This is a genomic window from Rhizobium binae, assembly GCF_017357225.1.
Lineage (GTDB): Bacteria > Pseudomonadota > Alphaproteobacteria > Rhizobiales > Rhizobiaceae > Rhizobium > Rhizobium binae.
Map to the genome: position 1 here is coordinate 794,569 of NZ_CP071604.1, position 115,343 is coordinate 909,911.

Below are 115,343 nucleotides of genomic sequence, written 5' to 3' on the forward strand. Positions count from 1 at the left end.
AGCTTGTGAGCACCTCGATCTGGCTTACCGTCTCTTCGAGCCCTTCGGTCGCCTCGTCCTCTTCCAAGGCGGCGGGCTCTTCGGCCTCTTCCCGCAGCGCCTCGGCCGCGTTCTCGAAGATCGCTTCCTGCGGCGCCGGCTCATCGGCCGAAGCAAAGTCGTCCGTATCGGCGAGCGGCGTTTCGTCCTTGAAAGTGTCCGGTTCCAAGCTCTCTTCGAATGCCGCCGTTTCCGTGGCGCCGGCGTCCCCGGGCGGCGGAGCTGCGGGCACTTCCTCGCGGGCGCCGAAGGCTTCCAGGCGCTTGGCGATTTCGCGGAAATTCGCCTGTTCGGCGGCCGTCAGTGCGGCGCCCGTGCTGTGAAGCTGTACGACCTTGTCGGTGAAACGGCGATTGGGTGTTTCGACGATGCGTAGCGCCGGCGGTTCGTCTGCAGCATTGTCCCGGGCGGGCGCCTCGAAGGTCGTCTCTTCGCGGGTCACCGCTTCCGGCGCCGTCTCTTCGGCCTGCGGTGCCACTGCTGTCGGCGCCTCATTCCCGTTCTCGTCCGCCGCGGGCGGTTCCGCCACGGCCTTCTCGGACGTGGCTTCCATATCATGCGCCGGGTCGGCGGCAGGCTCGGCGATCGGGCCGGGGCTTGCCGCTTCATGGCCGACGCCATCCTGGCCGAGCGTCAGGCCAAGCGCCAGCGGATCCTCCTGTGCGTCGGAGAGCCTGACGACGCCGAAGCCGCGGAAGCCGTCGAAGTCGCGATTGCGGGTATAAGTCGGCAACGCGGCGAGATCGACCGGAACGACGAGGCTGGTGCCTTCGACCGGCCAGAGGATCGTCTTGCCCGACCACGTGTCGCGGCGCGCGAGCGCCTCGGAGAGCTTGCCCTCCGGATCAAGGTTGAAGAGAGCGGCGATGTCGCTGAAGGCGGAGCCGATGATGGCGGAGGCACGCGGACCGACGGCCTCGGCAAATTCGTGGCTGACCTCGTTGAATCGGCCTTCCGCATCGATCTTCCAGACGAAGCGCGTGGCGCGGCTGTTCGGTCGGAAGACGAAGCCGGGTTGCGCTGCAGGTGCCGGGGCAGGGGGTGCGTCGGAAATCAACGGCGTCGCGGCGGCCGGCGCTTCACTAGCCATTGCCGGCGCCTCTTCGACGGGCGTCCGGCTGGCTTCGGCCGGTTCTGCCGTCTCGTTCGTTTCCGCGGTCTCATCAGCGGAACGGGCCGCGTCGCCGTCGAAAAGCTTTGCCGGCTCGTCCGCACCGCTGTCGCTCGTAGCGTCATCGTTTTCCGGCGCCGCGTGTTCGGCCGGATGCATCTCCGCAATCACTTCGTCGGCGGATGTGGCGGCTGCCTCTGCCGGCTTTCCGCTTTCGCCGGCGATCTCCTCGAGGGTCTCTTCGACCTCTTCAATGCCGGACACCGCGTCGATGATCTCGGTGAAGCCGGTTGCGGCGACCGGCTCTTCCCGAGGAAGTTCGGATGGCGGCGCGCTTGCTTCCCCCGCGGGCGCGTCAGCCGCCTGCGGCGATCTATCGGCTGGATCGCGCACGGGTGCGTCGACCGGGTCGAGATGACCGATCGCGGTTTCAACGGCAAAAAGCAGATTGAGGGCCGGCTCCTCGCTGAGCTTGCCGACGGCGGCAGGGAGATAACCCTTGCCGGTGGCGACCGGGCGTTTCACCAGCCGGTCGGGATGCGCACCGGCAAGGTTGATCAGCGCCTTGGCGGTTTCGCCTGAGATGGCTAGCGACGCAAAGCCCGGCGAGGCCGCGATGACCTCGCCATTGGCGCCGATGACGGCCATATGCGTGTCGGGATCGTCGAGCCCCTGCAGCATCTGGGCGGCCGAGGCGTCGGCGGCGAGCGGCTTTGCCGAGACCGGCACCGAAAACAAGATGGCTTTCTCGCCCTGCGAAAGCCGGATCAATTCGGCCGCCGCCTGCACCTGCACGCGCTGAAAGCCCTTGGCGACGCGGATCATCAGGCTTCTGTAGTCACCGATATCGGCGAGTTGCCGCGCCGCCGTTTCCAGCTGGCGAAAGGTGATATCGGTGCGATCAACGCCTTGATCGAGCAGATCATAGACCGCCGAATGGCCGAAAAGCTCGGCACCCGCGCCGTTCGCCCAGAGCAGCCGGGCAAGATCGGCCGAAAACAGCACCATCGCCTCGCCGCGTGAAAAGCGTTCCCGCACCCGCGCATGCACGGCGATATCGATGAACGGATATTGGACTGCGGGCATGATCGAACCTTGTCGCTGTCGGCCTTCTAAATTAACGGCTTATTAATAACTGCAGGTCGCATGCCGGTCCAGAACAGCGGGGCAGTTTCGGCCCACAGGGTTAACGACGTGTGCACTGCACAATAATTGTTGCAATGCACAATGAAATGCCCTATATAGACGTCATTCGATGATCTCAGGCAGCGACTGCCTCAACCCAAAGGAATGCGACATGGCTACCATAAAGACCGATGATGTTTTTTCAATCGCTTCTTTCGACCCGTCCAAGCTCGCGGAATCCTTCCGTGAATTCGCTGAAAAGGGCGCACAGCAGTCGAAAGACGCCTATGCGAAGCTGAAGACCGCTGGCGAAGAAGCCGGCAAGACGCTCGAAGCCACCGTCCAGACGGCCCAGGCCGGCACCGTCGAGATCGGCCTCAAGGCAATCGACGTCCTGCGCGTCAATGCCGAGAGCTCGCTCTCGCACATGGAAGCGCTGCTCGGCGTCAAGTCGATCGCCGAATTCGTCGAGCTGCAGACCTCGTTCCTGCGCAAGCAGGCCGAAATCGCCGTCGACCAGGCGAAGTCGATGCAGGAAACCACCAAGCAGGTGGCCGAAAAGCTCGCAAAGCCCTCCAAGGAAGCCGCCGAAAAGGCCATGGCTTCCTTCAAGGTTGCCTGATCGGGCTTTGTCTACCAGACACAAAAAGGCTGGACCTCGCGTCCAGCCTTTTTGTATATAGACGAGGAATGGGGCTTGAATTCATCGCCAAGTCCTCGTATGTGACGCCCATCGCGCCAAGCGTGATTTGTGCGGTTGTAGCTCAGTTGGTTAGAGCGCAGGTTTGTGGCACCTGAGGTCGGAGGTTCGAGACCCCCCAACCGTACCATCTTCCCACGTCAACTCCCTATCAGACAAATCGTTCTGGCTACGTCATTTCGACTGAAAAACCGCGCTTCAGACGTTTAAGAATTTTCGGTTCCTATGGCGAATTTGCTGCTTATTTGCAACACAAGCTCGAACATTTACGAAGCACCATACCGCCGGCTGAGCTAAAAATGCACCACGCGGCAGAAGCGAGTCCGCAATGGCGACAGTCCGCCACCTCGATTCGGAACGATCTGCCCGCGCAAGCAAAATTGCGAAAGATGCGAACCGCGATGCCGACCCGCGGCAAGAGAGGCGGAGACAGTATTCGGGCTCCGAAACAATCCGGACCTCATTTCCCGACGCCTGGAGACTTACTAAATTTTAGCAGATGACTGTAACTTCGATTTAAGTGCCGTCATGCAGCAATTGCGCAGGCTCGGACGGGCAGAGCGCAGGATCTTGGGATACGTCTTGTAGCCGTTGTTAGAGGTTGCGGAGGAAGCGCTTCATAAGCGTCAGTCGCCAAGATCAAGAAACCTCTCGAACAAAAATAAAGCTCTTAGTTGAATTTCCTCTTCAAATGGAGCAGAGGGAAATCGGCATTAGGCGCGGCCGAAATGGAATAGGCAAACGGGGATTTTATGACGGACCTTATTACTTCGACGAAGAGCGTCATTTCGACTGGGGATCAGAAAGTTGACGGGCTCTTCAGCGGCACTGCCTGGGACGGGACGATAACCTATGCGTTTCCCACGAGCGCGTCATCGTATGGCTATGATTACGAAAAATACTTTTCTTTCTCTTCAATTTCGTCCCAGCAGAAGTCTCACGCTTTGTTCTTTATGGAGCAGTCCTATGGGAGTGCGGCAAATGACGGCTTCTCGGTAGAGGGATTCACAAACGCCAATTTTGAGGCCGGAAGCGTGGATACCGCAACAGTGCGGTTTGCTCAATCGTGGCTACCTCCGACGGCATGGGCCTATACTCCAGATGCAGGCGAGCCGGCGGGCGATGTCTGGTTCGGCACAGACTATGCTGGCACCGAAGATGATCTTCGCTTCCCGACATTCGGCAACTATGCCGGCCATACCTTGGCGCACGAGCTTGGTCACGCTCTCGGACTGAAACATGCTCATGAATCGGATGTTACCAATCCGACGGTCGTTCCGAACGCCTACGACTCGCTCGAATATACGATCATGACCTACCACACGTATGTCGGGGACAGTTTGAGTGGGTACAAGTATGAGCATGATGGCGCGCCGCAAACCTTCATGATGCTCGATATCGCCGCGCTGCAGGAAATGTACGGTGCGGACTACACTACGAACAGTGGCGATACCGTCTACAAGTGGAATCCGAACCAGGGCATCACCTATGTCAACGGCGTCGCAGCCATCACACCCGCTGCCAACCGCATCTTCGCAACAATCTGGGACGGCGGCGGTATCGACACCTATGATTTGAGCGCTTATACGACCGCCCTCAAGATCGACTTGCGAGCAGGGGGGTACTCGGTCTTTTCCCAGGACCAATTGGCCGACCTGGGAGGAGGTCCGAACTATGGTTATGCCCGCGGCAACATTTTCAACGCTCTTCTTTATCACGACAATGTTGCGTCGTTGATCGAGAATGTTCAGGCCGGCTCCGGCGACGATACGATTGTCGGCAACGAGGCGAACAATACGCTCTGGGGCAATGCCGGCAATGATTCGCTTTCCGGCGGCTCCGGTACCGACACATTGATCGGCGGAACGGGCAACGACACCTATACTGTCGATAACGTGGCCGACGTGGTCACCGAAGGGGTGGATGCAGGGACCGATCTGATCAGGACGACGGTTTCTTCCTATGCTTTGACCAATATCGCCAACGTCGAAAACCTGACCTTCATCGGGAGCGGAGATTTTAGCGGGACTGGAAACAGCCTTGCCAACACCATCACCGGCGGCTCCGGCAACGACACGTTGGACGGCGGCGCCGGCAGTGACTGGCTTTGGGGCGGCGCCGGCAACGATCTTCTGAACGGCGGCGCCGGCAATGACACGATGTTAGGCGGTGCCGGCAACGATATCTTTGTTGTTGGCGATAGTTTCGATTTTGCGTTCGAGAATGCGAACCAGGGGACGGACACGGTCCAGACGGCGCTTGCAAGCTATTGGCTCAGCGACAATGTCGAGAATCTGACCTATACGGGATCGGATAGCTTTACCGGCACTGGCAATGGGCTCGCCAACACGATCACTGGCGGCGCGGGCAATGATGCGCTGGATGGTGGGGCCGGTGCTGACACGTTGATCGGCGGGACGGGCAACGACACCTATATTGTCGACAATGCCGGAGACGTCGTCACCGAGCACAGCGACGAGGGGATCGACACGGTTCGTACGGCTTTGGCAAGCTATACGCTTGGCAGCGATGTCGAGAACCTGAGCTTTGTCGGCGAGGGGATTTTTGTCGGGACAGGCAATAGCCTCGCCAACACGATCCGGGGTTGGACAGGTGCCGACACCCTGGACGGCAAGGCCGGAGCAGACATACTGATCGGCTGGGCGGGCAACGACATCTATATTGTCGACAATGCCGGGGATGTGATCACCGAAGGGCTGAATGAAGGAACCGATCTAATCAAGACGGGGCTTTTTTCCTATGCTCTGACCAATATTGCCAATGTCGAAAACCTGACCTTCACCGGGAGCGGAGATTTTAGCGGGACTGGAAACAGCCTTGCCAACACCATCACCGGCGGCGCTGGCAACGACACGCTTGACGGCGGCGCTGGCAACGACACGCTGGTAGGCGGTGCCGGCAACGACGTCTATTTGGTCGACAGTGCGAGCGACGTGATCAACGAGGCGGTCAGCGCCGGCACCGACGAAATCCGTACGGCGCTTGCAGCCTACTCGATCGCCGCATTGGTCAATGTCGAGAATCTGACCTATACGGGATCGGATAGCTTTACCGGCACTGGCAATGGGCTCGCCAACACGATCACTGGCGGCGCGGGCAATGATGCGCTGGATGGTGGGGCCGGTGCTGACACGTTGATCGGCGGGACGGGCAACGACACCTATATTGTCGACAATGCCGGAGACGTCGTCACCGAGCACAGCGACGAGGGGATCGACACGGTTCGTACGGCTTTGGCAAGCTATACGCTTGGCAGCGATGTCGAGAACCTGAGCTTTGTCGGCGAGGGGATTTTTGTCGGGACAGGCAATAGCCTCGCCAACACGATCCGGGGTTGGACAGGTGCCGACACCCTGGACGGCAAGGCCGGAGCAGACATACTGATCGGCTGGGCGGGCAACGACATCTATATTGTCGACAATGCCGGGGATGTGATCACCGAAGGGCTGAATGAAGGAACCGATCTAATCAAGACGGGGCTTTTTTCCTATGCTCTGACCAATATTGCCAATGTCGAAAACCTGACCTTCACCGGGAGCGGAGATTTTAGCGGGACTGGAAACAGCCTTGCCAACACCATCACCGGCGGCGCTGGCAACGACACGCTTGACGGCGGCGGCGGCACCGACACGCTGGTAGGCGGTGCCGGCAACGACGTCTATTTGGTCGACAGTGCGAGCGACGTGATCAACGAGGCGGTCAGCGCCGGCACCGACGAAATCCGTACGGCGCTTGCAGCCTACTCGATCGCCGCATTGGTCAATGTCGAGAATCTGACCTATACGGGATCGGATAGCTTTACCGGCACTGGCAATGGGCTCGCCAACACGATCACTGGCGGCGCGGGCAATGATGCGCTGGATGGTGGGGCCGGTGCTGACACGTTGATCGGCGGGACGGGCAACGACACCTATATTGTCGACAATGCCGGAGACGTCGTCACCGAGCACAGCGACGAGGGGATCGACACGGTTCGTACGGCTTTGGCAAGCTATACGCTTGGCAGCGATGTCGAGAACCTGAGCTTTGTCGGCGAGGGGATTTTTGTCGGGACAGGCAATAGCCTCGCCAACACGATCCGGGGTTGGACAGGTGCCGACACCCTGGACGGCAAGGCCGGAGCAGACATACTGATCGGCTGGGCGGGCAACGACATCTATATTGTCGACAATGCCGGGGATGTGATCACCGAAGGGCTGAATGAAGGAACCGATCTAATCAAGACGGGGCTTTTTTCCTATGCTCTGACCAATATTGCCAATGTCGAAAACCTGACCTTCACCGGGAGCGGAGATTTTAGCGGGACTGGAAACAGCCTTGCCAACACCATCACCGGCGGCGCTGGCAACGACACGCTTGACGGCGGCGGCGGCACCGACACGCTGGTAGGCGGTGCCGGCAACGACGTCTATTTGGTCGACAGTGCGAGCGACGTGATCAACGAGGCGGTCAGCGCCGGCACCGACGAAATCCGTACGGCGCTTGCAGCCTACTCGATCGCCGCATTGGTCAATGTCGAGAATCTGACCTATACGGGATCGGATAGCTTTACCGGCACTGGCAATGGGCTCGCCAACACGATCACTGGCGGCGCGGGCAATGATGCGCTGGATGGTGGGGCCGGTGCTGACACGTTGATCGGCGGGACGGGCAACGACACCTATATTGTCGACAATGCCGGAGACGTCGTCACCGAGCACAGCGACGAGGGGATCGACACGGTTCGTACGGCTTTGGCAAGCTATACGCTTGGCAGCGATGTCGAGAACCTGAGCTTTGTCGGCGAGGGGATTTTTGTCGGGACAGGCAATAGCCTCGCCAACACGATCCGGGGTTGGACAGGTGCCGACACCCTGGACGGCAAGGCCGGAGCAGACATACTGATCGGCTGGGCGGGCAACGACATCTATATTGTCGACAATGCCGGGGATGTGATCACCGAGAATAGCGACGAGGGGATCGACACGGTTCGGACGAACCTGGCCGCCTACACATTGGGGTCTAATGTCGAGAACCTGACATTTATCGGAACAGGGGCGTTTGCCGGAACAGGGAACGCGCTGAGCAACGTTATCGTAGGCGGCAACGGTTCTAATACACTGACCGGTGGCGCCGGCAACGATACCCTCAGTGGTGGAGCTGCAACCGACGTGTTCGTTTATTCGCCGAATTGGGGCCAGGATACAATCACAAACTTCGTGGCAACTGGCTCCGCACATGATGTGATTTCGATCGATCACAACATTTTCGTCGACTGGGAATCGCTTTTTGCTGCAACCGAGCAGTCGGGGAATGATACAATAATCGAGGCCGACTCCGACAACACCATAACGTTAAAGGATGTCGCTCTTTCAAGCCTGCAGTCGTGGGACTTCTTGTTTGCGTGATCCTTGCTCCGACCTTGCGGCGCCTTAATGTCTGCAAGGGATAGTTGTAGTCCCTGAAGGTAATGGTGCATAATCCCGAGTTGTGAGGATGAGGAATACATTATGAGTGGTTTCCTTCACGCCAGCGCTCGCTCTAGTCCCGTCTTCGCTAACACGGCTTGCCAGTAAAGGTCTGAGATCCGGGACGGCCTCCCCTTGAAGTGTGCGCAGTTGGCTTTGCTATTTTGGGCAACGACGACACGAACTTCCGAGGACGTCACTGGGAGTGCCGCTGAAGGTTCGCCAGATGCTCAGAGCAAACCGTCCTGACCAGGTCAAGCAATAAAGCGGTTTGCTCTGCGAGCCAGCCAAGAGCCTCCTCACTAATTTCGAAATGTTTCGAATATCGCGCTTTCACATAGGCCTCGTTCAACATGTTGAACCAGGCACGCTCGCGATGCTGATCGCGCGGAAAGGTCTCCGCGAGCCGTCTGTCCTGCTCCTCGGCAAGTGAACGGAGGAACTTGATATTGTGAGAAGGTGGGCCGTAATTGGTGAGTGTCAGCAGCACACATGAATAGGCTTGCTCGATCGATTGATGCATCAGAAATGCTGCCTCGTTTAGCATCCTTCCCCCCAACGCCGAGCTTGCGAGAGTTCTAAGATTGCATGCTGTGGAGTGCCTGCGCTGGAAATGCTCCGACGCCAAACTCAGTCGCTGCTCGGACGTAAGAAGCTTGGGCTCGGCAAGTGGCTCATCATCGAGTTCATAGAGAACGATGCCTTCCTTGCGAATATCTGAGAAGAAGTATTGTCCTTCCCTGAGATAGGCGTTCACCTCGCGCCTGGAGTGAACGATGAAGCTTACCGGTGTCTCGATCGTCTTTTCGTGGATCAGCCGGTCCGCGGCTTTGTGCCAGTACTCGGCGAACTCACAGAGCTTGCGGTTGTTGACGATGATAAGGAGATCGAAATCCGAACGATAGCCCTTCATCGTGAAGGGTTCATCCACCCAGCCGCCCTTAGCGTAGGAGCCGAACAGGATGATCTTCAGGATCCTCCCGCGCTTCTTGAATTCCGCCGTACCGTCCTTAAGCGCATCCTCGAATTCCTCGTGGAGGATCTCCAGGATGCGGCCAATCTCGCGTTGTTTGCGGAGCGGCATGTGGCTGAGGGACGACTTCATAGCACCATCGATAGGCCAAAGATCCTGCACCGTCCACGACAAATTCGGCAAGGCCAAGCCCATTTGCCTGAGTTTCTCAACCGCTTTTCATGCGCTTGGTCGCTGGGTACCTCAACCCGCGGAGCTTAAAACAGGCAGTTCAAACCCTTGCATGTTATACTAGCTTGAATTAATCAGTAAAACGACATATGATCGAAAACTGGTGCAAAGCGCGGCCTCGAAACACCGCGTTGACGGGCGTTCGCCCCTTTCGGGTCTTGTATTCCCGGTAGCTACGGGCTCGCTGGTGCAACTTGATTCAAGGGGCAGGAGACATCATTGGCGATCATGTTTGTGAGGGCGCAGGTGATCAGTAGAGGCGCGGGCCGCGGCGTCGTCGCGGCCGCCGCATATCGTCATCGCACACGAATGACGGACCACCAGGTGGGCAGATCTTTCAGCTATCGCGGCGGGAGTCCAGAGCTGGTGCATGAGGAAGTGGCGCTTCCTGAGCACATTCCCGCTTGGCTGCGCGAGCTGATCGACGGCTATTCGGTCGCGAGGGCGAGCGAGGGACTGTGGAATGCTGTCGAGGCGTTCGAGATGCAAGCGAATGCGAGGCTCGCCCGCGAGCTGATCATCGCGCTGCCGGAGGAATTGACGAGGGTGGAGAACGTCGCGCTGGTGCGCGAATTTGTGCGGGACACTGTTACGGCGACGGGCATTGTCGCCGATTGGGTCTATCATGACAAGGACGGTAATCCACACATCCATATGATGACGACATTGCGTGCGTTGACCGAAGATGGCTTTGGTCCGAAAAACTTGCCTATTCTAGGCGAAAACGGCGAGCCACTACGTCGTAAAAAAACCGGCAAGATCATGTATGAGCGCTGGGCCGGCGACAAGGAAACCTTGAAGGCCTGGAAGATCGCCTGGGCGGAAACGGCGAACCGGCATCTGGCGCTCGCCGGTCATGAGATCCAGCTCGACGGCCGCTCTTATGCCGAACAGGGTCTCGACGGCATCGCGCAAAGGCATCTGGGTCCGGAGAAGGCCGCACTCGCCCGCAAGGGGGGCGAGATGTATTTCGCACCGGCCGATCTCGCGCGCCGACAGGAGATGGCCGACCGGCTGCTGGCAGAGCCGGAGCTTCTCCTGAAGCAGCTTGGCAATGAACGCTCCACCTTCGACGAGAAGGACATCGCCAAGGCGCTGCACCGCTATGTCGATGATCCCGCAGACTTCGCCAACATTCGCGCCCGGCTGATGGCGTCGGATGAACTTGTGATGCTCAAGCCGCAGGAGATCGACGGAGAAACGCTTAAGGTCACAGACCCGGCGGTGTTCACCACACGGTCGATACTGCGCATCGAATATGACATGGCGCGTTCGGCGCGGGTTCTGTCCGAGCAAGCAGGCTTCGGCGTTTCGGCGCGGCGGGTCGATGCGGCAATCGAGCGCGTCGAAAGCGGCGATCCCAAACATCCTTTTCGGCTCGATGTGGAACAGGTCGATGCGATCCGTCATGTCACCGGCGACAGCGGTATCGCGGCTATCGTCGGACTTGCCGGCGCCGGCAAGTCGACGCTGCTGGCGGCAGCCCGCCTTGCCTGGGAAGGCGAGGGGCGCCGGGTGATCGGTGCGGCCCTTGCCGGCAAGGCGGCGGAAGGCTTGGAAGACAGTTCCGGCATCAAGTCACGCACACTTGCCGGCTGGGAACTGGCCTGGGCCAATGGGCGCGACACGCTCCACCGCGGTGATGTGCTCGTCATCGATGAAGCCGGCATGGTGGCCTCGCAGCAGATGGCCCGTGTGCTTGACATCGTCGAGGAGGCGGGCGCGAAAGTCGTTCTCGTCGGCGACGCCATGCAGCTGCAGCCGATCCAGGCGGGCGCAGCCTTCCGGGCGATCAGCGAACGCATCGGCTTTGCCGAGCTTGCCGGCGTGCGCCGCCAGCGTGAGGAATGGGCGCGTGAGGCCTCGCGGCTCTTTGCCCGCGGCGAGATCGAGAAAGGGCTCGACGCTTATGCCCGGCATGGTCATGTTGCCGAGGCGGGCACGCGCGCGGCAGCAATCGACCGGATTGTTGGCGACTGGAGCGAGGCGCGCAGAGAGGCAGTCGGCCGGTCTGTCTCCGAGGGCAGGGATGGCCGGCTGCGCGGCGACGAACTGCTCGTGCTTGCCCACACCAATGACGATGTCCGCAAGCTGAACGAGGCGCTGCGTCAGGTGATGGCAGGCGAGGGTGCGCTTTCCGACAGCCGCACCTTCCGAACGGCACGCGGGGCGCGGGAATTCGCCGTCGGCGACCGCATCATCTTCCTGGAGAATGCCCGCTTCCTCGAGCCGCGGGCCAGGCGTTCCGGTCCGCAGTACGTCAAGAACGGCATGCTCGGCACGGTCATCTCCAGCGGCGACAAACGCGGCGAAGTGCTGATCTCGGTTCGTCTCGATAACGGCCATAAAGTCGTCTTCAGCGAGGACAGCTATCGCAACGTCGATCACGGCTATGCCGCAACGATCCACAAAGCCCAGGGCACCACCGTCGAGCGCACCTTCGTGCTTGCCACCGGCATGATGGACCAACACCTGACCTATGTGGCGATGACGAGGCATCGCGATCGCGTCGATCTTTATGCGGCAAGCGAGGATTTTGAGCCAAAGCCGGAATGGGGACGCAAGCCGCGTGTCGATCATGCCGCGGGTGTGACCGGCGAGCTTGTCAAAACCGGAGAAGCAAAGTTCCGGCCGGAGAATGAGGATGCCGACGACAGCCCCTATGCCGATGTCAGGACCGACGACGGAGCCGTCCATCGGCTGTGGGGCGTCAGCCTGCCGAAAGCGCTCGAGGAAGCCGGCATCTCTGAAGGCGACACCGTCACGCTGCGCAAGGACGGCGTCGAGCGGGTCAAGGTCGAGATTGCCGTTGTCGATGAAGACACAGGTCAGAAGCGTTACGAGGAGCGGGAGGTCGATCGCAACGTCTGGACGGCCAGGCAGATCGAAACCGCCGAAGCCAGACAGGACCGCATCGAGCGGGAAAGCCATCGGCCGGATCTGTTCAAGCAGCTCGTCGAACGGCTGTCGCGCTCCGGCGCCAAGACGACGACGCTCGATTTTGCAAGCGAGGCCGGCTATCGGGCCCATGCAGAGGACTTCGCCCGCCGCCGCGGGTTCGAGCATCTCTCGCTGGTTGCGGCCGAGATCGAGGGAGACATCTCGCGGCGCTTTGCATGGATTGCCGCAAAGCGGGAGCAGCTGGAAAAGCTCTGGGAGCGGGCAAGCATGGCGCTCGGCTTTGCGATCGAGCGGGAACGGCGCGTCTCCTATAGCGAGGTGCGAACTGAACCCCAGCCAACTGAACCCCAGCCCGTCCCGGGCGCAAACGCCGGCGAAACCGGTTATCTGATCCCACCGGCCACCGACTTCGCCAGAAGCCTCAATGAGGATGCGCGGCTGGCGCAGCTTTCCTCGCCGGCGTGGAAGGATCGGGAAACGCTGCTGCGACCGGTGCTGGAGAAGATCTATCGTGATCCGGACGCGGCACTTGTCGCCCTGAATGCGCGTGCTTCAGATGCCGGCACCGAACCCCGCAGGCTCGCCGACGATCTTGCCGTGAGCCCCGATCGGCTTGGCCGCCTGCGTGGCTCCGAGCTTCTCGTCGACGGACGCGCGGCGCGTGATGAGCGGAATGCCGCTCTGGCGGCTGTGACGGAATTACTTCCGATTGTTCGTGCCCATGCGACCGGGTTCCGCAGGAACGCCGAACGGTTCGAGCTCAACGAGCAGGCGCGGCGCTCGCATATGTCATTGTCGATCCCGGCGCTTTCCGAAGGCGCCATGGCGCGTCTCATGGAGATCGAGGCGGTTCGCAACAGGGGCGGGGACGATGCCTATAAGACGGCCTTTGCCCTTGCCGCCAAGGACCGCACGGTTGTCCAGGAGGTCAAGGCGGTCAGCGAGGCGCTGACCGCCCGCTTCGGCTGGAGCGCCTTCACCGCAAAGGCGGATGCGATCGCTGAACGTTATATGGCCGAGCGCATGCCGGATGATCTGATGGCGGCCCAACGAGAAAGGCTGATCCACCTGTTTGAAGCCGTCAAGCGTTTTGCCGAGGCGCAGCATCTGGCCGAACGTCAGGACCGCTCGAAGGTCGTTGCGGCGGCCAGTGCGGTGACAAGCAGCGAGTCAGGGAGGGAGCCGGGCAAGGAGAATGTGACCGTTGTGCCGATGCTTGCCGCTGTCACCGAGTTCAAGACAGCAGTCGACGACGAGGCGCGATCGCGAACTCTCTCCGCTCCTCTTTATCGTCAGCAGCGTGTGCCACTGGCGAACGCGGCAAGAACGATCTGGCGCAATCCGGCAGGAGCTGTCGGCAAGATCGAGGAACTGCTCGCAAAAGGCTTGGCTGCCGATCGCATTGCTGCTGCGGTGACCAATGATCCGGCCGCTTATGGCGCCTTGCGCGGTTCAGGCCGTCTGATGGACCGGATGCTGGCTTCCGGCCGGGAGCGAAAGGAGGCGGTCCAGGCCGTGCCGGAGGCAGCCGCGCGGCTGCGCTCGCTTGGCGCCGCCTATGCCAATATCTTCGATGCAGAGCGCCAGGGCATCATCGACGAACGCCGGCGCATGGCGGTTGCCATTCCTGGCCTGTCGAAGCTGGCGGAAGACGCGCTCACACGGCTGATGGAGGAGGCGAGGAACAATAGCCGTCGGCAAAACGCATCGGTCGCATCACTCGACGCAAACATCCGCCGGGAGTTCGACGACATCAGCAAGGCGCTTGACCAGCGTTTTGGGCGCAATGCCATCATCCGCGGTGACAAGGATCTCATCAACCAGGTGCCAGAGGCGCAGCGCCAAGCCTTTGCAGCGATGCAGGAGAGATTGAAGGTCCTGCAGCAAACCGTGCGCGGGGAAAGCAGTCAGCAGATCCTCGCGGAACGGCGTCAGCGCACTCCGCACCGCGGCCGCGGCATTGATCTTTGAGGTACTAACTGGCTGTTGTCACAGGGGCAAGCGGGCGTTCTAACAGGAATAATTGGCCGGCTCACATCTCTCCGGCGTCGCCTCTGAGTACACGGAGATGTTGTTCACATACGGCCTCGACGACGATGTGCAACTCCGCCGCCTAGGAGCCGCCAACACCACGCCGGGCATTCGCTTCAATACAGGCAAAAGGGTTGGGGCTGTTGATGCGAGCGAATGGTCGGCGATCAAAGGGCCTTGCGGCAGCAGAGCCGACTCCTCAACACAAACGTGACGGGCTTCCGTCCGCCTTTTCGCTTCAATACTCGAATGTCTAGTCGTCCGACTTGTATGCTCGTCGAAATTCTTCTTCCCAGGGTTCGAAAAATTTCTCACCTTGGGAAGCGGCAGCTTAGCTCGGCCATCCTTTTTGTGCTGCTCGTTAGAATCACTCATTCGTCAGCTTATAGCCAGAAGAGGCGAATGCGTCGACCAAATGCCGTAGACGTTTTGCGGACGCCGTTAGATTGCGTGATCGGATTCGGCGGTACCTTCTCCGCAATTACCTGCTCGGGCTATAACTTAAGCACCAAGCAGCCATCGCCTCAAATCTTCGCGCTACCTGTTCGCCCAGTTCCGAATCTGGCCCACGCTCGGAACCCTCGCGAACCTGATTAGCAGTCTTAGTGAGAACGCCGGCGGCGTCTTCCCGCGAAATAAGGCCTTTATCCATCAACAAATACAGAGTGTTTATCGAAGCCAACGAATTCGCGCCGGAGACGACGTCATGCTCAGTATCCCACAGATTGCAAGCCAACTGTGCCTCCAAGTTATTGCCAAACCATAAGAGCAGACAGGGGCTCGAAGGTCTAGACCTGGCGAGACCAATCAGATTTTGAAAGGCTGTGGTGACAAATTGAAGTGGGCCAAAGAATGCTTCCAGATTGATGAAGCCGAAGAAATTGGCTGGAGCTTGTCACACCTGGGTCGCGAGGCGTCGCGATCGTTTGAGCTTGGCGAAGTAACTGTCGCTGCTCCAGCGCTTGCGTATATGCGAAGCTGATGCTCGCGACGAAATGACCGGCCCTCCACTCTGATCAAGGATGATGTCGCGCAAGTTGTCCACACTACAGGCGCGGTCCGCAGGGACCTGTTTGGCTAGCAATCCACGAACGAGATCGCAGACCAGCCCCATATCGTTCTGCTTCCCTAGGCCAAGATCGTAAAGAACCGGCAGCTGGCTGGAATCCACTTAGAGCATGGATTTTGCTGCCTGACCTCCAAAAGTAAGTGTTGAACTGATCCGCTCCTCGGAATCCCAAATCATCTGCTTGTCACCACAGCTTACCCTCCCACCGCTCAAGGAACTCGAGGAGCCTCAAAATCCCACTCAGCCGTAACACCGTCCCGCCATCAGAATGAAAACCTGGTTCCCGCGGTTTCAATGGAACCCATGCCGCCTCGCGCCGTTCTCCAGTTAACGGGAGAATATGCATGTCGAAAACTCTTCTCTACGGCGCGACCAAGATTGATGAGACGAACAGCGCTTATGCGCCGATCGACAGCCTTGCCGCCTTCCAGTGGAGGAACCGCGTCTTCATTCTTTTCGCCGACAGAGACAATGCCCGCTCCGCGCGCCAGGAAAACCAGCTGCTGGCCGACCGCAGCGCGCTCGATGAGCGCGATATGGTGGTGCTGAAGGTTTCGGGCGGTAAGGTGCGGGCTCTTTTCGGGGCTGCCGATAGCCTCGACGGCGAAGCGATCCGCCACGATCTCGAGGGACCGGAGGCAGGAGAATTCGCCGGCTATCTGCTCGGCAAGGACGGAACCGTCAAGCTCAAGCTCAGCGAGCCGATCACCAATCGCGAGCTTTTCGCCATTATCGACAGCATGCCGATGCGCGCTGCCGAGACGCTGAAGTCGGACAAATAGCCCGACGAACCCCGCAAACATGAAGGGAGGCGGCCATGTCCGTGCCCAACGAACCCATCCCCGATCAGCCGCCGATGCCGGCACCCGGCTGGAAGCCGGTGCCGCCGATCAGCGAACCGGAGCCGGACCGGCTTCCGGATGAGGCGCCTGTTCCCAATCCCGATGAGAATGACGAGCCGGCCAAGCACGTATCCGCGACCTAAAGGAAGATCTGCCGCTCGGCGCTGACGAGTTCCTGCAGGAAGTCGACGACACTGCGGACGCGAACGAGGTCGCGCGCCGTTTCGTGATAGGTCGTCCAATAGGCGCGGCGGATCGAAATCTCAGGCAGGATGCGCTGCAGCTCCGGATACTGCCGGGCAATATAATCGTGCAGGATGCCGATGCCGGCGCCAGAGCGCACCGCCTCCGTCTGGCCGATCGCCGTCGAGATTTCGAAACCGGCGTCCCAGCTGCGCATTACCTCGCCGGAGAAGTTCAGCGACGCGGTGAAGATCAGGTCTTCGACATAGCCGATGCGCGGATGCGCCTTCAGCGCTTCGATATCACAAGGCGCGCCCCGGGAGGCGAGGTAATCACGCGAGGCATAGAGGCCGAGCGTGTAGTCGGTGAGCTTGGAGGAGACGAGCCGGCCCTGTTCGGGCCGCTCCAGGGTGATGGCGATATCGGCCTCGCGCTGCGACAGCGAGAAGGAGCGGGGCACCGGGACGAGCTGGATCTTCAGCTCTGGATAGCGCTCGATCAGCCTGCCCATGCGCGGCGCGAGAAACGAGACGCCGAAGCCGTCAGGCGCGCCGACGCGTACCGTGCCGGCGATTGCCGTGTCGGTGTGGCCGAGATTGGCCTGCACTGCCAGCATTTCGGTTTCCATCCGCTCGGCGGCGTGCAGGAAGACCCCGCCTTCGGCCGTCAGCTCGCAGCCATTCGTGCGGCGGATGAAAAGCCGCGTCTTGAGCGCCTCTTCGAGTGACGTCAGCCGCCGTGAAAGCGTGGCATGATTGAGCCCCAATCGCTTCGAAGCGGCAAGAATTTGCCCGGTGCGGGCGACGGCGAGGAAGATTCGGACATCGTCCCAGTTCATGGCTTGGCACGCATCGCAATCGGATCGACGTCGATCAGCGTCAGCGATGTCACCATGCCGGCCGTCTCACGCTTATATTTGAGGAAATGCGGCGTCTGTAGATGGGCCTCGTAAGCTCGCTGGTCGGCGTAGACCTCGAGGATGCGGATCTGGTTTGGATTGTCCCGGATGAAAACGGCGTCGAGTGAGAGAACGCCGTCTTCCAGCGCAAGCGACGCCTCGATTTCTTCCGTGAGCAAGGCGCGATAGGCTTCGAGCGTCTCCGGTTCGATCTCCAGCTCCGCCATTCTGACAACAGGTTTCCGGCTCATCGGTTCGACCCTCCCTTGGGTTTGACTTGTCCTTGCCCCGTACCAAGTTTGGAGGCAGCAATGTGTCACAGGACTACAGTATGTGCACAACGGTTCCTTATATCAGCGCATTGATTTGTGCAAATTGAAGTGCGATTGTAGGTCATCCCAAAACAGGAGGAGCACCCATGCGTGAGATCGGTCATTTCATCGGCGGCAAGGAAGTCGCCGGCACCAGCGGCCGCGTGAGCAATGTTTATAACCCGGCAACCGGCGAAGTGCAGGCGACCGTCGCGCTCGCAAGCGTCGAGGAACTGCGCGCCGCCGTCGAGAACGCCAAGGCCGCGCAGCCGAAATGGGCTGCCACCAACCCGCAGCGCCGCGCCCGCGTCTTCTTCAAGTTCGTCGAACTGCTGAACAAGCACATGGATGAGCTGGCCGAAATGCTCTCCAAGGAGCATGGCAAGACGATCGAGGACGCCAAGGGCGACGTCATCCGTGGGCTGGAAGTCTGCGAGTTCGTCTGCGGTATTCCGCATCTCGCCAAGGGCGAGTTTACCGAGGGTGCGGGTCCGGCGATCGACATGTATTCGATCCGCCAGCCGGTCGGCATCGGCGCCGGCATCACCCCCTTCAACTTCCCCGGCATGATTCCGATGTGGATGTTTGCGCCGGCGATCGCCTGCGGCAACGCCTTCATCCTGAAGCCCTCCGAGCGGGATCCCTCCCTGCCGATCCGCCTTGCCGAACTGATGATCGAAGCCGGACTGCCGGCCGGCATCCTCAACGTCGTCAACGGCGACAAGGGTGCCGTTGACGCGATCCTCACCGATCCTGATATCGGTGCGGTTTCCTTCGTCGGCTCGACGCCGATTGCCCGTTACGTCTACGGCACGGCGGCGATGAACGGCAAGCGTGCCCAGTGTTTCGGCGGCGCCAAGAACCATATGATCATCATGCCGGATGCCGACATGGACCAGGCGGTCAACGCGCTGATGGGCGCGGGCTACGGTTCGGCCGGCGAGCGCTGCATGGCGATCTCGGTTGCCGTCCCGGTCGGCGAAGAAACCGCCAACCGCCTCGTCGAGAAGCTGACGCCGAAGATCGAATCGCTGCGCATCGGCCCCTATACCGACGACAAGGCCGACATGGGCCCGCTCGTCACCAAGGATGCCTATAATCGCGTCCGCGGCCTGATCGACCGCGGCGTCGAGGAAGGCGCCAAGCTCGTCGTCGACGGCCGCGACTTCAAGCTCCAGGGCTATGAAGACGGCTATTTCGTCGGCGGCTGCCTGTTCGATCACGTGACGCCCGAGATGGATATCTACAAGACCGAAATCTTCGGACCTGTCCTCTCCGTCGTCCGCGCCAAGAATTACGAGGAAGCCCTGTCGCTGCCGATGAAGCACGAATACGGCAACGGTGTTGCGATCTACACGCGTGACGGCGATGCCGCCCGCGATTTCGCCTCGCGCGTCAATATCGGCATGATCGGCATCAACGTTCCGATCCCGGTTCCGCTCGCCTACCACTCCTTCGGCGGCTGGAAGGCCTCGAGCTTCGGCGACCTCAACCAGCACGGCACGGACTCGATCAAGTTCTGGACGAAGACCAAGACCGTCACCGCCCGCTGGCCCTCGGGCATCAAGAGCGGCGCGGAATTCGTCATGCCGACGATGAAGTGATCTGCACGATCAATCGACTTGCAATTCGGGGGCCTTTCGGCCCCCGTTTCATCTAAAGTCTAGGAAGCAGCTCGGCTCCGCTCTGGTGCGCTGGAATCTCCAGCCGCAGCAGGCGGAATAGCCCTCGCGGCAATTGGCCTCATAAGCTGAATGCGAATTTCATATTTTGGAATTGTTCAAAACTGCCAAACCGCCTATATAGGTCTGAACGGGCATGAGTCAGGAGATCGGCATGCGGTTGACGAAGCAGACCAACTATGCGGTTCGCATGTTGATGTATTGTGCTGCAAATGAAGGGCAGTTGAGTCGCATCCCGGAAATCGCCAAGGCCTATGGTGTTTCCGAACTCTTTCTGTTCAAGATCCTTCAGCCGCTGAACAAGGCAGGTCTGGTCGAAACCGTGCGTGGCCGCAACGGGGGCGTGCGCCTGGGCAAGCCGGCGGGCGAAATCACCCTCTTCGACGTGGTGCGGGTCACGGAAGACAGTTTCGCCATGGCCGAATGCTTCGAGGATGACGGCATGGTCGAGTGTCCGCTGGTCGACAGCTGCGGCCTGAATTCGGCGCTGCGCAAGGCGCTCAATGCTTTCTTCGCCGTGCTGTCGGACTATACCATCGATGACCTGGTCAAGGCGCGGCCGCAGATCAATTTCCTTCTTGGGTTGACCGGCGAGCAGGATTATCGCAAGCCCGCAATCGTCGTCCCGGCCGCCTGAATTCACTGCAGAACGGACTTATAAAACCGCGGTTGCCTCAGGCAGCTGCGGTTTTTGTTGCGTTGTTTTCGCCGGCTCGCGGATGCGGGAAATGGCCATTATGCGCAGCCGAGGAGGCGCAAAATATCCAAAATGCGACGAAATTCCGCCGGTTTTTATCCGAATATTTCTGATTGAGGCTGATTTTTGACTGAAAATTTCTAAAATTGTCCAGCTGGAAAAATTTTCTCCGTAGCCCGTTGCTTTCAGTAAATAAATGTCGTTCCATCGATCGTCGATCGGGATGCCTAATCTGCGGTCTCCAGACATCAAAAAAGAACAACCGGGAAACAAATATTATGAAAAAGATCTCTGTCATGCTGGCAGCGACGGCCTTGATTTCGGTCATGGCGACGTCGGCCTGGTCCAAGACGCTTGTTTATTGCTCAGAAGGCTCGCCGGAAGGCTTCGATCCGAGCCTCTATACGTCCGGCACGACCTTCGATGCATCGTCGCGCACCGTCTACAGCCGCCTCGTCGAATTCAAGCACGGCGGCACCGAGATCGAACCGGGTCTCGCCGACAGCTGGAGCGTTTCGGCCGACGGCACGGAATACACCTTCAAGCTCCATCCGGGTGTGAAGTTCCAGACCACCGACTTCTTCACGCCGACGCGCGATTTCAACGCTGACGACGTCGTGTTCTCGTTCGAGCGTCAGCTGAAATCCGACAATCCGTGGAACAAGTATGTCGAGGGCGGCTCCTATGAATACGCTGCCGGCATGGGCTTTCCGGAGCTGATCAAGTCGGTCGAGAAGGTCGATGACCTCACCGTCAAGTTCACGCTCAACCATCCCGAAGCGCCGTTCCTGGCCGACCTCGCCATGGATTTCGCTTCCATCATGTCCAAGGAATATGCCGACAAGCTTGCCGCTGACGGCAAGATGGCGCAGCTCAACCAGCAGCCGCTCGGCACTGGCCCTTACACCTTCGTCGCTTACCAGCCGGATGCCGTCATCCGTTACAAGGCGAACGAAACCTACTTCAAGGGCAAGGAAAAGATCGACGATCTGGTGTTCGCCATCACCTCTGACGCCGCGGTGCGCGCGCAGAAGCTGAAGGCCGGTGAGTGCCACCTGATCCCCTACCCGAACGCAGCCGATGTTCCGGAGCTGAAGAAGGATGAGAACCTGACGGTTCTCGAGCAGCCCGGCCTCAATGTCGGCTTCCTCGCCTACAACACCCAAATGGCCCCGTTCGACAAGCCGGAGGTTCGCCGCGCGCTCAACATGGCGATCAACAAGCAGGCCATCATCGACGCCGTCTTCCAGGGTGCCGCGGCCGTTGCCAAGAACCCGATCCCGCCGACGATGTGGTCCTATAACGACGCCGTCCAGGACGACAAGTACGACCCTGATGCCGCCAAGAAGGCGCTGGCCGATGCTGGCGTCAAGGACCTCAGCATGAAGGTCTGGGCGATGCCGGTTTCTCGTCCCTACATGCTGAACGCACGCCGTGCCGCCGAGCTGATCCAGGCCGATTTCGCCAAGATCGGCGTCAAGGTCGAGATCGTCACCCATGAATGGGCCGAATATCTGAAGCTCTCCTCCGACGTGAAGCGCGACGGCGCTGTTATCCTCGGCTGGACCGGCGACAATGGCGATCCTGACAACTTCATGGATACGCTGCTCGGCTGCGACGCCGTCGGCGGCAACAACCGCGCCCAGTGGTGCAACAAGGAATATGACGACCTGATGACCAAGGCCAAGCTGACCGCGGACGTCGGCGAGCGCACTAAGGCCTATGAGCAGGCGCAGCTGATCTTCAAGAAGGAAGCCCCCTGGGCGACCCTCGACCACTCGCTCGTCTTTGTTCCGATGAGCAAGAAGGTCTCGGGCTTCAAGATGGACCCGCTCGGCATTCACCGTTTCGACGGCGTCGACGTATCCGAATAACAAGAATAATGTAAGAATGCCCGGCAGAGCTGGGCGCAGCCGGCGGTCAGGGTCCTCCTGACCGCCGGAAACTATTGGACATCTGCCATGTTGCGTTTTTTTATCGGCCGCCTCGCGGTGCTGATCCCGACATTCCTCGGCGTTTCCCTGATTGCCTTCTCATTCATCCGCCTGCTTCCCGGCGATCCCGTCATGCTTCTGTCGGGGGAACGTGTCATGGCGCCGGAACGGCACGCCCAGATCATGCATGATCTCGGTTTCGACCGGCCCATGTACGTGCAATATTTCGATTATCTCGGAAAAGTGCTGCATGGCGATCTCGGCACATCGATCGTCACCAAGCGGCCCGTCCTCGGCGAATTCCTGACGCTGTTTCCGGCAACGCTGGAACTTTCCTTCTGCGCCATCATCCTCGCCGTCTGTCTTGGCGTGCCCGCCGGCATCTTTGCCGCCGTCAAGCGAGGCACGTGGTTCGATCAAAGCGTGATGGGTGTTGCACTGATCGGTTATTCCATGCCGATTTTCTGGTGGGGCCTGCTGCTCATCATCTTCTTCTCCGGCTATCTTGGCTGGACGCCGGTTTCCGGCCGCATTTCGCTGATGTATTTCTTCAAGCCGGTCACCGGCTTCATGCTGATCGACAGTCTGCTCTCCGGTCAGAAGGGGGCTTTTGCCTCTGCCGTCAGCTATCTCATCCTGCCGACCATCGTGCTGGCGACCATCCCGCTCGCCGTCATCGCCCGCCAGACCCGTTCGGCGATGCTGGAAGTTCTCGGCGAAGATTATGTCCGCACCGCGCGCTCGAAAGGCTTGAAGCCCTTGCGCGTCGTCGGCGTGCATGCGCTGCGCAACGCCATGATCCCCGTCATTACCACGATCGGCCTGCAGATCGGCGTTCTTCTCGCCGGCGCCATTCTGACCGAGACGATCTTTTCCTGGCCAGGCATCGGCAAATGGATGGTCGATTCGGTCTTCAAGCGCGATTACGCCGTCGTCCAGGGGGGTCTTCTGCTGATCGCCGGCGTTATCATGCTGGTCAATCTGATTGTTGATGTCCTCTATGGCTTCATCAATCCGCGCATTCGTCACTAGGAGCGGTCCATGAGCACGGTCACCGTCAAAACCGGCCAACCATCCGCTCTTGCGGAATTCTGGCATTATTTCTCCCGCAACAAGGGCGCCGTCATCGGCCTCGGGGTCTTCATCCTCATTCTGGTCGTCGCGGTCTTTGCGCCGGTCTTTGCGCCGCATACGCCGAACGAGCAGAACCGCCAGGTGCTGCTCGCCGTGCCGGCCTGGATGGAGGGCGGCAGCGCCTCATTCCCACTCGGGACGGATGCCGTCGGCCGTGATATCCTGTCGCGCCTGATTTACGGCGCCCGCTTCTCGCTCTTCATCGGCGTCGTGGTCGTCACGCTGTCGGTCATATGTGGTGTCCTGATCGGCCTCGTCGCCGGATATTTCCGCGGCAGGATCGATACGGCGATCATGCGGCTGATGGATATCATCCTGGCTTTCCCGTCGCTGCTGCTTGCTCTCGTGCTGGTGGCGGTCCTTGGTCCTGGCCTTACCAATGCGATGATTGCGATTTCGCTGGTCAACCAGCCGCATTTCGTCCGGCTGACGCGTGCCTCGGTCATTTCGGAACGTGAGAAGGAATATGTGATCGCCTCGCGCGTCGCTGGTGCCGGCACGCTGCGCCTGATGTTCAAGACGATCCTGCCGAACTGTCTCGGGCCGCTGATCGTCCAGGCGACGCTTGCCTTCTCGGCGGCGATCCTCGATGCCGCAGCCCTCGGCTTTCTCGGCATGGGCGCCCAGCCGCCGACACCCGAATGGGGCACGATGCTCGCCGAATCCCGCGAGTTCATCTCGCGCGCCTGGTGGGTCGTAACTTTCCCGGGCCTTGCCATCCTCATCACCGTTCTCGCCATCAACCTGATGGGCGACGGCCTGCGTGATGCGCTTGACCCCAAGCTGAAGAGGTCGTGATGCCACTTCTCGAAATCGAAAATCTGACCGTCGAATTCCAGACCTCGTCCGGTCTTTTCCGCGCCGTCGATGGCGTCTCGCTCGCCTGCGACAAGGGTGAGATCCTGTCGGTCGTTGGTGAATCCGGCTCCGGCAAATCCGTCGCCATGCTGGCTTTGATGGGGCTTTTGCCCTGGACGGCGAAGATCACTGCCGACCGCATGCAGTTCGATGGCCAGGACCTGCGCGGCATTTCCGGCCGCCAGCGCCGCAGGATCGTCGGCAAGGACATGGCGATGATCTTCCAGGAGCCGATGTCGAGCCTTAACCCGTGCTTCACGGTCGGTTTCCAGCTCGGTGAGACGCTGCGCGTCCATATGGGCCTCAACCGGAAGGAGCGCCGCGAACGTTCGATCGAGCTCCTGAGTCTCGTCGGCATCCCGGCGCCGGAAGATCGCCTGTCGAACTTCCCGCACCAGATGTCGGGCGGCATGAGCCAGCGCGTCATGATCGCCATGGCCCTTGCCTGCAATCCGAAGCTCTTGATCGCCGACGAGCCGACGACCGCGCTCGACGTGACGATCCAGGCGCAGATCCTCGACCTGCTCGTGCGCCTGCAGAAGGAGCAGGGCATGGCGCTGGTGCTGATCACCCACGACATGGGAGTCGTTGCCGAAACCGCCGAGCGCGTGCAGGTGCAATATGCCGGCCAGAAGGTCGAAGAGCAGCCGGTGAAGGCGCTGTTCCGCGATCCGCATCATCCCTATACGGCGGCCCTGCTTGCCGCCCTGCCGGAGCGCGCCAAAGTCGGCCAGCGCCTTCCCTCGATCGCCGGCGTCGTGCCCGGCCAGCATGGCCGCCCGACAGGCTGTCTGTTCGCGCCGCGCTGCGGCTACGCCACGGTCGAATGTGATCGCGGCGTCGTGCGCCAGGGGCCGGAGCTCGGGCTGGCACTCTGCAATTATCCCTTGAAGGACGGCAAGCCGCTCGGGCATCCCGGCGTCATGGCCAATGAAACTGCAGGAGACCTGGTATGACGGGCGCTGTTCTCGAGGGCAGGGATCTCGCCCGCTTCTACACCGTCAACCGCGGTCTCTTCAAAGCCGACGCCACCGTCAAGGCGCTGAACGGCGTCAGCTTCAGCCTCTATTCCGGCAAGACGCTTGCCGTCGTCGGCGAATCCGGCTGCGGCAAGTCGACACTCGCCCGCCTGGTCACCATGATCGAAGACCCGACGGCCGGCGAATTGCTGATCGACGGCAAGCCTGCGCGCATCGGCGACCGCAGCCTGCGCAGCCAGGTGCAGATCGTCTTCCAGAACCCTTACGGCTCGCTCAACCCGCGCCAGAAGGTCGGCTCGATCCTTGAAGAGCCGCTGAAGATCAACACCGATCTTAATGCCGCCGCCCGCCGCCGCAAGGTCGAGGAGATGATGGCTCGCGTCGGCCTGCGTCCGGAACATCATGGCCGTTATCCCCACATGTTCTCCGGCGGCCAGCGCCAGCGCATCGCCATCGCCCGCGCCCTGATGCTGCGGCCGAAGGTGCTGGTGCTCGACGAACCGGTTTCGGCCCTCGACCTGTCGATCCAGGCGCAGGTGTTGAACCTGTTGATGGACCTGCAAAAGGAGATGGGGCTTGCCTATCTCTTCATCTCGCACGGCCTCTCCGTCGTCCACCACATCGCCGACGAGGTGATGGTGATGTATCTCGGCCGCCCGGTCGAAACCGGTCCGGCCGCCGAGGTCTTCGCCCGGCCGCGCCATCCCTATACCGCCGCCCTGCTGTCGGCGACGCCAATCGCCGATCCGGAGCGCGCCAAGAACCGCATCCGCCTTCAGGGTGAACTGCCGTCGCCGCTGAAGCCACCATCCGGCTGTCACTTCAATCCGCGCTGCTGGAAGGCGCAGGATTATTGCCGTCAGGTTTCTCCCGAACTAAGTGGAGAAGGTGCGCAAAAATATGCCTGTCACTTCCCGCTCGATTGAGCGGGAAGCCGGAGCCTCGGAGGGATCATGCCGGAAGAGCGGTTGAACAAACCCCATGCGATCATCGTCATGGGCGTCAGCGGCTGCGGCAAGTCCTCCGTCGGCGAGAAGCTGGCGGCAGCCCTGCATCTTGCCTTCATCGAAGGCGACGCGCTGCATCCGGCCGCCAATGTCGAGAAGATGTCGAAGGGCATTTCACTGACCGACGAGGACCGGATGCCCTGGCTCGACCGTATCGGCGAAGACATCAAGGCCTCGCTGGAAAAAGGCCAGGGCATCATCGTCTCCTGCTCGGCGCTGAAGCGCACTTATCGCGACAGGTTGCGGGCGGCGGCCGGTGGCAACCTGTTCTTCGTTTACCTCGAAGGCTCCAAGGCCTTGCTGACCAAACGAATGGGTGAGCGCAAGGGCCATTTCATGCCGGTCTCGCTGCTCGAAAGCCAGCTGGCGACGCTGGAGGTGCCAACAGGCGAGCCGGGCGTCGTCACCGTCGATATCGACGATACGATCGACGGCATCGCGGCAACGGCGCTCAAGGGCCTTGCCTCGCTCGGCGTCACGGGTTGAAACGCGCAGGCGAATAGGCCGCAATATCGATGAATGGTTTTTCGCCGGTTATGAGCTCTGCGAGCACGCGGCCGGTCACCGGCCCGAGCGTCAGCCCGTGATGGGCATGACCGAAGGCAAACCACAAGCCCTGGTGGCGCGGCGCCTTGCCGATAACGGGCATCATGTCGGGCGTGCAGGGACGCGCGCCCATCCACGGTTCGGGATCGAGCCTGTCGCCGAGCGGGAAGATCGTGCGGGCCACCGCTTCGGCCCGGTCGAGCTGAACCGGCGTCTTCGGTGCGTCGAGCGTTGCGAACTCCGCTCCCGTCGTCAGCCGGATGCCGCGGCGCATCGGCACCAGGAGATAGCCGCGTTCGGCGTCCAGCATCCAGTTGTTGAGCACGGCATCGCCCTTGGCGGCATAATGCATGTGATAGCCGCGCTTGACGCCGAGCGGAAAAGAATAACCGAGCCGTCGCGTTGCGAGCGCCGCCCAGGGGCCGAGCGCGATCACCGCATCGTCGGCCTCGAGCGGGCCTTCCCCAGTCATGATCTTCCAGCCCGAGCCGAACGGGCCGAACGAGGCGGCGTCGCCTGTGACGAAGCGGCCGCCGAGGCTTTCGAAATAGCGGCGATAGGCTGAGGTCAGCGCATGCGGGTCGAGCACCGACCAGGGATCGCGCCAGCGGATAGCGCCGGCAAAATCGCCTGTCATGTCGGGCTCGATGCGGGCGATATCGGCGGATGTCAGGCTGTCATAGTCCACCCCGAATTCATTCTGCCAGAGTGCGGCCTCTGCCAGGGCCTCGTCTCGCCTGGCCTGCGTGCGGAAAATCTTTATCCAGCCATCCCTGCGGATCAGCGCTTGCGCCTCTGAAGCCTCGATCAGATCCTTGTGTTCGGCAATCGAATTTTCGATCAGCGGCGCATAGGCGCGGGTGATGATTGCGTGCCGCCGCGCATTGGAATTCCACCAGTAGCGGGCGAGAAAAGCGAGCTGGCTCGGCAGGGTGCTGACATGGTAGTGCGCATCGATGCGGTTATTCAAAGCATAACGCAGCAACAGGCCGAGCTGCTGCGGAAAGCCGTAGGGCGCGACACCTTCGCGCTGGATCAGGCCGGCATTGCCGAAGGAGGTTTCGCTGCCTGGATCCTTGCGGTCGATCAGTGCCACCTGCCGGCCGCGCCGCTGGAGATGGATGGCCGCCGACACGCCGACGATACCGGCGCCGAGCACGATTGCATTTTTCGTCATTCCCCTAGATTCCGCATTGTTATCAGGGTGAAAATGCCCCCGCCGATAGTGCGGTGCAAACGAAAAATCGCATTCATTTCAAAATCATTGCGCTTTGAGTGCGGCATTTTCGGCCTTCATGCGGACAAGGAGAACGCAGGCGTTGAGAAGCGAGAAGCCAATCGCATAAAGCGGCAGTCCGAAGGCCAGGGGAAGGGCGGCGATCTCGCCGACAACGATCGCGTAGTTCGGGTGCCGGAGGAAGCGATAGGGACCGGATCTGGCGAGCGGTGTGCCGGGCAGGATGATGATGCGTGTCGTCCAGCGGTCTTTCAAGGTCGCCAGCACCCAGAGCCGCAGTGCCTGCAGCCCGATAAACACCGCAAACCAGAAGAGATCGACCGGCCTGCCCGGCGCCAGCAGCCAGAGGCCGATGATCCAGCCGGCATGCAGCGCCACCATGGCGGGATAGTGTTCCGGCGCCACTTCCCTGGCGCCTCTGGCGAGAAGGGCGGCGGTGTTGCGCCGGGCAAGGACGAGTTCGCCAAGCCGCTGCAACGTCACGAAGCTGAGCAGCGCGATCGACGGCCACATCATCAAATTCTCCTCAGCGTCACGCAGCTCGCCGAGAAGCCCGGCCCCATCGCGATCATCGCCGCGCGCTCCGGCAATCCGGCGCGGATCGCCCGCTCCAGCACGAAGAGAATGGTCGGCGAGGACATATTGCCGTAGTCGGCAAGCACGCCACGCTCGTGATCGAGAGCGCCTGGCGTCAGCGACAGCGCGCTTTCCATCGCGGCCAGCACTTTCGTGCCGCCGGGGTGACAGATGAAGCGGTCGATATCATCAGGTGTCAGCCCGTTCCGCGCCAGAATGGCCGCCACCGCCGGGCCGAGCTCCTGCTCGGCAAAGGGCGGCAACGCTTGCGCCAGCACGATGCCGAAGCCGCCATCGTCGATCTTCCAGCCCATGATATCGAGGGTATCGGGAAAGAGATGCTCGCCGGTCGATTCCACTTCCGCCATCCCGCCATCGCCCGTTCGCAACACACAGGCGGCGGCGCCGTCGCCGAAAAGCGCCGTTGCGATGATGTTCGGCCGCGTCAGCTCGTCGAGGCGGAAAGCCAGCGTGCAAAGCTCGACCGAGACGAAGAGCACGACGGCGCCCGGCCGGCTGCGCGCCAGCCGCGCGGCGATGGCAAAGCCCGACACACCGGCGGCACAGCCGAGCCCGAACACCGGCACCCGCTCGATATCGGCCCTGAAACCCATCCGGCGGGCCATCTGCGCATCAAGGCTCGGCGTCGTAAAACCGGTGGACGAAACCGTGACGACACAGTCGACATCCCCGGCCTCGAGGCCCGCTTGATGAAGGGCTGAGCTGGCGGTCTCGACGAAGAGCCCGCTTGCCACCTCCGCATAGGCCTGCATCCGGTCCTGCCAGCCATGGGCGTCGTCGAACCAGGCAAGCGGCCGCGCAGCATGGCGCTTTTGGATGCCGGCACTGTCGAAGACGCGGGCAAGATGGCGGAAGTCCTCGAAACGGTCGGCAAATAGCCGGGCGGAGGCTTCGAGTGCATGCTGCTGGGAAATGACATGTTCGGGTGCGGCGACGGCGAGGCCGGCCAGTTTTACGCTATCTGTCACAGAATTCTCCTTGTCCTTCCTGGCGTAACGCCGAGAACACCCGGTCCGGATGGTTTATTCGGCCCCCGTAGCTTCACGAAGCCGTGATGAAGAAAATAGGAGGGCTGACGAATAAAGCCCGGGGCAGCGGTGTTTTCTCCTCGCAACGTCACTTTCCAGGAGTTTCCCATGACAATCATCACAGCCCGTTTTGCTTCCATCCTTCTCGGCGGCTGCCTTGCCGCTTCCGGTTTCGCCGGCCCGATGTTTGCTGCTGGCAATGACAGCAGCACGATGCCGACCTGCAAGAAGGGCGAGATCTACGACCAGAAGACCAAGAAATGCGTCAAGCAGCAGAGCGCCAACGTCTCGGACGAGAACCGCACTGACTATGCCTACTCGCTGGCCAAGGCCGGCCGTTATCAGGAGGCGCTTGCTATGCTCGACACGGTCAAGGACCAGAACAGCGCCGAGGTGCTCAACTATCGCGGTTATGCCACCCGCAAGCTCGGCCGCACCGACGAAGGTATCTCCTATTACCTCCAATCGGTGAAGATGGATCCGCAATATGCCAAGGTCCGCGAATATCTCGGTGAAGCTTACGTCATCAAGGGCCGGCTTGATCTCGCCAAGGAGCAACTGACAACCATAAAGGCGATCTGCGGCACAGCCTGCGAGGAGTATCTGGATCTGAACGCAGCCATCCTCGATCCGTCGAAGATCTGATTGCCGGCATGGGCGGGAAGCTGGAACCAGAAAGGCATGTGAGAATGTCGGTCGCGCGTACCTCGTTTCCTGCCTATAGTCGCGCGAGGACGGAATCGCCGGTTCATCCGGCGGTTCCGAAACATGCAGAATCGTCGGAGGCGGCCATCGCCAGCGCAGCGGATATCAGGAGCGGCCTGACGGAAAATCTGGCAAGGCTCTGGCGTTATGGTTTCGTTCTCTCGCATCAGCGCGATGTCGCCGATGACCTGGTGCAGGCGACCTGCCTGCGCGCGCTGGAGCGCGCCGATCAGTTCGTCCCCGGCACCCGGCTCGACCGCTGGCTGTTTTCGATCCTGCATTCGATCTGGCTGAACGAAATCCGCTCGCGCCGGGTGCGCCAGGGCCAGGGTTTCGTCGATGCCGGCGAGGTGCTGACCTTCGACGGCGCGCACGACACCGAGACCCATGTGATGGCGAGCCAAGTGCTGAAACAGGTGAGTGCGTTGCCGGAGGCGCAGCGAACGGCGGTTTTCCTCGCCTATGTCGAAGGACTTTCCTATCGCGAGGTTGCGGGCATACTGGATATTCCGATCGGGACCGTCATGAGCCGGCTGGCGTCTGCCCGCGCCAGGCTCTCCGGCGACGAGCGGGAAGGGGGACGGCAATGATTACGAAATCCACCATTCCCTCCGACGAGGATCTGACCGCCTTCATCGATGGCGAACTGACGGCCGAAGAGGCAGCCCGGATCGAGGCTATTGTGAAGCAGGACGAGAGCGTCGCCGAACGGCTGGAGTTCCTGGCACGCGCCAGCCTGCCGTTCGAGCAGGCCTTTGCCCCGCTGCTCCAGGAGGCTCCGCGCGAGAAGCTGGAGAGAATGCTCGCCACCATCCCGGCGCGGGAGAGTGCAAATACGCTCTCAGCGCCCGCTGCCACGCGCCGCCGCTTCCTTGGGGCGCTTGCTGCCTCGCTCGTCGCCGGCATTGCGATCGATCGCGCCGTCCTCGGCCTCGGCAGAGGCTTTTCGGCAAAGGACGAAACCAGCGAATGGCGTGCCGTGGTGGCCGACTATATCTCGCTCTATACCGAGGAAACGCTCGCCGGCCCGACGCCCGCAAGGGAGTCTCAGGCTGCCCAGCTCGCCCGCCTCGACGAAAAGCTCGGCCTGTCGCTCTCTGCCGAAGCCGTCTCGCTTCCGGGTGTCGATTTCAAACGCGTCCTGCTGCTGCAATATGACGGCAAGCCGCTCGCCCAGATCGCCTATCTGGACCCTGAAACCGGGCCGATGGCGCTTTGCATCGTCCGCTCCGATGCCGGTCCCAAGGCGCCGCACCTCGAAAGCCGCAAAGGCATGAACATCGTCTACTGGTCGAACGGGGAACACGCCTTCATGCTGATCGGCCATGCGCCGTCTGACAGGATGGCAGCGATTGCGGATGGGGTGCGTGGCAGGGTGGATGTGTAAGCCCATACCTTACGCACAGTCGGGCAGCGGGCTGGCGGGTTGGTGAAGGCGAGCGCAGTTTTGGAACGACAGGCTGGACCGCAAATTCAAAAACGCTGATTTTCGGCCTCGCGCATCGGCCGCAAACAGAAATATCCCTGGATCAGGAGCCGCCGAGCTCTCTGACCGCTGCCACTCCCTCCAGCGTTTCGACGCCTTCGATGACGCGCGCGGCGCCGTGGTCGCGACTATTCGGTCAGCAGGCCGCGCAGATATTGGCCGTAATCGCCTTTGCCGGCTTTGGCGGCAATCTGGGCGAACTGCTCTTTCGTGATGAAACCTTTCGCCAGCGCGATTTCTTCCGGGCAGGCGATCTTGAAGCCCTGGCGTTTTTCCAGCGTGCGGACGAACTCCCCGGCCTCGAGCAGGCTTTCGGGTGTGCCGGTGTCAAGCCAGGCATATCCCCGGCCCATCATCGACACACGCAGCTTGCCCCGCTCCAGATAGGTCTTGTTGACATCGGTAATCTCATATTCGCCGCGCGCCGATGGCTTCAGATTGGCGGCGATATTGACGACGTCGGCGTCGTAGAAATAAAGGCCGGTGACGGCCCAGTGCGATTTCGGCTTCGCCGGCTTTTCTTCGATAGAGATCGCATTCATGTCGCTGCCGAATTCGACGACGCCGTAGCGTTCGGGATCGTGCACGTGATAGGCAAAGACCGTCGCGCCGTCACCCTTGGATACGCCCTCTTCAAGCAGTTCGGGAAGACCGTGGCCGAAATAGATATTGTCGCCGAGGATAAGACAGGACGGGCCGCCCGCCACGAAATCCGCTCCGATGATAAAGGCTTGGGCCAGTCCATCCGGACTTGGCTGGACGGCATAGCTGAGTGACATGCCCCATTCGCTGCCGTCACCCAGCAGCCGCTGAAAAAGCGGCATATCGTGCGGGGTGGAGATGATCAGAACTTCCCGTATGCCGGCCAGCATCAAGGTGGTCAGCGGGTAGTAGATCATCGGTTTGTCGTAGATCGGAAGCAACTGCTTCGATATGGAATGAGTCATCGGGTGCAGGCGGCTGCCGCTCCCTCCCGCAAGCACAATGCCTTTCATACGGCCTCCTTCGATTCTTCCAAGAGCTTCGTCACCGCCGTCCGCGTCGACACCCGCCAGTCCGGCATGCTCACGCCATAAAGGCTCCTCAACTTATCGCAGCACAGGATGGAATTGGCCGGTCGTTTCGCCGCTGTGGGATAGTCGGCGGTTGCGATATCCGTGACGGTGACGCCTCTTCCGGTCTTTTCCTGGCGAATGGAGAATATATATCGGGCAAACTCGGCCCAGTTGGTTTCACCGCTGCCGGCCAAATGAAAGACGCCCCGCAAGGGCGGATTGGCGTCCTGTGTCAGTCTGCCGGTGATTTTGACGATGGCGTCGGCTATGTCATGGGCGGAGGTCGGGCAGCCCTGTTGATCGCTCACAACGCTCAACGCGTCCCGCGTCTCTGCAAGCCGCAGCATGGTTTTTACGAAGTTGTGGCCAAAAATCGAATAGACCCAGGCCGTGCGCAGAATGACATGATTTTCGTTCGCTGCGGCAACCGCATATTCGCCCTCGAGCTTCGATCTGCCATAGATGGAGACCGGTCCGACCGGGTCGCTCTCGACATAGGGGCTTGGCTTGTCTCCATTGAAAACGTAATCGGTCGAAAGATGGATGACGGGGAGGGCGAGATCGGCAGCTGCGGCGGCGACGGCACTTGCGCCGTCTCGATTAACGGCGAATGCCGACGCCTCGTCGCTTTCGGCCCTATCGACCGCCGTGTAGGCCGCCGACGAGACGACGACGTCAGGCCTGATCCCGGCGATGGTTTCGCGCACCGTCGAAGGCTCGAGTAAATCCAACTCCGGCCGTCCCACGGCGATGATCTCGACGCCGGGCAGCTTCAACGCTTGCAACGCCGAAGTCACCTGGCCGCTCTTGCCTGTTACCGCGATGCGCATCTCATCCCTTTTTCAACATGCCGAGCCGTTCACCGGCATACACGCCCCAGCGCAGCGGCTGCCACCACCATGCATTTTCCAGATACCATTCGACCGTCTTGCGGATGCCGCTGTCGAAATTCTCCTGGGCCCTCCAGCCGAGCTCGGTCTCGAGCTTGGTGGCGTCAATGGCATAGCGGGCATCGTGGCCCGGCCTGTCGGCAACATAGCTTATGAGATCGCGATGCGACGCGGTGCCCGGCCGGACTTCGTCCATGATCAAGCATACCCGCTCGACAACCTCGATGTTTCGACGCTCGTTGCGTCCGCCGACATTGTATTTCTCGCCGACACGGCCTCGCTGCACGATCAGCCAGAGCGCGCGGGCATGGTCGTCGACATAGAGCCAGTCGCGAATGTTGGAGCCCGTTCCATAGACCGGCAGCGGCCTTCGCTCCAGCGCGTTCAATATTATGAGAGGAATGAGCTTTTCCGGAAAATGGAAAGGCCCGTAATTATTCGAACAGTTGGAAATGATCATCGGCAAGCCGTAAGTCTTCGCCCACGCCGTTGCCAGGTGGTCGCTTGCTGCCTTTGAAGCGGAATAGGGAGAGGAGGGATCATAAGGTGTTGTCTCGGCAAACAGCCCATCATCACAGAGGGAGCCGTAGACCTCGTCGGTGGACACGTGAAGCATTCTGAATGCCGCCTTTGGCTCCGGGGCGAGGCCCTCCCAATAGTGCCGCGCGGCTTCCAGCAAGCTGAAGGTGCCGTTGATGTTCGTCTCGATGAAGTCCGCCGCGCCGGTGATTGACCGGTCGACATGGCTTTCCGCCGCCAGATGCATGACGTAATCGGGGCGAAACTCCTCGAATGCGTTCGATATCGCGCTTCTGTCGCAGATGTCGGCTTTGAGAAACCTATAGTTGGGCGCGTTCTCGATTGCCTTTAGCGAGGCGAGATTGCCGGCATAGGTCAGCTTGTCGACATTGAGCACATCGGCGCCGACCTCGCTGACGAGATGTCGCACCAACGCCGAACCGATGAAACCCGCGCCACCCGTCACAAGAACACGCATGAAGCTCTCCGTTCACGAAAATTGAAAATAGGGAGGAAGTTCGGAAAGCAGCGGCTGTTTGCCGTCCTTGTCAGAAAGAATGTAGGCATCCATCCGCGGCCACCGGATCCCTATGGCGGGATCGTCCCACCGCACCCCGCGGTCATGCTCCGCGCTATAGGGAGCGGTGACCTTGTAGCTTATGATCGTATCGGGCTGCAAGGTGATGAAGCCATGTGCAAATCCGCCCGGCACCCAAAGTTGCGCGCCATTTTCGGGAGAGAGCTCTGCGGAGACCCATTTGCCGTAGGTCGCAGAACCCTGCCTGATATCGACGGCCACATCGAGGAGCGCGCCCCGCAGGCAGCGCACAAGCTTGCCTTGCGCGAAGGGGTGCAGTTGAAAATGCAAGCCTCTTACGGTCCCCGGCTCGGCTGATAGCGATTCATTATCCTGCACGAACGAAACGTCGGCCACGTTGCTGCGGAACCAGGAATCTTTGAAGATCTCGCTGAAATAGCCTCTCGAATCGCCGAATCTCGCAGGCGTGATCTTCTTTACGTCCTCAATCTCGAGTTGATCTAAATTCAACGCATACATCCTTGCATGGGCCTAATCGCGCTGTTTGTGAACAGCGCCCGAGGCCGGCAATACGGCCAATAGTGCTGCCGAGCACATACCTTGGCGAGAGCCGCGCGGCAAGATGAGAATGCGGTTGTGCAGATGCATGTACGTGCTCCCTCGGCGATCCGAGGCGACGGTTAAAACAGATAACCGATACATGCCGATTGAAAGCCTTCAAACGCTCAGTTATGTCGGCACTCTAAGGCTCGTGATAGCTGACTTGATCAGGAGGTGGATAGCCGGTAGCAATCCCGGAGTTGCGGCGGATTTGGAACCGCGAGCCGTGGAAGCAAGAGGCAGAGCTTTTTTGTGAGTCGGAGAAAAAACAAGAAATATTCTAGTGGTCGCGCTATTGCCGCTTCCGAACGCTCGGAGAAGTTTAGTTGATCGAGATTCTTTGCGCGACCTATAACGGAATGCGCCATCTTCGGGAGCAGATCGCATCCATTGAGGCGCAGACGCTTACCGACTGGCATGTCACGTTCTTCGATGACGGCTCGACAGATGGCACCGTCGAAACGCTTGCAGCTTTGACTTTGAAGGATAATCGCTTCACCTTAATACAAAATGCGACCAACCTGGGTTTTTGCGGAAATTTCCTGAACAATCTTTCGAAGCTTAAAAACGCCGACGCCTACGCGTTTAGCGACCAGGACGACATCTGGTACCCGGACAAGCTCGAACGTGCGTTCAACTGGCTGGCACGAATCGATGCAGGCATGCCGGCAGTCTATTTCGCTCGGACCGAAGTCGTTGATGAACACCTTAATCATGCAGGCTTGTCACCCCAGAACAAATTGGAGCCAAGTTTTCGCAACGCCGTTGTCCAGAGCATCGGTGGTGGCAACACCATGATGTTCAATTCGGCAGCAAGGAATCTTGTGGTCGACACCCTGCCGGAGATGCAGCTCATCTCCCATGACTGGTGGTTCTACATCGTTGTATCAGGCTGCGGCGGGATAGTGCGCTACGACCCGGAGCCGGTGTTGAAATACCGTCAGCATGCGGGCAACCTCGTTGGCGCCAATAATAGTATTTCCGGGCAAATCTTAAGGTTGTGGAGGGCTTTCCGAGGACAATGGCGTGCGTGGAACGCCGTACACGAACTCGCGATCAAAACGTTCGAGGATCGTCTTACTCCCGAAAATCGTGCCGCTTTCTGCGCCTTTCTACGAGCCCGCCACGGTGCTTGGCCATTTGAACGACTATCAGTCTTCAAGAGCTCGGGGATAAGGCGCCAAAGTCAACTTCAAACCAGATTTCTTCCGTTCCTCGCGCTGTTGAACAGGTTGTAGGTGCGTCTTGCCATTGGTTTCGAAAAGACGCGCTCGGAAAAAGCTGGCCTTTGCCGCGGGAGGCGGATAAAGGCAAACTCGCGTCGTCCGAGCCCATCTTCATCCATACGCGGTCCACGCGGGCCGGAAATAGGTACACTCTTAATGGTCGCAGTTCTTTCACCGTTTCTGGTTCCACCTTCCATTCGCCACCAGAAAAAGGTCAACTATGGTGATGGCTTTATCTTGCGTGCGATTGAGAGGCAGGTCGGACGGTTCTCTCCGTCGGCGACCTTTTCGCCTAGAGTACCACTCGGCGATTATGATTTTGCTCAACTGCAGTTACATCGCTATGTGATCCTTGCTGGAGCCAACCAACTCAAAGATGACTTCGCCCCGATTGCCAAAATGAAGGCAAGTACACTGCGCAAGTCGAACCTTGTATTCATACCGTTCGGCATCGGTTTGCATGGTGAAGCCGGCTTCAATGAAGGGTTTACGGAGAACGCCAGGGAGATTCTGTCCATCATGCATGAGCGGATCGAATACTCGAGTTGGCGTTGCCCGTTGACAACGGGGCTGCTGAACACGGCACTGCCGGCACTGCGTGAACAAGCTCTGATGACTTGTTGCCCGGTCGTGATGGACCGCCCGTTGCTGGACGGCTCTCGGTTCGAGCGCAACCTATCGACTATTGCGGTAACGATTACCGACCGAGGCGATTTCTGGGATAGGGAAACTCCAATCCTAAAGGAAGTGGCGGAACTGTTCCCGAACAAGAGGCGAGTCTTGGTGTTCCACCAGGATTTCGATCCGCCCTCTGCCTTCGAGCCGCTGGCTGACCGGCTCACGATTCCCTTAGGTAGCCAAAAGATAAAGACGAGCCGTCACGTGCGGAGGCTCGCTCGACAACTTGGCTATGAGATCCTGATCGCCAATGATGTTGACACGCTACTCGCCTTTTACGAGCACGTAGACTTGCATGTCGGGAGCCGTCTTCATGCGCATCTTCACATGTTAAGTCAAAACAAATGGAGTTTTCTCATAAAAGTTGACGAGCGCTCGACGGGGATTGCAAGTGCTCTCGGTTTCGAGCTCATCAATGCCGGGCAACTCAACCGTCATCTCGATACGGATCTTGAGGTTGTCAGAACTTCAGCCCAGGCGTGCAAATTGGTGATGCAGCGTTTCGTAGACGCCATTCCCGGCCGTCCTTAAACGGCCTACAATGTATGATCGAATGTCCTTTACGCTGCAGCGAGCTGTTACGATTTTCGCTGAACTGCAATGGAACGCTTGACGATCACAGGTTGAAACTCTGGAGATTCTTCCAGCCACTGGTCGACGGCTTTTCGACATCCGGAGTAAGAGGAATAATCGTCAAAAATGATGTAACCGCCTTTTATGATGTGCGGGGCGATGCGATCGATACAGGTCTTGACTGAGTCGTACCAATCCCCGTCAATGTGGGCTAGCGCCACAGGCTCTGTCAGGTTCATGGTGTCCTGGAACAATCCCTTAAGGAGATGAATGTTGTGCTCCGTTACTGTAAAGCCGAAAGCCTTCAGATTGCCTACAACAAGCTGTGTTGTATCGCCTAGATAACCATAATATTTGTCCTCGCCGAGGCCTTGGGACTGACCGGCTTCGATTTCAGCGTAGCGGTCATGGGCATCAATTCCGTCTTCTGGTCCTGGAGCCGGAATCTGATCGTAAACGTCATACAGATCTAATGGCCTCGTTTGAGACTTATAGTGGCAAATGAAGATGGCTGATCCGCCAAGCGCCACGCCCGCCTCGATGAACCGCCCTGCAAGTTTCTTCTCTTCGACATCAGCAATACAGTCGTGAAGGATGGCGAGCTTATCATAGCCGCAATATGTCAAGTTGCGCGATCGCAGCTCATCCGAAAGCGTCTTTATTTCGATCCGCTTCTGCTCTTTTTTTTCTTTCGAGACGCCAACTGCGATTTGACGCTGTTGTTCGCTCCGACGGGACTCGGCGTGTCTGATCTGCTCTAGGCGCGAAATTTTTAAGAGCGCCCACGGCAGAAACGGGTAGGCGAAGAATGCAGACGGTCTGAAAGGCAACGCGTTGGTGAGCCGAAGATAAGGCGCCATGTAATGCTTGAGATTACCCTTAAAGTGAAACAGCAGGCACTTAGCCGACGGTCTGAGAGGATCACCTAATCTGGGCGTGAAATTATACTGGCTGCAGTCCAACAGGAGAATGCGCCCCAGCCCACGCTCCACGATTTTCAAGTTACGCATTTCGCTATGATGCAGGCCCACCAAATCACGCAGCGCGACTTGGTCCCCGAACCAGGTTTTTTCGTCTTCGCTCATCCCGGCGTAATTTTCGATCATACGAGACATCATCTCAATCACGCGTTTGCGTGGCTCCTCACCTGTATTGACGATCAATAATCCCCCGTTTATCGGAGAGTTATGCGAACGCCGGAATGTCAGCGCCAAGTCGAAACTGGCGGTTCCCTCGTCGAATAGGTGAGAGAAGCTGCCGAGGCACAGCATATCGGAGTCGAGCAGGAATACCGGATATTCACTGCCGAGACCGGAGAGCGCATCTCGCTGCCAGACCATGCGTTCATACATGATCCGATTAGGGTCGAGCTCGCGACGCCAGATGGTAGCACCCGGTAATTTAAATTGGCTCTCCATATCAGTTAGAACGGTCAGCGTAGAACCTGGGTGAAAGCGTCGGAATGACGCCCACATCAGGGCAATCATCTTATGATAATCCCGCGCGCGGAAGTCTCCGTACTTGCTTCGATCAACAACCGCGGCGCCTTTGTCGACGTGAAACACAACAAGTTGCACTGACCTTTTTTTCCTGTCCGCGCGCCTCAAAGATCTTCCGCCCCCTCAAAATCCATGTCCTCAGCATCCAGTGCTGTAACAGCCAAGCCTGCAAGATCAATGCGGAGCGGTGGTATAAATTGCGAACGGATGATTTTTCCCTCAGGCCGCAATATTCGGACACTCCCTTCCTCAACCTGCGATAGGATGTCCATCAAGGAACCCTGCGAAATATTGACCCTAATCGAGTACAGGCCAGGCAAGAAAATCACCGGGTCAAATTTCATTCGCATGATATGCGTGCCCCGGGTTATCTGGACCCATCCCAATTCATCTCGTGTGGAAGAAGGATGATAGACCATGGGTTCGACGACCGGCTTGAACATGATGTTGAGAGCGCATTCATCAACGTCTTCAAAGGCTGTCACCGTGACTTCGACAGTGAGATCTTCACCAGGGAATATTTCGTCGATCTCGTAACCCGCCTTGTCCAGCAAACGCACATGATCGATCGTAATTTTCTTTCCCGTGTCGACTGATGTAGTGGACGCCTTCGCCTTGTTCCGTCCGCTCAACTTCTCCGCCGTTGCCTTGGCTTGGTCGATCTCATAAACGTCCAGAACCGACTTAGAATCTCCTTCTGCTAAGACTTGGCCTTTACGCAGATAGATCGCTCGATCCGTGAGATACTCTATCGAAAGACGCGAGTGGGAGACGAGAATCAAAGACGCGCCTCCCTTCCGGATATCGTTGATCTTATTGCGGCATTTAACGCGAAAATTCGCGTCACCTACAGCCAATACCTCGTCCACGATTAGAAGTTGCGGATCGGTGTGGACGGCGCAGGCAAACCCCAGCCGCATCCTCATACCAGTGGAGTAGGTGCCGAGTGGCGCATCAATGCTTTCGCCAATTTCCGCGAAATCAATGACCTCGTCGTAACGCGCTCGTATCTCGTCTGTGGTCATGCCCAGAAGAGACATATTTAGGTAGATATTTTGGGAACCGCTGAGGCTTGGCTCAAAGCCTGCGCCCAAAGCCAGCATAGGTGCGATCTTGCCGCGGGTCTCGATTGTTCCAGAAGTTGGGTTTATGACCCCTGCGATCAATCGGAGTAAGGTGGTCTTACCGCTTCCGTTGACGCCAACCAAGCCTAAAGATTCACCTTTCTTGAGCTCTAAATCGATATTTTTGAGCGCCCAGAATTCCCCAGCCTTGAGTTGACTTGGATCCTCTCTGAAGGCGGCTCCGAGCAGCGTTCGAATGCCCGAGGTAAAAGAGCGTTTTAGGTCACGATTGAACTTTTTACTAAGATCGTTAATGCGCACGACGGGATGTTCGGACATTATCGCCCTCCCAGCAGCATACGCTCGACGATGAGCGGCTTTGCCTTGATGAAGAAGCGCAGACCGACAACCAATAGGCCTAGCACTATAAGGGCGAACATAATCGAAAAAGGAACATTAACAGAAGAACCTGCCATCGCCTTGCGTGCTGGCAGAGCGATCGGAGCGATGGGGTGAAAATATAAAACCGTTTCCAAGGTTGTGCCGGGCCGCGGCTGAAAGAAGACGGGACTAATTAGCAAACCGAACGACAAAAAGAGCTGGAACACCCGTTTCACATCCTCCACCAACAACGCAAATGGAGCAATGAAGGCGCCAAGCATTACCCCAAACACGGTCCCGAAAAGAATTATGGCGCAGCTGAACATCACTCGCAGCGGACCAATTCCAAGAAAGAGCGAAATTAGCGCGACAAAAAGAAGGCGGATCAACCCATCGACTAGCATTGCAAACAATTGACTGAGCACAATGCTGAGCATCGGAAAACGCACGCGCGCGATGAACGAGCGGGAGGCTTCAATGGAACGCACCCCAAGCATGAGAGCCTCGCCAAAATTCAACCATGCCACGACGCCGATCATATAGAAGATGAAAAATGGTAGATCGATGTCTGGGGCGAATACGATCCCGGACTGATGTGCTCCATACGCTGCGCCTGTCAGAACAACGATAGGAAAAATAATCCAGAAATAGCCAAGGAAAGACCTGCTGAATTTCGCCTTGAGCTGCGGCCGGAACAATTGATAGGCGAGCGCGACACAATGCCGGGCCTGTCTGATCGGCGAAGCAATGTCATCGAAGTCAACGTTGTCAGTCTGCATGCGGAGAAACAAACTTCCTGTATTTGGAGTGAATGTCAGCGGGCACCGATATTAAGCTTTTGGCCGGTGCGCCAGCGAAAACTTCTCCAGCGCTCCGTTTTGCGGAATTCCACACGTGATTTGGATAATTGTTTGCGGTCGCCCTTCTCCTGCTATATCAAAGCGGCAACTCAGGAACCACTGCGAGTATTGCTACCGATGATGTGCCGTTGAATGCTGCGCCATATCGCCCGTCTCTTCCGCTCTGCTCATGAGGGCCAATCGGCTTCGAAGATCTCGCCGCTGATATTTGATCCCCATTTTTCCAATGCGCGGCATAGGGTGATGATATTGGCTGATGGCGCCGGAGCGACGCAGCGAATTAGCTTTGATCTGCCGCTCATGTCACGTCGGAAGACGGGAGAGGTAGCGCTCGCTCTGTATGATGAGTCAGCCATTTCGGCCCCTCAAGACATGACTGCGCTCTTATCGTCAGTGAATCCCACTATATTAGTGGCGAGCCGCTATGGAGGCGTCGGTTCAAAGGAACTTGTCGATTACTGCCGCGGGGCCGACATCCCGCTCGTCAGCCATTTTGACGATGACCTGTTTGACGTTCCGCTGTCGCTGGGCAAGGCAAAGTTCGATCGTTACCACGATCCGCGCCGCCAACAGAGCATGCGTACGCTGTGCGAAGGCTCTAATCTTCTCTATCTCTCCACCAAAGAGCTGAAAAGGCGCTTTGAGCGCTATGGCTTCAAATCCGAGGCAATCGAAGGAGAGATCTATTGCCCGGCCTCGAATGACGTGAAGCGGGAACTTTCGGATAAGTGCCTCTTTGGTTACATGGGAACTGCCGGTCACGCAGAGGATCTTGCACAGATGATACCGGCGATCGAGCAAGTGTTGGACCGTCTGCCGGAAGCACGCTTCGAAACCTTCGGATCAATCAAGATGCCGACCGAAATAGCCCGGAAATATGGAGATAGGATTCGAAGCATCCCGCCAACGGCCGACTATAACAGCTTCCTGGCTAGAATGCGTGCACTCGATTGGAAAGTCGGCTTGGCGCCACTTGTGCGCAATCCGTTCAATGACTGCAAGGCAAACACAAAATTCATTGAATATGTGTGCGCTGGAGTCTTGCCTGTGCTGCCGGAAGGCCCGGTCTATGCTGGTATTTGCGCTGTTACCGGCTTGCCTCAGCATGGGAACGAAGCGTGGCCGGAGCGGATCATACGACTTCTTTCAATGCCGCAGAGCGAGGCAACCGCCTTGTTGCAGCACGTCCAGGATAAAACCGCTGAATTTTATTCTCTTGCGAGGCTTGAGAGCCAGGTTGTAAAGGTCCTGCAGTTGCATGTTTGAAAGCAAGAGTGGTTCTTGATGACGCCTTGCACAGTACAGGGTTTCTGGAAGCCAAATGAAAATTGCTTGGGTATCGGCAGACATCACTCCCACTGTAGCCAGTTTCAGATACCGTGCGCTCTATCCCAGTTTTGCCCTTGCTGACCAGGGAATCGAGAACGGCTACTTCGCAGTTCGAGACGCCAAGATTGAGCGCCTAAAGGATTATGATATCGTTGTATTCGTCAAGACGATAAGCCATGTTCTGACGGCGGTTATGAGGGAGCTCCATGAACGATACGGACGAAAGGTCTTTCTTGACCTGTGCGATTATGTCACGCATCCGAGGTACGGTGCTAATACCGGGGACTTGCGCAAGGCCATCATTCTATCGCAGGCGCCCTACATCGACGCAATTGTGGTGCCCACAGAGCAACTGAGAAGAGTCTTGTCCGCTTCGCTTTCGGGTTCGATTCCGGTCGTTGTTATTCCCGATCAGGCAGAGACCCGGGCGCTGATCGAGCGCACCCGTAATTTTCGCGTCGAAAGGCCTACCCACAGTTTTGTTGAGCTTCGCCGGATCATTCGTCCGCGTGCTAGGTTGATGGCTCTTAAAAGCAGTATAGGGCGCACGCGACAACAGGCACGAGAGTCGCTTCTGTCTCTTCGAATTCTCGCAACAGAACTCTCCCGTGCGCCGCGCAGCGTGCCGGCGAGGCTCCATCAGAAGCTTCGGAACTCCTGGACGTCCCGTCTTAAGAAGGTCGCCTTGCCCGCAGTCGCAGGGCGTAATCAGTTACCGGCAGATCAGGTGCGGGTCTCAAGGTTCAAAGGTGGCAAGACGCTTATCTGGTTCGGGAATGCGGGTTCGGACAGCTTTCAATCTGGCGTGCAGACACTGACCCTCATCGCCTCTGATTTGATCCGGCTTGCGCAGACGGTTGATTTCGAACTGCTCGTCATGAGCAGCCGATCCGATGATTACAAGACGCTCATAGAGCCGCTGCCATTCCCATCGAGGTTCGAGGTCTGGAGCCAGGAGGCTTGCTTTGAGGCTGTGAAGGAGAGCGACGCCTTCTTAATGCCGCAGATCGAGGACGAGTTTTCAGAGTGTAAATCGGCTAATCGCGCACTCCTGGCACTCAGCTGTGGCACTCCGGTGATAGCATCGCGTCTCAAGTCTCTTGAGCCGCTGAAGGACTGCATCGTCACAGACGATTGGGAGGCGGGGTTTAGGCGATATCTTTTTGACAAGGAGGCGACAAAAGCAGACATAGCGAAGGCAAGGGTGGTTATTGAAGAACAGTTCTCGGCGGAGGCTACCGGCCGAAAGTGGCTAGGATTGATGAGCTTGGAAAAGCCTCAGCACGTTAATACGCCACGGATAGTTGTGTTCATCCATCTTCTGCAGGACGTTCATGTTCTTCTGCCATTAGTGAAGGTTTTAGCTGCTGGCGACGGGAAGACCAGCGACCGTTACGACATCGAGGTGATGCTTCTGAAATCGGTATATCTTCAACAGCCTGATATAGTGCGAGAGATCGTCGATACGGGAGCGCGTCTTCGTCTTCTCAAGGAAGAGACCGACGAGGGTAATCTGCGGACACTTGACGTGAATTCCGCATCTGTCCTTATCGTCGGTGCGGAGACATCCCTGCGACCTCATCGGTTGGTTCACGCAGCGGTGTTACAAGCCAATGACCTCGGAATACCGACGATATCGATGCAGCATGGGTTGGAAGCGCCTGGTCTATCATATTTTGACGATCGCCATACTGGCGACGTGAAGATTGCGTCCTCACAAATATTCACCTACGGCGATCCGGTGCGGCTACCCAGGGAGGCGTCTGCCGATCTTTCGCCACGCTGTATCCCCGTGGGACGATTCGCTCCGAGTAGATCGCAACATTTTGCTACGTTTCAGAGCAACCTCGAGGCGCTCAACTCTCGTCAATTGCCCGTGATAGCGATCTTTGAGAACTTACATTGGCATCGATACGAACCCGATGGATATCGGGGACATTTCAGCGCACATATCGAGCGATTAACCGATACTTTCAAGGAGGTTTTTTTTGTCATAAAGCCGCATCCAGCAGGTGTCTGGCTCCAAAAGAACCCTCGGATGACTGCCCGGGGCAACACGCTTCTATTGCGCAGAGATGATCCCAAGTTCGCCGGCGTTACCGCCGCCGATTTGCTCGCCGTCTCACGAGCGGCAATCACAACTCCTTCTACCATCGCCATGGACGCCGTGCAGCTCGGCAGGCCGGTTTTGATTTTTGCCAACACGCTTGATTTGCCGCTGTTCGAACCTCTTGAGATTGGCCGCTGTTATGAGGACATAGAGGCATTTGCGAGTCGCGCTCTCGATGGCCGCGCCAACATGGATGTGGTTAGCAGCTTCAAGTCAAAGGTACTGGCGCCGGGACGTGTCGAGGCCAACATCATTCGTGAAATTGACCGCCTGTTGAAAACCGAGCGCAGAAGCGCACTAAAATGACGTTAGCGGGTGATACCTTGCCTACAGTTCATCGCCCTCAACGATATCAACAAGCTATCTGATTTTTTCTGATTCTGTTTGATCCCGAGACGGGGAAGAATGTATGAGTGAAATACGCAACTTATCCGACCAGTAGGAAGGCGATTGACGATGCCAACTTTTATCACTGAGATTAATGATCTTGCTACCCGCAACCTGGACGATGACACCATCCGCGTATTTGTCGGAACGGACAGGTCTCAGATGCTTGCCGTGAACGTGCTCGAATACTCGATCAAGCGTCATACTGACGCGAAGGTCGAGGTTTTCGGCATGCTAGATTTGCCAGTGCCCGCACCACTGGATCCGCGCAATGGTCAACGCACAGGTTTCTCCTTTTCGCGCTTCACCATTCCTGCGCTGAATGGATATAAGGGCAAGGCGATCTACATGGACGCGGACATGATCGTCATGAAAGACATACAAGGACTGTGGAACATTCCCTTTGATGGCGCCAAGATCATTGTCCAGCAAGAGGTCAAGCACACCGAAGTGACGACTGCGAAGGAAGGTGCTCCCGCCGCGCGCAAGAAGCAGTGCGCAGTGATGCTGATCGACTGCGCCGCTTGCGACTGGAAGGTCGAAGAAATTGTCCTCGGGATGGATGAGCGTAAATACGATTACGATCAACTGATGAGCGAGTTCTGCATATTAGAAGAAAGTGAGGTCAAGTACGGCGTTCCGTTTGAATGGAACTCGCTTGAGCATTGGGATGCAAACACCTGCCTGCTGCACTACACCGATGTATATACCCAGCCGTGGACCTACAGTGGCCATCCGCTGGGATACATCTGGTTTAACGAAGTGAATCGCATGATAGCCGAGGGGCGGTTGGCTATGAGCCAGATCAAGAAAGAGGTCGATATGAGCTATTTCCGACCCTCTTTGATCGCTGACCTCAAATATCTTAATAAGATTCCGGCTTTTGCGCGCAAGCTCTGGTACAGTTATCACAAGGCCAATGATAAGCGCCTAGGATATGTTGCGCACAAGGACGTATACGAGGCCAAGCGTCTCCGTACCAAGGCAATCAAAGAGTACGAGGCCAAACTGGCCGCCGAAAAGGCGGCGTAATTTCGCACCCTCTGTTCCCGCGATGATGCTCAAGGAGTTTCTGGGAAGTGAAGCAGAACACTGTATTGGTCACCGGTGGCATGGGATTCATCGGGCGGCGGCTCATTGCACGTCTGGCGCAACGGACGGACGTCACGTCCGTGGTCGCGCTTGATAACTTTCATCCCCAGGTCCACGGCGAAACACCGGATAAGTCTCTCGACGGTGCGGTCGTTGAAGAAGGATCGGTTTCAGACAGGGTTTTTTTTGAGGGCGTTCTTGAAAGACATGATCCCGACGTGATCTTTCACCTTGCGGCAGAAACTGGGACGGGGCAGAGCTACCACGAAATTTCGAGATATTGTAATACAAATATCAATGGAACCGCCCATCTGATCGAGGGCTTGCGTAAGCTCCCCGACAAGGCGCGACGGCTCGTTCTGGCGTCGTCCAGGGCTGTTTATGGCGAGGGCGCCTACAGATCGAGCACGGGCGAAATTTTCACTCCGAAGCCACGTCCGAGCGAGACTATGGCCAAAGGAGTTTTTGACCTCTATGACAGCTTCGGCGCACCGGCTACTCCCGTTGCGACTCCTGAAGGCATAACACTGCGTCCATCGAGCATCTATGCTTCCACGAAGCTGATGCAGGAATACATCTGTGTTCAAGGCCTTGACAACACGTCAATTCAACCGGTGATCCTGAGATTCCAAAATGTTTACGGACCCGGCCAGAGCAGTAGAAATCCCTATACTGGCGTGCTTTCCATCTTCGGCCAGCAGATTTTGGATGGAAAGGTCCTGAATATCTATGAGGATGGCGAGATCGTGCGCGATTTCGTTTATATCGACGACATCGTAGAGGCACTGATGCTAGCTGCCGTCTCCGGAAACGTCGATGACGAGCCAATAAATGTCGGAAGCGGTGTCAGCACCACGATTCGTTATGCAGCTGAGTGTCTGCTCTGCGAACTGGGCGCCACCAAGAAAAACCTGCGCATTTCTGGTGATTTCCGGCCAGGTGATATCCGCTTTGCGCTTGCTGATAATGGCCGGGCCCGAACACTGTTAGGGTACGAGCCGAAAGTGAACCTGGAAACGGGTATTGCTCAACTTGCTCGCCACATAAAATCAGAACGCAGCCAAAGGTAGACCGGCCAAATGGCGAACTTGGACCCAATCCAAATATTTATAGGAACCGATGAATACCAGATGATTGGCGCGAAGATACTGGCTCACAGTATCATCTCGCGGACAAGCGCTCCGGTAAACATCCACTATCTTAGCGACTATGCCGCTCCATCGCCTCAAGATCCGGCGCTTAAGTCCAAGACGGGTTTCAGTTTCACCCGTTTTATGATTCCGCGGATTTGCGGTTACCAAGGTCGGGCAATCTATCTGGATGCCGATATGCTTGTCTTTAGCGACATCGCCGAGCTGTGGAACTGGCCGATGCCAGATGGCGTATCGCTTTTGTATGCGGAACAGCCGCCGGAACGCGGTCGTCGGCCGCAATACAGCGTCTTCGTCGTGGACTGTGCCAAAGCGCGCTGGGACGCCAAGGAGCTGATGCAAAACCTGGATGACGGGGTGTATGATTATCACTCCCTGGTCTACGAATTCTCGCATATGTCTACTGACGAAAAGGCGATGATCCTTCCGTTCCGTTGGAACGCGCTGGAATACTATAAGAAGGATGAGACAAGCCTTATCCATTTCACAGATATGAACCGCCAGCCGTGGGTAGAACCGACCAATCCCAATCGAAGTGTCTTCTATGCGGCTGTCAACGCCGCGGTGGATGCAGGTGCGGTCACGCTGGCAGAAATCGATCAGGCAATCGCCAAAGGTTACATCCATCCTGCGTTGCTTAAATGGATCGGTCGTTCGAAATCTTCGAATTTCCTCCGGGATTTGCTTTGGTCCGCCCCTTACTTGCGCCTCCTGCCGGTCCAACATCGTATTCTTGCTCGCCTTAGGCGGCTGCCGTCCTTGCTCTGAGGGCCCTTTGGGCGCCAATTCGATCGATTCCGGCTCCGCTGGACCTTCGGAAGAGCGAAACGCGGAACGACATACGTGATTTGTCAGTTGCTCGTTTTTATTAGGCTAGGCGGTCGCTGATGCCCGTGTATCCAAACACATGTCGACGAAACGGCGTGAAGTGGACTTGGAAAGTAAGAGGTCTAACGCATCTCCATGAACAGAAGAGCGATAAAACTGGTCGAAAACAGCGTGCTCGAGTCGGCAAAGCGCACGATAGAGACCGAGAAACGCGGTCTTGAAGCGCTCGAACGGGCCTTTGACAACGGACTGGCCGGCCCCTTCACCCGCGCCGTCGAGATCATCGGCGACATCTCCGGCCGGGTGATCGTCACCGGCGTCGGCAAGAGCGGCCATATCGGCGCCAAGCTGGCGGCGACTTTCGCGTCGACCGGGACGCCCGCCTTCTTCGTGCATGCGGCCGAAGCCAATCACGGTGATCTCGGCATGATCGCGCGCGACGATGTCGTGCTGGCGATTTCCAAGGGCGGCGAGAGCGCCGAGCTCAAGAGCATCATTTCCTACACGCGGCGCTTTTCCATACCGCTGATCGCGCTCACCTGTGGCAAAAGCTCGTCGCTTGCCACCGCAGCCGATATCGTGCTTCTGGTGCCGAACGAGCAGGAAGCCTGCCCCAACGGGCTGGCGCCGACGACCTCGACCCTGATGCAGCTTGCGCTTGGCGATGCCTTGGCGGTGGCGCTCCTGGAGGCGCGCGGCTTTACCGCCACCGATTTCCATGTCTTCCATCCCGGCGGCAAGCTCGGCGCCAGCCTGACGCATGTCGTCGACATCATGCATACCGGTGAGCGGTTGCCGCTCGTCGCCAAGGGCACGCCAATGCCGGAGGCGATCACCGTGCTGTCGCGCAAGCATTTCGGTTGCGTCGGCGTGCTCGACGAGGACGGACGGCTCTGCGGCATCGTCACCGAGGGCGATATGGCGCGCAACCTGACCCGCAATCTCGCCGAGCTTGCCGTCGACGACATCATGACGAGGACGCCGAAGACGGTGAAGCCGACGATGCTGGCGACTGCTGCCCTCGCGCTGCTCAATCAGCACAGCATCGGCGCGCTGATCGTCATCGACGACGACAGACGGCCGCTCGGACTGGTGCATTTCCACGACCTGCTGCGGATCGGCGTCGCCTGACGTGCAGTTCTTCGAAAAGATCGTGGCCGCGATGTCAATCGTGAGCGTCCGGTGAGCTGTTTTTGCTGATCGGGCAAATCAGGCGATGTTCTGGCATTAGAACCAGCAATATTGCTGACATTAATACCAGAACAAAGAGGTTTCATGGCTCGCATGGAGATCATATCCGGTATCGAGCGCAGACGGCGTTGGTCGGACGAGGCGAAGCTGAGGATACTTGCGGAAGCTGATGAGCCGTAACCGCTGTTCCGCCCCCACGTTGTCCTGTCTGCCCTGATCTGTGATCGCCTATCCATGGACGAGCAACGGGAGTTTCTCCATGGAGAGTACATTGGAGCTTCTCACAACCAGGAAGTCTGGACGTGAGGTTCATCGGCACTGGCCGGACGAGGTAAAAGCGCAGATCGTTTCCGAGAGTCTTCGACCCGGAGTGATGGTGAATGAGGTTGCCAAGCGACATGGTTTGAAGCCGAACCACCTCTCCACCTGGCGAACGATGGCGCGGCAGGGCAAGCTGGTTCTGCCTGCACCCGAGGATGCGGTCGAGTTCGCAGCGCTGATCGTTGACCCCCCTGTTTCGAGCTCGCCGTCGAAGGAAGTCGGTCGCCCCGAGATCACCATCGGTTCGGTCACCATCCGCCTCGAAGAAGGCGCATCTGCCGCCCGCATCGCCGCTGTAGCGCGTGCCTGCGCGGCTCCGGCATGATCTTTCCATCGAACCGCGTCCGGATCATGGTGGCCACCAAACCGGTCGACTTCCGCAAGGGCCATGATGGCCTGGCGGCGCTGGTCAAGAACGAGCTGCGTAAGGACCCTTTTACCGGGACGGTCTTCGTATTTCGGTCCCGGAAACCAGATCGACTGAAGCTGATCTATTGGGATGGCAGCGGTTTGGTGATGGCCTACAAGCGGTTGGAAGAACACACGTTCACCTGGCCGGGCATCAAGGACGGCCTGATGACGCTGGGCCACGCGCAGTTCGAAGCGTTGTTCGCAGGCCTCGACTGGCGTCGGGCTCGTTCCGTAGAGGCGAGACCACCGGATGCCATCGAATAGATGCGGCATGATGACTCGGACGGTGGATTCTTCCGGCGAAGCGTGACGGGGTTTGATAGACTTCGAACATGTTGGATGCCGCCGATCTTCCAGACGACATTGCTGCGCTGAAGGCCATGCTGTGTTGATTTGCGCTGAGAGTTGACCCGGGATTTGCACTGAGAAGTGACCCGCCTTTTAGGTATCGTTCGTGTCGGTCTTGGTGGTCAAGCTCTTGCGTTTCTCCTTTGCCGTTTTGGGTTCATGTGCGGAACTGTTTTTGAAGCGGAAGCTGTCATTGCCAGTTTCCAGGATATGGCAATGATGGGTGAGCCGGTCGAGCAGCGCGGTTGTCATCTTTGCATCGCCGAACACGCTGGCCCATTCGCTGAAGCTGAGATTGGTCGTGATGATAACGCTGGTGCGCTCATAAAGCTTGCTCAGCAGATGGAAGAGCAGCGCGCCACCTGAAGCGCTGAACGGCAGGTATCCCAGCTCGTCGAGGATCACGAGATCGGAGTGAACGAGGCGATTGGCGATCTGCCCGGAGCGACCTTGTGCCTTTTCCTGTTCCAGTGCGTTGACCAGTTCGACGGTCGAGAAGAACCGAACCCGCTTGTGGTGATGCTCGATGGCCTGGACACCGATCGCCGTGGCAATGTGCGTCTTGCCCGTGCCGGGGCCGCCAACCAGGACAATGTTGTTGGCGTCATCGAGGAATTCGCAGCGGTGGAGCTGTTGCACTAGCGCCTCGTTGATCTCGCTGCTGGCGAAGTCGAAGCCGTTCAGATCGCGGTATGCAGGAAAGCGTGCGATCTTGAGCTGGTAGGCCGTCGATCGCACCTCTCGTTCAGCCGTTTCCGCTTTCAGAAGCTGTGACAGGATCGGAATGGCAGCTTCAAACGCCGGCGCTCCCTGTTCTGTCAGCTCTCCGACGGCTTGAGCCATGCCGTGCATCTTCAATTGCCGTAGCATGATGACAATGGCACCGCTTGCTGGGTTATGACGCATGACGAACCTCCGTCTTTCTCAAGGTGTCGTAGCGTTCGACATTGGCCTTAGGCTCATTGGTGAGCACCAGTGCCTGGGGTGCGTCGAGCGTCGGCGGCGTGAAGGATTTGCCATCGACAAGGCGATGCAGCAGATTCAACACGTGAGTCTTGGTCGGAACCCCGGACTTCAGCGCCATGTCGACGGCCGACAGGACTGCTTGCTCATCGTGCTGAAGAACAAGCGCCAGAATATCGACCATCTCCCTGTCTCCACCCGGCTTCTTGAGCAGGTATTGCTGCAGGTTCTTGAATGCGTCCGGTAGCTCGGCGAACGGAGCACCATTGCGAAGAGCGCCGGGTTTGCGCTGTACGACAGCCAGATAGTGCCGCCAGTCGTAGATGGTCTGTCCCGGGCGGTCATGGGAACGATCGATGACGCGGTGATGCTCGCAGACGATCTGACCTTCCGCTGCTATAACGACACGATCCGGATAGACCCGAAGGCTTACCGGCCGATTAGCGAAAGAGGCCGGGACGCTGTAGCGGTTGCGCTCAAGATGCACGAGGCAGGTCGGCGTGACACGCTTTGTGTATTCGACAAAGCCATCGAACGGCCTGGAAACAGGCATGAGAGCCAGAGCCTCCTCAGCCCAGATGTCGGCAATGGTGCCGCGTACCTGACCATGTGGTGTCTTTGCCCAGAACTCCTTGCACCGAAGCTCAAGCCAATCATTCAAGGCTTCCAATGATGGAAAGCGCGGGATCGGTTGAAAGAAGCGATGACGCGCATCCTGAACGTTCTTCTCGACTTGCCCCTTCTCCCAACCTGAAGCCGGATTGCAAAACTCGGGCTCGAACAGGTAGTGGCTGGCCATCGCCATGAAGCGGACATTGACGTCACGCTCTTTTCCACGGCCAACCTTGTCGATCGCTGTGCGCATGTTGTCGTAGATGCCACGGCCAGGAATTCCACCGAAGACGCGGAACGCATGATTGTGCGCATCGAACAGCATCTCGTGGGTTTGCAGCAGATAGGCCCGGACAATAAAGGCACGGCTGTAGCTCAGCTTTGTATGTGCCACCTGCAGCTTGGTGCGTTCATTGCCAATGATGGCCCAATCCTCAGACCAGTCGAACTGGAACGCCTCACCCGGTTCAAATGCCAGGGGGACAAACGTGCCACGTCCTGTCGTCTGGAGTTCTCTCTGTCGGTCCGATTTCCATTCTCGAGCAAAGGCTGCAACGCGGCAGTAGGAACCATTATAGCCGAGGCTCACCAGATCAGAATGCAATTGCTTCATTGTCCGCTTCTGCTTGCGGCTCTTTTTCGATTCAGTCTTCAGCCACGCTGATAGCCGATCCGCGAATGGATCAAGCTTGCTCGGCCGCTCCGGGACATTGAACTTGGGTTCAACGCCGCCGGCACGCAGATATTTGCGGATGGTATTCCGGGATAAGCCCGTCCTGCGGCATATCTCCCGGATCGATAGCTGATCCCGAAAATGCCAGCGCCGGATTACGCTCAGTAACGCCATGTCGATCACTCCAGAGCCCCCGCTGAAACCACAGGGGATGATTGAAACATGGGTCAATTCTCAGTGATATTTTCCCGCAGTCCCGGGTCAACTCTCAGCGCAAATCAACAGCCATGCTGGTCGCGGCGCAAGCGCGTGAAGTTCGAAAGGATGACCGGATCGAGCGACTGGAGAAGCTGGTCGCAGCTTTCAAGCAAGCAGCCTTCGGTCGCAAATCCGAGAAGGCCGATCCTGAACAATTCGATCTCGCATTGGAGGACCTGGAAACGGCCATTGCTGCCATCCATGCCGAAGATGAAGCCGATAGCCCCTCTGAGAAGCCGCGCCTCAACTCTCGTGCCTCCAATCGCGGCTCTCTTCCCGCTCATCTTCCTCGTGTCGAGGAAATTATCGAACCGGAAAGCCTGATCTGTGCCTGTGGCGGCGGCCTGCATTCCATCGGCGAGGACGTCTCCGAGCGGCTCGATGTCATCCCGGCACGATTTCGCGTCATCGTCACCCGTCGTCCCAAATATGCCTGCCGCGTTTGCACCGACGGCGTTGCCCAGGCTCCAGCACCTGCCCGATTGATCCAGGCCGGGTTGCCGACAGAGGCGACCATCGCGCATGTGCTGGTGTCCAAATACGCCGATCATCTGCCGCTCTACCGGCAGGCCCAGATCATGAGCCGCCAGGGTATCGATCTCGACCGCTCCACGCTCGCCGATTGGGTCGGCCGGGCAGCAATCGAACTTCATCCGGTCTTCGACGCTCTGATTGCCGATTTGAAGCGGTCCACCAAGCTGTTCATGGACGAGACCCGTGCGCCAGTCCTCGATCCTGGCTCCCGCAAAACCAAAACTGGATACTTCTGGGCGTTGGCCCGTGATGACCGACCGTGGGGCGGAGGTGCTCCACCCGGCGTAGTCTTTACCTACGCTCCAGGGCGTGGCGGCCAGCATGCCGAACGGATATTGCAAGGGTTTACGGGCGTGCTTCAGGTCGACGGCTACGCCGGATATAATCGGCTGATTGCGCCGGATCGTGTTGGTCCCGACATCTGGCTGGCCTATTGCTGGGCGCATGCGCGGCGTAAGCTGGTCGAGATCACTCGCACCGTCTCGACACCGATTGCTGAGGATGGCGTGAAGCGGATCGGCGAACTCTATCGCATCGAAGCAGAGCTGCGGGGTCTCGACGCCGAAGCTCGCCTCGCTGGCAGGCAGGCACGGTCAGCGCCGTTGGTCGCTGACATGCGGACCTGGCTCACGCATAATCGTGCCCGTGTCGCTGGCAAGTCGCCGCTTGGGGAAGCACTCGCCTATATAGCCAAATATTGGGATGGGCTCTGTGTCTTCCTGACCGACGGTCGCGTTGAGATCGACAACAATTCCGTCGAACGAAGCATCAGGCCGATTGCCCTCAATCGTAAGAACGCGCTCTTCGCCGGGCATGACGCGGGAGCGGAGAACTGGGCGACAATCGCTTCGCTGATCGAGACCTGTAAGCTAAATTCGGTTGATCCGTTTGCTTACCTGTCCGCCACATTCACTGCCATCGTCAACGGTCATAAGCAGAGCCGGATCGATGAACTCCTGCCGTGGAACTATCCTTCAGCTCGATATGCGCCCAATTGGAAAACCAGATGGAGACAAATATAGTCGCGTCGCAAGCTGGAGAGCACAATGACGACGCGCTACATACCATTTGACGTCTTGCAGAACTTCACATGCACCGGAATGGAGCTTTATGATCTTCGCCACAGTTATTTTGGAGACGACGGAAAGCCTCTATCCGCATATTTTTCTCTGCCAATTGGCGACGATTTGCTAAAAATTCGCTTTAGCGATGCAGACGTCGTGCGTGTGCTGGACGAGCTCTTACTTTCCACCGAAGAGTATGGCATCGACCGCATCGGCGTTAAGCCCTACCATTTCGCTTATCGCGTGGAAAATAGTCGCTTCCTTCTCTCGCAATCCGAATTCTACCGCGATCAAAGTCGCGAGGCGGTACACTATCGATTTATTACGGGTGGTGCCTGCCTAGACGTTCTTACTAAGACCGACCCCAATTTCACATTGGTTCGATGCTTTGCCCGCAACGAGCCCGAGCTAGGTGAAGTCTGAAAGCTATTTGAGCGGCCTGCATCCGCCGTTGGGCGGAAATGACCTTTCGTTGAGATGACAATCATCGAAACGCGTAAATTATCATGTCAACATGTGACTGAGACACCGCTTACGATGAGCCCGGTGCTCGCATTGGCCTAAGCGCGATTTTCCCCGCACCTTCTGCAATTGAGTGAGCTTTGGCATGAGGTGTCCACCAAAATAGGTGGACACCAAGTGATGGAAGAAGGTCAAAAACTTGCCGTGCGGCTGGTCGGTCGGAATGGGAGACGCCGTTTCGATCAAAGTTCGAAAGACCGCCTTATTGCGTAAGCGACAAGCTGACCCCATCTGGCCTCGGTAGCGTTGGTCGCTGTATTTGGGACAGACGATTCACAAACTGTGAGCTTCTATGTCTGCGCCTAGCTCTGGAACTAGAAACTTCCATATGATCGAGGCTGTTCCGGAACGACTTGAGGGCGCCCCCCGGCAATTTCGGCGCCGCTGGTCAGATGATTTTAAAGCGCGGGCTGTGGCTGAGGCAATGGAGCCCCGCGCAAGCGTCTCGGCCATTGCGCATCGCATCGGCATACATCCCTCGCAGCTATTTGGCTGGCGTCGTGATGCTCGTGACGGACAACGATCCTCCGTGAGCGCGACGAACAGTAAGCGCTGTCTCCGTCCCATTGGGTCCGCTGCTTTTTGAGCATGGTTGCTCATGCGAGAAGGCTTCCAGGTTTATCTGGAAGTTGAATGATGGATAATGGATTTGTTGGTCGCTATGAGGTCGTTGAGCCGCGGTGTCAACCGGCGCACAAAACTGGCTCTGACTCACTTTTGATGAAATCAAGTGCTGGCTGATGTTGGTTTCACCTAAGGAATCAGCACCATGGGTCATTCGCTCCGGTCGTCGACGCTCGTTCCTCGCGGCTTTGTGGTCTACAATACAGCCATTGATGACGGGGTCATGTTGATCGCAATTCGTCCGGCGAGCACAGCAAGCCTTTGCCCGGTCTGCGGAACAAGGTCGGAACGAATCCACAGTCGATATCAACGACGCTTGGCTGACCTGCCGTTGGTAGGAAAGCCTGTTCGGCTTGTCATTGATGCGCGACGATTCCACTGCGACGCAGTGTTGTGCGGCCGGCGAATCTTCACCGAGCGCTTTGACGGGGACGTTCTCGCGCCTTCGTCGCGGCGAACTGCCAGGCTCGACCACATCGTCCATCATCTCGGACTTGCTCTGGGTGGCAGGCCAGCGGCCACCTTTGCCAAAAGGCTCATGCTGCCCATAAGCAACGATACGCTGCTACGCGTTGTGCGGCGACGTGGAAGCCCGCGCTTTGTCCCGCCGACCGTCATCGGGATAGATGATTGGGCTTGGCGACGTAACCAACGCTATGGGACCATCATCTGCGATCTGGAACGGCGCAAAACCATTGCTCTCTTGCCAGATCGGGAGCCGTCGACGGCCCAGGCCTGGCTCTCGGACCAACCTCAGATCAGCATCATCGCCCGCGACCGCGGCGGTGGTTACGCGACGGCTGCAGCCAAGGCATTGCCACAGGCGACCCAGGTCGCTGACCGTTGGCACTTGATGGAGAATGCCAGCCGGGCATTCCTCGATGCGGTGCGAAAATCCATGCGCCCGATCCGAACCGCGATCGGAGCCGCCACGATCAATCCCGAATTGCTGACTGCTGCCGAGCGCATCCAATACGAGGGATATCTTCGCCGCGAAGACACCAACGCCGCCATTCTCGATCTGGCCAAGTCGGGGGCCGCAATCAAGGAGATCGTGCGCCAGACCGGGTACAGTCGCGGCTTGGTCCGATGCGTGTTGCGTGGTCAACGGTCGGATATTTTCCGCGTCCGCGAGAGCTCGCTCGAACTCCATCTGCCGTGGCTTGACGCTCAATGGGCGGCCGGCCATCGGAATGGGACAGAGCTGTGGCGGAAACTCAAGAGCCAAGGGTTCCGCGGCTGCCTTCGCGTTGTCACCGAATGGGCCACACGCCGCCGAAAAGCGGAAAAGGTCGATGACGGCACCTTGAACCGAGCGCCCTCGGCCAAGACCATCGCGCGTCTTATGACCATCGGTCGCGACGATCTCTCCAAATCTGAGACCGTGACGGTTGCGGCGATTGAAGGCGGCGTGCCGCTGCTCGTTGAGGCGCGGGAAGCGATCGCCGCCTTCCAGACGATGATCCGCAAGAAATCCATCACTGATCTCGATCCATGGTTGGAGAAAGCTCGAACAGGCTTGGTCGCGTCCTTCGCTAGCGGCGTCGTCAAGGACCGTGCAGCCGTCAGCGCCGCGATCACGTCGCCATGGTCGAATGGCCAGACCGAAGGGCAGATCACCAAGCTCAAATTGGTGAAACGCCAGATGTATGGCCGCGGAAAGATTGACCTCCTCCAGGCCCGCGTCATCGGCACGGATTAAAATCCATCACCACCAAAACTGCGTCAGAGCCAATATTCCACGCCGAAACACAGCCTGAGCCTGTCAATCGTTTTTCGCTGCCGAGGGTGGTCTCCGACGGGCCGCAGGCGCAGGTTTTGACGTGGAGATTGGATCAGACTTGGCCGACGCGCGTGATGCGTTCAGCAATGAAGCCAGCCGGGACCAAATCAGAAGCGCAGATCTTCGTGCTCATCATGCTGATTCCTTTGTGGAAACCAGCAACGCAGCATCGTTACAACTACATCAAAAATGAGTCAGAGACCCAATCTTCCTGTAGACGACTAGAGAGGTGGCTCGGTTTGTCTGAACAAATCGGGGCGTTTTGCGAAGTGGATTTCCGCCTCGATTATGCTGCTACCATCATCGGTGTCAGTAGGTCTGATCCGGCGTCTGCCGGTCAAGGGATGAATGTGGGCGTCGGGTGTTATAAAAGCTTCCCGTTTATACTCGATTACCAGCAACCACATGAATATCGGTCGCCGTGATCAGCGAGATCAGCGTAAACAGATGCTTGGCTGGCGTTCCTTTTGCTGCATTCCAGTTGATCCACTCAGAGAGATACTCCCGGGAGATGCGGTACTCATCAGAAGTGAGCATCTTATCGGCGACCGCATCGAGATTTGCCATTAGCGGTGTCTCCCAAAGATTGACCGTGCCTCCCTTACCAAATTTCGGCCGATCTGCCACCTGTGCCGGAAGGAGTTTTCTGGCAAGATCCGCAAGGGCGATTTTGTCTGACCTTTCTCGACTCTTTAGCGATATGTCAATTTTCCTTTTATCCGGAAGTCGGCTGGCCGCCTGCAAGACCGAAGAGTAAAGATACGGCACTCGCGCCTCGACACTGTGCGCCATCATCATCTTGTCGACGCGCAGCAATTGTGCGAACTGCATTTGATAAGCTCGCTCAAAGGACAGCATCGTATCGAGCTTTGTACCCACTGCCCTCTTTTCGAAGGCGGCAAGGAATTCTCCCTCCCTCGCCGCCAAGGCCTTGGCAACAGGATCGCGCAGGTACGCAATCGCATTCGGTTGCGCTCGTCGGCGCCGATAGTACTCGTACATGCTGCGTGTGGTCGCATTGTCCTCCTGGGCGACTCTGTGCCAAGGATAGCCGGCAAAGATCTCGTCGCTTCCTTCGCCCATCAAAATTACCTTGAACCCGTTATCCCTGATGACTTCGGACAGACCAAAGGTCGGGAAAACGTTCGGGTTGGCTATGGGCTCTTCCACATGGTAGAGAATGGACCGGAGGGTTTGTTCAAGATCGCCGGCGGAAAGGCGAACGATTCGGTGCTCAATACCGCAATGCTTGGCAACGATTCTTGAATATTCTACCTCATCGTCGTCTCGATCGGAGAAGGTTGTTGTGAACGCGACTAGATTTCCTCTTTTTTTCGCTGCCAATGCCGCCACGATACTTGAATCGAGCCCTCCGGAAAGAGCGATGGCAACGGGAACGTCCGCGACCATGTGATCGGAAACAGATCGGTCCAGGACTTTGCGAAGGCCGAGCTCGTTCCACCATCTTTTTGTCTCTGCCCTGTCTATTGCCCAGTAGCGTCGGTGGATCGATCCACCTCTAAAGGAGATGACCTCCCCCGGGGCAACCTGCGATAAACCAGCAAAGAACGAATTCTGCGAGAGAGGGAAGCCCCACAAGATTATTTCCTGCAAGACATGAGGGTTAATCCCCCGTGGCCCGAGCCGAAGCAGCGGCTTCGTTTCCGAAGCGAAAGAGACGATCTCGCCTTGTTCCCGCACATAGAGCGGCTTAATACCGAAGCGGTCCCGGGCAAGACTTAGTGTCTTGTTTTTCTTGTCGTAGATGGCGATGGCGAACATGCCGTGGAGTTTTTCGAAACAGGCATCGCCCCACTGCTCGAATGCTCGGGCCACGACCTCAGTGTCACCTGAAGTGCTGAAGCTGTGCCCGAGCTTTTGCAGAGCGGCTCGGACCTCCCGATAATTGTAGATCTCACCGTTGTATGCCAGAACCATGCGATCGGTGAGAAATGGCTGGTTGCTTGCTTCAGAAAGATCAATGATGGCCAACCTAGTGTGGCCGAATATCAATTCGTGATCGATCCTGAATGAGGAAGAATCGTCAGGCCCGCGATGCTTTATGGTTCGAAGGGAGGCCAAGAATGCCTCATCAGACGGAAGATCGCCACCGACGATTCCAAAGATCCCACACATTCGCCAATATTCCCCTTTTCCATCCGGACAAGCTTACGTGGAACTGTTGCGCGCAGCTCTCCAATCTGCTTGAGAACGTTAAAGAGCGGCAACGTAACAGAGTGACCACGATCGGTTTCCGGGTAATCAAGATTGCTGACAACTTAGTATCTCAAGGCCAATTCGAACCGAACCACAGTTCGGCGCAAAGTTCCAGGCCAACTATTTCAACGCATCAATCCAGCGATGCAGGGAAGAACCATCCCTGATCGCATTCACCAAGTATATAGAACCGCGTAAGGTCAGGTGCCCATAGTCCCACGCTACGAGATCGTCATGGCCATCACCAAGTCTTGTCAGACATCCCTCTCCGTTGCAAAGGGCATCAAAAGCAGAGAAATACTCCACGTTCATCATTTCGGCACGCTTCCTGAGGTCCTTATCTACCTCGCGAATATCATCATTCAATGCAGAAACAAGACGGTACGGCACTCTGTGGCTGGGGTCAGAAAGATATGCATCCAAGAGGATCTTTGGTAACGACGGTCGCCATTGGGGGACTGGCCCAATCAGCAGAACCCGTCTGACGCCACTTCCCCGCGCTTTGGCGACTGTTTGTTCGAGGCGGGAGTAGTCGGGGCTTTCAGCATATTTCGGCCAGTCTGCCGATATGATCAACACCGCGGGTTTCGACCGTGCTATCTCGGAAATTCCGAAACTGCTGAATGCTGGGCAGTTGGGTCTTCCAGCCGAATTAAAGCCAATCACAGGTGGGCACGAGGCTGCGTTCAATTGTGCCAGCGGTATAGCATCTGCCTCCGCAATCTTTCTTAAGCCGGGGTAGAGATGTGCGGCATGAGAATCTCCCCAAAGAAGGATCCCACGAGACAAATCGATGTCCTTAGCACAAGCATTCGCAAAGTCACCTGGCCCCTGATCTGGCCGAAGAAAGCAAGTGCTTACTCGATATTCGCCTTCGTATTGGGGATACCGATAGTTTGCTAGATCTCGAACCACAGCAGGGAATCGACTGGATACTCCTCCAGTAAGAATCGTGGCGGCTCCTAGGCTAGCTATCACCATCGCACCCGCTGCCAGGCTGACCACAGACTGTTTCCTTAGGCAACCAAATCGGAACGGTCGCTCAACCATTGAGTAGGTCGCCCAAGCCAATCCTACACTTGCGGCAACGATCGAAATCTTCACCTGAAACGTCAGATCGCCACGTGCGGCAATCCTCGCGAATACCAAGAGCGGCCAATGCCACAGATAGACCGGATAACTAATTAAACCTATGTAAGCTATGCAGCGGTTGCCGAGGATATAACGGTTTATGATGGTGTCCATGCCGGCAAAGATAATCAGTGCGGCACCCATCGTCGGCAGAAGCACCAGCCACCCTGGAAATAGGTCCGTGACATTAATCCAAGCGAGACCCGCTACTATCAGTCCAAATCCAAAGCATGAGTACGCGTTTGCACCTAATGGCGTAGGTCTGCCAAATCTACCTACAGCTAACAGAGAACCAAGCGACAGTTCCCACATCCGCCCATATGGCAAATAAAAGGCCTGAGTACGATAAGATTCTGTCGCCCAGACATTCAAAGCGAATGACAGCAGGATCAGTACATAGGTGACGAAAGAAAGGTTTAATTTCCCTCTGTAGGCTATGATCAGCAAAGGGGGCCAGAGGAGATAGAACTGCTCTTCGACGCCAAGCGACCAAAGATGAAGGGCAGGCTGTATGTCGGAGGCGGCCGCGAAATAATCAGTCGTTAGCCAAAAATGAAAGTTGGCTAGAAATGCCATTCCCGCCACCATTTGCCGGCCGAACGATAGAAACTCATCCGCAGTTAAGAGCCACCAACCAACGATCCAGCTTGCAAGCAATACTACGATCAGTGCGGGGAATATCCGACGAATTCGCCTGGCATAGAAGTCGCGATAGCTGAACCGATCTAGCTTTGCGCTCGCCAGAATGATCGATGAGATCAAAAAACCCGAAATAACGAAGAAGATGTCAACCCCGACGAATCCTCCAGGAAGCCAGGACGCATCGGCGTGAAAGATGACGACCGAAAGAACCGCAACGGCTCTCAGACCGTCGATATCAGGTCGATATTTCGAAACTTGCTCTCTTTGCTGATGCATTCCAGGATAATTTGCTGCTGATTCGTGGTTTCGCCGACACCTGCAGGCGCGTTATTAGCTAGCCTTCAACCTTCAATCCCCGTTGAAATAACCTTCCCTTTGGGCCTGCTTCACAAACAGATCGATAGCGATCGCGCTTCCGTATTGTGAGTAGTGCACCTTGTCTCGCAGCATCGGCAATCCGTCCTGGGTCTTGAGGCTGCAAATCCCCTCTCTACAGAACACGGGGTTGGGATCGAAAAAAGTCACGGTCGGATGCCTGGCGAGAACATACTTCATTACCAGAGACAATTCATGCTGCTGGTCCTGAACTTCTGCCTCAGTCAATTGGCAGTTCTTTACCGGCTGTTTGAATGGCCGCGCAAAGCAGTATTTGGGTTCATAGTCGATCTCAGGCTTAGGGCCAAAAAGGAACACCTTGATTCCTCTCGATTCTAGAAAAGAAATTCGCTTGTCGAGACCGTCCCGATAGCGCGGCGCCCACACGGCGTCGTTTGCAGCTATTTTCGTAAAGTGATCGATGAGGCGGCCGCCGCTGTCAAATCGAGGCCACTTGGCCTCCAGGATCGCATATTGGAGGCTTGGCGTCGCGGAGACTATCTCGTCCTGCGTCTCGCACTGTGTCTTGATCTCCGGATCTCCGGCCGAGGCGCTTGGATCGCATGAGCTATACGACAAGATTACCTCATCCTTCGTGGCCGGATTGGCGACGAGGCCGGCCACCAGGGCGTTCGCGTAACTGTCCCCGAGAAGGATCATCGTGGGCGAGCCCTCACGCGTCTGCGTGCAGAAGTATCGATAATTCGCTGGATATTTGGCTTTGCAAATCTCGTTGCTCGTGTATTTCCAGGTTGTGCCTTCCAATTGCTCGTGGATCTTGGCATCCATGGCGACGCTCTCACGCATGGGGGCGCCATTGTAAAGATAAATCGAATAGCCGGCCATGCCGACAATGCAGACGATGTAGGATAAGGTCATCGTCACTGCCCGCGATTTCCACTTACGGCGAATATTCGTTTCGATGAGCAGATAGGTGGCCATTGCCAGCACGAATGCAGCCAAAAGAGCCAAAGTCCGAAGTTCAAGGCTTGGTGTGTCGCCCTCAACGATGCGGGCGAATGCCAGCAGCGGCCAATGCCAAAGATATAAGGGAAAGCTGATCAGTCCCACCCATACCATCGGGCGATTGGCGAGTAGCTTCGTATTGATCGAGTTGCCAGAGGCAGAGAGGATGAGAAGGGCCGCTCCAACGCTTGGGAAGAGCGCGTGCCATCCCGGGAAAACGCTCGCTGGGGAAAGGCGCGCGAGTGCCACGGCGATCAGGATCGCGCCTGCTATGGCCGTTAAGCTGGATGCACTTATCCGGTTTGCAGCCGCGCCAAGGAAGGAGGGATGCTTGCTGCGCCCGTCGATCAAGACCTGCGCGAGCGCCGCTCCAATCAAGAGTTCCCACATGCGCGTGAAGGGCGAGTAGAAGGTTGCGACCGGATGGGCGTGGACGCTCACTATATTGGCTATGAACGACAGCGACGCAATGAGCAGGATGAGCGGGAGCTTGGGAAGACGAAATCTGAACACCACCCAGAGGATCGCCGGCCAGACAATGTAGAATTGCTCCTCGATCCCGAGCGACCACAGGTGAAGCAGCGGTTTCACTTCCGCCGCGCTGTCGAAATATCCGCTTTCCTGCCACAGGACGAGGTTCGACACGAAGCCGGCTCCGCCGGCGACGTGCTTGCCCAGTTCCTTATATTCCTCGGGGAGAAGGGCAAACCATCCGAAAGCCGCGGTCGCTGCAAGCACGATCGACAAGGCGGGAAAAATGCGGCGGGCGCGCCTGCTGTAGAAATCAAGAAGGTTGAGATGGCCGCGGTTCAGGTTTTCCAGGAGGATCGTCGAGATCAGAAATCCTGAGATCACGAAGAAGATATCGACGCCGATGAAGCCCCCCGGCAACGCAGTAGGGAACGCATGGAACACGACGACCGATAGAACTGCAACTGAGCGCAGGCCGTCGATGTCTGGTCGATATCCAATTCCATTAACGCCCCGTTCGATTGGGTACGCGTTTACCGGACGACCTGTTGATATATTCATCTTGTCTACACCTTGTTACCCCGCGGCTATCATGCAGCGGCGAGCAAATCAATCTCATAGACATATTAGCTGAGATATCTGTCCGGAAACTGCCGCTCCGGCGTAGAACCAAGCGACTATCCGCGTCGGGGGACACCCATACCGCATAGTTGCACTTTGCAGTCCTCAATTGTTGCCTTACCACCTCAAACGAGGTTACCCCGCACGAAGGCGGGCTCGGTCTCCTATCCCAAAGCTTGCACCCGTTACGTATATCAGGTCAGTCGGAACCTCAAAGCGGCGTAGCTTGGAAACTACCCCGCCTGGCTCGAATGTCTCCGCCAGTATCTGCGCGCTATCTTCAAACGACCATCTCCGACACCGCTCCGGTCCCATCAGTCGGGTCAATCTGAGCCTAGCCACGGGTGATCTGAACCCTTCAAACTGGACCGTTTTTGGTTAGAGTTTCCGGTGCAATTTCCTGGCTGGAATAGGAACGGAAGACGATGAAGGCATCGCAGTTTTCAGACGCTCAGAAGGCGTTCATTTTGAGGCAGGGTGACGAGGTTGTGTCGGTGGCGGAGATCTGCCGTAAGGCGGGGATCAGCCAGGCGACCTACTTCAACTGGAAGAAAAAATACGCCGGTATGCTGCCGCCGGAGATGAAGAAGCTGAAACAGCTCGAGGACGAGAATGCGCGGTTGAAGAGGATCGTCGCGGATTTGACGCTGGACCGCGAGATGCTGCAGGACGTCATCCGCCGAAAGCTCTGAGGCCTGCTCGGAAGCGGGAGGTGGTGAAAGGCATGTGCCGGGACTGGATGATCTCGATCCGGCGTGCCTGTGGAGCGTTGAACTTCGATCGGTCAACCTACCACTACACCTCTCGCCGTGCCGATCAGGCCGGCTTGGAACGGCGCATTCGCGAGATCTGCGAGACGCGTGTTCGTTACGGCTATCGTCGCGTGCATGTACTGTTGGAAGGCGAAGGTTGGGGCACCAACATCAAGCGAACCTACCGCATTTACAGAGACTTGGGCCTGCAGCTACGAAACAAAACACCCAAGCGCGGGGTCAAGGCAAAACTGCGGGAAGATCGGCAGATCGCCGTTGGACCGAACGATGTCTGGGCTATGGACTTCGTTCACGACCAGCTCGCGACCGGGAAGAAGCTGCGCGTCCTGACGGTGGTCGACACCTTCTCGCGTTATGTGCCGGTGCTTGATCCGCGCCATAGCTATCGCGGTGAAGATGTCGTGCAAACATTGGAACGGGTATGCCGGAAAATTGGCTATCCGAAGACAATTCGTGTCGATCAGGGAACGGAGTTTGTGTCACGTGATCTCGATCTCTGGGCCTTTGCGAAAGGCGTCACCTTGGACTTCTCGCGTCCCGGCAAGCCCACGGACAATGCCTTCATTGAGGCCTTCAATGGCCGCTTCCGGGCGGAATGCCTGAACCAGCACTGGTTTCTGACCCTTGCAGATGCCCGCGAAAAGATGGAGGATTGCATAGAGACTATAACGAGTTTCGGCCACATGGTGCGATGGCAACAAGGTGCCGATCTCGCTGATGAAATCGGCAGGCGCAACCAGCCCGCCTCCCTGAATGAAGCCGGAAAACTCTACCTTCCGGTGGTCCAACGTTTGGGAGCGGTTCAAAAGCCGCCGGGGCTCTAATCGCCGCTGGATGAAAGTTCAGTGGCATGTATGGATCAAGTCAGTCTTATGAGACGTGGCGCGCGTTTTTAGCTGCGTAGATCTGAGCCACACGCTTCGACCTTAGGTCTGAAACGATTTTGTTGACATCGGCAGATTGTGTGGTTGGATCGTGAGCGACGTGAGGTTCGGACTTGTGTCGCCTTGAGCCCGCGCGGCTAGAACGCTGTCGAGAAAGCAGTATTGTTCCATAGGATGTATTGAAAAGGCGACGCGAGAAATGACAAAAACCGCGCTTATCACTGGGGTGACTGGTCAGGACGGTGCCTATTTAGCCGAATTGCTTCTGAGCAAAGGCTACACAGTGCATGGCATAAAGCGGCGATCCTCGTCTTTCAACACCGGCCGCATCGAGCACATCTATCAGGATCCGCATGAAGCTCACCCGTGCTTCATCCTCCACTATGGCGATATGATCGACTCGACCAATCTGCTGCGGATCGTGCAGCAGACACAGCCTGACGAGATCTACAACCTTGCCGCACAAAGCCATGTCAGCGTCAGTTTCGAAATGCCCGAATATACAGCCGATGCGGATGGTATCGGAACGTTGAGGTTGCTCGAGGCTATCCGCATCCTGGGGCTTGAGAAAAAAAGCCGATTCTACCAAGCATCGACATCGGAACTCTACGGCCTCGTGCAGGAAGTGCCGCAGAACGAGAAGACGCCGTTTTATCCGCGCTCTCCCTACGCCGCAGCCAAGCTCTATGCCTATTGGATCGTCGTGAATTATCGCGAGGCCTACGGCATGCACGCGTCGAACGGCATACTGTTCAACCATGAAAGCCCGCTTCGCGGCGAGACCTTCGTCACACGCAAGATCACTATGGCGGTGGCTGCCATCAGCCTCGGCCTTCAGGATAAGCTTTACCTGGGGAACCTTGACGCCCAGCGTGACTGGGGCCATGCGCGCGAATATGTCGAGGGCATGTGGCTCATGCTGCAGCAGGACAAGCCGGGTGACTATGTATTAGCGACGGGTGAGACGACGCGTGTCCGCCAGTTTGTCGAATGGGCCTTTGCCGACGTCGGCATCACTTTGGAATGGAAGGGCTCCGCCGTCGACGAAAAGGGCTATGATGCCGCCTCCGGCGCTTGCCTTGTGGAAATCAATCCTCGGTATTTCCGTCCGACCGAAGTCGACCTTCTGCTTGGCGACCCGACCAAGGCACGTCAGAACCTGGGCTGGCACCACAAGACGCCGGTTCGTGAGCTCGCCGCTGAGATGGTGCGCGAGGATATCAAGCACTGGAAGGCTCAAGGCAGCCGGAAAGAGGTCTGAGTGTACGACTTATCCAACAAGAAGATCTGGGTTGCCGGTCATCGCGGCATGGTCGGCAGTGCTATTGTGCGCAGGCTTCAATCCGAAGATTGCACCGTCGTCATGGCCACGCGCGCCGAGGTCGACTTGAAGCGTCAGGACGAGGTCGAGAAATTTGTTGAAGCAACTCGACCTGACGCGATCATTCTCGCCGCTGCCAAGGTCGGCGGTATCCTTGCGAATGACAGCTATCCCGCCGAATTCATCTATGACAATCTGATTATAGAAACCAACATCTTCGAAGCCGCCCACCGCGGTGGCGTGCACCGGCTTCTCTTTCTAGGCTCAAGCTGCATTTATCCGAAGCTCGCTCCACAGCCGATTCCCGAAGAGGCTCTGTTAACCGGTCCGCTTGAACCGACCAACGAATGGTACGCGATCGCGAAGATCGCCGGTATTAAGCTCGCGGAAGCCTATCGCAAACAATATGGCCGGGACTACATTTCGGCCATGCCGACCAATCTATATGGCCCCGGCGATAATTTCGACCTCAATTCCAGCCATGTGCTGCCAGCGCTAATCCGCAAGGCGCATGCTGCGAAACTGCGCAATGACCCGCAAATGGTAGTCTGGGGCACAGGGACCCCGCGCCGCGAGTTCCTTCACGTCGATGACTGCGCCGACGCCCTGGTGTTTCTGCTCAAAACCTATTCGGGCTCGCAGCACGTCAATGTCGGCTCGGGCACGGATCTCGAAATAATCGAGTTGACGCATCTGGTCTGCCGCGTTGTCGGTTATGAGGGTGAGATCATCCATGATCTTTCCAAGCCGGACGGCACGCCGCGAAAACTGATGAGCAACAAGAAGCTGCAGGACATGGGTTGGGAACCGCACATTTCACTCGAGGACGGCATCAGAGCCACTTATGCCTGGTTCCTGCAATCCGAAAATGGAGCCGATCCGGCGATCTGAAGCCAAGTCGGTGAAAATCTGTTCTTTGCTATTTCCACATCGATGTATGCGGCATGGGGATGGCCCGCCTCCATCGCACATTGTGTCCAGACTATCCTCTGAATGGCAGCCAAGTCCGCATGCCAGCCGGAGCGACGGCTGGCCATTCGCAGCCGGCGGCGATCACGGATTTTGCGGAAATGAGCCGGCGACCGGATTGGCAACAAACCGTCCCGCAGCCGTTCTCTTGTAATGACGAAAGAGCGGCGCTGCGGTTAAGCCCTCTTGCGGGTAGAGAGTCTCTCCCTCAGATCGGGAATAAATCGTTGTATAGTATCGTCCGGCCGGCTGAACTCTTCAATTTTCCGGAACAATCCCCAGCGTTGCTCGGCATCGGCCGGGAGTTGAGGTCCACGCACATTGGATCCGTTGACCTTCGCCGAGAATTCCTCATGCGAGCGCGTATAATAGTGATTGAAGCGTACAGTATTGGCCTTGAGTTTTAAGGAATCCTCCCTCGGATAACGTGGCAGCGGTTCGCCGTCCTCGTTCACACCGATCTTGTTCGTGCCTTTCAGGTTGAACCAATGGGCGCTCTCGATCGACCTGATCTGAGCTGGCTGAACGATCGATTTGACGTTTAGAAGCTTTGGATATTCGCGTTGGACATCCATGGGAACTGCCTGTCGGAAGTTCTCCGTGACCAGGCCCGTGGGCCGAACGGCGTGGCCGCTCGTTCCAAAATTGACACCGGCGACACAAATCGCCTGTTCCTGCTCCCGCGCTTGCAAAAACTCGATCAATGAAGGCGCATGCGTCGGAAACATGAATTCATCGAGGTCGAAGAAAGCCATCCAGCGGCTGCGTGATCCGAAATTGCTGACGGCATGAGCATAGGCTAAAATTTGGGTGTTTGCCCAAACGCTAAAAGGACGCCACGGCACGACAGTAACAATGCCGGCATTCTCATAGCCTCTCAGTATCGACAAGGACTGATCCGTCGACCCGTTGTCATAAATATAAAAGTGAGAAATGCCAACCAGCAGATGAAATTGAATCCACTCATCGAGATACTCACCCTCATTCTTTGCGACTGTGACGCAAGACAAATAATGATCAGGGTGTGTCGTCACGACGGACTGCGGAACAACGATTGGTTCGCTTACGAGAATTTTTCCGTTGCGGGCCTGGCGGCGTTTTCTGAGCGTGGCCTTAAGCCCGTGCCACATATGCATTATTCTCTCCTGACAGTCATCCTTGTAAGCCTGCATCAGACAGCTAAGCTCGGCGTCGTCGAAACGCAAGAGGCGGCGAACTCAGGGAGGGGGCCTTGCCTTGCTGATGCAATTTATCCAGCGACCGCCGCGGTGCTGAGGCTCGTCATGCCGAGTGCCGAGACATCTGAGGCCCGTCGGTCAGAGGTTTCCTCCGCGTAGGTAAGCTACGTGGAAGTCCCTTAATGGGGGCGGCTCACGCCACACATTATATAATAATCAGAATCTTAGTAAATCGAAAGAGGTGCCGGTTCGGATCCCTCACATCAGGCCGGTGGCTTGGCTTGGGCCTCCAGAAACAGCTCGACAAGTAAATCCTCCAGCGCTGGACCGTCGTAGGAAGCCCAAGAAACCAGGTCATGGCGCAGCCTGTCATAGTCGTCGACGCCCTCTTACCCAAGGCGATCGGCGCGATGCGCCGCCCGACCAGCATGCGCACAATGTGGACGGTGCAAGCCGGAGCGCGGCCATCAATAGAGCGCGCCGCCATCGGCTCGAACAGGTTAATGGCCTTGTCGACATGGCGAAGGAAGAGCGCGCCGCCATCGAAAACAGGCACGACTTTGTGACGTCGAAGCCTTCAAATCCGAGCTGCGTGGATATACAGTGTGCTGTATCGGACCCCATCTTGCAATCTGGTAACTCTTTGTCGCAAAAGTAGTTCTTAGATTCTTGGGGCCGCTTCGCCCCTTACTTTGAGTTATTCAAGCTAAGCATGAGCTGGAGTGATACTTCGAATGCCAAATTTGCTCGAGCAGATGCATAAAATCATCTACCGCCGCATCAGATATACCCTGACCAGGCCCAAGCCTCCTAAAACCAGTGTGCCATTTGCCGGCCCTGTCGTGGTCGTCGGATCGGCACCCGTTTCCTACAAGCCCGTCGGCTTCGATGAGACATATCGCATCATTTCGGTGAACGCCTCGCAAATCGCCGTCCATGCCTGGGGCATCGATTCGCCCGACGTCACCCTCATGGGCTTCAACGAGCTCCAGGGCGGCAATACGGCAGCCGTGGAGACAAGGCGCGTCCTCACCGGGCACCGCACCGGCGCTCTCTATGTTCTCACCTGGCGGCGGGGTCAGAAGCGCCAGGGGCGCGTGGAAAACAACCTTGACGCGTTCAACTATTCCTACCGGAATCTTCATCTCGTGGGCCGCTATCAGCGCATCGCGTTGATGCACAAAACCACCGGACTGGTGAACCTTGAACTCGAAGCTGAAACCAAGTGCTCGAACGGAATGATCGCAGTGCTGTTTGCATTATACAACGGCGCCAGCGCGGTCATCATAACCGGCATAAATCCTCATTCGAATGGCCACTTATACAACAGCGCCAATCTGACCCGCAAACATACCCGTTTCGACCGGGACATCCTGATGAGGCTGCTCAGGCAAGGCTATCCCATCTACACAGCCGATCCGCACGTCTCGGAAGAAGTCGGCCTGCCGCTCTGGCAGGGCGACAAAAAACCAAAGTCAAAGGCGGCGCAACAAGCAACCGACAATTCACAACAGCGATCTTCCCCGGCTTGTCAATCGAGATGACCCGGTTCAGCTTCAAGCTGCTAGATAACACAAGGCCAAGACATCTTTAGCTGGCGCGTGTCGGGTCCGGAAGACCGATCGGCACGAAAAGTTTGGCATCGCCGGCGCGGAATAGGCCGAAGGTCCAGGGGCCGAGACCAAGGGCGAAGAGCAGGAGACCGGCCCCGATGTCGCCCTCGATACGGAGGAAAAGAGCGCTGCTTCGGTTTCAAAAAACGCTCGGCATCACCTGTCGGCCGCTGTTCTGGACATCATGGCCCCGATAAAACGATATCCGGCACGGCTGGAACTGAACAAGAAGATGACTCTTCAGAACGACACGCGGGTCCAGTCAACTCGAATGATGACGGATGGTGGTCACGTCGATGTCGTTTCCACATTGACACGGAGGGTGGTATCGAAGACATCCAGGCTCTCCGCGAAGCTCGGCGCGGCGTCAACGACAATGATTTCGCCGGCGCCGATGGTCTGTTCCACTTCCTGCAGGACAAGCACGCACTGCTCAGCCGAAACGTGAAGGTGCAAGGGTACGGCGTCGAGAGCCGGATACGGATTTGGGTCCAATGCAAGCGTGAGGACATCTATCAAGTCCTCGGCGTGATCTGGTCCAACACATGACAGTGGATCAACTCCGTGTGGCGTTTGGGACCACCGCTGTCGGTGCTTTACTTGCTCGAATAGCTAGCGGGGCAACGCCCGAGATCGATCCTCAAATCTCTGCTCACTCTTTTGGCCTCGAAGAGGAGACGGCTGTGGAGTTCTTGGACGCGGCCGCCAATATCGGCCTGATCGAGCGCCGCGAGATCTTTAGCTGTCCGGCGTGCAACGAAGCGATCGAAGCAGAGGCAGCAGCGGAGGAACTATGCCCCCTTTGCGGGGAGGCTTTCGCCGATCGCGGCGGCGTTCGACGAAAGTTCGTCTATCGATTGGACATCCGTGGTACGCGCGACATTCCTTGGGTCATCGTGATCCACGGCTTCAACACCCACGGTGAGTGGCAGCAGGACTTCAGTTGGCGCATGGGGAACAAGCTCAAGTACAGCGCCCCGGTCCTGATTTACAAGTACGGCCTCATTCGCTTCAGTGTTCTCGTCCGTTGGCGTCATCGGCAACTAGCAAGGCAGCTCGGGACCACCATCCGCTCTGCCGTCGAGTACGCGAGAGCCAACCGGATATACGAGCCGCCGGACGTGGTTCTCCATAGTTTCGGAAGCCAGTTGTTCGTCCAATTGCTCTCAACGCCCGAATTCGACGACCTGAAATTCGGGCGCGTTATAGCCGCCGGCACTGTGATCCGCCCGGACTACAATTGGACAGAGCGTATCTATCAAGGCCGTCTTGAGGCCGTGTTCTGCCATTGCGGTGGAAAGGATTGGGCGGTTCCGTTGGCGCAGTACTTCATTCCCGGGACAGGCCCTGGCGCACGCTGCGGCTTCACTGACAATGCCGCGATCAACGTTATGAATGAGAACTATGGACATGGCGGCTGTTTCGAGCTCAAGGAAGTAGAGGCCAATCTCGCCCCTGGAGGGTTGTGGGATCGCTTCCTGCGTTGGCACCCCAGCACGTTCGACGGCGATGCGAATCTATATAGACCGCGGGCATGGCGTCCGGTGTGGGCACCTATCCGGGGGGGCGTCCGCGTCGTTGGCGTCGTACTGATGGCGCTGATAGCCGCGATTGCCACTACGTCAATTTCCTGGGCGTGGTTTGAGGCAATCGAGTGGACCGGTCTAGTGAGGCTTCTATGAGTTCGTTGCGCCGCAGCTTCCATGACCTTCTTTCGGACTTTCAAACCTTCCCTGCCGACGAAGCATGGCTTTTTCGATGAGTTCGACCACGACACCGTAACGTTAGATAGCAAACCATCGTAAGGGGCCGCACAGCCATGAGCCTATCGCCGTCCACCAAAAGCGCCGTAGCGGTGAAGCCGTTGATGTGGAGTCTTAATGGATACGACGGGCCAAGTGGTGCGCGGGTATGCGCGGCCGCCAATAGAAGATGTTTCCGCGGCGAATGAGATTCTCGACCTCGTGGCGCACGGCCATGACGAATACCCTGTCTTCGCCCCAAGGGTCGGCTGCGGCGCGCCAGCGCCTGGGCATCACCTTTGGGCATCAGTTCTGGGAATCAGGTCGCCAATGATGCCAAAACGGGATCCGGCACGACTGGAAAATCAAGGAATTAAGGGTATTTAGCGAGAATTGGCTGGGGAACCTGGATTCGAACCAAGATCGACGGAGTCAGAGTCCGCTGTTCTACCATTGAACTATTCCCCAGCAAGGGCGAACCGGCGGGCGGTTCGGCTGGTGTGCGGCGCTTATAAACAAAAGCCCGCCGATTGCAAATACCTGTTTTGAAAAAATTCGGCCTTGTCAGCCAGGGCTGAAGCTATTCGGCAAATCCCTTTGCCAAAAAAGAATTTGGCGATTTTGGCGGGCGCTGATATCCTCGCGACAACGCAAAAATCGAATGAGCGCCTGCTGCATACCTCAGGGAGTTGCGCGGCGCGGTGGAAAAAGAACGTGGAAGACCCCGAAGGCGGCGTAAAGCCGCAATTTGACGGGGCGTCGGCGGCAGGGCGCAAGGACGGCAAGAAGTCCAGGCGTCGCAAGGGCAAGCGTGGCGGGCAAACCCGCAACGCGGCTCATCCCGCTTCGCATGAGCTCTCCGGCAATGCCGGGCAGCCAGCGCGCCCAATGGAAGATGCCGCCGGACATCCGGCCCGCAAGCGAAAGCGGCGCCGTCGCGGCGGCCATGGCGCTTCGCAGGAGCTCGCGCTTCGACCCCAGCCGATGGAACCGACGGGTGTCGCAGCCAATGCCGCCCGGTCTGATGGTGAATCGCCGTCGAGCCGGCGCAACCGCCGCAAGCATCGCGGCAAGCGCGGCCTGCAGGGCCGGCCGCTGACATCGGTAAAGCCTCCCCATATCCAGCTGCAGGAAAACCAGGTTGAAGAGACGGCGCGTGCCGCCGTCCCGCGCGAGATGCAGAACGGGGCCGGCGTCGGCCGCAAGGGCCGCCCGGAGGCCCACGCGCACCAGGGCGACCGCCAGGCAGCCGAGCATGCCTGGCCGGACGAGCTCTATGCCGCTCTCGATCTCGGCACCAACAATTGCCGTCTGCTCATTGCCCAGCCGACCCGTCCGGGCCAGTTCCGCGTCGTCGACGCCTTTTCCCGCATCGTCCGCCTCGGCGAAGGCCTTGCGGCGAGCGGCCGTCTGTCCGACGAGGCGATGGAGAGGGCGATCGAGGCGCTGAGGGTCTGCGCCTCCAAGCTCCGGAACCGGGAGATCCGCCGCATGCGGCTGATCGCCACCGAGGCCTGCCGCCAGGCGGTCAACGGCGAAGAATTTCTCGGTCGCGTCGTTGCCGAAACCGGCCTCGAGCTCGAAATCATCGATCGGGAGACCGAGGCGCGTCTTGCCGTCTCCGGCTGCTCTTCGCTCGTCGGCCGCGAGACACGCTCCGTCGTTCTCTTCGACATCGGCGGCGGCTCGTCGGAGATCGCCGTCATTCGCATCGGCGACAATCGCTTAAGCCGGCTCGCCAATCACATCACTCACTGGACGTCGCTGCCGGTCGGCGTCGTCACGCTGTCGGAGCGTCACGGCGGACGCGACGTCACGCCGGATGTTTTCGAAGGCATGGTGCGTGAGGTCGAAGGCATGCTCGGCCGGTTCGATTGCCCCGAGATCGAAATTGCCCAGACCGGCGATTTCCATCTGATCGGGACGTCGGGCACGGTGACGACGCTTGCCGGCGTTCATCTCGACCTGCCGCGCTACGACCGGCGCAAGGTCGATGGTATCTGGCTGTCCGACGACGAGGTCTCCGCCATGCAGGCAAAGCTGCTCTCCTGGGATTTCGACAGCCGCGCCGCCAATCCCTGCATCGGGCCAGATCGGGCCGATCTGGTGCTCGCAGGCTGCGCCATTCTCGAGGCGATCCGCCGCCGATGGCCGAGCCCGCGCATGCGCGTTGCCGATCGCGGCTTGAGGGAAGGCCTGCTCACCGACATGATGGCCGATGACGGCGTGTGGCGGCGCAATCGCAATCGCCGCGGCCAACGTGCGAAATGAGGAAAAAGGCATGACCAAGGCACCGATCGCGGGAAACCGCACCGGCCGCAAGCTCGGCCAGCGCGTCAAGAACAAAAAGATGAAGGCGTCCTCCCGCCAGTGGCTGCAGCGCCACATCAACGATCCCTATGTGCAGCGCGCCCAACTCGAAGGCTATCGCGCCCGCGCCGCCTTCAAGCTGTTGGAGATCGATGAGAAATACCACATCCTGCGCGGCGCCAGGCGCATCATCGATCTGGGGGCAGCCCCCGGCAGCTGGTCGCAGATCGCCGCCAAGGTCACCGGCTCGACGGATGAGGATATCCGTGTGGCCGCGATCGATTTCCTCGAAATGGCCCAGCTTCCCGGCGTCAAGATCCTGCAGCTCGATTTCCTCGATCCGAGTGCGCCGGAAAAGCTGATGGAGGCTGTCGGCGGCACGCCCGATCTCGTCATTTCCGATATGGCCGCGCCGACCACGGGTCACCACCGCACCGATCATCTGCGCACCATGCACCTGTGCGAAGTTGCGGCCCATTTCGCGATCGAAGTGTTGGGGGAGGGCGGGCATTTCCTCACCAAGACCTTCCAGGGCGGCACCGAGCGCGATCTGCTCACTATGCTGAAGCAGAACTTCCGCCAGGTCGTCCACGTCAAGCCGAACGCGTCGCGCGCCGAATCGGTCGAAATGTTCCTGCTGGCCAAGGGCTTCAAAGGGCGCAAGGCGGAAGCTGAATAGCAAGCTTGATCTTCGGGCCAGTCTTGTCCGATGATGGCGATCCTAATTGAATCCAGATGGTCCTAAGTCGGTCCAACTCTTGTGGGGCACAACACCGCCCACCGCCCTAGCGGCGCATTCGATCGTGTCCATACGGTTCCGGGCAAGGATAGCTGTTAGCCGCGCTCAATCACGGCGTCTCGCATGCAAGCGATACCGATCAGAGATCAAACCAGCCTGCACCTCGGCCGTGCCTTTCTGCCGATCAACTTGATTCGCGCGTCGCATCGTTGATCATTGTGGAAATTGGGTTACGGCGATTCGGAATTCTGTTGTCTGAATACCGCATTGAATAAGGTTATGGATTGCGCCCGGCTTGACAGCCGACATCACGATCCGTAGCGAGGCAGGACCGATACGATCAGGCCGGTAAAATGAAATATTTCAAACAACTCATGATAGAAGCGCTTTATCCCGGGAATGGGGCTGTAAGTGCACACGACCGCAACAACGGCATCGCTGTCTTTCTCTTTGCAATCCTACCAGGACTTTCGCCGAATTTTAACGCCTTCATCCTCCTCGCGTCGATGCTGTGGGGTGCCTTCTCTCTAGCGACAGGCCGCCTTGCCTTGAACCTGTCGAGATCCGACCGGCTGGTTGCCATCGGTATGTCGATGTACCCCCTGGTGATGATCGCCAGCATCGTCATCAATCCGCCTTACTCCGAAGTCCCAGACTGGATATTCCGGCTCCTGCCCTTCTTTTCGATCTGGCTGATATTGCCGCGAATGCGCCAATCTCCCGATGGCCGCCTCGTACCGCTCTTCATCCTCGGCGCTGGGATCGGCATGATCGCTACCTTTCTGCTCAGTCTCCTTCAGATCGCGTTTCTTATGGACCGGCCGGAGGGCGGGACTACGAACGCTGCCCTGCTCGGGATCATAGGCATTCTCTTCGGCGGCATTGCGCTCCTCAACCTTCAATCTCCTAAAAGCATGGAGCAAAGGATTGCGATTTTGGGATATGCCGCCGGTCTCGGCTGCGTTCTGCTGTCGGGAACGCGCTCGGCTTGGCTGGTCATTCCCGTTCATATCGTCATCTTTCTCTGGTTTTTTCGCAAACGCGGCTTCCATCTGAGCTTGCGCAGCCTCGCCATTACCGGCTCCTTGTTGTTTGTGGGCCTTGTTGCCTTGGGTAGCGGCCCGGTTCTTCATCGCATTCAGGAGCTTCAGGAAAATCTGACATCGCTCGAAAGCACCGACGGTCAGATCACCTCGCTCAGCGCAAGGTTTGCTTTGTACAAAGGTGCACTGTCGGCGATCAGTAAGGACCCTTTGACTGGTTACGGTCCGCAAAACCGGATGACTTCGGTTTTGGCAGAGCTGCCCGATAACATAAGGCCGCAGCTGTCCTTCACGCATGTCCACAACGGTTTTCTGACCGCGGGAATCGATGCCGGCGTTTTCGGCATCGCAGCGCTTTCGCTGATGCTGCTCACACCAGTTATCGGCGCGTGGAGAAAAGAAGCCGGGCCGGGCCGCGATCTGGCGATTGCGCTCGCTCTTCTGCTCTTCAGCAGCTACGTCATAACCGGCAGCTTTGGCATCATGTTTAACCAGAAGGCTCTGGATCCGATCTTCGCCTACATGGTGGCCCTAATCTGCACGGATCGAGGCAGCATACGCTTTGCGCCCGTTGTTTCGAGCTGACGGTCATCCACATGGGCGGCTGGCCAAGGGCTTCGAAGGGCGTAAGGCCGAAGCCTGAACAGCAAGCTTGATCTTTGGGCCGATCATGTCGGATGATAGCCGGCTTGAGGATAGTGGGCTGCTGATCCAATGCTTCTTTACATTACGCTAGGAACCAACGATCTCGATCGCGCAGGGCATTTCTATGATGCCGTTCTGCCCGTGCTCGGCTATCGCCGCCAGCATTGTTCGCAGGAGGAGATCGGTTATTCCGCCGAGGGCGATACGCGCTGCCGCTTCTGGGTGGTGACGCCCTTCAATCGCCGCCGGGCGACTGCGGGCAATGGCGCCATGGTCGCGTTCTCAGCCGAAACGCGGGCCGCCGTCGATGCCTTCCATGCGGCGGCAATTGCGGCAGGCGCCGCCGATGAAGGCGGGCCGGGTCTGCGCTCCTACCATGCCCATTTTTATGCCGCCTATGTCCGCGATCTCGACGGCAATAAGCTCTCTGCCGTCTGCGAGAGCCCTGGATAGAAGGCTTATTTCACGGCTTGCTGGTCGGCTTCGATCGGTCCCGCCAGGCGCCTTGAGCGGTGACCGGAAACCAGAGCGCCGGCGTTGCGGTCCATCCTGATGAAGGGGATGGTCGCAATTACGGTCAATCCGGCGATGATGTAGAAGGCAAGGTGGAAATCGGCCACCTGCAGCGCCTCGCCCCTGAAATAGATCGAGCTTTCCAGGATCGCGGCCGCGACCGCGACGCCGAGCGCCAGGCTGATCTGCTGCATCACCGAGCTCATCGAGGTCGCCTGGCTCGCTTGCGCATCGTCGATATCGGCAAAGGCAAGCGCATTGACGCCGGTGAACATGAAGGAGCGGGAGAAGCCGCCGATGAGCAGCACGCCGATGATGACGAGATGCGGCGTTGCCGGTGTGAACAGGCCGGTAGTGACGGTGACGACAGTCGTCACCATGGCGGCGCAAAGAAGCGTCGTGCGGAAGCCAATGGCTGCGAAGACGCGCTTTGCCATGAATTTGGTGGTGATCGCGCCGATCGCGCCGGCAAAGGTGATGAGGCCGGATTGGAACGGAGTCAGCCCGAAGCCGAGCTGCAGCATCAGCGGCGTCAGGAACGGCATGGCGCCGACGCAGATGCGAAACAGCGTGCCGCCCACGGTCGAGGCGCGGAATGTCGGGTTCTTGAACAGGCCGAGGTTGAGGATCGGCGCCGGGTGGCGCTTTGCATGGCGGATATAGAGAAAGCCGCACAGGAGGCCGATGCCGGTTGCGGCGACGCCGATGATCGGCGGCAGGGCCGGCAGGCTGACCACAGACAGGCCGAAGACGACGCCGGCGGCCGAAAGCGAGGTGAGCACGAAACCGGTGAAATCGAGCTTCGGCGGCGCTGTCGCCTCCACTTCCGGCAGGAAGATCGTCGCCAGCCAAATGCCGATGATGCCGACCGGCACGTTGATCAGGAAGATCCAGTGCCAGCTGAAATAGGTGGTGATGAAGCCGCCGAGCGGTGGTCCGGTGAGCGGGCCGACAAGGGCCGGGATGGTGAGCAGCGCCATGGCCGAGACAAGATCGCTTCGCCGTGTCGTGCGCACAAGCACGAGACGGCCGACCGGCGTCATCATCGCCCCGCCCATGCCCTGCAGGAAGCGGGCAAAGACGAACTCGACAAGGCTGGAGGAGATGGCGCAGAAGATCGAGCCGATGACGAAGACCGAGATGGCAAGGCGGAAGATTTTCTTGGCGCCAAATCTGTCGGCCATCCAGCCGCTGACCGGAATGAACACCGCAAGCGCCACCATATAGGAGGTCAGCGCCAGCTTCAGCGTGATCGGCCCGACATGGAGGTCTGCGGCGATCGCCGGCAGCGCCGTCGAGATCACGGTAGAGTCCATCTGTTCCATGAAGAGAGCGACGGCGAGGATGAGCGGGACGATGCGGTTCATAGGCGGGAGCCTTGATGGGCGCGGATGGAAGCGGGAAGAGCCCGTGCTGTTTAGTCCGAGTTCCGGGAGCTGCCAATGCTCAAATCCGGTCCGTTGCGGTATTTGCTTCACGTCTGCGTGAGACGGCTTGTCCGACAAGCTCCGCTATCAAGATTGAAATATGTTTACGCTGCCGGGGCAAGAAATCCCTCCGAGTATCATCGGCCGCGCAGCCGCAAAACACGCGTCATGGGGCTGAATATATGGCAATTTCAACGCGAATGACACGGCGCAGGCTGTTTGCCGCCAGCCTCGGCCTGCTGGCGGCGCCGGCAATTTTGAGAAAGAAGGCCGATGCGGCCGTCACTGGAGCAAGCAGACGTATGGATATAGCGCCTTTACCCGAAATCAATCAGTTCAAGCTCGGTTCCTATAAGTTCACCGTCGTCAGGGACGGGATCAATATCTCGGAAAAACCTTATGAGACCTATGGCACCGATCAGCATCCCCAAGCCGTCCAGGCGTTGCTGACCGCCAACTTCCTGCCGGCCGACAAGCTCCTGAACAGCTATGCCCCTGTTCTCATCGATACCGGCTCCGATCGCATTCTCGTCGATACCGGCTTTGGCGCGGCCGGCCGCGCCCGCGGGCTCGGAAAGCTCGCCGAGGGCCTGAAGGTGGCGGGATATTCGCCCGAGGACGTGACCCTGGTGGCTCTGACCCATCTGCACGGCGATCACATCGGCGGCCTGATGGAAGATGGCGCGCCCGCCTTCCGCAATGCTCGTTATGTCATCGGTGCGGCCGAATATGCTTTCTGGTCGAACACTGCGCGCGAGGGCACGCCGGCCGAGGCCGGGCACAAGGCGGTGCTCGCCAATGTGGTGCCGCTTGCCGAAAAAGCCGCCTTCATCAAGGACGGCGCCGGTGTCGCGCCCGGCATCACCGCGATGCTGGCGGCCGGCCACTCGCCTGGTCACATGGTGTTCCATGTCGAATCCGAGGGCAAACGCCTCGTGCTGACCGGCGATACGGCCAATCACTACATCCTGTCGCTGCTGCGGCCGGATTGGGAAGTCCGCTTCGATATGGACAAGGCGCAGGCAGCCACCACGCGCCGCAAGGTTTTCGACATGATCGCGACCGACAAGATCGCCTTCCTCGGCTATCACATGCCGTTCCCGGCGGTCGGTTTTGTCGAACGGCAGGATGGCGGCTACCGCTTCGTGGCGAAGACCTATCAGTTCGATATCTGATTCCCGGAAATGCTCCGGCTGCATGGCACCCATGACGAGCCCGGCCCACATGCCGGGCTTTTTGCTATTTCCTTCCTGTCATAGACGTGTTACCAGCCCTCGCCAACTTCCAAGCAACTCATGCACACCGCCGGGGCGGACGATTCGTTTCCCGGCAGGTCGCATTTTTCTAAAATGAAGGAATTTGGCCATGGCACGCATCATTGAAACGGCAACCGGCGCGGACGCGCTTACCTTCGACGACGTGCTGCTGCAGCCCGGTCATTCCGAGGTCATGCCCGGTCAGACGAACATCGCAACCCGCATCGCCCGCGATTTCGAGCTCAACATCCCGATCCTTTCTTCGGCCATGGATACGGTCACCGAAAGCCGACTGGCAATCGCCATGGCGCAGGCCGGCGGCCTCGGCGTCATTCACCGCAACCTGACGCCCGTCGAGCAGGCCGAAGAGGTCCGCCAGGTGAAGAAGTTCGAAAGCGGCATGGTCGTCAATCCCGTCACCATCGGGCCGGAGGCGAAGCTTGCCGAGGCGCTCGGCCTGATGAAATCGCATGGCATCTCGGGCATCCCGGTCGTCGAGAAGTCCGGTCGCCTTGTCGGCATCCTCACCAACCGCGATGTCCGCTTCGCCTCCGATCCGGAGCAGAAGATCCACGAGCTGATGACCAAGGACAATCTGGTCACCGTCAAGGAGAACGTCGATCAGCAGGAGGCCAAGCGCCTGCTTCACTCGCATCGCATCGAGAAGCTGCTGGTCGTCGATACCGAAGGCCGCTGTGTCGGTCTGATCACCGTCAAGGATATCGAGAAGTCGCAGCTGAACCCGAATGCCTCCAAGGATGCGCAGGGCCGGCTTCGTGCCGCCGCCGCCATCAGTGTCGGCGATGACGGCTTCGAGCGCGCCGAACGGCTGATCGAGGCCGGCGTCGACCTCTTGGTCGTCGATACCGCCCACGGCCATTCGCAGCGCGTCCTCGATGCCGTCACCCGGGTCAAGAAGCTCTCCAACTCGGTGCGCATCATGGCCGGCAATGTCGCCACTTATGACGGCACCAGAGCATTGATCGACGCCGGCGCCGACGCTGTAAAAGTCGGCATCGGCCCTGGTTCGATCTGCACCACGCGCATCGTTGCCGGTGTCGGCGTTCCCCAGCTCGCCGCCATCATGTCGGCCGTCCAGGCCGCACAGGATCAGGATGTGCCCGTCATCGCCGATGGCGGCATCAAATTTTCCGGCGACCTTGCCAAGGCGATCGCTGCCGGCGCTTCCGCCGTCATGATCGGCTCGCTGCTTGCCGGCACCGATGAGAGCCCTGGCGAGGTCTATCTCTACCAGGGCCGCTCCTTCAAGGCCTATCGCGGCATGGGCTCCGTCGGCGCCATGGCCCGCGGCTCGGCCGACCGCTATTTCCAGGCTGAGGTGCGTGACACGCTGAAGCTGGTGCCGGAAGGCATTGAGGGCCAGGTCCCCTACAAGGGGCCGGTTTCGGCCGTTGTCCATCAGCTCGCCGGCGGTCTCAAGGCGGCCATGGGTTATGTCGGCGGGAAGGATATCAAGGATTTCCAGGGACGCGCCACCTTCGTGCGCATCTCCGGCGCCGGTCTTCGCGAAAGCCACGCCCATGACGTGACGATCACCCGGGAAAGCCCGAACTATCCGGGCGCCGGTCTCTGACCATGAAGGCGGGCAGCGGGCTTCCGCTCTGGATCATCGCGCTGCTCGCCGCCCTTTGCCTTGCCGTGCTCGCCTGGACGACCTTCGGCTTCGTCGTGCCTTTCAAGCACGAAACCGGGCAAGCGGTGCTAGACACCTATTTTGCCGGCTACGACGAGTCGGCCGTCTTTCACATGCAGAAGCTGCTCGATGAGAACGAGACGGCAGCCAAACTGCTCAACGCCATGTATTTCGGGCCGGAGCTGATCTTTCCGGCATTGCTGACGGCGCTGCTGTTCCTTGTCTTGCTCAGGCTTGGTCCCGTCGGCTCGTGGTTCGGACGGTCGCTTCATCCGCTCATAGTCAAGGCGGTCTATCTGCTGCCGTTCATCTACGGCATCTCCGACTACGGCGAGAACATCGCGAGCCTGATCGCCTTTGGCGACAGTCCTTCCGCGGACCTTGCCGCGCAGTTGCTGCCATGGATGACAAGGCTGAAATTCGCGAGCCTCGTCATCTCCTTCATCGTCCTTGCCAGGCTTGCGATTGGCCGTTGGCTGTCGCCAAGCCGAGACTGACGCGCCTATCAACTCCTCCGCCGCCACACCGGATTTGACAGTCTTGCCATCATGAAATCGGAAAGCACCTCGACCTTGGCTGGCCGGCTCCGAGCCGAAGGTGTGACGAAATACAGTGCGCCGGTCGGCAGCGTCCAGTCGGGAAGGACCGGCCTCAGCTCTCCGTCGACGAGATAGTCATGCGCGAGAAACTCGGGTAGTTCGATGATCCCGAGGCCACGTAGCGCCATTGGCACCAAAGCTTGCGAATTGGTGGCCCTGAGAGAGCCACTTGGCACGATAACCTCCTCCTTGCCTTCACTGTTGCGCAGGCGCCAGGCATCCTGTCGCGCCCGGTAGGCATATCCGAGGCAATGATGAGCCGCCAGATCGCGGGGATGCTGTGGCACGCCGTACTGCTCAAGGTATGCGGGTGCTGCGAGAATGAAGCGATCCACCGGTGCCAGCCTGCGCGCGACCAATGACGAATCCGGCAGTACTGCGATTCTTAGCGCCGCATCGAAGCCGTCTCCCACGATATCGACGACTGCATCGCTCATGTGCAGGTCGATGGAAACCTCTGGAAAAAGCTCGAAAAAGTCGGGCAGGATCGGAGCCAGCCAGCGTATCCCGAAGTCCATCGGCGCGGCAAGCCTGATGAGCCCCCTCGGCCGGGTAGCAAGCTCGCGGGCGGCATCCTCTGCCATCTCGGCCTCGGCATAGATGCGTGCGGCGCTGTCGACAAGGCGCAGGCCGAAATCGGTCAAAGCGAGCTGCCGAGAGGTGCGGTTGAAGAGCCTTGCGCCCAGCCTCTGCTCAAGACGGCTCACGGCCCGGGAAACCGTGGGCACGGAAACGCCGAGCGTCTGCGCCGCCCGGACGAAAGAACGCTCCTCTGCGACCTTGGCGAACATCGCCAGTCCCTCGAAATCGGGAAATTTCGTCATTTCATTCCTGAAACAATGGCTTTCAATTCTTTCTATTCCGAAACGATACCCTCGTCCATATCTCAGCGTCAGTCGAACAAAGGAGACGACAATGACACAAAGACTGAATGCGAAGATTGCGGTCATCACGGGTGCCACTTCTGGCATTGGCCTTGCAGCGGCGAAGCGCTTCGTAGCCGAGGGTGCACGGGTCTTCATCACGGGCCGCCGCAGGGGCGTTCTCGATGCAGCAATCGCTGAGATCGGCGGTGGGGTTGTGGGAATACAGGCTGATTCAGCCAATCTCGCCGATCTCGATCGCCTCTATGAGAAGGTGAAGGCAGAGGCCGGAAGAATTGATGTGCTCTTCGTCAACGCGGGAGGCGGCTCCATGTTGCCCCTCGGCGAAATCACGGAAGACCAGTATGACGACACGTTCGATCGAAACGTGAAGGGGGTTCTCTTTACGGTGCAGAAGGCCTTGCCACTGCTTGCGCGAGGATCATCGGTCATCCTGACGGGATCGACAGCAGGCTCGACCGGCACAGCCGCCTTCAGCGTTTACGCCGCATCGAAAGCCGCCTTGCGCAGCTTTGCGCGCAACTGGATTCTCGACTTGAAGGATCGCGGCATAAGGATCAACACGCTTAGTCCTGGCCCGACGGAAACGACTGGACTGGTCGAACTGGCGGGTAAGGACCCGGCCCAACAGCAGGGCTTGCTCGATGCGCTCGCGGCCCAGGTGCCAATGGGCAGGGTCGGCCGTGCCGAGGAAGTTGCCGCTGCTGCACTCTTCCTCGCCTCGGATGATTCCAGCTTCGTCACCGGTGCCGAACTCTTCGTCGATGGCGGCAGCGCCCAGGTGTGACGCCAATATCCGGTTTGCGGTTGCACAGCGGCGCGTCGCTGGCATCCGCTTATCCTTTGCGCTAATGCTGCCGCCAACATGCGAAAGCGCAAAGGAAATGGCGATCATGACCGGCTATGAAATCTTCTGGCCACTCCTGGCCCACGTGGCCCTGGTCTATGGTCTTTATGCCCTTCTCGGCGCACGCCGGGCAAAAATGGTTCGCGCCGGCAAGATCGCGAAATCGGATTACCGCGAAAATCGCAGCGAGCCGACCGAGAGCCTCGCCGTCAAGAACTGCCTTGCCAATCAGTTCGAACTGCCCGTGCTCTTCTACGCCTGCTGTATTCTTCTTAATGTGACCGAGGCCGACAATATGGTCGCCGTCGGTCTCGCCTGGCTCTTCGTCGCCTTGCGTTATGCCCATGCTGCCGTCCACGTCACCAGCAATGATTTGCGTTACCGCAGCCCGATTTTCGCCGCCGGCTACCTGACGCTCGCCACCATGTGGATCTGGCTCGCCGCGTGGATGGTGATGGGTTGAGGCGCGAACGGGCCGTCTGGGCGTTTCGCCGCTGCGCGGGCGTGGTGATGGGGATGCCTGCGGGCTGGCGGAGAAAGCCGCGCTCTCGAAGCCAGACTTGAGTTGCGCTCCACGAAGGCGCTGCGCCCGCGATATCCCGTTGTGGCCAGATCGCGGAGGACGCGCATCAGCGGGGGTAAGGCGACGCTGTCTGTGAAGGTCTGAGGCGCTCTGGATGATCATTCCCTCGCAACGAAAAGTCGCGACATCAGCCTTTTCCCGTCGAAGCGAGTTTCGCAACTATTTCAAGGAGTTTCTCCCCTGATACAACCGGTGGGAACGGCTGAACTTTCGATTCTCATAAGCGTTTGCAGGTCGTTAAAATCCGAGTCTTTGCGTTTACGCCTGATGAAGACCTGCATGTCATATCCGCTCGACGGGCTGGTGGCGAAAGCTTCCGCGCGCAACAAAAAGAATGGGAACGACATGGGCGCCGAAAGTATGGATCGTATCGGCTTGCGTAGGAAGCCGAAGCAGGAGCGCAGCATCCAGAGGCTGGATCTTATCCTGGCCGCCGCTGCCAAGATTATCGCCAACAAAGGCGTTAGCGCCATGCGGATGACCGAGCTCGCGATCGCCGCCAAAGTCCCGATCGGCTCGGTTTATCAATATTTCCCGGAGAAAGCGGCGATCGTCAAAGCCCTGTTCGATCAGCACGCTTCGGCGATCCAGACGAAGACGGCGGCAATGCTCAGCGACGTTCAGTCGCTCGACCAGGCGCTCGATCTCGTCTGCGATATCATCGATTGGTATTATGATTCCTACCACGACGATCCCGTCTATCTCGGCGTCTGGATGGGGACCGAGACCGATCAGGATCTGCTTCGGTTGAATATAGAGCATAGCAGCCGTGTCGCCGGCATCTTTCATGACGCCGTGCGCAGGCTGGCTCCCGACCTGTGCGACGAGGAAATGTTCGCGCGCACTTACCTTTTCAGCCATCTGATGGGCGCGGTCATCCGGCTTGCCGCCGTCAGCGAGGAGGGCCTTGCGCAACGCATGCTCGGCGAGTGGAAACGCACGGTCCGCGCCTCCCTTTTTGCCGAGGCCGCGCCGCGCGCCGCCTGAAGAGCCTCTACCAGCTCGGCATCATATTGGCGGCCTTCAGCCGCGGATAAAGCCGCCCCTGCGCGGACTTGACGTCTGCATCCAGACCGTCGTCGATGACGGCAGGCGTGATATTGTCGAGGCAGGCAGTGATATGCGCGGTGATCGCGTTCATCAGCGAGATCGAAACGCCTGGCCGCTTCATGATGCCGATCTGCACCGGCGGCAGCGCAGGGAACCCGTCCGCCTGGCTCAGCACCTTCATGCCCGTCCGCAGCGCCGATTCCGGCATCACCGAGACAGCCATGCCGGCAAGCACGGCCGCGGCGACGACGGTGCAGGACCAACTGGTGAACAGGATCTGGTGCTCGCGTCCCACGGCATCGAGCGCCGAGCAGGCGAGCTGGCGCCATTGGCAGTCGCGGCGGCCGACGGCAAGCGGCACCGGCGCGTCGTCGCGGATCGGATGGTTGGCGGACCCGACCCAGCACAGCGGTTCGGTTCTCACCACGTCGGACATGCGCTCGCGTGGATTGTGGGTGACGAGCGCGATATCGAGCTCACCCTTGTGCATGCGCTCGGCGAGGTCCGTCGACGGCTCGCAAACGATGTAGAGCTCGACGTTCGGGTGCGTCTTGGCAAAGCGGCCGATGATCTCGGGCATGTAGCGATCGGCATAATCGTCCGGCGTGCCGATCCGCAGCATCCCCTCCAGCCTGTTGTCGTCAAAGGCGGCGATCGCCTCATTGTTCAGGCGGATGATGCGCCGGGCATAATTGAGCAGTTTCTCGCCCTCGACCGTCAGCCGGTTTCCGCGGCCGTCCTTGATGAAGAGCTGCTTGCCGATACGCTCTTCGAGGCGGCGCATCTGCATCGAGACGGCCGACTGGGTCTTGTAGACCTTGTCGGCCGCCTTGGTGAAGCTGCCGGAATCGACGATGGCGATGAAAGTCTGCAACTGGTCGAGATCAAGAGGCGCGGCCATGGTATCACCCATAAAGATAGCTGATGATAATCATTAGAAACATTCGTTGGACTGATCAATAGGTCTTCGGCATCTTCGGGATGCAAATCAAGCAAAGTGAAGGACAGACGCCCTGCCTGTCCAAGCAAATTCAGCCTTATCCCCTCTCGCACGACCTCGCGGGAGGGGTGGGTTGTTGCGTGCCCGAGAAAGGAGAGTTCGATGCACACGACAGACCGAACACTAGAACTCGACTGCAGCAAGCTGACCCCGACGCTTTTCCAGCGTCTGGTGGCAGGCCTCGCTCCGCTGGTCTCCCTCTTTCGCGGGTTTCGCAATCGAATGGAGGTCAACGGGCTGCATGATCTGAACGACAGTCAGCTGAGGGATATCGGCCTCACAAGGGCCGACCTGACCTCCGCTTTCCTGGCCTCGACCTTTTTCGAGGACCCGTCGGAACATCTGACGCGCTCGGCGCGCAATCGCTGGCGCCTGCAGCTCTTCCGCCCCCATGAGGATTAGGGGCGTCGAGTTTCCCCGCAGGGTGATAGCCAATAGCCCTGCCGCTTGACCCGGTGATCGGCTTTCCCAAGCCATCTCCGGGTTTTTTTATGCCTTGGTTTCAGGGGGCTTCGGCCGGTAGGTTTCGAAAATCGCTTCCAGGTTCCTCTGGTAGCTCTTCTGCACTTCAAGCCCGCTGTCGAACATGGCGTTCAGCATGTCGGTATAGCTCTCGGCAGCGGCCTTCGCCTCTTCCTTCGGTGCCTCCGGCGTCTTGGCCGCCGGCTGTTTGGCCGCTGGTTGTTTGACCGCCGGCGGCTGGCCGAGCCCGGCCATCATCTCCTGGAAAGCCTTGGCAAAAGGATTATCGAGGAAGGGATTCGGCTGAGGCGGCGGTTCCTGCTTCGGCATCGAAAACATCAGCTGCATCGCCTGTGTAAAGGGATTGTCGAAGATGCTTGGTTCCGGGGCCTTCGGTTTCGGCGCAAAGCCGGTGCTCTCGAGCCATTTCTGAATAGTCTCGCCCATTGCCGTGTTGACGAAGGGGTTGACCGGCGAGGCCATCTGGCCGGTTGTCTGCTTGAACAGGCCGCCCATCAGAGTGTCGGCCAACACCGGCAGCATCTGCTTGTAGATATCCTGGCCGATGCCGGTCATCTGTGCCGCCTGGGCGGCGACCGCCCGCGAAACCTCTTTCGAACCGAAGAGCTGGGCAAGGATGTTGTTGCCGTCGGAAATGCCCTCCGGCGTAAAGGCCCGGCTCATATCCTCGAAATAGCGCGCGTAATTGCCGGAGGCGACGGCCTGCATCAGGCCGACGAAATCATAAGGATTGCTGGTGCTGCGCTTCAGCCCGGCGGAAAAGGCCGGCATCAGCGCCGCCATCGCCTTTGTCGCCTGTTCCTGCGCCAGGTTGAATTGCCGGGCGACCGCTTCCATCGCCGCACCGTTCTGCGCCTGCATCATCATGTCGAAGAGTGGCAGCATGGAGGTCCCTTTCCCCGAGTCGTGACGCGTGTATCGCCACTATATCCGGAAAAGGTAATGTGCAAACGGCTTTTTGCCATAAGAACTTAAAGCCGTTCCGGCAAACGTGCGGGGCATTTTTCGCAAGCCCATAAAAACCTCGGAAGGCTCAGTACTGATAGTCCTCGAAGACCGGTTCGACGGAGCCGTTCCAGCGGCCGTGATAGAGCGACAGCAGGTCCTCGGCGAGCGTCGCCTTCTTGGCGAGCACCTCGTCGAGCGGCGCCAGGAAGATGCTTTCGTCCTGGCTTTCGCGATTGAGCTTGCCGCGCGTCTTGAGGCCGGTCCTCGATATGCCGACTACCTCGCGCGCCACGTCGAGCAGCGCGTGCCCGCGAAACTGAGCCTTCAGCCCTGCTGCGGGGACGGCGTCGCGCAGCGCGGAGACCTCCGTAAAGCTCCAATCCCTGGTCAGTTCGTCGGCTGCCTGAAGGGCCGCATCATCATAGAGCAGGCCGACCCAGAAGGCCGGCAAGGCGCAGATGCGCCGCCATGGGCCGCCGTCGGCGCCGCGCATTTCGAGAAAACGCTTCAGCCTGACGTCCGGGAAGAGCGTCGAAAGATGGTTCGTCCAGTCGCCCATCGTCGGCGCCGGATCGGCGACCTCGCCCTTCAGCGCCCCGTTCATGAACTGGCGGAAGGTGACATGGGTGCAATCGTGATAACGGCCGTCGCGGACGATGAAATACATCGGCACGTCGAGCGCCCATTCGGCATAGTCGCGGAAGCCGAAATCGTCGCGGAAGGTGAAATCGAGCAGGCCCGAGCGCTGGTTGTCGACATCGCGCCAGATATCGCCGCGCCAGGAGAGCAGTCCATTCGGTTTGCCCTCGGTGAAGGGCGAGGATGCAAAGAGCGCCGTCGCCAGGGATTGCAGCTTCATCGAAACGCGCATCTTCTGACGCATGTCGGTTTCCGAGGAGAAATCGAGATTCACCTGGATCGTGCAGGTACGGTACATCATGTCGAGACCCTTGCTGCCGACCTTCGGCATGTAGCGGGTCATGATCTCGTAGCGCGATTTCGGCATTTGCGGCGTTTGCGCATAGGTCCATTTCGGACTGCCGCCGATGCCGAGGAAACGGATGCCCATCGGTTCGGCGATTTCGCGCAGCGTCGCCAGGTGCTGGTTCGATTCCCTGCAGGTCTCATGGAGCGTTTCCAGCGGCGCGCCGGACAGTTCGAACTGGCCACCGGGCTCGATCGAGATCGCCCCCATGCCGCTTTGCTCGGCCAGGCCGATGATGTTGCCGCCGTCCATGATCGGTTCCCAGCCGTTTTTTTGCTGCAGGCCGGTGAGCAGGGCCGAAATGCTGGCGTCGCCGAAATAGGGAACCGGGCTGTTGTCGGCGCGGAAGAAGGCAAATTTCTCGTGTTCGGTGCCGATCCGGAAGCGCTCTCGCGGCTTGTTGCCCGCGGCGATGTAATCGGTCAGATCCTGAACCGAAGAGAGCGGTGTCTGGTCGGTAGTGTCGCGGGCCATGCGGGTACCTGTATTCGAAAAAGGCGCCCAGGGGGCGGGGCAGCTGAAAGGCTGATTAGGACCCTAGCGACGTATGTTGCAAGTGAAATTCTTTCAACGACGCATCAAAAAAATAGCAGCAATTTCCATGTCCACCCGTTTTCGCCGTCAGCTCCAGTCGCCGATTGCTGCCTGCACCACGGCAAGCGCCGCAACGGCTGCCGTATCGGCCCGCAGGATGCGCGGTCCGAGCGGAATGGCGGTGACGAAATCGAGGCTGCGAAGCCGTGCCCGTTCCTCTTCCGAAAAGCCGCCTTCCGGCCCAACGAGCAGCGCCAGATGCTTTTCCCGGATCGCCGAGAGCACCGGTAGTGGATTCTGCCCGGCGTCGGATTCGTCGCAATAGATGATGCGGCGCTCCTTCGGCCAGCGGTCGAGCAGGTCGGAGAGCTTCACCGGCTCGGCCACTTCAGGAATGGCGAGAATGCCGCATTGCTCGGCCGCCTCGACGACGTTGGCGCGCAGCTTGTCGAGATTGGTGATCTTGCCCTGCACATGCTGGGTCATGACCGGCTGTAGCAGGCCGGCGCCCATCTCCACCGCCTTCTGCACCAGATAATCCATGCGTCCGACCTTGAGCGGCGCAAAGAGATAATGCAGGTCGCAGGCAGAGGGCTGCGGCCGCGTCTGATCGATTGCCGTCAGCAGGATACGTTTGCGCGTGGGGAAGCTGAGGCCGGCTTTCCACTCGCCGTCACGGCCGTTGAAAAGCAGAATCTCGGCATTCGCCTCCATCCTCAGCACATTGGCGAGATAGTTGAACTGCTCGGCGCTCGCTTCCACGACGGCGCCGGCAGAAAGCGGCGCGTCGACGAAAAGCCGTTGCATGCGGAAATTGGCGCGCATCGAAAAACTCACGGGGTTCAGAACATGATGCCGAAAAGTATGAGCGGTTTCGGACGACATCATGCTCTAACTGTTTAATTTTAGAACAGGTTTCAGCTTCTAAGCCAGCGGGCCCCCAAATAATACTGTCCTAGACGAAGAGCGCGAACATAGCCCAATAAATCGCGGCCGCAAGCGCTCCCGAGACCGGCACGGTGACGATCCAGGCGGCGATGATCGTCATGAAATGCGAGCGGCGCACCAGATAGCGCCGGCGTCTCTCATGGATGTTCGGCTCCTCCGGCTCGTCGATATGGAAGCTCTCGGCCTTGCGCCTGATATAGGCAATGCGGCGCTTCGAATGGCGCGTATACCATTCGCGGAAGAAGCCGACTCCGAAGACGGCGCCGACGGCGATGTGCGTTGTGCTGACCGGCAGGCCGAGCCAGGAGGCGACGATGACGGTGAAAGCGGTCGACAATGCGACGCAATAGGCCCGCATCGGATTGAGCTTGGTGATTTCCTCGCCGACCAGGCGGATGAGGCGCGGTCCGAACAGCAGCAGGCCGACGGAGATGCCGAGGGCGCCGATTAGCATTACCCAAAGAGGCGGATGCCCGGCGCTGCCGCTGCCGCTGCCGATGCCGACCGAATGGACGATCGCCGAAAGCGGCCCGACCGCGTTCGAAACATCGTTTGCGCCATGCGCGAAGGACAGCAGCGCCGCCGAGCCGATCAGCGGCAGCCGAAACAGCACCCGCAGCGAGCTGTTGCGGTTTTCGAGATCCCGCGCCTGGGCGAGAACGAGCGGCCGGGCGGCAAGCCAGCCGACCAGCCCGATGCCGATACCGATGAGGATGATGGTGAAAGACGGAAACCGTCCGGGCGGCGACAGCTGGAGCACCATATAGGCCATGAAGCCGCCGGCCATCACCGCGACCAGCACCGGCACCCAGCGCCGGGCCGCCTCGACCTTGTCGTCGCGATAGATGATAAGGGTCTTGATGAGGTAGAGCAGGCCGGCCGCGATCAGCCCGCCGATCAGCGGCGAGGTGATCCAGCTCGAGGTGATCTCCAGCATGACCCGCCAGTTCACCGGCTCTGTCCCGACGGCCGAGATGCCGGCGCCGATCACCGACCCGACGATCGCATGGGTGGTCGAAACCGGCGCGTTCATCCAGGTGGCGAGATTGATCCAGAGGGCCGCCGCCATCAGCGCCGCCATCATGATCCAGCCAAGCATCGCCTGCGGCACCCGCACGGAATCGACAATGTTGGAGGAAATCGTCTTGACGACCTCGCCGCCGCCGATGGTGGCGCCGAGGACCTCGAAGATTGCGGCGATGACCAGTGCCTGGCCCATGGTCATGGCGCGGGCTCCGACGGCGGCGCCCACGTTGTTGGTCACGTCGTTGGCGCCGATATTCATCGCCATGTAACCGGCAAGGGCAGCCGCCGCCACGACAAGCACCGCTCCTGGGCGGTCGAACACGTAGACACCGGCAAAGATCATCGTCAGGCCGACGAAGATCAGCCCGAGGCCAGGCGCCACCAGCCGCCGCAAGACGTGTTTTGCCACATCCTCGGCATGGGTGATCTTGGCGAGGTCCTTGTCGAGTGTGCGTTTCGTGAGGACGGCGGGACGGGGCGGCATTCTTTTTTCCAGTATGAATCTGCTTTTTACGCTGCCTTTCTAGCAGCGCAAGATGGCAGGATTCATTCCGCCGGAATCTGCTTTGCCGCTGGAGCCTGTTGCTTTGCCGCTTTGGGCGAGGGCCTGTCGCTCATCTTTCGCTTGAAGGCCAGGAATAGGCCGCGCAGCTCCGGTTCGCGCACGCGCCCGGCCGCTTCGTCGACCGAGACCCATTCGATGCGGCGCTCGCCCTTTTCCTTGAAGTTCTTCACCGTGTCGGTGACTTCGAGCGCATAGACCTGCACCTTGCAGACCACCTGCACCCCGTCGCGCAGCACCTTGGGATAGGTGTAGGCGCCGAGCGTCTCCGTTTCGGCAACGCCGCGGACACCGGCTTCCTCCAATGCTTCCTGCGCGGCGACCTCATGAGCGCATTTTCCGGTCATCGGCCAGCCCTTGGGAATGACCCAGCGGCCGGTGTCGCGGCTCGTCAACAAGAGCACCTCGACCTCACCGCTCTTCTTCTTCACCCGGTAACAGATCGCACCATATTGCTGCCGCGGCGGCCGCCGGAACATCAGTCGCACATCGGATGCCAATCGGGCGAGAAGAGTCAATTGTCGGGTCACCTTTGTAGTGGTTGTTAGGAATCACTCATATACAGGTATCATAGAAAGCTCGCGCAATCCAAAAGTCAGGACGATCCGAACGCGGTTTGATCGCTGTTCATAGGGGAAGTCGAGCCGGGCCTGGCTCGAAAAACCGTCACGTCCTGTTTCAAATGCGTCATGTTTGCACAGGTGTACAATATGAGCCTGTCATGCCCCCTAATCAATGGCAGCGCCAATTGTTCCACCAGGATTTTTGAAAATGTGGTAACTGTGCATCGCCTTCGCGCGGGCCTCCGCGCAATCAGCGTTCCCAATAGGGGACCGGCCCATAAAGCTCGGTGAGATAGTCGATGAACAGGCGCACCTTGGCGGGCAGGAACTGCCGGCTGGGATAGACGGCCGACAGCGTGACATTGGGCGAACCCTCATAAGCCGGCAGCACCTGCACAAGGCGGCCGGCCTTGAGCTCCTCGCCGATATCCCAGGTGGAGCGCAGCGCAATCCCGAGGCCGGCGATGACAGCCTCGCGGATCACTTCGCTGGAATTGGTGACCAGCATGCCTTCCGGCCGCAGGCTGAGTGCCCCATCAGGCCCGTTCAGCCGCCAGCTGTCGCCATTATGCGCCGGCAGGCAGCGGTGGTGTTTCAGATCGTCGATATCGCTCGGCTCGCCATGCGCCGCCAGATAATCCGGCGAGGCGCAGAGCAGGCGGCGTACCGGCGCCAGCCGCCGGGCGACGAGACTGGAATCGGTCAGTTCGGCGATGCGGATTGCCAGGTCGAAGCCGCCGCCGACGATGTCGCTGAATTCGTCGGTCAGCACCAGGTTGATCGCAAGGTCCGGATGCGCCTGCATGAAGGCTTTCAGGTGCGGCGCGATATGCATGCGGCCGAAGGAGGTCGGCGCCGAAATCTTGAGCGTCCCATGCATCTGCGCCGAGCGGCCGGCAATATAAAATTCGGCCTCCTCCAGCCCGGCGAGAATGCCGAGGACGCGGTCGTAGAAACCTTGGCCGGCCTCCGTCAGCGAAATCTGCCGCGTCGTGCGCTGTAAAAGCCGGGTGCCGAGCCGGTCCTCCAGCCGCTTGATCCGCTTGGAGACGACGGCGGGGGAAAAGCCGAGCATGCGGCCGGCAAGCGACATGCTTCCCGTCGCGACGACCTTGGCAAAGATTTCGAGATCACCCAGATTGGTCATAAGCTTTTGTGACCTTTTCCCCTTTTGGCATAAGTGCTTAGCATTTGCGCCCCTATTGGGAAAGTGCTAAGCCGGGCTTGCGGCGGCAGGGAGGATCCGACACCCGTTCCCGTCGTCATCTTCCGGGAGGCCAGGGAGAAGGCCATGTCCGACGCCATTCCGTTTCTCGCGCCCCGCGCCGATGTCCTGGCCCGGCGCTCTCAGATCGTCGCCGATCTCACCGATCTGTTGCCGCCGGAATGCCTGGTTCATGAGGCGCGCGAGCTGGTTCCCTTCGAGACCGACGCCTTCGTTTCCTATCGCCGCCTGCCGCTCGCCGTAGCCCTGCCGCGCACCACGGCCGAGGTTTCGGCCGTCATGCGTTATTGCCATCGCTATGGCGTGCCGGTCGTACCGCGCGGCGCCGGCACCTCGCTGTCCGGCGGCGCCATTCCGCAGGAGGATGCCGTCGTGCTCGGCCTGTCGAAGATGAACCGCATCCTCGAGATCGATCTGCCGAACCGCGTCGCCGTGGTGCAGGCCGGTGTGACCAATCTCAATATCTCCGAGTCGGTGTCGGCGGACGGATTTTTCTATGCGCCCGACCCGAGTTCACAGCTTGCCTGCACCATCGGCGGCAATATCGGCATGAATTCCGGCGGCGCCCATTGCCTGAAATACGGTGTGACGACCAACAATCTGCTTGGTGTTAGGATGGTGCTGGTCGACGGCACGGTGATCGAGCTCGGCGGCAAGGCGCTGGACGCGGGTGGATATGACCTGCTCGGTCTTGTCTGCGGCCATGAAGGCCAGCTCGGCATCGTCACCGAGGCGACCGTGCGGCTGATCGCCAAGCCCGAAGGCGCGCGCCCGGTGCTCTTCGGCTTCGAGAGTTCGGAAGAGGCCGGCGCCTGCGTCGCCGATGTCATCGCCGCCGGCATCATCCCCGTTGCGATCGAATTCATGGACAAGCCGGCGATCGAGATCTGCGAGGCTTTCGCCCATGCCGGCTATCCCCTCGATGTCGGCGCGCTGCTGATCGTCGAAGTCGAGGGATCCGAGGCGGAAATGGAGGCCATGCTGAAGGACGTGGTCGATATCGCCCGCAACCACGGTGTCAAGACCGTGCGCGAATGCCAGTCGGCCACCGAAGCGGCGCTGATCTGGAAGGGCCGCAAGTCCGCCTTCGGCGCCACCGGCCGCATTGCCGACTATATCTGCATGGACGGCACCGTGCCGCTCAGCCAGCTGTCGCACGTGCTGAAGAAAACCGCCGAGATCGTCGATCACTATGGGCTACGCGTCGCCAACGTCTTTCATGCCGGCGACGGCAACATGCACCCGCTGATCCTGTTCAATGCCAACGATCCCGATGATGCCGCCCGTGCCGAGGCCGCCGGCAACGATATCCTGAAGCTGTGCGTCGATGCCGGCGGCTGCCTCACCGGCGAGCATGGCGTGGGCATCGAAAAGCGTGACCTGATGCGGCATCAGTATTCAGAGGCCGATCTCGCCCAGCAGATGGCGGTGCGTGCCGCCTTCGATCCCGGCTGGCTGCTCAACCCCTCGAAGGTCTTTCCGCTCGAAGGACGCCCAGCCGCATGATCGATCTGATGCCGACGAGCGAGGAACAGGCGGCGGCGATCGTCCGCGCCCATGCGGAGATGAACCGGCCGCTGGCGATCTGCGGCGGCGATACGCGCTCGGGTTTCGGCAATGCCGTTGCAGCCGAAGACCGGCTGCGATCGACCAGGCTTTCCGGCATCATCGCCTACAATCCCGGCGAGATGGTCATGACAGCCCGTTCGGGTACGCCTCTTGCCGAGGTCGAGGCGGCGCTGTCCGAAAATGGCCAGATGCTTGCCTTCGAGCCGATGGATCATCGCCCCGTTATGGCTAGGTCGGGCGAGCCGACCATCGGCGGCGTCTTTGCCGCCAATGTCTCCGGCCCGCGCCGCCTCGTTGCCGGCGCTGCCCGCGACAGTTTGCTCGGCGTGCGCTTCGTCAACGGCAGCGGCGAGATCATCAAGGCCGGCGGCCGGGTGATGAAGAATGTCACCGGCCTCGATCTCGTCAAGCTGATCGCCGGTTCGCACGGCACGCTGGGTTTTCTGACCGAAGTCACCTTCCGCGTGCCGCCGCGCCCGAAGACGGAACGGACCGTGGTTCTATCAGGCCTCAACGATGCCGAAGCGGCCAGCGCCATGGCGACGGCGATGGCGCTGCCGGTCGAAGTTTCGGGTGCGGCCCATCTGCCTTTGACGGTGACGTGGAAATTCCTCGCCGGCAAATTGCCCGAGGGCGAGGCGACTGTTTTGCGCATCGAGGGCTTGGCTGGCTCTGTCGATGTGCGCGTCGAAAAGCTTGCGGCGGCAATGTCTGCCTTCGCCGCGGTCACGCAGCTGGATGAGAGGGAAGGCCGGAGGCTTTGGCGGGAAATCCGCGATGTGCTGCCCTATGCCGACGGCACGGGGCGGCCGGTCTGGCGCGTCTCGGTCGCCCCCGGCACCGGCCATCAGCTGGTTGCAGCGCTCCGTCTCGAAGCCGGTGTCGATGCCTTTTATGATTGGCAAGGCGGCCTCGTCTGGATGCGCATGGAAGCGGAGCCTGAGGGCGAACTCATCCGCCGCTTCGTCAAAGGGCTCGGCGGTGGTCATGCGACGCTGATCCGCGCCTCCATTGCGGCAAGGGCGGCGACCGCCGCCTTTCATCCCGAGTCCGAGGCGGTGGCGATGCTGTCGCGGCGGGTGAAGGAGAAGTTCGATCCAGCGGGGATATTGAATCCGGGGAAGATGGGGTGAGAGGTAATATGGCTTTGCGCGCGGATCACCCCCCACTGTCCTGCCGGACATCTCCCACACAAGGGGGGAGATCGGCAAGAGGTTGGGCCATCGTTCCCTGTCTGGCGCGTCGCAGTCACAGCACGTTTGTTGGTTGGGGAAGCAGTCAATCCCATCCGATCTCCCCCCTTGTGGGGGAGATGTTCGGCAGGACAGAGAGGGGTGCTCCAGGCACAGCGGCCCCGAAGCGGAGGTCCCGCTAGATGCAAACCAACTTCACCCCAGCCCAGCTCGCCGACCCCGAAGTCGCCGAATCCGAAAAAATCCTGCGCAAATGCGTCCATTGCGGCTTCTGCACCGCTACTTGTCCGACCTATGTGACGCTCGGCAACGAGCTCGATAGCCCCCGCGGCCGCATCTATCTGATCAAGGACATGTTGGAAAACGGCCGGCCTGCCGATGCCGAGGTCGTCACCCATATCGACCGCTGTCTCTCCTGCCTTGCCTGCGTCACCACCTGTCCGTCCGGTGTCGACTACATGCATCTGGTCGATCACGCCCGCGCCCACATCGAAAAGACCTACAAGCGTCCCTTCATGAACAGGCTGACGCGCAGTCTCCTGGCCGCCGTCCTGCCCTATCCCGGCCGGTTTCGTCTGGCGCTTCATCTCGCCCGCCTTGGCCGCCCCTTCGCCGGCCTGATGCGCGGGGCGGCGCTCAAACCCTTTGCCGCCATGCTGGCGCTTGCACCACGGCGCCTGCCGGCCGCCTCGGATCTTGCAAAGCCCGGCACCTACCGGTCCGAGACGGAGCGGCGCGGCCGGGTGGCGATCCTCTCGGGCTGCGCCCAGCCTGTGCTTGATCCCGGCATCAACGCGGCGGCGATCCGGCTCCTGACTCGGCTCGGCATCGAGGTCGTGGCGCCGGAGGGCGAGGTCTGCTGCGGCTCGCTCGTCCATCACATGGGCCGCGCCGAACAGGCGCTTCAAAGCGCCCGCGCCAATGTCGATGTCTGGACGCGTGAGATCGAAGGCCAGGGCCTCGACGCGATCATCATCACTGCTTCGGGTTGCGGCACGACGATCAAGGATTACGGCCACATGCTGCGCCTCGACCCCGCCTATGCCGCAAAGGCGGCCAGGGTCTCGGCGCTGGCAAAGGACATCACCGAATATCTGGCGACCCTCGAATTGCCGGCCCATATGCCGAGGGGCATTACGGTCGCCTATCATTCCGCCTGCTCGATGCAGCACGGCCAGCGCATCACGCTTGCGCCGAAATCATTGCTGAAAGCGGCAGGCTTTACGGTGCGCGATCCGGCCGAAGGCCATCTCTGCTGCGGCTCGGCGGGCACCTACAACATTATGCAGTCGGAGATCTCGGCGGCGCTGAAGGCACGCAAGGTCAGGAATATCGAAGCGACCAAGGCCGACGTCATCGCCACCGGCAATATCGGCTGCATCACCCAGATCGCCACTGGCACCGCTATTCCGATCCTGCACACGGTCGAGCTGCTCGATTGGGCCTATGGCGGCGCTGTGCCGGAAAAATTAACAGGTTTGCCGTTAGGCTGAAGAGAGTGCAGCAGGCCCATTCGGGCCGCTCCTGGGAGATTGGGCGATGTGGCGGGGAATGATTGTACTTGCGGGACTGCTCGCGGCAGGCGCGGCCCATGCCGACAGCCGCTTATTCTGTTCCGCCGATGACGCACAGGCGCGGTTTACTCTCGAAAGCGGTTTCGCAAGCCATGCCGGCCACAGGCTCAACCATTTCCGCGGCGCGCTGATTGTCAAGGATCCCGCGCAAGCGCCGGCTTTTGGAAAACGTGTCTTTGAATCGCAGCATCTGAGCAACCACTGGGCGCGCGATGGCGAACTGCTTCTGGAAGTGTTCGACGAGGGCGGTGACGACACCGAAGGGGCAACGCTGGATCTGGTGGTGGTCGCCGGCGTGCGCGGCAAGCCGTCGGCAAATTTCAGCGGCACCTATTCCCTGACGATCGAGGGCGGCAGCAAACCTTATGCTGCCGAGGGCAAGGTCAGCTGCGGCACCAAATAGCGCCGCAGCCGAAATTCAATTCATTACCAGTGGAACGAGACGCCGACGTTGACGGCGTTGGTGAAGATGTTGGTCTTCAGGTCGACGCCGCTGTCGATCGGAACGTCGACGCGCGAATAGGTGCCCTTGTATTCGACAAAGGTCGACCAGCGGTCGGTCACCTTGAAATCGACGCCGGCCTGGGCCTGCAGCGTCACGCCGCCGAATTCGTAGGCCCAGGTCTTACCCTCGGGGCGAATCACCTCGACATGCGGAATGTTCACGCCGATGCCGGCGCCGAGATAAGGCGTCCAGCGGCGGCTCGGATCCTGGAAGCGGTAGAGCCCGTTCACCGTCAGCAGGTTCAGACCGTCGGTGAATTCGAAATGCGACCAGCCGGTCTTGGCGAGTGTGTCGTCGTCGGCATAGACCTTGTCGTGGGTGTAATCGAGCGAGATACCCCAGTTCGGCTTGTTGAAATTCTCCAGCCACCAGGTGACGCGGCCGCCGTAATAGGGCGGCGCGCCGAAGGACTTGCCTTCCCAGCCGGCGGTGAAATGCGTGCCGTCGGAAAGATCGACGCCGCTGTGCGGCGCGGTTTGGTAACCGCCGTAAATGGAGAACTGCAGATCTTCCGCCGAGGCGGATGCTGCCGAACAGAATGTGAAAAACGCGATGCCCGCAAGCAGGGAAGCGGAAGAACGCAGCGCATATGTCATTGAATAGCCCCGATATTGCAAATATGTCCACTCCTAGGCACGTCTGCCAGCTTTCCGCCGCAAAGTCCAAGAGAAATAAAAGGCGCCTCTAAAAAGCGCCCTCGTTTTTTGACAAGTGTTGCTCAGCCGCCGAACATGGTGCGCAACACGTCGATGCCCCTGTCCTCGAAAGCCACCTTGCCCTGCTTGTTGCCGGGGCCGATGACGATCACCTTGGTGCCGACAGGCGCGCGATCGTAAAGATGCATCACGTCCTCGTTCATCATGCGGATGCAGCCGGAAGACATATTGAGGCCGATCGTCCAGGGCTGGTTGGTGCCGTGGATGCGGAAGATGGTGTCGCGGCCACCCTGGTAGAGATACATGGCGCGGGCGCCGAGCGGATTGTCCTCGCCGCCTTCCTGGTAAGCAGGGATGATGTGACCCTTGGCGGCTTCGCGGCGGCGCATTTCGGCCGGCGGCGTCCATGCCGGCCATTCGGCCTTGCGGCCGATCTTGACGATGCCCGACCAGCCGAAGCCGTCGCGGCCGACACCGATGCCGTAGCGGGTCGCGCGGTTGTTGCCTTCGACGAGATAGAGATATTTGTTGTTGGTATCGATGATGACGGTGCCGGCCGCTTCCGTCGTCACCAGACGGACTTTCTTGCGCTTGAACTGCGGCTTCACGTATTTCGGCATCTGCGCCACCCGCACGATCTGAGCCGGGCGCTGCGTGTTGTCGGAGCCGGCCGGCGCTGCAAAGGCGGATGCAGACATCAAGGACAGAACAAGTCCGGCCGCGGCCAGACCTGGCATCAATTTGATCATGGTCGATTCCCCTCAAGCAAATTTGCCCGAAGCTACATGAACTTCTGCCCGATTCAAGATCGACTCGGCCGGATAAGGCAACTTCAGCCAAGGAAGCCGCCTGTTCTTGCGGCTTACAAGATCTTGCATGTGCCGTTACATGACGATGACGCGGGTTCCGACGCTGACGCGGTCATAGAGGTCAACGACGTCTTCGTTGCGCAGCCGGATGCAGCCGGAGGAAACGGCGCTGCCGATCGACCACGGCGCGTTGGTGCCATGGATGCGGTAAAGCGTCGAGCCGAGATACATGGCGCGGGCGCCGAGCGGGTTTTCCGGGCCGCCATCCATGCGCGCCGGCAGGTAATGACCCTTTGCGGCTTCGCGGCTGATCATTTCCGAAGGCGGCGTCCAGTCCGGCCATTCCTGCTTGCGGGTGATCTTGTGGACGCCGGCCCATTCGAAGCCGGGCTTGCCGACGCCGACACCGTAACGGCGCGCCTTGCCGCCGTCCATCACCAGGTAGAGAAAGCGGTTGTTGGTATCGATGACGATCGTGCCGGGCTTTTCCCGGGTGTCGTAGTCAACCATCTGCGGCAGGAATTGCGGCTCGATCGGATGGCGGATCGAAGGGATGCCGGGATTGATCGCCGAGACGGTCTGTGGCGCCGGCTGCGGCGCCTGGCGAATGACGCGGCGCTGGAAAAGCCCGCGCTGCTGCGGCTGGACGACCGGACGCTGATAGACTACGGGACGAACCGTGCCGCCGCCGAGCTGGTTGATCCAGGGCGCCGTCAGATCAGGGCTGAGCACGACAGGCGGGCGGGTGGCATAACGGTCGTCGGCTCGGGCGGCCGTCGAGAAAGCCCCGAAGAGGGCTGCGGCAAGAACAAGCTGTTTCATCATCGGACGGACTCTCTACAAATGGCCGAAAATGGTTTGGCGGGACTGGTCCGCCCGCAAAGACGCTGCCACCTGATCCGCCAGCGAATGGTAAAGATCGATTCCTGAAAAGCCGACCGATCGGATAAACTTTTCGTCAGGGTTACCGTTCGGTTTGGAAAGACGGTTTGCAAATGGTAAAGCCGGAATCACGACCGGAAAACGAAACGGCCCCCAGCAGAATGAAGGATCATGAGCGCGACTGGCATCATTATCGGCGAGGACGGCAGGAGCCGCTGCCACTGGCACGCCAATCTGCCCGATTATCTCAAATATCATGACGAGGAATGGGGCCGCCCTGTTACCAATGACATCCGCCTCTTCGAGAAGATCTGTCTCGAAGGCTTCCAGTCCGGCCTTTCCTGGCTGACCATCCTGCGCAAGCGGGAGAATTTCCGCGCCGCCTTTGCCGGGTTCGATTTCGACAAGGTCGCTCTCTTCGGCGAGGCGGATGTCGATCGCTGCCTTGGCGATGCCGGCATCATCCGCCATCGCGGCAAGATCGTCTCGACCATCAACAATGCCAGGCGCGCCATCGCGCTGCGGGACGAATTCGGCTCTCTCGCCCATTATTTCTGGGGTTACGAACCCGGCCACAACGAGCGGCCGGCCGTGGTCGACCGTGACCATATCGTCGCCAATCCGACAACGCCTACTTCTGTGGCCATTTCAAAGGATCTGAAGAAACGCGGCTGGACCTTTGTCGGTCCGACCACAGTTTATGCTTTCATGCAGGCGATGGGCCTCGTCAACGATCATCTGGAGGGCTGCTTCTGCCGGCCCGATGTGGAGGCGATGCGCGCCGCTCTGGCTCGGCCATGAAAGGTCTGTCCGTGAAAACATCGATTGCTGCCCTTGCCCTGTTTTTGCTGCCGATCTCAGCCATGGCGCAGACGCCGCAGCTCGATCCCGGCGAGAAGCTGGAGAAGCTTCAATTCCCCGCCGTCACCATGCAGCTCAAGGGTTGGACGAAATTCGGCAACAGCCATGTCTACACGCTGCCGGTGCGCGCCGGCCAGCACATCAAGATCAGCTTTGCCACCAAGAGCAAGTTCGCCTTCCTGGCGATCTTCGACCTGTCGAAGCCCGATGATGAAGCCTTCTTCGGGACCGACGAGGACGGCACGAATTTTCAGACGACGGCGAAGGAAAACACCACCTGGCTGCTGCGTCCCTATTATTCCAAGGTCTCACCGCGCCGCGGCCTCGGCGCGCCCTTCAGCATCCTGATCGAACCGCTGGCGGCCGCCCCGCCGCAGCCGCAACAGCCGGCCGAGCCGGAGCAGCCGTCGCTGTTTCCGAAGGCGCCGCCCAAGCCGCAATAGGGCAAGGCCGATCGGCCGGCATCGATCAACCGCCCGTTTAGGCCAGCCGGTCGATCAACTCGCGCAACTCGCCGAGATGGCCGATCTTGCGGAAACGCGGCGCTTCCGTCGGTTCGTCGACATGTTCCAGCACCCAGGTGAGTTCGTGCGGCACGAAGACGCCGTAGCTGCCCGCCGCAATCGCCGGCACGATATCCGATTTCAGTGAATTGCCGACCATCATCGCCCGCTCCGCTCCGTCACCGACCTTGGCGAAGATGCGCCGATAGGTGACGGCGGTCTTGTCGGAAACGATCTCGACGGCATCGAAGAAGTCGCCGAGCCCGGACTGGGCAAGCTTGCGCTCCTGGTCGAAGAGATCGCCCTTGGTGATCATGACAAGCAGATATTTGCCGGCGAGCGCCTCCAGCGTGTCGCGCGCATGCGGCATCGTCTCGACCGGATGGGACAGCAGGTCACGGCCGGTATCGAGGATCTTGGCGATGACGCTCGAGGGAACCTTGCCCTCGGTGATCTCGATCGCCGTCTCGATCATCGACAGCGTGAAGCCCTTGATGCCGAAGCCGTAATGGCGAAGGTTGCGTTTCTCGGCCTCCAGCAGCCGTTCGGAAATCTTCGGTCCGTCGGCGAAATCGGCAAGAAGCTTCGTAAAATGTGCTTCGGTCAGTCGGTAATATTGTTCGTTCTGCCAAAGCGTATCATCGGCATCGAAGCCGATCGTCGTCAGTGCTCGCGTCGTCACATGCGCACCCCTTGAACTATGGCCGGCATTCTATCGCCGGGCTGTGTCGAGACAAGGGCGTCTGCACTGCGGTGGGGCAGGTCGGGGCGTTGAAAAAGCGCCGCCGTCGCCCTACATCGAAATGGCCTCACCCTGCAGCCAGCCACGGCTGTGCCTGTCGCGCGCAGGCCAATAATCAAAAAATGAAGTTCTTCCGTTCGCAAGCCCCTCTTGCGGCAGACACAAAGGATTTTTTCGACCATGCGTTACAATCAACTCGGAAATACGGGACTTTTCGTTTCGGAAATCTGCCTGGGCACGATGACCTTCGGCGAGGCCCAGCAGGGCAGCATGTGGGGCGCCATCGCCGATGTCGACCAGAAGGCCGCCGACCGGATCGTCGAGCGCTCGCTCGCCGCGGGCGTCAATTTCATCGACACGGCCGACGTCTATTCATCCGGCGAATCCGAAAGGCTGCTCGGCCAGGCGCTGAAGAACCTCGACGTGCCCCGCAAGGACGTCGTCATCGCCACCAAGGTCTATGGCGTCATGGGTGACAAGCCGAACGACCGCGGCGCCTCGCGCGGCCACATCATGGATTCCGTCGAGGCGAGCCTTAAGCGGCTGCAGACGGATCATATCGACCTCTACCAGATCCACGCGACCGATACGGTCACGCCGATCGAGGAGACGCTGCGTGCCCTCGACGATCTCGTGTCCCGTGGTCTCGTGCGCTATATCGGCGTCTCCAACTGGCAGGCCTGGCGCATTTCCAAGGCGCTCGGCCTTTCCGAACGCCGCGGCTTTGCCCGCTTCGAGACGGTTCAAGCCTATTATTCGATCGCCGGCCGCGATCTAGAGCGCGATATCGTGCCGATGATGCAGGAGGAAAAGCTCGGCCTGATGGTCTGGTCGCCGCTGGCCGGCGGTCTGTTGTCCGGCAAATATGGTCCCGGCGCGCCCGGCAACGGCGAGGGCCGCCGCGCCAGTTTCGACTTCCCGCCGGTCGACCGGGACAGGGCCTGGGCTTGCGTTGCCGTCATGCGCGAGATCGCCGAAAAGCATGGCGCCGGGGTCGCCACCGTCGCGCTCGCCTATATTCTCGCCAAGCCGTTTGTCACTTCGGTCATCATCGGCGCCAAGCGCGTCGATCAACTCGACCAGAATCTCGCCGCCGTCAAGCTGAAGCTCGATGCCGACGACATGACGAGGCTCGACGAGGTGAGCGCCCTTGCTCCCGAATATCCGGGCTGGATGCTGTCGCGACAAGGCGCCGGTCGCCGCCCAGCCGACTTCGAACCGAAGGACTGATGTCGCCACTCCAAGGTCTGGGGAACGCCTGTCCCATCAGGCGTTCCCCTTCAGCAACGGCTGACTACTTGCCGTGGGCCTTCGACCACGCGTTCATTTCCGCGATCTCGGCCTCCTGCGCCTTGATCACGGCTTCGGCGAGTTTGCGGATATCGGGATCCTTTCCGTATTGAAGCTCGACTTTCGCCATGTCGATCGCGCCCTGATGGTGCGGGATCATGCCGCGGACGAAATCCGCGTCGGCATCGCCGCTATATTCGATCATCATATCCTTGTGCATCTTGTCGTTCGCCTCGCTGAAGGCCTGGCTGGATGCATCGTGGCTGCCCATCGGCTTGCTCATGTCCATGGACAGGTCTTCGGCAAAGGCGGGGACGGCCGGGATGGCGAGCATTGCGGCGAGTGCGATGATTTTCAAAGACATGAGAGTTCCTTCCTCTGTCTGACAAATAGGTTGGTGGCCGGCTAAAGCCGCTCGCTTCTGCGTGAATTGGGCGTGGCGTCAGGACAGTCGGGGAGGGGGAGCCTGCGGAGCGGGGCGATCGTCATCCAGGGCGCGGTCGAGCGCCGGGACGGGATAGGCGAATACAGGTTTCTCACTGTCGACGACCATGATGACCGGCGGCAGCAGCAGACAGGCGCTGCAAAGCGGCATATGCGCGGCATTGCCGGTAGAGCAGGGGTCTTTTGAGGGATCGGCCTTGCCCGCCGCCGTATCAGGCATATGCGTGCCGGCCATCTGATGGTGCATGACGCCGGCCTCGGCAGCAACGGGGGCATTCATCGACATGCAGGTCGGACAGCCTGCCCAAGCGGACATGGCGCTGTAGACCAACCAGCCGAGAACCATGGTGACGAGGGCGATCGTGCGCATGTCGTTTCATATAGGGGAATGCCGGATGCATGCCAAGCAGATCGGCGGTCACATCCTGGTCACCAGGTGGCAATCACCTTGTGCTCGATCCGGTAATCCTGGCTCTCCTCGCCGAGCGGCGCCACCGGCCACTTCCAGGTTGTCTTCGACGGCGGCGGCGAAACGCCGAACAGCAGGTCGGCCTCCTCGTGCGTCCGGCCGTTGCGGTCGATGACGGCATAGGCGATGTCGGTGACCAGGCAATGGCGGCAGGCAAGACCCGAAAGCCCCGCGATGTGCGCGGCGATCAGCCTTTCCACCGTATCGTCAGGCATTCCGGCGTCCCCGGCTTCGCAGCGCCGTTTCACGCCCCGGCCGATCTGCGACAGGAGATTGGCCGAAACCACGAAATCGAGATAGGGCACGGTGCGCAGGAAGCCGAGCGGTTCCGGCTCTCTGCCGGCCGCGAGCTCGTCATAGTCGGAAAGATCGCGCTCGATCAGCCGGATATTGCGATGGGTCTTGGTCGATAGCCGCACCGAGGCGAGGTGAACGAGGTCGACCAGAACGACGGTGTCGAACGCGCGGGCCAGTTCTTCGATCGGCACGTCGCGCAGCAGGCCGGAGCCAAGCACGACGGCGGTCCGCTTCCGCCTGAGATCGGCCGTCGCCGCACGGATCGCATTGCGGCTCTTCTCTTCATGGTCGGCCCATTCGGCGGCGCAACGCCCGGCCCGCGACCAGAGATTGACGGAATAGCGGATGAACTTTCGATGCGTCTTGCCGGTCAGCGGCCATGTCGCGGCATAAAGAAGCGCTTCAGCGATCATGATGCATATCCCGCGTTTCGGATGGATACCCTGTTCAATCGATTCTGGCAGCGACATCAAGGCCCTTCGCCCTTGCCGCTCTTCGCCCAATCCGCTAGGACACCGCCACTGTCACAGTCAGCGGAATTCCTGGAAATGAACGACAAGCAGAAGAAACCGCAAAAGCTCAAGGCCCGCCTGCCGCGCGGCTTCGTCGACCGGACGGCCGGCGATATCCGCGCCGTCAACGAGATGACGGCAAAGATCCGGGAAGTCTATGAGCATTATGGTTTCGATCCTGTGGAAACGCCGCTGTTCGAATATACCGATGCGCTCGGCAAGTTCCTGCCCGACAGCGACCGGCCGAACGAGGGCGTCTTCTCGCTGCAGGATGACGACGAGCAGTGGATGTCGCTGCGCTACGACCTGACGGCGCCGCTTGCCCGCCACGTCGCCGAGAATTTCAACGAGATCCAGCTTCCCTACCGCACCTATCGCGCCGGCTACGTCTTCCGCAATGAGAAACCCGGCCCCGGACGGTTCCGCCAGTTCATGCAGTTTGATGCCGATACCGTCGGCGCGCCGGGCGTCCAGGCCGATGCCGAAATGTGCATGATGATGGCCGATACGCTCGAAGCGCTCGGCATCAAGCGCGGCGACTACGTCATCCGCGTCAACAACCGCAAGGTTCTGGACGGCGTGCTGGAGGCGATCGGCCTCGGCGGCGACGACAAGGCCGGCCAGCGGCTCAACGTGCTGCGCGCCATCGATAAGCTCGACAAGTTCGGCCCGGAAGGTGTCTCGCTGCTCCTCGGCCCCGGCCGCAAGGATGAATCCGGCGACTTCACCAAGGGCGCCGGCCTCAATCAGGAGCAGATCGACAAGGTGCTCTTCTTCGTCGGCATCAGGGACTATGCCGAAAGCGCCGGACGTCTGGCTGAACTCGTTGCGGGGACGTCGAAGGGCGCCGAAGGCGTCGAGGAACTGAATTTCATCGGCGCGCTCGTCACGAGCGCCGGCTATGGCGCCGACCGCATCAAGATCGACCCCTCGGTCGTGCGTGGCCTCGAATATTATACCGGCCCGGTCTATGAGGCCGAGCTTCTCTTCGACGTCACCAATGAGAAGGGCGAGAAGGTCGTCTTCGGCTCCGTCGGCGGCGGTGGCCGTTATGACGGCCTCGTCTCCCGCTTCATGGGCCAGCCGGTGCCGGCGACCGGCTTTTCGATCGGCGTCTCCAGGTTGATGACAGCGCTGAAGAACCTCGGCAAGCTCGGGGCGAGCGCAGTGATCGAGCCGGTGCTGGTGACCGTCATGGACGGCGACGTCGAGGCGATGGGCCGCTACCAGCGGATGACCCAGGATCTGCGCGCCGCCGGCATCCGCGCCGAGATGTTCCAGGGCAACTGGAAGAAGTTCGGCAACCAGCTGAAATATGCCGACCGCCGTGGCTGCCCTGTGGCGATCATCCAGGGCGGTGACGAGCGCGCAGAGGGCGTCGTCCAGATCAAGGATCTGATCGAGGGCAAGCGGCTTTCCGACGAAATCGAGGACAATGCCAGCTGGCGCGAAGCCCGCGTGGCGCAGGAGACGGTGCCCGAGACCGATCTCGTCGCCAAGGTGAAGGAAATCCTTGCCGCGCAGGCGGAGGATCGGAAGAGAGCCGACAATGCGCAGTAGACCCCTCCCCAACCCCTCCCCCCAGGGGGGAGGGGTTTCAACTCGCGCCGCTTTGCTCAACTCGACCTTCGCTTTACCAGCGGCGCTGCGGATTTGTTCAGTCGGTCGCCGCGAGTTAGTCCCTCCCCCTTGTAGGGGATTTTTCCCGGGAGCGACCCAATGCCCCTGATCAACCTCCCCGACCTCGCCGGCGAACTGCTTGCCGAATTTTCCGCGCGCAACGCCGAGCGCATCGATACCCCCGTCATTCAGCCGGCCGAACCCTTCCTCGACATCGCCGGCGAGGATCTGCGCCGACGCATCTTCATGACCGAGAGCGAGACCGGGGCCAGCCTCTGCCTGCGGCCCGAATTCACCATTCCCGTCTGTTTGCGCCATATTGAAACCGCGACCGGCACGCCCAAGCGTTATGCCTATCTCGGCGAAGTTTTCCGCCAGCGCCGCGACGGCGCCAACGAATTCTATCAGGCCGGCATCGAGGATCTGGGCGATATCAATCTCGCCAGCGCAGACGCTCGCGCCATCGGCGATGCCACCGGCATTCTCGCCCGCCTGCTGCCTGGACGGAGCCTGTCGGTAACCTTGGGCGATCAGGCCGTGTTCGAGGCGGTCGTCCAGGCGCTTGGCCTGCCGCTCGGCTGGCAGAAGCGTCTGATCCACGCCTTCGGCAACATGACGCAGTTGGAGGCGCTGCTTGCGGGCCTCGTCAGCCCGCAATTCGTCACCGGACTTGACGACGATATCGCCAGGCTTGTCGCATCGGGCGACGAGCAGGCGCTGGTCGCGCATATCGAGCAGGAGATGCAGGCGACGGGTTACTCGACGAATGCCAGCCGTTCGCCGATCGAGATCGCCAGACGGCTCAAGGAAAAACTCATCCTGTCGGAAACGCGACTCGACGACGCGGCCTTCCACGTGCTGGAGGAGTTCCTGTCGCTCGACGTGCCGCTCGTCAACGCTTCCGCCGCCCTTGCCGGTTTCGCCGACGCTGCGGGCCTGAAACTCGGCAATGCGCTTTCCCGCTTCAACGGCCGGGTCGCGGCGCTTGCGAATGCCGGCGTCGATCTCTCCGGCCTTGGTTACCGCGCCGCTTTCGGGCGTCCGCTCGACTATTACACCGGCCTCGTCTTCGAGGTCACAGTGGAGGGATCGAGCGCGGTTCTGGCCGGCGGCGGTCGCTTCGACAAGCTTCTAACGTTCCTCGGCGCGACGGATCGCATTCCGGCCGTCGGCTTCTCCTTCTGGCTCGACCGCATCGAAACCGAAAGGGCAGCCGCATGACCGTCACCATCGCGCTTCCCTCCAAAGGCCGTATGAAGGACGACGCTTTGGCGATCTTCGAGCGGGCCGGCATGCCGATCTCGGCGGTTGGCAACGACCGATCCTATCGCGGCCGCGTCGAAGGCTGGGACAATGTGGAAATCGCCTTCCTCTCGGCCTCCGAAATCTCCCGTGAACTCGGCAACGGCACCGTCGACTTCGGCGTCACCGGCGAGGATCTGATGCGGGAGGGTTTTTCCGAAGTCGACAAGCGCGTCGAATTCTGCGCCCGGCTCGGTTTCGGCCATGCCGATGTCGTCGTCGCGGTGCCCGAGATCTGGCTCGATGTCGACACCATGGCCGATCTCGGCGATGTCGCCGCCGATTTCCGCGCCCGCCACGGCCGGCGGCTTGCCATCGCCACCAAATACTGGCGCCTTACCCAGCAGTTTTTTTCCAGCCAGCACGGCATCCAGCTTTACCGCATCGTCGAAAGCCTCGGCGCGACCGAGGGCGCTCCCGCGTCCGGCTCGGCCGATATCATCGTCGATATCACCTCCACCGGCTCGACACTGCGCGCCAACCACCTGAAGGTGCTTCAGGACGGGGTCATCCTGCACTCGCAGGCCTGCCTCGTGCGCGCCCGCAAGGATAGCCATGCCGAGGAAGCCGTGGTGCAGGCGATTATCGAAGCGGTGCGCGCCGCTCTCTGATTTCGGCCAATCAGGCCACAAGCAAAAACCCGCCGTCAATTCAATGACGGCGGGTTCTGCATGTCTGGGAGGATGTCTGTCCTATCAGGCGACGGCGTAGGCACCACGGCGGGCGTCGAGCGAGTAGGCGCCAGCGCCATTGGTAGCGAGCATGATATAGGCGCCAGCCAGCGTGATGTTCTTCAGGAAGTTGACGAAGTTCAGGCCGCTGAGCCAGGCGTTGGCGGCAGCCGGGAAATCGGGAACGTTGATCGGCGAGAAGTGGAAGACGAAGGCGGTGAAGACGCAGAAGGCGGCGAGCAGCCAGCCGACGATGCGGACCTGGAAACCGACGAGCACGGCAATGCCGGCAACGAGTTCGAACAGGCCGGCGAGATAGGTGAGCGCCGTGGATGCCGGCAGGCCGGCGCCGGCGATCATGCCGGCCGTCGAGGCCGGATCGGTCAGCTTGCCGAAGCCGGCGAAGATGAACATGAAGGAAAGCAGAATGCGGGCAATCAGGATGATGACGTTGTTCGACATTGGACGTTGTCTCCGTTTGAATGATCTGGAGATCTGGTGCCCCGGCACGCTGTGATCTCTGGTGCCTCCTATGTCGCTTTTTTTCTCCGTCATGGAAAGATAAACGGAAGCGGACAGTTCGTTCAACAATATGGAACGATGTCCGGTCGCTTGCCTTTGCAGAGCCCCGTCTCTTATGGTCAGCGCCCAACAAGGAGAATCCGATGGCAGATCTGTCCGCATTTCCGATCACGACCCGCTGGCCGGCGAAAAACCCAGACATTATCCAGCTCTATTCGCTGCAGACCCCGAACGGGGTGAAGGTATCCGTCGCCCTCGAGGAGCTCGGGCTCACCTATGAGCCACATTATATTTCCTTCGCCGCCAACGAACAGAAGTCACCGGAATTCGAATCCCTCAATCCGAACGGCCGCATTCCGGCGATCATCGATCCGAACGGGCCGGACGGCAAACCGATCGGCCTTTTCGAATCCGGTGCCATCCTGCTTTATCTCGCGGAAAAGACAGGCAAGCTGATCCCCGCCGATGCCGCCGATCGCTACGAATGTATCCAATGGGTGTTTTTCCAGATGGCCAGCATCGGCCCGATGTTCGGCCAGTTCGGCCATTTCCACAAGTTCGCTGCCGACAAGGTTGCCAACAACTCCTATCCGGTGGAGCGCTATCGCGATGAATCCAAACGCCTGCTCGGCGTGCTCGAAGGGCGGCTGAAAGGCCGGCAGTGGATCATGGGCGATCAATATACGATCGCCGATATCACTACCTTCACCTGGGTTCGCGGTGCCGACATCTTCTATGGCGGCCGTGAGATTCTCGAATATGCGAAATTCCCCGCCGTCTCCGATTGGCTGGAGCGCTGCATCGCCCGCCCGGCAAGCGCCAGAGGCCTCAACATTCCGGTCAAACCGGAGTAACGGACGATCCGCCGGAAAATGCAAAAGGCCGTCCTGAGGCCCAGCCACTAACGTGGAATCGTGAGGACCATCTTTAGCAAAACCCCTCGCTGCAGATGTGGAGGATCAGCGCGGTAGGCCGACCGGAAACCGGAAAACCCGGTATCAAGCGCGCGATCCGCTTCGGCTGACGACCGCAATCACGGCGGCATTCGGTGGCGTCAGACTTTTTTGACGCCGGCTTCCACAAATCGCAGATGGCGATGACTCTTTTCACCTCCTTGAAACGTCGTTGTTGCGACCGTCGTCGAGCGGTCGAAACCGACCCGGATGAGGACTGAGAAATGGATCTGGAAGGAAAGCGAATTGTGGTCGTCGGCGGGAGCCGCGGCTTGGGGAGTGGGCTCGCCGAGGCATTCCTTGCTCGCGCGGCCGAAGTCACCGTGGTCGCCCGAAACGCGGTGGCTGTGCAGGGCCGGGCTGAGCAACCCGCTGTCACCGCCATATCGGCCGATGCGACCGATGCCGACGCGGCGTGGCGGATCATGGAGCAGACGCAACCTGATGTCGTCATCATGAGTGCCGGTGCGGAACCGCCCATGGAACGGATCGACCGGATTGGCTGGGAGGCATTCACGACCAACTGGAATGTAGACGTCAAGGCTGCGCTGCATTGGGTACAGGCTGCCCTGACCTTGCCGATGGCGCCGGGCGGCCTCGTCGTCCTGGTCTCTAGCGGAGCCGCCGTCCAGGGGTCGCCGCTATCGGGAGGATATGCCGGCGCCAAGCGCGCGCAGTGGTTCATTGCAAAATATGCCGATGACTTGTCGGCGGAACTCGGCCTGGGTTTGCGGTTCCGGGTCATTGTTCCCCGGCAGATGTTCGTTGGAACCGGTGTGGGCGATACCGGCATCGGGGCCTATGCTGCGAAGGCGGGTCGGACATTTGCCGAACAGGCCGCCACCTGGCCGGACATGACCCCGCGGGCTTTCGGTGATACGGTCGCCGAACTGATCGGCGATTCCGGCCTCGCCGAGGCCATGGTCTATGGCGTGCGTGGGGATACGGGTGTGACGGTCATCGAATGACGAAAGACCCAGCTCTGGGAGCCGAAGAGGGGAAAACTCTGCCCGCAGACCTGGCCAGGGAAGCGGACGCGCTTCGCCCCCAACTGCATCGCTATGCTGCTCGTCTGGTGGGTTCGGTGATCGACGGCGAGGACGTGATTCAGGATGCGTTTGCCAGGGTATTTGCGACGGCCGGCTCGATCCCACCGGGCACGCCGCTGCGACCGTGGCTGTTTCGCATCGTCCACAATCAAGCCATAGATGCCCTGCGCCAGCGCAGTAAGCGCCGGTCGGAGCCGCTCGAGACAGCCTTTGATCTGGCCGATATCAGGGCCGTCGGCCCGGAGGACGCGCTGATCCGGCGGGACACGGTGCGGGTCGCCCTGGGTCATTTTGCAGAATTGCCGGTGCCGCAACGCAGCGCGGTGATCCTCAAGGATGTGCTCGGAGAGTCGCTTGCGGATATCGCAGCGCTGCTGGAACTGAGTGTCGATGCCGTCAAGGCCCATTTGTCGCGCGGTAGGGCGCGATTGCGCGCGATCTCCGACGTGCGGTCTGAGGTTGCGCCGTCGCCAAGTCCCGAGGCCCTGAACTTTGCAGCGCTCTTCAACGCCCAAGATTGGGACGCGCTGCGTCGCTTGCTGGCCGATGACGTTCGGCTTCGTCAGGCGCGACGGCGGGAAATCTCGGGTGCCGCCGACGTCGGTCGATTTTTCACCTATTATGCCGAATATCCGCCGGTCAGGATCGAACCGGCCTGGCTGGAAGGCCGGGAAATATTGCTGGTATCGGCCGAACCGTCGGGCGCTCCTTCCTATTTCATGCTGCTCGAATGGCGCGGGCAAAAGATAAGCCTGATCCGCGACCATCGCTACGCGACCTATGTCATGGATGGTGCTGATCTCATGCCGGCCGCATCGCGGTGACCGATACTGGTCGAGACGAGCTTTCTCGCGGCCTGCTATGCGCCGAATCCCAAATCAGAAGCCAATGCCCTAAAGCCTGCCACGTGAAGTTAGGTTCACGCGATAGGCTTAGGGAACCGCAAAATTTAGCGATTCCACGTTTTACGTTAGTGGCTGAGCACTGAGGCGGCCTTTATCTCGCGTCGCCGGTCTTCACTGCCAGCTTGTGATCTGGGTTGCGTCTTGCAGCTTGAAGCGCGGAAAGATGAAGACGCCGGCCATGCGGCCGCTGTATTTCTCCTCGAGCCCGCTCGACTCCCCCATGCAGAACAGCGGCTGACGGAAACCGTTCCGCGTGATGATCGTGGTCGAAAAACAGAAAGAGGAGGAGTGCGTCGCCGCCTTCTCGAACAGCTCCAGCACGTGGCTGCGATCCTTGGTATCGTAGCAGCGGATCAGGTTCAGCAGTCCGCATTCATCGGCGGAAATGCCGTGCAGCATTGCGCTCCATTTGCTGAGACAGATCAGGCCGGTCGAAAAATCTGCGGTCCAGCTTTCGGAAACTGATAGCTGCGCCAGCATCTGGTGATTTTGATGATTGTCGTTCAGTGAGCCGGTCATCAAGGGCACGGCTGCATTGGCTTTGGCGATCTTAAACAAGGCGTTCCCCAGTTCGGATGCGGCTCCGACGCCGCACGCTCGGCAAACACAAAGAAACAGGATCATGGGACAGGGGCATAATGCCCGCGCCTACACCGGCGATCGTTGCGGCCGTTCGAGCCTCCGGACTGGAGTCCTTCGAACACGCATCTATGGCATCGCCTTCCGCGCTCGTCTGATGGCGAAAATCATCGCCGGGCGCGTATCAATTGCAGCGAGGATTTATAGGAGCTTTTGCACAAACGGCAACGGCTTTTTAAGGGCTGTTCGGATTGGCATCAGTTGCGGGAAATGCCGGCATCCCCGCGTCTTCGGGCCAGAAGTGATCAGTTTCAGCGCTTTTCGACCCGTTTCGCTGCGCTTGCGGGAGAAAGCCTGCCCCCGTAAGCAATCTCTCGCGCATAGGAAATGAGCTGCGACATAAGCCTGACGAAAGCTTCGCGGGCGGCGGACGCACTGCGCAGCATGAAATAGCGCGCAACGGATCGAATCATTTTTGGCGAAAAGAAAAGGGCGACCCGAGGGCCGCCCTTCCTGTTCCGGATGTGCCGGAATGGATTTCAGTGACGGCTTTCGCCTATCACATCATGTCCATACCGCCAGTTCAGCGCGCTTGACGCGCTGAACCATCTTTGATGATGGGCGGATTCATGGACGATGCTGTGAAAGGCCGTTGGCCTATCACATCATGTCCATTCCGCCAGTTCAGCGCGCTTGACGCGCTGAACCATCTTTGATGATGGGCGGATTCATGGACGATGCTGTGAAAGGCCGTTAGCCTATCACATCATGTCCATTCCGCCCATGCCGCCCATGCCGCCCGGCATAGCCGGAGCGTCCTTCTTCGGCAGCTCGGCGATCATGGCTTCGGTG

98 protein-coding genes, 2 tRNA genes and 3 pseudogenes (2 of these 103 only partly in view) are annotated in these 115,343 nt (G+C 59.3%); 60 read left to right on the forward strand and 43 right to left on the reverse strand.

What is annotated here, in order from left to right:
* Positions 1 to 2,236, reverse strand: partial view of an ATP-binding protein gene (locus J2J99_RS03865; RefSeq protein WP_168296015.1) — the 5' portion only. Its footprint begins 1,529 nt before the window's first position; only the first 2,236 of its 3,765 coding nucleotides appear in the window; its start codon is at positions 2,234 to 2,236; its stop codon lies off the left edge, out of view.
* Between the two features lie 211 nt (positions 2,237 to 2,447).
* On the opposite strand from J2J99_RS03865, the gene J2J99_RS03870 reads away from it, so the two are divergent.
* From J2J99_RS03870 to J2J99_RS03880, 3 genes are all read left to right on the forward strand, one after another.
* The gene (locus J2J99_RS03870) at positions 2,448 to 2,897 is read left to right on the forward strand and encodes a phasin (protein ID WP_168296016.1); all 450 of its coding nucleotides are present in this window, start codon (positions 2,448 to 2,450) and stop codon (positions 2,895 to 2,897) included.
* A 131-nt stretch (positions 2,898 to 3,028) separates the two neighbouring features.
* Positions 3,029 to 3,105: transfer RNA gene (locus J2J99_RS03875), tRNA-His, on the forward strand.
* Between the two features lie 622 nt (positions 3,106 to 3,727).
* A complete protein-coding gene (locus J2J99_RS03880; protein WP_207600946.1) occupies positions 3,728 to 8,383 on the forward strand; it encodes a M10 family metallopeptidase C-terminal domain-containing protein in 4,656 nt (1,551 codons plus the stop codon).
* Between the two features lie 256 nt (positions 8,384 to 8,639).
* Here J2J99_RS03880 and J2J99_RS03885 read toward each other — a convergent pair whose 3' ends face one another.
* On the reverse strand, positions 8,640 to 9,548 hold the full coding sequence (locus tag J2J99_RS03885) for a nucleotidyltransferase and HEPN domain-containing protein (RefSeq protein ID WP_168301477.1): 909 nt from the start codon (positions 9,546 to 9,548) through the stop codon (positions 8,640 to 8,642).
* Between the two features lie 318 nt (positions 9,549 to 9,866).
* Here J2J99_RS03885 and traA point away from each other — a divergent pair, with 318 nt between their 5' ends.
* The 3 genes from traA to J2J99_RS03900 all read left to right on the forward strand — a co-directional run bounded on the left by traA (position 9,867) and on the right by J2J99_RS03900 (position 16,633).
* Entirely contained in the window at positions 9,867 to 14,519 is a 4,653-nt protein-coding gene (traA, locus tag J2J99_RS03890; RefSeq protein WP_168301474.1) for a Ti-type conjugative transfer relaxase TraA, read from the forward strand.
* A 1,473-nt stretch (positions 14,520 to 15,992) separates the two neighbouring features.
* Positions 15,993 to 16,430, forward strand: a complete 438-nt coding sequence (locus J2J99_RS03895) for a DUF4174 domain-containing protein (RefSeq protein ID WP_168301473.1) — start codon at positions 15,993 to 15,995, stop codon at positions 16,428 to 16,430.
* A 35-nt stretch (positions 16,431 to 16,465) separates the two neighbouring features.
* The gene (locus J2J99_RS03900) at positions 16,466 to 16,633 is read left to right on the forward strand and encodes a hypothetical protein (protein ID WP_168301472.1); all 168 of its coding nucleotides are present in this window, start codon (positions 16,466 to 16,468) and stop codon (positions 16,631 to 16,633) included.
* On the opposite strand, the gene J2J99_RS03905 is transcribed toward J2J99_RS03900, so the two are convergent.
* Both J2J99_RS03905 and J2J99_RS03910 read right to left on the reverse strand, forming a co-directional pair.
* A complete protein-coding gene (locus J2J99_RS03905) occupies positions 16,630 to 17,511 on the reverse strand; it encodes a LysR family transcriptional regulator (protein WP_168301471.1) in 882 nt (293 codons plus the stop codon). The genes J2J99_RS03900 and J2J99_RS03905 overlap by 4 nt on opposite strands.
* The gene (locus J2J99_RS03910; RefSeq protein ID WP_168301470.1) at positions 17,508 to 17,822 is read right to left on the reverse strand and encodes a putative quinol monooxygenase; all 315 of its coding nucleotides are present in this window, start codon (positions 17,820 to 17,822) and stop codon (positions 17,508 to 17,510) included. Before J2J99_RS03910 ends, J2J99_RS03905 begins: the two co-directional genes overlap by 4 nt.
* 167 nt (positions 17,823 to 17,989) lie before the next feature.
* Here J2J99_RS03910 and J2J99_RS03915 point away from each other — a divergent pair, with 167 nt between their 5' ends.
* Both J2J99_RS03915 and rirA read left to right on the forward strand, forming a co-directional pair.
* Positions 17,990 to 19,486, forward strand: a complete 1,497-nt coding sequence (locus tag J2J99_RS03915; RefSeq protein ID WP_168301469.1) for a CoA-acylating methylmalonate-semialdehyde dehydrogenase — start codon at positions 17,990 to 17,992, stop codon at positions 19,484 to 19,486.
* A gap of 232 nt (positions 19,487 to 19,718) precedes the next feature.
* Positions 19,719 to 20,201: an iron-responsive transcriptional regulator RirA gene (gene rirA / locus J2J99_RS03920; protein ID WP_168301468.1), complete on the forward strand. Its 483-nt coding sequence runs from the start codon at positions 19,719 to 19,721 to the stop codon at positions 20,199 to 20,201.
* Positions 20,202 to 20,219: 18 nt separating this feature from the next.
* Here the strand turns inward: rirA and J2J99_RS03925 are convergent, their stop codons facing one another.
* Positions 20,220 to 20,510, reverse strand: coding sequence for a hypothetical protein (locus J2J99_RS03925; RefSeq protein ID WP_168301467.1), 291 nt, complete (start codon positions 20,508 to 20,510; stop codon positions 20,220 to 20,222).
* 29 nt (positions 20,511 to 20,539) lie between these two features.
* Between J2J99_RS03925 and J2J99_RS03930 the strand changes: the two genes are divergently transcribed.
* The 6 genes from J2J99_RS03930 to J2J99_RS03955 all read left to right on the forward strand — a co-directional run bounded on the left by J2J99_RS03930 (position 20,540) and on the right by J2J99_RS03955 (position 26,660).
* Positions 20,540 to 22,135: an ABC transporter substrate-binding protein gene (locus tag J2J99_RS03930; RefSeq protein WP_168301466.1), complete on the forward strand. Its 1,596-nt coding sequence runs from the start codon at positions 20,540 to 20,542 to the stop codon at positions 22,133 to 22,135.
* Positions 22,136 to 22,222: 87 nt separating this feature from the next.
* Positions 22,223 to 23,227, forward strand: a complete 1,005-nt coding sequence (locus tag J2J99_RS03935) for an ABC transporter permease subunit (RefSeq protein WP_168301465.1) — start codon at positions 22,223 to 22,225, stop codon at positions 23,225 to 23,227.
* Positions 23,228 to 23,236: 9 nt separating this feature from the next.
* Complete coding sequence (locus J2J99_RS03940; protein WP_168301464.1) at positions 23,237 to 24,127, forward strand: ABC transporter permease subunit; 891 nt, start codon at positions 23,237 to 23,239, stop codon at positions 24,125 to 24,127.
* Positions 24,127 to 25,143 carry an ABC transporter ATP-binding protein gene (locus J2J99_RS03945; RefSeq protein ID WP_168301463.1) on the forward strand — a complete coding sequence of 339 codons (1,017 nt, stop codon included), beginning with the start codon at positions 24,127 to 24,129 and terminating at the stop codon, positions 25,141 to 25,143. Before J2J99_RS03940 ends, J2J99_RS03945 begins: the two co-directional genes overlap by 1 nt.
* Positions 25,140 to 26,093, forward strand: coding sequence for a peptide ABC transporter ATP-binding protein (locus tag J2J99_RS03950; RefSeq protein WP_168301462.1), 954 nt, complete (start codon positions 25,140 to 25,142; stop codon positions 26,091 to 26,093). The genes J2J99_RS03945 and J2J99_RS03950 overlap by 4 nt, the downstream gene beginning before the upstream one ends.
* Before the next feature lie 27 nt (positions 26,094 to 26,120).
* On the forward strand, positions 26,121 to 26,660 hold the full coding sequence (locus J2J99_RS03955; protein ID WP_168301461.1) for a gluconokinase: 540 nt from the start codon (positions 26,121 to 26,123) through the stop codon (positions 26,658 to 26,660).
* On the opposite strand, the gene J2J99_RS03960 is transcribed toward J2J99_RS03955, so the two are convergent.
* From J2J99_RS03960 to J2J99_RS03970, 3 genes and pseudogenes are all read right to left on the reverse strand, one after another.
* Positions 26,650 to 27,897: an NAD(P)/FAD-dependent oxidoreductase gene (locus tag J2J99_RS03960; RefSeq protein WP_168301460.1), complete on the reverse strand. Its 1,248-nt coding sequence runs from the start codon at positions 27,895 to 27,897 to the stop codon at positions 26,650 to 26,652. The genes J2J99_RS03955 and J2J99_RS03960 overlap by 11 nt on opposite strands.
* Before the next feature lie 73 nt (positions 27,898 to 27,970).
* Positions 27,971 to 28,473: pseudogene (locus tag J2J99_RS03965) on the reverse strand (isoprenylcysteine carboxyl methyltransferase family protein).
* Positions 28,473 to 29,522 carry a type III polyketide synthase gene (locus J2J99_RS03970; protein WP_168301458.1) on the reverse strand — a complete coding sequence of 350 codons (1,050 nt, stop codon included), beginning with the start codon at positions 29,520 to 29,522 and terminating at the stop codon, positions 28,473 to 28,475. The pseudogene J2J99_RS03965 and the gene J2J99_RS03970 overlap by 1 nt, the downstream one beginning before the upstream one ends.
* Positions 29,523 to 29,690: 168 nt before the next feature.
* Here J2J99_RS03970 and J2J99_RS03975 point away from each other — a divergent pair, with 168 nt between their 5' ends.
* From J2J99_RS03975 to J2J99_RS03985, 3 genes are read left to right on the forward strand one after another with little or no spacing between them, the layout of a single operon-like run.
* Positions 29,691 to 30,227: a tetratricopeptide repeat protein gene (locus tag J2J99_RS03975; protein ID WP_168301457.1), complete on the forward strand. Its 537-nt coding sequence runs from the start codon at positions 29,691 to 29,693 to the stop codon at positions 30,225 to 30,227.
* A gap of 44 nt (positions 30,228 to 30,271) precedes the next feature.
* A complete protein-coding gene (locus tag J2J99_RS03980; protein WP_168301456.1) occupies positions 30,272 to 30,877 on the forward strand; it encodes an RNA polymerase sigma factor in 606 nt (201 codons plus the stop codon).
* Positions 30,874 to 31,674 carry an anti-sigma factor family protein gene (locus J2J99_RS03985; protein WP_168301455.1) on the forward strand — a complete coding sequence of 267 codons (801 nt, stop codon included), beginning with the start codon at positions 30,874 to 30,876 and terminating at the stop codon, positions 31,672 to 31,674. The genes J2J99_RS03980 and J2J99_RS03985 overlap by 4 nt, the downstream gene beginning before the upstream one ends.
* 227 nt (positions 31,675 to 31,901) lie before the next feature.
* On the opposite strand, the gene rfbA is transcribed toward J2J99_RS03985, so the two are convergent.
* Genes rfbA through rfbC form a run of 4 tightly spaced genes read right to left on the reverse strand, consistent with a single transcriptional unit; the run spans position 31,902 to position 35,294 of the window.
* The gene (gene rfbA / locus J2J99_RS03990) at positions 31,902 to 32,768 is read right to left on the reverse strand and encodes a glucose-1-phosphate thymidylyltransferase RfbA (protein WP_168301454.1); all 867 of its coding nucleotides are present in this window, start codon (positions 32,766 to 32,768) and stop codon (positions 31,902 to 31,904) included.
* Entirely contained in the window at positions 32,765 to 33,658 is an 894-nt protein-coding gene (rfbD, locus tag J2J99_RS03995) for a dTDP-4-dehydrorhamnose reductase (protein WP_168301453.1), read from the reverse strand. The genes rfbA and rfbD overlap by 4 nt, the downstream gene beginning before the upstream one ends.
* 1 nt (position 33,659) lies before the next feature.
* Entirely contained in the window at positions 33,660 to 34,715 is a 1,056-nt protein-coding gene (gene rfbB / locus J2J99_RS04000; protein WP_168301452.1) for a dTDP-glucose 4,6-dehydratase, read from the reverse strand.
* A gap of 12 nt (positions 34,716 to 34,727) precedes the next feature.
* Positions 34,728 to 35,294 carry a dTDP-4-dehydrorhamnose 3,5-epimerase gene (gene rfbC, locus J2J99_RS04005; RefSeq protein WP_168301451.1) on the reverse strand — a complete coding sequence of 189 codons (567 nt, stop codon included), beginning with the start codon at positions 35,292 to 35,294 and terminating at the stop codon, positions 34,728 to 34,730.
* 407 nt (positions 35,295 to 35,701) lie between these two features.
* Between rfbC and J2J99_RS04010 the strand changes: the two genes are divergently transcribed.
* Positions 35,702 to 36,613 (forward strand): glycosyltransferase family 2 protein, encoded by a 912-nt coding sequence (locus J2J99_RS04010; protein ID WP_168301450.1) that lies wholly within the window; start codon positions 35,702 to 35,704, stop codon positions 36,611 to 36,613.
* A gap of 144 nt (positions 36,614 to 36,757) precedes the next feature.
* Positions 36,758 to 37,810: a polysaccharide pyruvyl transferase family protein gene (locus J2J99_RS04015; protein ID WP_168301449.1), complete on the forward strand. Its 1,053-nt coding sequence runs from the start codon at positions 36,758 to 36,760 to the stop codon at positions 37,808 to 37,810.
* Positions 37,811 to 37,857: 47 nt separating this feature from the next.
* Here the strand turns inward: J2J99_RS04015 and J2J99_RS04020 are convergent, their stop codons facing one another.
* The 3 genes from J2J99_RS04020 to J2J99_RS04030 are packed head-to-tail and all read right to left on the reverse strand — an operon-like array spanning position 37,858 to position 41,575.
* Complete coding sequence (locus J2J99_RS04020; RefSeq protein ID WP_168301448.1) at positions 37,858 to 39,429, reverse strand: TylF/MycF/NovP-related O-methyltransferase; 1,572 nt, start codon at positions 39,427 to 39,429, stop codon at positions 37,858 to 37,860.
* A 26-nt stretch (positions 39,430 to 39,455) separates the two neighbouring features.
* Positions 39,456 to 40,754: an ABC transporter ATP-binding protein gene (locus tag J2J99_RS04025; protein WP_168301447.1), complete on the reverse strand. Its 1,299-nt coding sequence runs from the start codon at positions 40,752 to 40,754 to the stop codon at positions 39,456 to 39,458.
* Complete coding sequence (locus J2J99_RS04030) at positions 40,754 to 41,575, reverse strand: ABC transporter permease (RefSeq protein ID WP_168301446.1); 822 nt, start codon at positions 41,573 to 41,575, stop codon at positions 40,754 to 40,756. Before J2J99_RS04030 ends, J2J99_RS04025 begins: the two co-directional genes overlap by 1 nt.
* Positions 41,576 to 41,788: 213 nt before the next feature.
* On the opposite strand from J2J99_RS04030, the gene J2J99_RS04035 reads away from it, so the two are divergent.
* The 8 genes from J2J99_RS04035 to tnpB all read left to right on the forward strand — a co-directional run bounded on the left by J2J99_RS04035 (position 41,789) and on the right by tnpB (position 50,740).
* Positions 41,789 to 42,922: a glycosyltransferase family 4 protein gene (locus tag J2J99_RS04035; protein WP_168301445.1), complete on the forward strand. Its 1,134-nt coding sequence runs from the start codon at positions 41,789 to 41,791 to the stop codon at positions 42,920 to 42,922.
* A 55-nt stretch (positions 42,923 to 42,977) separates the two neighbouring features.
* Entirely contained in the window at positions 42,978 to 45,401 is a 2,424-nt protein-coding gene (locus J2J99_RS04040; protein WP_168301444.1) for a hypothetical protein, read from the forward strand.
* Between the two features lie 150 nt (positions 45,402 to 45,551).
* Entirely contained in the window at positions 45,552 to 46,514 is a 963-nt protein-coding gene (locus J2J99_RS04045) for a glycosyltransferase (RefSeq protein WP_168301443.1), read from the forward strand.
* Positions 46,515 to 46,561: 47 nt separating this feature from the next.
* Positions 46,562 to 47,644: an NAD-dependent epimerase/dehydratase family protein gene (locus tag J2J99_RS04050; RefSeq protein ID WP_205919187.1), complete on the forward strand. Its 1,083-nt coding sequence runs from the start codon at positions 46,562 to 46,564 to the stop codon at positions 47,642 to 47,644.
* A 9-nt stretch (positions 47,645 to 47,653) separates the two neighbouring features.
* Positions 47,654 to 48,493, forward strand: a complete 840-nt coding sequence (locus J2J99_RS04055; protein ID WP_168301442.1) for a glycosyltransferase — start codon at positions 47,654 to 47,656, stop codon at positions 48,491 to 48,493.
* A gap of 195 nt (positions 48,494 to 48,688) precedes the next feature.
* Entirely contained in the window at positions 48,689 to 49,684 is a 996-nt protein-coding gene (locus tag J2J99_RS04060) for a KpsF/GutQ family sugar-phosphate isomerase (RefSeq protein ID WP_168301441.1), read from the forward strand.
* A 319-nt stretch (positions 49,685 to 50,003) separates the two neighbouring features.
* Positions 50,004 to 50,390, forward strand: coding sequence for an IS66-like element accessory protein TnpA (tnpA, locus tag J2J99_RS04065; protein WP_168301440.1), 387 nt, complete (start codon positions 50,004 to 50,006; stop codon positions 50,388 to 50,390).
* Positions 50,387 to 50,740: an IS66 family insertion sequence element accessory protein TnpB gene (gene tnpB, locus J2J99_RS04070; protein ID WP_168301439.1), complete on the forward strand. Its 354-nt coding sequence runs from the start codon at positions 50,387 to 50,389 to the stop codon at positions 50,738 to 50,740. Before tnpA ends, tnpB begins: the two co-directional genes overlap by 4 nt.
* 177 nt (positions 50,741 to 50,917) lie before the next feature.
* Here tnpB and istB read toward each other — a convergent pair whose 3' ends face one another.
* Together istB and istA are read right to left on the reverse strand one after the other, a co-directional pair.
* The gene (istB, locus tag J2J99_RS04075; RefSeq protein ID WP_168302456.1) at positions 50,918 to 51,730 is read right to left on the reverse strand and encodes an IS21-like element helper ATPase IstB; all 813 of its coding nucleotides are present in this window, start codon (positions 51,728 to 51,730) and stop codon (positions 50,918 to 50,920) included.
* A complete protein-coding gene (gene istA / locus J2J99_RS04080) occupies positions 51,720 to 53,246 on the reverse strand; it encodes an IS21 family transposase (RefSeq protein WP_168302455.1) in 1,527 nt (508 codons plus the stop codon). Before istA ends, istB begins: the two co-directional genes overlap by 11 nt.
* A gap of 113 nt (positions 53,247 to 53,359) precedes the next feature.
* Between istA and tnpC the strand changes: the two genes are divergently transcribed.
* The 4 genes from tnpC to J2J99_RS04100 all read left to right on the forward strand — a co-directional run bounded on the left by tnpC (position 53,360) and on the right by J2J99_RS04100 (position 57,776).
* Positions 53,360 to 54,886, forward strand: a complete 1,527-nt coding sequence (tnpC, locus tag J2J99_RS04085) for an IS66 family transposase (protein ID WP_168297716.1) — start codon at positions 53,360 to 53,362, stop codon at positions 54,884 to 54,886.
* A 24-nt stretch (positions 54,887 to 54,910) separates the two neighbouring features.
* On the forward strand, positions 54,911 to 55,351 hold the full coding sequence (locus J2J99_RS04090) for a hypothetical protein (RefSeq protein WP_168297715.1): 441 nt from the start codon (positions 54,911 to 54,913) through the stop codon (positions 55,349 to 55,351).
* A 523-nt stretch (positions 55,352 to 55,874) separates the two neighbouring features.
* Entirely contained in the window at positions 55,875 to 56,036 is a 162-nt protein-coding gene (locus tag J2J99_RS33860; RefSeq protein WP_246735382.1) for a transposase, read from the forward strand.
* A gap of 183 nt (positions 56,037 to 56,219) precedes the next feature.
* On the forward strand, positions 56,220 to 57,776 hold the full coding sequence (locus tag J2J99_RS04100) for an ISL3 family transposase (RefSeq protein ID WP_168297713.1): 1,557 nt from the start codon (positions 56,220 to 56,222) through the stop codon (positions 57,774 to 57,776).
* Between the two features lie 462 nt (positions 57,777 to 58,238).
* Here J2J99_RS04100 and asnB read toward each other — a convergent pair whose 3' ends face one another.
* From asnB to J2J99_RS04115, 3 genes are all read right to left on the reverse strand, one after another.
* The gene (gene asnB / locus J2J99_RS04105) at positions 58,239 to 59,993 is read right to left on the reverse strand and encodes an asparagine synthase (glutamine-hydrolyzing) (protein WP_168297712.1); all 1,755 of its coding nucleotides are present in this window, start codon (positions 59,991 to 59,993) and stop codon (positions 58,239 to 58,241) included.
* 201 nt (positions 59,994 to 60,194) lie between these two features.
* Positions 60,195 to 62,123 (reverse strand): acyltransferase family protein, encoded by a 1,929-nt coding sequence (locus J2J99_RS04110; protein WP_168297711.1) that lies wholly within the window; start codon positions 62,121 to 62,123, stop codon positions 60,195 to 60,197.
* Positions 62,124 to 62,195: 72 nt separating this feature from the next.
* Positions 62,196 to 64,220, reverse strand: a complete 2,025-nt coding sequence (locus J2J99_RS04115) for an acyltransferase family protein (protein WP_168297710.1) — start codon at positions 64,218 to 64,220, stop codon at positions 62,196 to 62,198.
* A 485-nt stretch (positions 64,221 to 64,705) separates the two neighbouring features.
* Here J2J99_RS04115 and J2J99_RS04120 point away from each other — a divergent pair.
* The 3 genes and pseudogenes from J2J99_RS04120 (at position 64,706) to fcl (ending at position 68,149) form a co-directional block, all read left to right on the forward strand.
* Positions 64,706 to 65,806, forward strand: a pseudogene (locus J2J99_RS04120) (IS3 family transposase).
* Positions 65,807 to 66,136: 330 nt separating this feature from the next.
* The gene (gene gmd, locus J2J99_RS04125; protein ID WP_168297709.1) at positions 66,137 to 67,198 is read left to right on the forward strand and encodes a GDP-mannose 4,6-dehydratase; all 1,062 of its coding nucleotides are present in this window, start codon (positions 66,137 to 66,139) and stop codon (positions 67,196 to 67,198) included.
* Positions 67,199 to 68,149 carry a GDP-L-fucose synthase gene (fcl, locus tag J2J99_RS04130; RefSeq protein ID WP_168297708.1) on the forward strand — a complete coding sequence of 317 codons (951 nt, stop codon included), beginning with the start codon at positions 67,199 to 67,201 and terminating at the stop codon, positions 68,147 to 68,149.
* 254 nt (positions 68,150 to 68,403) lie between these two features.
* Here the strand turns inward: fcl and J2J99_RS04135 are convergent, their stop codons facing one another.
* Positions 68,404 to 69,363, reverse strand: coding sequence for a glycosyltransferase family 92 protein (locus J2J99_RS04135; RefSeq protein ID WP_168297707.1), 960 nt, complete (start codon positions 69,361 to 69,363; stop codon positions 68,404 to 68,406).
* A gap of 776 nt (positions 69,364 to 70,139) precedes the next feature.
* Here J2J99_RS04135 and J2J99_RS04140 point away from each other — a divergent pair.
* Entirely contained in the window at positions 70,140 to 70,949 is an 810-nt protein-coding gene (locus tag J2J99_RS04140; protein ID WP_168297706.1) for a membrane-anchored protein, read from the forward strand.
* 70 nt (positions 70,950 to 71,019) lie between these two features.
* Here the strand turns inward: J2J99_RS04140 and J2J99_RS33870 are convergent.
* Both J2J99_RS33870 and J2J99_RS04145 read right to left on the reverse strand, forming a co-directional pair.
* Positions 71,020 to 71,130: pseudogene (locus tag J2J99_RS33870) on the reverse strand (pilus assembly protein CpaA); the annotation flags it as partial.
* A gap of 176 nt (positions 71,131 to 71,306) precedes the next feature.
* Entirely contained in the window at positions 71,307 to 71,444 is a 138-nt protein-coding gene (locus J2J99_RS04145; protein WP_168297705.1) for a hypothetical protein, read from the reverse strand.
* A gap of 257 nt (positions 71,445 to 71,701) precedes the next feature.
* On the opposite strand from J2J99_RS04145, the gene J2J99_RS04150 reads away from it, so the two are divergent.
* Positions 71,702 to 72,700 carry a hypothetical protein gene (locus J2J99_RS04150; RefSeq protein WP_168297704.1) on the forward strand — a complete coding sequence of 333 codons (999 nt, stop codon included), beginning with the start codon at positions 71,702 to 71,704 and terminating at the stop codon, positions 72,698 to 72,700.
* Between the two features lie 454 nt (positions 72,701 to 73,154).
* Here the strand turns inward: J2J99_RS04150 and J2J99_RS04155 are convergent.
* Positions 73,155 to 73,228 (reverse strand) — tRNA-Gln (locus J2J99_RS04155).
* A gap of 246 nt (positions 73,229 to 73,474) precedes the next feature.
* Between J2J99_RS04155 and J2J99_RS04160 the strand changes: the two genes are divergently transcribed.
* The 4 genes from J2J99_RS04160 (at position 73,475) to J2J99_RS04175 (ending at position 77,950) form a co-directional block, all read left to right on the forward strand.
* Positions 73,475 to 75,031 (forward strand): Ppx/GppA phosphatase family protein, encoded by a 1,557-nt coding sequence (locus J2J99_RS04160; RefSeq protein ID WP_168297703.1) that lies wholly within the window; start codon positions 73,475 to 73,477, stop codon positions 75,029 to 75,031.
* A 10-nt stretch (positions 75,032 to 75,041) separates the two neighbouring features.
* Positions 75,042 to 75,749 (forward strand): RlmE family RNA methyltransferase, encoded by a 708-nt coding sequence (locus J2J99_RS04165; RefSeq protein WP_168297702.1) that lies wholly within the window; start codon positions 75,042 to 75,044, stop codon positions 75,747 to 75,749.
* 413 nt (positions 75,750 to 76,162) lie between these two features.
* Positions 76,163 to 77,437, forward strand: a complete 1,275-nt coding sequence (locus J2J99_RS04170) for an O-antigen ligase family protein (RefSeq protein ID WP_168297701.1) — start codon at positions 76,163 to 76,165, stop codon at positions 77,435 to 77,437.
* Between the two features lie 129 nt (positions 77,438 to 77,566).
* A complete protein-coding gene (locus J2J99_RS04175) occupies positions 77,567 to 77,950 on the forward strand; it encodes a VOC family protein (RefSeq protein WP_168297700.1) in 384 nt (127 codons plus the stop codon).
* 5 nt (positions 77,951 to 77,955) lie between these two features.
* Here J2J99_RS04175 and J2J99_RS04180 read toward each other — a convergent pair whose 3' ends face one another.
* A complete protein-coding gene (locus J2J99_RS04180; protein ID WP_168297699.1) occupies positions 77,956 to 79,377 on the reverse strand; it encodes a DHA2 family efflux MFS transporter permease subunit in 1,422 nt (473 codons plus the stop codon).
* 242 nt (positions 79,378 to 79,619) lie between these two features.
* Here J2J99_RS04180 and J2J99_RS04185 point away from each other — a divergent pair, with 242 nt between their 5' ends.
* The 3 genes from J2J99_RS04185 to J2J99_RS04195 all read left to right on the forward strand — a co-directional run bounded on the left by J2J99_RS04185 (position 79,620) and on the right by J2J99_RS04195 (position 82,844).
* Positions 79,620 to 80,612: an MBL fold metallo-hydrolase gene (locus J2J99_RS04185; RefSeq protein ID WP_168297698.1), complete on the forward strand. Its 993-nt coding sequence runs from the start codon at positions 79,620 to 79,622 to the stop codon at positions 80,610 to 80,612.
* A gap of 190 nt (positions 80,613 to 80,802) precedes the next feature.
* Positions 80,803 to 82,287 (forward strand): IMP dehydrogenase, encoded by a 1,485-nt coding sequence (guaB, locus tag J2J99_RS04190; RefSeq protein WP_168297697.1) that lies wholly within the window; start codon positions 80,803 to 80,805, stop codon positions 82,285 to 82,287.
* Between the two features lie 2 nt (positions 82,288 to 82,289).
* The gene (locus J2J99_RS04195; protein ID WP_168297696.1) at positions 82,290 to 82,844 is read left to right on the forward strand and encodes a hypothetical protein; all 555 of its coding nucleotides are present in this window, start codon (positions 82,290 to 82,292) and stop codon (positions 82,842 to 82,844) included.
* An 8-nt stretch (positions 82,845 to 82,852) separates the two neighbouring features.
* Here J2J99_RS04195 and J2J99_RS04200 read toward each other — a convergent pair whose 3' ends face one another.
* Complete coding sequence (locus tag J2J99_RS04200) at positions 82,853 to 83,770, reverse strand: LysR family transcriptional regulator (RefSeq protein WP_168297695.1); 918 nt, start codon at positions 83,768 to 83,770, stop codon at positions 82,853 to 82,855.
* A gap of 91 nt (positions 83,771 to 83,861) precedes the next feature.
* Between J2J99_RS04200 and J2J99_RS04205 the strand changes: the two genes are divergently transcribed.
* The 3 genes from J2J99_RS04205 to J2J99_RS04215 all read left to right on the forward strand — a co-directional run bounded on the left by J2J99_RS04205 (position 83,862) and on the right by J2J99_RS04215 (position 86,247).
* Entirely contained in the window at positions 83,862 to 84,617 is a 756-nt protein-coding gene (locus J2J99_RS04205; protein WP_168297694.1) for an SDR family oxidoreductase, read from the forward strand.
* A gap of 106 nt (positions 84,618 to 84,723) precedes the next feature.
* Complete coding sequence (locus tag J2J99_RS04210) at positions 84,724 to 85,140, forward strand: MAPEG family protein (RefSeq protein ID WP_168297693.1); 417 nt, start codon at positions 84,724 to 84,726, stop codon at positions 85,138 to 85,140.
* 465 nt (positions 85,141 to 85,605) lie between these two features.
* Positions 85,606 to 86,247, forward strand: coding sequence for a TetR family transcriptional regulator (locus tag J2J99_RS04215; RefSeq protein ID WP_168297720.1), 642 nt, complete (start codon positions 85,606 to 85,608; stop codon positions 86,245 to 86,247).
* Positions 86,248 to 86,254: 7 nt separating this feature from the next.
* Here the strand turns inward: J2J99_RS04215 and J2J99_RS04220 are convergent, their stop codons facing one another.
* Positions 86,255 to 87,211, reverse strand: coding sequence for a LysR substrate-binding domain-containing protein (locus tag J2J99_RS04220; RefSeq protein ID WP_168297692.1), 957 nt, complete (start codon positions 87,209 to 87,211; stop codon positions 86,255 to 86,257).
* Positions 87,212 to 87,412: 201 nt separating this feature from the next.
* On the opposite strand from J2J99_RS04220, the gene J2J99_RS04225 reads away from it, so the two are divergent.
* Positions 87,413 to 87,712, forward strand: coding sequence for a YjiS-like domain-containing protein (locus J2J99_RS04225; RefSeq protein ID WP_168297691.1), 300 nt, complete (start codon positions 87,413 to 87,415; stop codon positions 87,710 to 87,712).
* A gap of 87 nt (positions 87,713 to 87,799) precedes the next feature.
* Here J2J99_RS04225 and J2J99_RS04230 read toward each other — a convergent pair whose 3' ends face one another.
* The 6 genes from J2J99_RS04230 to J2J99_RS04255 all read right to left on the reverse strand — a co-directional run bounded on the left by J2J99_RS04230 (position 87,800) and on the right by J2J99_RS04255 (position 94,506).
* Positions 87,800 to 88,678: a DUF937 domain-containing protein gene (locus J2J99_RS04230; protein ID WP_168297690.1), complete on the reverse strand. Its 879-nt coding sequence runs from the start codon at positions 88,676 to 88,678 to the stop codon at positions 87,800 to 87,802.
* A gap of 148 nt (positions 88,679 to 88,826) precedes the next feature.
* Complete coding sequence (locus tag J2J99_RS04235; protein WP_168297689.1) at positions 88,827 to 90,200, reverse strand: glutamate--cysteine ligase; 1,374 nt, start codon at positions 90,198 to 90,200, stop codon at positions 88,827 to 88,829.
* A 147-nt stretch (positions 90,201 to 90,347) separates the two neighbouring features.
* A complete protein-coding gene (locus J2J99_RS04240; RefSeq protein ID WP_168297688.1) occupies positions 90,348 to 91,085 on the reverse strand; it encodes a 16S rRNA (uracil(1498)-N(3))-methyltransferase in 738 nt (245 codons plus the stop codon).
* Positions 91,086 to 91,215: 130 nt separating this feature from the next.
* Positions 91,216 to 92,718 (reverse strand): inorganic phosphate transporter, encoded by a 1,503-nt coding sequence (locus tag J2J99_RS04245; RefSeq protein ID WP_168297687.1) that lies wholly within the window; start codon positions 92,716 to 92,718, stop codon positions 91,216 to 91,218.
* A 62-nt stretch (positions 92,719 to 92,780) separates the two neighbouring features.
* Complete coding sequence (locus tag J2J99_RS04250) at positions 92,781 to 93,314, reverse strand: NUDIX hydrolase (protein WP_168297686.1); 534 nt, start codon at positions 93,312 to 93,314, stop codon at positions 92,781 to 92,783.
* A 295-nt stretch (positions 93,315 to 93,609) separates the two neighbouring features.
* Positions 93,610 to 94,506 carry a LysR family transcriptional regulator gene (locus J2J99_RS04255; protein WP_168297685.1) on the reverse strand — a complete coding sequence of 299 codons (897 nt, stop codon included), beginning with the start codon at positions 94,504 to 94,506 and terminating at the stop codon, positions 93,610 to 93,612.
* A 144-nt stretch (positions 94,507 to 94,650) separates the two neighbouring features.
* On the opposite strand from J2J99_RS04255, the gene J2J99_RS04260 reads away from it, so the two are divergent.
* From J2J99_RS04260 to J2J99_RS04275, 4 genes are all read left to right on the forward strand, one after another.
* Entirely contained in the window at positions 94,651 to 96,090 is a 1,440-nt protein-coding gene (locus J2J99_RS04260; RefSeq protein ID WP_168297684.1) for an FAD-linked oxidase C-terminal domain-containing protein, read from the forward strand.
* A complete protein-coding gene (locus tag J2J99_RS04265) occupies positions 96,087 to 97,286 on the forward strand; it encodes an FAD-binding protein (protein ID WP_168297683.1) in 1,200 nt (399 codons plus the stop codon). The genes J2J99_RS04260 and J2J99_RS04265 overlap by 4 nt, the downstream gene beginning before the upstream one ends.
* Before the next feature lie 242 nt (positions 97,287 to 97,528).
* On the forward strand, positions 97,529 to 98,839 hold the full coding sequence (gene glcF / locus J2J99_RS04270; protein WP_168297682.1) for a glycolate oxidase subunit GlcF: 1,311 nt from the start codon (positions 97,529 to 97,531) through the stop codon (positions 98,837 to 98,839).
* 46 nt (positions 98,840 to 98,885) lie between these two features.
* Entirely contained in the window at positions 98,886 to 99,323 is a 438-nt protein-coding gene (locus J2J99_RS04275) for a hypothetical protein (RefSeq protein WP_168297681.1), read from the forward strand.
* Positions 99,324 to 99,346: 23 nt separating this feature from the next.
* Here the strand turns inward: J2J99_RS04275 and J2J99_RS04280 are convergent, their stop codons facing one another.
* From J2J99_RS04280 to J2J99_RS04290, 3 genes are all read right to left on the reverse strand, one after another.
* Positions 99,347 to 100,021, reverse strand: coding sequence for an outer membrane protein (locus tag J2J99_RS04280; protein ID WP_012482809.1), 675 nt, complete (start codon positions 100,019 to 100,021; stop codon positions 99,347 to 99,349).
* A gap of 122 nt (positions 100,022 to 100,143) precedes the next feature.
* The gene (locus J2J99_RS04285; RefSeq protein ID WP_168297680.1) at positions 100,144 to 100,830 is read right to left on the reverse strand and encodes a L,D-transpeptidase; all 687 of its coding nucleotides are present in this window, start codon (positions 100,828 to 100,830) and stop codon (positions 100,144 to 100,146) included.
* A gap of 135 nt (positions 100,831 to 100,965) precedes the next feature.
* Positions 100,966 to 101,715, reverse strand: a complete 750-nt coding sequence (locus tag J2J99_RS04290) for a L,D-transpeptidase (RefSeq protein ID WP_168297679.1) — start codon at positions 101,713 to 101,715, stop codon at positions 100,966 to 100,968.
* A 228-nt stretch (positions 101,716 to 101,943) separates the two neighbouring features.
* On the opposite strand from J2J99_RS04290, the gene J2J99_RS04295 reads away from it, so the two are divergent.
* Positions 101,944 to 102,573, forward strand: coding sequence for a DNA-3-methyladenine glycosylase I (locus J2J99_RS04295; protein ID WP_168297678.1), 630 nt, complete (start codon positions 101,944 to 101,946; stop codon positions 102,571 to 102,573).
* Positions 102,570 to 103,076, forward strand: coding sequence for a hypothetical protein (locus J2J99_RS04300; protein ID WP_168297677.1), 507 nt, complete (start codon positions 102,570 to 102,572; stop codon positions 103,074 to 103,076). Before J2J99_RS04295 ends, J2J99_RS04300 begins: the two co-directional genes overlap by 4 nt.
* A 37-nt stretch (positions 103,077 to 103,113) precedes the next feature.
* On the opposite strand, the gene J2J99_RS04305 is transcribed toward J2J99_RS04300, so the two are convergent.
* Positions 103,114 to 103,818 carry an HAD family hydrolase gene (locus tag J2J99_RS04305; RefSeq protein ID WP_168297676.1) on the reverse strand — a complete coding sequence of 235 codons (705 nt, stop codon included), beginning with the start codon at positions 103,816 to 103,818 and terminating at the stop codon, positions 103,114 to 103,116.
* 240 nt (positions 103,819 to 104,058) lie between these two features.
* Here J2J99_RS04305 and J2J99_RS04310 point away from each other — a divergent pair, with 240 nt between their 5' ends.
* Positions 104,059 to 105,108 (forward strand): aldo/keto reductase, encoded by a 1,050-nt coding sequence (locus J2J99_RS04310; protein WP_168297675.1) that lies wholly within the window; start codon positions 104,059 to 104,061, stop codon positions 105,106 to 105,108.
* 64 nt (positions 105,109 to 105,172) lie between these two features.
* Here the strand turns inward: J2J99_RS04310 and copM are convergent, their stop codons facing one another.
* The 3 genes from copM to J2J99_RS04325 all read right to left on the reverse strand — a co-directional run bounded on the left by copM (position 105,173) and on the right by J2J99_RS04325 (position 106,791).
* Entirely contained in the window at positions 105,173 to 105,532 is a 360-nt protein-coding gene (gene copM, locus J2J99_RS04315) for a CopM family metallochaperone (protein ID WP_168297674.1), read from the reverse strand.
* 78 nt (positions 105,533 to 105,610) lie between these two features.
* A complete protein-coding gene (locus J2J99_RS04320; RefSeq protein ID WP_168297673.1) occupies positions 105,611 to 105,982 on the reverse strand; it encodes a hypothetical protein in 372 nt (123 codons plus the stop codon).
* Positions 105,983 to 106,041: 59 nt separating this feature from the next.
* Positions 106,042 to 106,791: a hypothetical protein gene (locus tag J2J99_RS04325; protein ID WP_168297672.1), complete on the reverse strand. Its 750-nt coding sequence runs from the start codon at positions 106,789 to 106,791 to the stop codon at positions 106,042 to 106,044.
* A 135-nt stretch (positions 106,792 to 106,926) separates the two neighbouring features.
* Here J2J99_RS04325 and hisS point away from each other — a divergent pair, with 135 nt between their 5' ends.
* The 3 genes from hisS to hisG all read left to right on the forward strand — a co-directional run bounded on the left by hisS (position 106,927) and on the right by hisG (position 110,423).
* Positions 106,927 to 108,450, forward strand: a complete 1,524-nt coding sequence (hisS, locus tag J2J99_RS04330) for a histidine--tRNA ligase (RefSeq protein WP_168297671.1) — start codon at positions 106,927 to 106,929, stop codon at positions 108,448 to 108,450.
* 159 nt (positions 108,451 to 108,609) lie between these two features.
* A complete protein-coding gene (locus J2J99_RS04335) occupies positions 108,610 to 109,731 on the forward strand; it encodes an ATP phosphoribosyltransferase regulatory subunit (RefSeq protein ID WP_168297670.1) in 1,122 nt (373 codons plus the stop codon).
* On the forward strand, positions 109,728 to 110,423 hold the full coding sequence (hisG, locus tag J2J99_RS04340; protein ID WP_168297669.1) for an ATP phosphoribosyltransferase: 696 nt from the start codon (positions 109,728 to 109,730) through the stop codon (positions 110,421 to 110,423). Before J2J99_RS04335 ends, hisG begins: the two co-directional genes overlap by 4 nt.
* Positions 110,424 to 110,507: 84 nt before the next feature.
* Here hisG and J2J99_RS04345 read toward each other — a convergent pair whose 3' ends face one another.
* Positions 110,508 to 110,945 carry a DoxX family protein gene (locus J2J99_RS04345; RefSeq protein WP_168297668.1) on the reverse strand — a complete coding sequence of 146 codons (438 nt, stop codon included), beginning with the start codon at positions 110,943 to 110,945 and terminating at the stop codon, positions 110,508 to 110,510.
* A gap of 203 nt (positions 110,946 to 111,148) precedes the next feature.
* Here J2J99_RS04345 and J2J99_RS04350 point away from each other — a divergent pair, with 203 nt between their 5' ends.
* The 3 genes from J2J99_RS04350 (at position 111,149) to J2J99_RS04360 (ending at position 113,831) form a co-directional block, all read left to right on the forward strand.
* Positions 111,149 to 111,859 carry a glutathione binding-like protein gene (locus J2J99_RS04350; protein WP_168297667.1) on the forward strand — a complete coding sequence of 237 codons (711 nt, stop codon included), beginning with the start codon at positions 111,149 to 111,151 and terminating at the stop codon, positions 111,857 to 111,859.
* 323 nt (positions 111,860 to 112,182) lie between these two features.
* On the forward strand, positions 112,183 to 112,926 hold the full coding sequence (locus J2J99_RS04355; RefSeq protein WP_168297666.1) for an SDR family NAD(P)-dependent oxidoreductase: 744 nt from the start codon (positions 112,183 to 112,185) through the stop codon (positions 112,924 to 112,926).
* Positions 112,923 to 113,831 carry a sigma-70 family RNA polymerase sigma factor gene (locus J2J99_RS04360; RefSeq protein ID WP_168297665.1) on the forward strand — a complete coding sequence of 303 codons (909 nt, stop codon included), beginning with the start codon at positions 112,923 to 112,925 and terminating at the stop codon, positions 113,829 to 113,831. The genes J2J99_RS04355 and J2J99_RS04360 overlap by 4 nt, the downstream gene beginning before the upstream one ends.
* 192 nt (positions 113,832 to 114,023) lie before the next feature.
* Here the strand turns inward: J2J99_RS04360 and J2J99_RS04365 are convergent, their stop codons facing one another.
* Entirely contained in the window at positions 114,024 to 114,470 is a 447-nt protein-coding gene (locus J2J99_RS04365; protein WP_168297664.1) for a hypothetical protein, read from the reverse strand.
* A gap of 782 nt (positions 114,471 to 115,252) precedes the next feature.
* Positions 115,253 to 115,343, reverse strand: partial view of a chaperonin GroEL gene (gene groL, locus J2J99_RS04370; protein WP_016734675.1) — the end only. The gene runs 1,547 nt beyond the window's last position; only the last 91 of its 1,638 coding nucleotides appear in the window; its start codon lies off the right edge, out of view — the gene reads right to left on this strand; it ends in the stop codon at positions 115,253 to 115,255.

Coding starts and splice junctions, on each gene's coding strand:
- J2J99_RS03870 (WP_168296016.1), top strand. CDS start 2,448: ATGGCTACCATAAAGACCGATGATGTTTTTTCAATCGCTTCTTTCGAC.
- J2J99_RS03880 (WP_207600946.1), top strand. CDS start 3,728: ATGACGGACCTTATTACTTCGACGAAGAGCGTCATTTCGACTGGGGAT.
- J2J99_RS03885 (WP_168301477.1), bottom strand. CDS start 9,548: ATGAAGTCGTCCCTCAGCCACATGCCGCTCCGCAAACAACGCGAGATT.
- J2J99_RS03895 (WP_168301473.1), top strand. CDS start 15,993: ATGTCGAAAACTCTTCTCTACGGCGCGACCAAGATTGATGAGACGAAC.
- J2J99_RS03900 (WP_168301472.1), top strand. CDS start 16,466: ATGTCCGTGCCCAACGAACCCATCCCCGATCAGCCGCCGATGCCGGCA.
- J2J99_RS03905 (WP_168301471.1), bottom strand. CDS start 17,511: ATGAACTGGGACGATGTCCGAATCTTCCTCGCCGTCGCCCGCACCGGG.
- J2J99_RS03910 (WP_168301470.1), bottom strand. CDS start 17,822: ATGAGCCGGAAACCTGTTGTCAGAATGGCGGAGCTGGAGATCGAACCG.
- J2J99_RS03915 (WP_168301469.1), top strand. CDS start 17,990: ATGCGTGAGATCGGTCATTTCATCGGCGGCAAGGAAGTCGCCGGCACC.
- rirA (WP_168301468.1), top strand. CDS start 19,719: ATGCGGTTGACGAAGCAGACCAACTATGCGGTTCGCATGTTGATGTAT.
- J2J99_RS03925 (WP_168301467.1), bottom strand. CDS start 20,510: ATGTCTGGAGACCGCAGATTAGGCATCCCGATCGACGATCGATGGAAC.
- J2J99_RS03930 (WP_168301466.1), top strand. CDS start 20,540: ATGAAAAAGATCTCTGTCATGCTGGCAGCGACGGCCTTGATTTCGGTC.
- J2J99_RS03935 (WP_168301465.1), top strand. CDS start 22,223: ATGTTGCGTTTTTTTATCGGCCGCCTCGCGGTGCTGATCCCGACATTC.
- J2J99_RS03940 (WP_168301464.1), top strand. CDS start 23,237: ATGAGCACGGTCACCGTCAAAACCGGCCAACCATCCGCTCTTGCGGAA.
- J2J99_RS03945 (WP_168301463.1), top strand. CDS start 24,127: ATGCCACTTCTCGAAATCGAAAATCTGACCGTCGAATTCCAGACCTCG.
- J2J99_RS03950 (WP_168301462.1), top strand. CDS start 25,140: ATGACGGGCGCTGTTCTCGAGGGCAGGGATCTCGCCCGCTTCTACACC.
- J2J99_RS03955 (WP_168301461.1), top strand. CDS start 26,121: ATGCCGGAAGAGCGGTTGAACAAACCCCATGCGATCATCGTCATGGGC.
- J2J99_RS03960 (WP_168301460.1), bottom strand. CDS start 27,897: ATGACGAAAAATGCAATCGTGCTCGGCGCCGGTATCGTCGGCGTGTCG.
- J2J99_RS03975 (WP_168301457.1), top strand. CDS start 29,691: ATGACAATCATCACAGCCCGTTTTGCTTCCATCCTTCTCGGCGGCTGC.
- J2J99_RS03980 (WP_168301456.1), top strand. CDS start 30,272: ATGTCGGTCGCGCGTACCTCGTTTCCTGCCTATAGTCGCGCGAGGACG.
- J2J99_RS03985 (WP_168301455.1), top strand. CDS start 30,874: ATGATTACGAAATCCACCATTCCCTCCGACGAGGATCTGACCGCCTTC.
- rfbA (WP_168301454.1), bottom strand. CDS start 32,768: ATGAAAGGCATTGTGCTTGCGGGAGGGAGCGGCAGCCGCCTGCACCCG.
- rfbD (WP_168301453.1), bottom strand. CDS start 33,658: ATGCGCATCGCGGTAACAGGCAAGAGCGGCCAGGTGACTTCGGCGTTG.
- rfbB (WP_168301452.1), bottom strand. CDS start 34,715: ATGCGTGTTCTTGTGACGGGTGGCGCGGGTTTCATCGGTTCGGCGTTG.
- rfbC (WP_168301451.1), bottom strand. CDS start 35,294: ATGTATGCGTTGAATTTAGATCAACTCGAGATTGAGGACGTAAAGAAG.
- J2J99_RS04015 (WP_168301449.1), top strand. CDS start 36,758: ATGGTCGCAGTTCTTTCACCGTTTCTGGTTCCACCTTCCATTCGCCAC.
- J2J99_RS04025 (WP_168301447.1), bottom strand. CDS start 40,754: ATGTCCGAACATCCCGTCGTGCGCATTAACGATCTTAGTAAAAAGTTC.
- J2J99_RS04030 (WP_168301446.1), bottom strand. CDS start 41,575: ATGCAGACTGACAACGTTGACTTCGATGACATTGCTTCGCCGATCAGA.
- J2J99_RS04035 (WP_168301445.1), top strand. CDS start 41,789: ATGCTGCGCCATATCGCCCGTCTCTTCCGCTCTGCTCATGAGGGCCAA.
- J2J99_RS04040 (WP_168301444.1), top strand. CDS start 42,978: ATGAAAATTGCTTGGGTATCGGCAGACATCACTCCCACTGTAGCCAGT.
- J2J99_RS04045 (WP_168301443.1), top strand. CDS start 45,552: ATGCCAACTTTTATCACTGAGATTAATGATCTTGCTACCCGCAACCTG.
- J2J99_RS04055 (WP_168301442.1), top strand. CDS start 47,654: ATGGCGAACTTGGACCCAATCCAAATATTTATAGGAACCGATGAATAC.
- J2J99_RS04060 (WP_168301441.1), top strand. CDS start 48,689: ATGAACAGAAGAGCGATAAAACTGGTCGAAAACAGCGTGCTCGAGTCG.
- tnpA (WP_168301440.1), top strand. CDS start 50,004: ATGGAGAGTACATTGGAGCTTCTCACAACCAGGAAGTCTGGACGTGAG.
- tnpB (WP_168301439.1), top strand. CDS start 50,387: ATGATCTTTCCATCGAACCGCGTCCGGATCATGGTGGCCACCAAACCG.
- istB (WP_168302456.1), bottom strand. CDS start 51,730: ATGCGTCATAACCCAGCAAGCGGTGCCATTGTCATCATGCTACGGCAA.
- istA (WP_168302455.1), bottom strand. CDS start 53,246: ATGGCGTTACTGAGCGTAATCCGGCGCTGGCATTTTCGGGATCAGCTA.
- tnpC (WP_168297716.1), top strand. CDS start 53,360: ATGCTGGTCGCGGCGCAAGCGCGTGAAGTTCGAAAGGATGACCGGATC.
- J2J99_RS04090 (WP_168297715.1), top strand. CDS start 54,911: ATGACGACGCGCTACATACCATTTGACGTCTTGCAGAACTTCACATGC.
- J2J99_RS33860 (WP_246735382.1), top strand. CDS start 55,875: ATGGAGCCCCGCGCAAGCGTCTCGGCCATTGCGCATCGCATCGGCATA.
- J2J99_RS04100 (WP_168297713.1), top strand. CDS start 56,220: ATGGGTCATTCGCTCCGGTCGTCGACGCTCGTTCCTCGCGGCTTTGTG.
- asnB (WP_168297712.1), bottom strand. CDS start 59,993: ATGTGTGGGATCTTTGGAATCGTCGGTGGCGATCTTCCGTCTGATGAG.
- J2J99_RS04110 (WP_168297711.1), bottom strand. CDS start 62,123: ATGCATCAGCAAAGAGAGCAAGTTTCGAAATATCGACCTGATATCGAC.
- J2J99_RS04115 (WP_168297710.1), bottom strand. CDS start 64,220: ATGAATATATCAACAGGTCGTCCGGTAAACGCGTACCCAATCGAACGG.
- gmd (WP_168297709.1), top strand. CDS start 66,137: ATGACAAAAACCGCGCTTATCACTGGGGTGACTGGTCAGGACGGTGCC.
- J2J99_RS04135 (WP_168297707.1), bottom strand. CDS start 69,363: ATGCATATGTGGCACGGGCTTAAGGCCACGCTCAGAAAACGCCGCCAG.
- J2J99_RS04140 (WP_168297706.1), top strand. CDS start 70,140: ATGCCAAATTTGCTCGAGCAGATGCATAAAATCATCTACCGCCGCATC.
- J2J99_RS04165 (WP_168297702.1), top strand. CDS start 75,042: ATGACCAAGGCACCGATCGCGGGAAACCGCACCGGCCGCAAGCTCGGC.
- J2J99_RS04170 (WP_168297701.1), top strand. CDS start 76,163: ATGAAATATTTCAAACAACTCATGATAGAAGCGCTTTATCCCGGGAAT.
- J2J99_RS04175 (WP_168297700.1), top strand. CDS start 77,567: ATGCTTCTTTACATTACGCTAGGAACCAACGATCTCGATCGCGCAGGG.
- J2J99_RS04180 (WP_168297699.1), bottom strand. CDS start 79,377: ATGAACCGCATCGTCCCGCTCATCCTCGCCGTCGCTCTCTTCATGGAA.
- J2J99_RS04185 (WP_168297698.1), top strand. CDS start 79,620: ATGGCAATTTCAACGCGAATGACACGGCGCAGGCTGTTTGCCGCCAGC.
- guaB (WP_168297697.1), top strand. CDS start 80,803: ATGGCACGCATCATTGAAACGGCAACCGGCGCGGACGCGCTTACCTTC.
- J2J99_RS04195 (WP_168297696.1), top strand. CDS start 82,290: ATGAAGGCGGGCAGCGGGCTTCCGCTCTGGATCATCGCGCTGCTCGCC.
- J2J99_RS04200 (WP_168297695.1), bottom strand. CDS start 83,770: ATGACGAAATTTCCCGATTTCGAGGGACTGGCGATGTTCGCCAAGGTC.
- J2J99_RS04205 (WP_168297694.1), top strand. CDS start 83,862: ATGACACAAAGACTGAATGCGAAGATTGCGGTCATCACGGGTGCCACT.
- J2J99_RS04210 (WP_168297693.1), top strand. CDS start 84,724: ATGACCGGCTATGAAATCTTCTGGCCACTCCTGGCCCACGTGGCCCTG.
- J2J99_RS04215 (WP_168297720.1), top strand. CDS start 85,606: ATGGGCGCCGAAAGTATGGATCGTATCGGCTTGCGTAGGAAGCCGAAG.
- J2J99_RS04220 (WP_168297692.1), bottom strand. CDS start 87,211: ATGGCCGCGCCTCTTGATCTCGACCAGTTGCAGACTTTCATCGCCATC.
- J2J99_RS04225 (WP_168297691.1), top strand. CDS start 87,413: ATGCACACGACAGACCGAACACTAGAACTCGACTGCAGCAAGCTGACC.
- J2J99_RS04230 (WP_168297690.1), bottom strand. CDS start 88,678: ATGCTGCCACTCTTCGACATGATGATGCAGGCGCAGAACGGTGCGGCG.
- J2J99_RS04235 (WP_168297689.1), bottom strand. CDS start 90,200: ATGGCCCGCGACACTACCGACCAGACACCGCTCTCTTCGGTTCAGGAT.
- J2J99_RS04240 (WP_168297688.1), bottom strand. CDS start 91,085: ATGCGCGCCAATTTCCGCATGCAACGGCTTTTCGTCGACGCGCCGCTT.
- J2J99_RS04245 (WP_168297687.1), bottom strand. CDS start 92,718: ATGCCGCCCCGTCCCGCCGTCCTCACGAAACGCACACTCGACAAGGAC.
- J2J99_RS04255 (WP_168297685.1), bottom strand. CDS start 94,506: ATGACCAATCTGGGTGATCTCGAAATCTTTGCCAAGGTCGTCGCGACG.
- J2J99_RS04260 (WP_168297684.1), top strand. CDS start 94,651: ATGTCCGACGCCATTCCGTTTCTCGCGCCCCGCGCCGATGTCCTGGCC.
- J2J99_RS04265 (WP_168297683.1), top strand. CDS start 96,087: ATGATCGATCTGATGCCGACGAGCGAGGAACAGGCGGCGGCGATCGTC.
- glcF (WP_168297682.1), top strand. CDS start 97,529: ATGCAAACCAACTTCACCCCAGCCCAGCTCGCCGACCCCGAAGTCGCC.
- J2J99_RS04275 (WP_168297681.1), top strand. CDS start 98,886: ATGTGGCGGGGAATGATTGTACTTGCGGGACTGCTCGCGGCAGGCGCG.
- J2J99_RS04280 (WP_012482809.1), bottom strand. CDS start 100,021: ATGACATATGCGCTGCGTTCTTCCGCTTCCCTGCTTGCGGGCATCGCG.
- J2J99_RS04285 (WP_168297680.1), bottom strand. CDS start 100,830: ATGATCAAATTGATGCCAGGTCTGGCCGCGGCCGGACTTGTTCTGTCC.
- J2J99_RS04290 (WP_168297679.1), bottom strand. CDS start 101,715: ATGATGAAACAGCTTGTTCTTGCCGCAGCCCTCTTCGGGGCTTTCTCG.
- J2J99_RS04295 (WP_168297678.1), top strand. CDS start 101,944: ATGAGCGCGACTGGCATCATTATCGGCGAGGACGGCAGGAGCCGCTGC.
- J2J99_RS04300 (WP_168297677.1), top strand. CDS start 102,570: ATGAAAGGTCTGTCCGTGAAAACATCGATTGCTGCCCTTGCCCTGTTT.
- J2J99_RS04310 (WP_168297675.1), top strand. CDS start 104,059: ATGCGTTACAATCAACTCGGAAATACGGGACTTTTCGTTTCGGAAATC.
- copM (WP_168297674.1), bottom strand. CDS start 105,532: ATGTCTTTGAAAATCATCGCACTCGCCGCAATGCTCGCCATCCCGGCC.
- J2J99_RS04320 (WP_168297673.1), bottom strand. CDS start 105,982: ATGCGCACGATCGCCCTCGTCACCATGGTTCTCGGCTGGTTGGTCTAC.
- J2J99_RS04325 (WP_168297672.1), bottom strand. CDS start 106,791: ATGATCGCTGAAGCGCTTCTTTATGCCGCGACATGGCCGCTGACCGGC.
- hisS (WP_168297671.1), top strand. CDS start 106,927: ATGAACGACAAGCAGAAGAAACCGCAAAAGCTCAAGGCCCGCCTGCCG.
- J2J99_RS04335 (WP_168297670.1), top strand. CDS start 108,610: ATGCCCCTGATCAACCTCCCCGACCTCGCCGGCGAACTGCTTGCCGAA.
- hisG (WP_168297669.1), top strand. CDS start 109,728: ATGACCGTCACCATCGCGCTTCCCTCCAAAGGCCGTATGAAGGACGAC.
- J2J99_RS04345 (WP_168297668.1), bottom strand. CDS start 110,945: ATGTCGAACAACGTCATCATCCTGATTGCCCGCATTCTGCTTTCCTTC.
- J2J99_RS04350 (WP_168297667.1), top strand. CDS start 111,149: ATGGCAGATCTGTCCGCATTTCCGATCACGACCCGCTGGCCGGCGAAA.
- J2J99_RS04355 (WP_168297666.1), top strand. CDS start 112,183: ATGGATCTGGAAGGAAAGCGAATTGTGGTCGTCGGCGGGAGCCGCGGC.
- J2J99_RS04360 (WP_168297665.1), top strand. CDS start 112,923: ATGACGAAAGACCCAGCTCTGGGAGCCGAAGAGGGGAAAACTCTGCCC.